Origin of the sequence: Halocynthiibacter styelae (genome assembly GCF_016123485.1) — a bacterium.
GTDB classification, from domain to species: Bacteria; Pseudomonadota; Alphaproteobacteria; order Rhodobacterales; family Rhodobacteraceae; genus Halocynthiibacter; species Halocynthiibacter styelae.
In genome coordinates, this window is the sequence record NZ_JADCKQ010000004.1 from 170,657 (window position 1) to 282,962 (window position 112,306).

General features: G+C 55.2%; 116 protein-coding genes and 3 tRNA genes (2 of these 119 cut by a window edge). 65 read left to right on the plus strand and 54 right to left on the minus strand.

The annotated features are described in order from the left end of the window. A protein-coding gene (locus tag H1D41_RS07040; RefSeq protein WP_228848223.1) for a zinc ABC transporter substrate-binding protein crosses the window boundary here: on the minus strand, positions 1-199 show its 5' portion. It extends 836 nt beyond the left edge of the window; the window shows 199 of its 1,035 coding nt (coding positions 1-199); the start codon lies at positions 197-199; the stop codon falls past the left edge of the window. A gap of 88 nt (positions 200-287) precedes the next feature. Here H1D41_RS07040 and H1D41_RS07045 point away from each other — a divergent pair, with 88 nt between their 5' ends. From H1D41_RS07045 to H1D41_RS07055, 3 genes are read left to right on the plus strand one after another with little or no spacing between them, the layout of a single operon-like run. Beyond that, complete coding sequence (locus tag H1D41_RS07045) at positions 288-767, plus strand: transcriptional repressor (protein ID WP_228848224.1); 480 nt, start codon at positions 288-290, stop codon at positions 765-767. Continuing rightward, positions 764-1,522 carry an ATP-binding cassette domain-containing protein gene (locus H1D41_RS07050; RefSeq protein ID WP_228848225.1) on the plus strand — a complete coding sequence of 253 codons (759 nt, stop codon included), beginning with the start codon at positions 764-766 and terminating at the stop codon, positions 1,520-1,522. The genes H1D41_RS07045 and H1D41_RS07050 overlap by 4 nt, the downstream gene beginning before the upstream one ends. Continuing rightward, positions 1,515-2,315 (plus strand): metal ABC transporter permease, encoded by an 801-nt coding sequence (locus H1D41_RS07055; protein WP_228848226.1) that lies wholly within the window; start codon positions 1,515-1,517, stop codon positions 2,313-2,315. The genes H1D41_RS07050 and H1D41_RS07055 overlap by 8 nt, the downstream gene beginning before the upstream one ends. Here H1D41_RS07055 and H1D41_RS07060 read toward each other — a convergent pair. Next, on the minus strand, positions 2,302-2,541 hold the full coding sequence (locus tag H1D41_RS07060; protein ID WP_107497528.1) for an Lrp/AsnC ligand binding domain-containing protein: 240 nt from the start codon (positions 2,539-2,541) through the stop codon (positions 2,302-2,304). The genes H1D41_RS07055 and H1D41_RS07060 overlap by 14 nt on opposite strands. 130 nt (positions 2,542-2,671) lie before the next feature. On the opposite strand from H1D41_RS07060, the gene hisB reads away from it, so the two are divergent. Both hisB and hisH read left to right on the plus strand, forming a co-directional pair. Then, positions 2,672-3,259 (plus strand): imidazoleglycerol-phosphate dehydratase HisB, encoded by a 588-nt coding sequence (gene hisB / locus H1D41_RS07065; protein ID WP_228848227.1) that lies wholly within the window; start codon positions 2,672-2,674, stop codon positions 3,257-3,259. Next, the gene (gene hisH, locus H1D41_RS07070; RefSeq protein ID WP_228848228.1) at positions 3,260-3,898 is read left to right on the plus strand and encodes an imidazole glycerol phosphate synthase subunit HisH; all 639 of its coding nucleotides are present in this window, start codon (positions 3,260-3,262) and stop codon (positions 3,896-3,898) included. A 158-nt stretch (positions 3,899-4,056) separates the two neighbouring features. Here the strand turns inward: hisH and H1D41_RS07075 are convergent, their stop codons facing one another. Next, positions 4,057-4,449 (minus strand): DUF2147 domain-containing protein, encoded by a 393-nt coding sequence (locus tag H1D41_RS07075; RefSeq protein ID WP_228848229.1) that lies wholly within the window; start codon positions 4,447-4,449, stop codon positions 4,057-4,059. Positions 4,450-4,596: 147 nt separating this feature from the next. On the opposite strand from H1D41_RS07075, the gene hisA reads away from it, so the two are divergent. The 5 genes from hisA to H1D41_RS07100 all read left to right on the plus strand — a co-directional run bounded on the left by hisA (position 4,597) and on the right by H1D41_RS07100 (position 7,962). Then, positions 4,597-5,319, plus strand: a complete 723-nt coding sequence (hisA, locus tag H1D41_RS07080; protein WP_228848230.1) for a 1-(5-phosphoribosyl)-5-[(5-phosphoribosylamino)methylideneamino]imidazole-4-carboxamide isomerase — start codon at positions 4,597-4,599, stop codon at positions 5,317-5,319. Between the two features lie 107 nt (positions 5,320-5,426). Next, entirely contained in the window at positions 5,427-6,296 is an 870-nt protein-coding gene (locus H1D41_RS07085; protein WP_228848231.1) for an H-type lectin domain-containing protein, read from the plus strand. Positions 6,297-6,303: 7 nt separating this feature from the next. Then, a complete protein-coding gene (locus H1D41_RS07090; protein ID WP_228848232.1) occupies positions 6,304-6,822 on the plus strand; it encodes a Hint domain-containing protein in 519 nt (172 codons plus the stop codon). A 57-nt stretch (positions 6,823-6,879) separates the two neighbouring features. Continuing rightward, the gene (gene hisF, locus H1D41_RS07095) at positions 6,880-7,641 is read left to right on the plus strand and encodes an imidazole glycerol phosphate synthase subunit HisF (protein ID WP_228848233.1); all 762 of its coding nucleotides are present in this window, start codon (positions 6,880-6,882) and stop codon (positions 7,639-7,641) included. Between the two features lie 3 nt (positions 7,642-7,644). Further along, positions 7,645-7,962: a phosphoribosyl-ATP diphosphatase gene (locus H1D41_RS07100; RefSeq protein ID WP_228848234.1), complete on the plus strand. Its 318-nt coding sequence runs from the start codon at positions 7,645-7,647 to the stop codon at positions 7,960-7,962. Here the strand turns inward: H1D41_RS07100 and H1D41_RS07105 are convergent. Beyond that, positions 7,959-8,297, minus strand: a complete 339-nt coding sequence (locus H1D41_RS07105) for an ArsR/SmtB family transcription factor (protein ID WP_228848235.1) — start codon at positions 8,295-8,297, stop codon at positions 7,959-7,961. The two genes, H1D41_RS07100 and H1D41_RS07105, sit on opposite strands and share 4 nt — an antisense overlap. A gap of 134 nt (positions 8,298-8,431) precedes the next feature. Between H1D41_RS07105 and msrB the strand changes: the two genes are divergently transcribed. Continuing rightward, a complete protein-coding gene (gene msrB, locus H1D41_RS07110) occupies positions 8,432-8,884 on the plus strand; it encodes a peptide-methionine (R)-S-oxide reductase MsrB (RefSeq protein ID WP_107497519.1) in 453 nt (150 codons plus the stop codon). Beyond that, positions 8,881-9,387 carry a peptide-methionine (S)-S-oxide reductase MsrA gene (gene msrA / locus H1D41_RS07115; RefSeq protein ID WP_228848236.1) on the plus strand — a complete coding sequence of 169 codons (507 nt, stop codon included), beginning with the start codon at positions 8,881-8,883 and terminating at the stop codon, positions 9,385-9,387. The genes msrB and msrA overlap by 4 nt, the downstream gene beginning before the upstream one ends. A 60-nt stretch (positions 9,388-9,447) precedes the next feature. Here the strand turns inward: msrA and H1D41_RS07120 are convergent, their stop codons facing one another. The 10 genes from H1D41_RS07120 to phnC all read right to left on the minus strand — a co-directional run bounded on the left by H1D41_RS07120 (position 9,448) and on the right by phnC (position 21,255). After that, positions 9,448-9,942, minus strand: coding sequence for a flavin reductase family protein (locus H1D41_RS07120; RefSeq protein WP_228848237.1), 495 nt, complete (start codon positions 9,940-9,942; stop codon positions 9,448-9,450). A gap of 71 nt (positions 9,943-10,013) precedes the next feature. Continuing rightward, on the minus strand, positions 10,014-11,420 hold the full coding sequence (locus H1D41_RS07125; protein ID WP_228848238.1) for a TRAP transporter large permease: 1,407 nt from the start codon (positions 11,418-11,420) through the stop codon (positions 10,014-10,016). Between the two features lie 2 nt (positions 11,421-11,422). After that, positions 11,423-12,067 carry a TRAP transporter small permease subunit gene (locus H1D41_RS07130; RefSeq protein ID WP_228848239.1) on the minus strand — a complete coding sequence of 215 codons (645 nt, stop codon included), beginning with the start codon at positions 12,065-12,067 and terminating at the stop codon, positions 11,423-11,425. Positions 12,068-12,128: 61 nt separating this feature from the next. Beyond that, positions 12,129-13,139 carry a C4-dicarboxylate TRAP transporter substrate-binding protein gene (locus H1D41_RS07135; RefSeq protein WP_228848240.1) on the minus strand — a complete coding sequence of 337 codons (1,011 nt, stop codon included), beginning with the start codon at positions 13,137-13,139 and terminating at the stop codon, positions 12,129-12,131. Between the two features lie 112 nt (positions 13,140-13,251). Then, positions 13,252-16,257: a methyl-accepting chemotaxis protein gene (locus H1D41_RS07140; RefSeq protein WP_228848241.1), complete on the minus strand. Its 3,006-nt coding sequence runs from the start codon at positions 16,255-16,257 to the stop codon at positions 13,252-13,254. A gap of 296 nt (positions 16,258-16,553) precedes the next feature. Continuing rightward, positions 16,554-17,165 carry a chloramphenicol acetyltransferase gene (locus H1D41_RS07145; protein WP_228848242.1) on the minus strand — a complete coding sequence of 204 codons (612 nt, stop codon included), beginning with the start codon at positions 17,163-17,165 and terminating at the stop codon, positions 16,554-16,556. Then, positions 17,165-18,496 carry a phosphonate ABC transporter, permease protein PhnE gene (gene phnE, locus H1D41_RS07150; protein WP_228848243.1) on the minus strand — a complete coding sequence of 444 codons (1,332 nt, stop codon included), beginning with the start codon at positions 18,494-18,496 and terminating at the stop codon, positions 17,165-17,167. The genes H1D41_RS07145 and phnE (H1D41_RS07150) overlap by 1 nt, the downstream gene beginning before the upstream one ends. Continuing rightward, positions 18,496-19,368: a phosphonate ABC transporter, permease protein PhnE gene (gene phnE, locus H1D41_RS07155; RefSeq protein WP_394355398.1), complete on the minus strand. Its 873-nt coding sequence runs from the start codon at positions 19,366-19,368 to the stop codon at positions 18,496-18,498. The genes phnE (H1D41_RS07150) and phnE (H1D41_RS07155) overlap by 1 nt, the downstream gene beginning before the upstream one ends. Before the next feature lie 109 nt (positions 19,369-19,477). Next, the gene (gene phnD, locus H1D41_RS07160; protein ID WP_228848244.1) at positions 19,478-20,380 is read right to left on the minus strand and encodes a phosphonate ABC transporter substrate-binding protein; all 903 of its coding nucleotides are present in this window, start codon (positions 20,378-20,380) and stop codon (positions 19,478-19,480) included. 62 nt (positions 20,381-20,442) lie between these two features. Continuing rightward, positions 20,443-21,255 carry a phosphonate ABC transporter ATP-binding protein gene (phnC, locus tag H1D41_RS07165; protein WP_228848245.1) on the minus strand — a complete coding sequence of 271 codons (813 nt, stop codon included), beginning with the start codon at positions 21,253-21,255 and terminating at the stop codon, positions 20,443-20,445. A 135-nt stretch (positions 21,256-21,390) separates the two neighbouring features. On the opposite strand from phnC, the gene H1D41_RS07170 reads away from it, so the two are divergent. Next, complete coding sequence (locus tag H1D41_RS07170; protein WP_228848246.1) at positions 21,391-21,642, plus strand: hypothetical protein; 252 nt, start codon at positions 21,391-21,393, stop codon at positions 21,640-21,642. Positions 21,643-21,703: 61 nt separating this feature from the next. Next, positions 21,704-23,311: a GMC family oxidoreductase gene (locus H1D41_RS07175; protein WP_394355395.1), complete on the plus strand. Its 1,608-nt coding sequence runs from the start codon at positions 21,704-21,706 to the stop codon at positions 23,309-23,311. 2 nt (positions 23,312-23,313) lie between these two features. Here the strand turns inward: H1D41_RS07175 and murD are convergent, their stop codons facing one another. From murD to H1D41_RS07220, 9 genes are all read right to left on the minus strand, one after another. Continuing rightward, positions 23,314-24,711 (minus strand): UDP-N-acetylmuramoyl-L-alanine--D-glutamate ligase, encoded by a 1,398-nt coding sequence (murD, locus tag H1D41_RS07180; RefSeq protein ID WP_228848248.1) that lies wholly within the window; start codon positions 24,709-24,711, stop codon positions 23,314-23,316. A 100-nt stretch (positions 24,712-24,811) separates the two neighbouring features. Continuing rightward, the gene (mraY, locus tag H1D41_RS07185) at positions 24,812-25,897 is read right to left on the minus strand and encodes a phospho-N-acetylmuramoyl-pentapeptide-transferase (protein WP_228848249.1); all 1,086 of its coding nucleotides are present in this window, start codon (positions 25,895-25,897) and stop codon (positions 24,812-24,814) included. Then, positions 25,898-27,325 (minus strand): UDP-N-acetylmuramoyl-tripeptide--D-alanyl-D-alanine ligase, encoded by a 1,428-nt coding sequence (locus H1D41_RS07190; protein WP_228848250.1) that lies wholly within the window; start codon positions 27,323-27,325, stop codon positions 25,898-25,900. Further along, the gene (locus H1D41_RS07195; protein WP_228848251.1) at positions 27,322-28,818 is read right to left on the minus strand and encodes a UDP-N-acetylmuramoyl-L-alanyl-D-glutamate--2,6-diaminopimelate ligase; all 1,497 of its coding nucleotides are present in this window, start codon (positions 28,816-28,818) and stop codon (positions 27,322-27,324) included. Before H1D41_RS07195 ends, H1D41_RS07190 begins: the two co-directional genes overlap by 4 nt. 67 nt (positions 28,819-28,885) lie before the next feature. Further along, the gene (locus tag H1D41_RS07200) at positions 28,886-30,667 is read right to left on the minus strand and encodes a peptidoglycan D,D-transpeptidase FtsI family protein (protein WP_228848252.1); all 1,782 of its coding nucleotides are present in this window, start codon (positions 30,665-30,667) and stop codon (positions 28,886-28,888) included. Further along, positions 30,664-31,029: a cell division protein FtsL gene (ftsL, locus tag H1D41_RS07205; RefSeq protein ID WP_198645463.1), complete on the minus strand. Its 366-nt coding sequence runs from the start codon at positions 31,027-31,029 to the stop codon at positions 30,664-30,666. The genes H1D41_RS07200 and ftsL overlap by 4 nt, the downstream gene beginning before the upstream one ends. After that, positions 31,029-32,024, minus strand: a complete 996-nt coding sequence (rsmH, locus tag H1D41_RS07210; RefSeq protein ID WP_228848253.1) for a 16S rRNA (cytosine(1402)-N(4))-methyltransferase RsmH — start codon at positions 32,022-32,024, stop codon at positions 31,029-31,031. Before rsmH ends, ftsL begins: the two co-directional genes overlap by 1 nt. A gap of 3 nt (positions 32,025-32,027) precedes the next feature. Continuing rightward, entirely contained in the window at positions 32,028-32,528 is a 501-nt protein-coding gene (gene mraZ, locus H1D41_RS07215) for a division/cell wall cluster transcriptional repressor MraZ (protein ID WP_107497500.1), read from the minus strand. A gap of 611 nt (positions 32,529-33,139) precedes the next feature. Beyond that, positions 33,140-34,216, minus strand: coding sequence for an Mrp/NBP35 family ATP-binding protein (locus tag H1D41_RS07220; RefSeq protein WP_228848254.1), 1,077 nt, complete (start codon positions 34,214-34,216; stop codon positions 33,140-33,142). Positions 34,217-34,469: 253 nt separating this feature from the next. Between H1D41_RS07220 and H1D41_RS07225 the strand changes: the two genes are divergently transcribed. The 3 genes from H1D41_RS07225 (at position 34,470) to H1D41_RS07235 (ending at position 37,618) form a co-directional block, all read left to right on the plus strand. Further along, complete coding sequence (locus H1D41_RS07225) at positions 34,470-34,682, plus strand: DUF1127 domain-containing protein (protein WP_228848255.1); 213 nt, start codon at positions 34,470-34,472, stop codon at positions 34,680-34,682. Positions 34,683-35,044: 362 nt separating this feature from the next. Continuing rightward, positions 35,045-36,535 carry an inorganic phosphate transporter gene (locus H1D41_RS07230; RefSeq protein ID WP_228848256.1) on the plus strand — a complete coding sequence of 497 codons (1,491 nt, stop codon included), beginning with the start codon at positions 35,045-35,047 and terminating at the stop codon, positions 36,533-36,535. A 48-nt stretch (positions 36,536-36,583) separates the two neighbouring features. Further along, positions 36,584-37,618, plus strand: a complete 1,035-nt coding sequence (locus H1D41_RS07235; RefSeq protein ID WP_228848257.1) for a hypothetical protein — start codon at positions 36,584-36,586, stop codon at positions 37,616-37,618. Between the two features lie 34 nt (positions 37,619-37,652). On the opposite strand, the gene H1D41_RS07240 is transcribed toward H1D41_RS07235, so the two are convergent. Next, positions 37,653-38,096 (minus strand): Lrp/AsnC family transcriptional regulator, encoded by a 444-nt coding sequence (locus H1D41_RS07240; protein WP_228848258.1) that lies wholly within the window; start codon positions 38,094-38,096, stop codon positions 37,653-37,655. Positions 38,097-38,194: 98 nt separating this feature from the next. On the opposite strand from H1D41_RS07240, the gene H1D41_RS07245 reads away from it, so the two are divergent. Beyond that, the gene (locus tag H1D41_RS07245; protein WP_228848259.1) at positions 38,195-38,806 is read left to right on the plus strand and encodes a LysE family translocator; all 612 of its coding nucleotides are present in this window, start codon (positions 38,195-38,197) and stop codon (positions 38,804-38,806) included. A gap of 45 nt (positions 38,807-38,851) precedes the next feature. Here H1D41_RS07245 and H1D41_RS07250 read toward each other — a convergent pair whose 3' ends face one another. Further along, positions 38,852-41,329: an ATP-dependent helicase gene (locus H1D41_RS07250; RefSeq protein WP_228848260.1), complete on the minus strand. Its 2,478-nt coding sequence runs from the start codon at positions 41,327-41,329 to the stop codon at positions 38,852-38,854. 223 nt (positions 41,330-41,552) lie between these two features. Between H1D41_RS07250 and H1D41_RS07255 the strand changes: the two genes are divergently transcribed. Beyond that, positions 41,553-44,993 carry a pyruvate carboxylase gene (locus tag H1D41_RS07255; protein WP_228848261.1) on the plus strand — a complete coding sequence of 1,147 codons (3,441 nt, stop codon included), beginning with the start codon at positions 41,553-41,555 and terminating at the stop codon, positions 44,991-44,993. Positions 44,994-45,619: 626 nt separating this feature from the next. Further along, positions 45,620-46,747 (plus strand): hypothetical protein, encoded by a 1,128-nt coding sequence (locus H1D41_RS07260; protein WP_228848262.1) that lies wholly within the window; start codon positions 45,620-45,622, stop codon positions 46,745-46,747. 318 nt (positions 46,748-47,065) lie between these two features. Here H1D41_RS07260 and H1D41_RS07265 read toward each other — a convergent pair whose 3' ends face one another. Then, the gene (locus H1D41_RS07265) at positions 47,066-47,278 is read right to left on the minus strand and encodes a hypothetical protein (protein WP_228848263.1); all 213 of its coding nucleotides are present in this window, start codon (positions 47,276-47,278) and stop codon (positions 47,066-47,068) included. Between the two features lie 31 nt (positions 47,279-47,309). On the opposite strand from H1D41_RS07265, the gene H1D41_RS07270 reads away from it, so the two are divergent. From H1D41_RS07270 to H1D41_RS07315, 11 genes are all read left to right on the plus strand, one after another. Then, positions 47,310-47,747: a hypothetical protein gene (locus tag H1D41_RS07270; protein ID WP_228848264.1), complete on the plus strand. Its 438-nt coding sequence runs from the start codon at positions 47,310-47,312 to the stop codon at positions 47,745-47,747. Further along, a complete protein-coding gene (locus tag H1D41_RS07275; RefSeq protein WP_228848265.1) occupies positions 47,744-48,001 on the plus strand; it encodes a hypothetical protein in 258 nt (85 codons plus the stop codon). Before H1D41_RS07270 ends, H1D41_RS07275 begins: the two co-directional genes overlap by 4 nt. Then, complete coding sequence (locus H1D41_RS07280) at positions 47,998-48,156, plus strand: hypothetical protein (RefSeq protein ID WP_228848266.1); 159 nt, start codon at positions 47,998-48,000, stop codon at positions 48,154-48,156. Before H1D41_RS07275 ends, H1D41_RS07280 begins: the two co-directional genes overlap by 4 nt. Continuing rightward, positions 48,153-48,983: an ERF family protein gene (locus tag H1D41_RS07285; RefSeq protein WP_228848267.1), complete on the plus strand. Its 831-nt coding sequence runs from the start codon at positions 48,153-48,155 to the stop codon at positions 48,981-48,983. Before H1D41_RS07280 ends, H1D41_RS07285 begins: the two co-directional genes overlap by 4 nt. Beyond that, positions 48,976-49,596: a lambda exonuclease family protein gene (locus H1D41_RS07290; RefSeq protein WP_228848268.1), complete on the plus strand. Its 621-nt coding sequence runs from the start codon at positions 48,976-48,978 to the stop codon at positions 49,594-49,596. Before H1D41_RS07285 ends, H1D41_RS07290 begins: the two co-directional genes overlap by 8 nt. Continuing rightward, on the plus strand, positions 49,593-50,099 hold the full coding sequence (locus H1D41_RS07295; protein WP_228848269.1) for a hypothetical protein: 507 nt from the start codon (positions 49,593-49,595) through the stop codon (positions 50,097-50,099). The genes H1D41_RS07290 and H1D41_RS07295 overlap by 4 nt, the downstream gene beginning before the upstream one ends. Beyond that, positions 50,096-50,665 (plus strand): HNH endonuclease, encoded by a 570-nt coding sequence (locus H1D41_RS07300; protein WP_228848270.1) that lies wholly within the window; start codon positions 50,096-50,098, stop codon positions 50,663-50,665. The genes H1D41_RS07295 and H1D41_RS07300 overlap by 4 nt, the downstream gene beginning before the upstream one ends. After that, complete coding sequence (locus H1D41_RS07305; RefSeq protein WP_228848271.1) at positions 50,662-51,054, plus strand: hypothetical protein; 393 nt, start codon at positions 50,662-50,664, stop codon at positions 51,052-51,054. Before H1D41_RS07300 ends, H1D41_RS07305 begins: the two co-directional genes overlap by 4 nt. A 37-nt stretch (positions 51,055-51,091) precedes the next feature. Continuing rightward, on the plus strand, positions 51,092-51,388 hold the full coding sequence (locus H1D41_RS07310; RefSeq protein ID WP_228848272.1) for a hypothetical protein: 297 nt from the start codon (positions 51,092-51,094) through the stop codon (positions 51,386-51,388). A 66-nt stretch (positions 51,389-51,454) separates the two neighbouring features. Beyond that, positions 51,455-51,742, plus strand: a complete 288-nt coding sequence (locus H1D41_RS18485) for a helix-turn-helix domain-containing protein (protein WP_394355396.1) — start codon at positions 51,455-51,457, stop codon at positions 51,740-51,742. Beyond that, positions 51,655-52,638 (plus strand): tyrosine-type recombinase/integrase, encoded by a 984-nt coding sequence (locus H1D41_RS07315; RefSeq protein WP_394355397.1) that lies wholly within the window; start codon positions 51,655-51,657, stop codon positions 52,636-52,638. The genes H1D41_RS18485 and H1D41_RS07315 overlap by 88 nt, the downstream gene beginning before the upstream one ends. A 20-nt stretch (positions 52,639-52,658) precedes the next feature. Here H1D41_RS07315 and H1D41_RS07320 read toward each other — a convergent pair. The 7 genes from H1D41_RS07320 to H1D41_RS18400 all read right to left on the minus strand — a co-directional run bounded on the left by H1D41_RS07320 (position 52,659) and on the right by H1D41_RS18400 (position 59,458). Further along, positions 52,659-52,735 (minus strand) — tRNA-Arg (locus tag H1D41_RS07320). Positions 52,736-53,202: 467 nt separating this feature from the next. After that, on the minus strand, positions 53,203-54,057 hold the full coding sequence (locus tag H1D41_RS07325) for a BKACE family enzyme (RefSeq protein WP_228848274.1): 855 nt from the start codon (positions 54,055-54,057) through the stop codon (positions 53,203-53,205). A 44-nt stretch (positions 54,058-54,101) separates the two neighbouring features. Next, the gene (locus H1D41_RS07330) at positions 54,102-55,277 is read right to left on the minus strand and encodes a CaiB/BaiF CoA transferase family protein (RefSeq protein WP_228848275.1); all 1,176 of its coding nucleotides are present in this window, start codon (positions 55,275-55,277) and stop codon (positions 54,102-54,104) included. Between the two features lie 10 nt (positions 55,278-55,287). Beyond that, a complete protein-coding gene (locus tag H1D41_RS07335; RefSeq protein ID WP_228848276.1) occupies positions 55,288-56,454 on the minus strand; it encodes a serine hydrolase domain-containing protein in 1,167 nt (388 codons plus the stop codon). Positions 56,455-56,516: 62 nt separating this feature from the next. Beyond that, positions 56,517-57,563, minus strand: coding sequence for a DUF2332 domain-containing protein (locus H1D41_RS07340; RefSeq protein WP_228848277.1), 1,047 nt, complete (start codon positions 57,561-57,563; stop codon positions 56,517-56,519). Beyond that, the gene (pth, locus tag H1D41_RS07345; protein ID WP_228848278.1) at positions 57,560-58,240 is read right to left on the minus strand and encodes an aminoacyl-tRNA hydrolase; all 681 of its coding nucleotides are present in this window, start codon (positions 58,238-58,240) and stop codon (positions 57,560-57,562) included. Before pth ends, H1D41_RS07340 begins: the two co-directional genes overlap by 4 nt. 264 nt (positions 58,241-58,504) lie before the next feature. Continuing rightward, positions 58,505-59,458: an isopenicillin N synthase family dioxygenase gene (locus H1D41_RS18400; RefSeq protein ID WP_324250269.1), complete on the minus strand. Its 954-nt coding sequence runs from the start codon at positions 59,456-59,458 to the stop codon at positions 58,505-58,507. A gap of 149 nt (positions 59,459-59,607) precedes the next feature. Here H1D41_RS18400 and H1D41_RS07355 point away from each other — a divergent pair, with 149 nt between their 5' ends. Both H1D41_RS07355 and H1D41_RS07360 read left to right on the plus strand, forming a co-directional pair. Further along, a complete protein-coding gene (locus H1D41_RS07355) occupies positions 59,608-60,177 on the plus strand; it encodes a hypothetical protein (RefSeq protein ID WP_228848279.1) in 570 nt (189 codons plus the stop codon). 128 nt (positions 60,178-60,305) lie between these two features. Further along, on the plus strand, positions 60,306-60,626 hold the full coding sequence (locus H1D41_RS07360) for an antibiotic biosynthesis monooxygenase family protein (RefSeq protein WP_228848280.1): 321 nt from the start codon (positions 60,306-60,308) through the stop codon (positions 60,624-60,626). Positions 60,627-60,680: 54 nt separating this feature from the next. On the opposite strand, the gene H1D41_RS07365 is transcribed toward H1D41_RS07360, so the two are convergent. The 3 genes from H1D41_RS07365 to H1D41_RS07375 all read right to left on the minus strand — a co-directional run bounded on the left by H1D41_RS07365 (position 60,681) and on the right by H1D41_RS07375 (position 62,223). Continuing rightward, positions 60,681-61,079 carry an imm11 family protein gene (locus tag H1D41_RS07365; RefSeq protein ID WP_228848281.1) on the minus strand — a complete coding sequence of 133 codons (399 nt, stop codon included), beginning with the start codon at positions 61,077-61,079 and terminating at the stop codon, positions 60,681-60,683. A gap of 36 nt (positions 61,080-61,115) precedes the next feature. Next, on the minus strand, positions 61,116-61,373 hold the full coding sequence (locus tag H1D41_RS07370) for a hypothetical protein (protein WP_228848282.1): 258 nt from the start codon (positions 61,371-61,373) through the stop codon (positions 61,116-61,118). A 217-nt stretch (positions 61,374-61,590) separates the two neighbouring features. Further along, positions 61,591-62,223: a 50S ribosomal protein L25/general stress protein Ctc gene (locus H1D41_RS07375; RefSeq protein ID WP_228848283.1), complete on the minus strand. Its 633-nt coding sequence runs from the start codon at positions 62,221-62,223 to the stop codon at positions 61,591-61,593. 260 nt (positions 62,224-62,483) lie between these two features. On the opposite strand from H1D41_RS07375, the gene H1D41_RS07380 reads away from it, so the two are divergent. The 4 genes from H1D41_RS07380 (at position 62,484) to H1D41_RS07395 (ending at position 64,196) form a co-directional block, all read left to right on the plus strand. Next, entirely contained in the window at positions 62,484-63,350 is an 867-nt protein-coding gene (locus H1D41_RS07380) for a PhzF family phenazine biosynthesis protein (protein WP_228848284.1), read from the plus strand. Between the two features lie 154 nt (positions 63,351-63,504). Next, complete coding sequence (locus H1D41_RS07385) at positions 63,505-63,897, plus strand: MAPEG family protein (RefSeq protein WP_228848285.1); 393 nt, start codon at positions 63,505-63,507, stop codon at positions 63,895-63,897. Between the two features lie 104 nt (positions 63,898-64,001). Beyond that, a tRNA-Gly gene (locus tag H1D41_RS07390) sits at positions 64,002-64,076 on the plus strand. A 45-nt stretch (positions 64,077-64,121) separates the two neighbouring features. After that, positions 64,122-64,196, plus strand: a tRNA-Gly gene (locus H1D41_RS07395). Positions 64,197-64,233: 37 nt separating this feature from the next. Here the strand turns inward: H1D41_RS07395 and H1D41_RS07400 are convergent. Further along, positions 64,234-65,130 carry a LysR family transcriptional regulator gene (locus H1D41_RS07400; protein ID WP_228848286.1) on the minus strand — a complete coding sequence of 299 codons (897 nt, stop codon included), beginning with the start codon at positions 65,128-65,130 and terminating at the stop codon, positions 64,234-64,236. A 141-nt stretch (positions 65,131-65,271) separates the two neighbouring features. Between H1D41_RS07400 and H1D41_RS07405 the strand changes: the two genes are divergently transcribed. From H1D41_RS07405 to H1D41_RS07440, 8 genes are all read left to right on the plus strand, one after another. Continuing rightward, positions 65,272-66,288: a TRAP transporter substrate-binding protein gene (locus tag H1D41_RS07405; protein ID WP_228848287.1), complete on the plus strand. Its 1,017-nt coding sequence runs from the start codon at positions 65,272-65,274 to the stop codon at positions 66,286-66,288. Positions 66,289-66,357: 69 nt separating this feature from the next. Next, on the plus strand, positions 66,358-66,969 hold the full coding sequence (locus tag H1D41_RS07410; RefSeq protein ID WP_228848288.1) for a TRAP transporter small permease: 612 nt from the start codon (positions 66,358-66,360) through the stop codon (positions 66,967-66,969). Continuing rightward, positions 66,966-68,246, plus strand: a complete 1,281-nt coding sequence (locus H1D41_RS07415; RefSeq protein ID WP_228848289.1) for a TRAP transporter large permease — start codon at positions 66,966-66,968, stop codon at positions 68,244-68,246. The genes H1D41_RS07410 and H1D41_RS07415 overlap by 4 nt, the downstream gene beginning before the upstream one ends. A 24-nt stretch (positions 68,247-68,270) precedes the next feature. Next, positions 68,271-69,236 (plus strand): agmatinase, encoded by a 966-nt coding sequence (gene speB / locus H1D41_RS07420; RefSeq protein WP_228848290.1) that lies wholly within the window; start codon positions 68,271-68,273, stop codon positions 69,234-69,236. 223 nt (positions 69,237-69,459) lie between these two features. After that, the gene (locus H1D41_RS07425; RefSeq protein ID WP_228848291.1) at positions 69,460-70,395 is read left to right on the plus strand and encodes an acyltransferase family protein; all 936 of its coding nucleotides are present in this window, start codon (positions 69,460-69,462) and stop codon (positions 70,393-70,395) included. Positions 70,396-70,568: 173 nt separating this feature from the next. Then, the gene (locus tag H1D41_RS07430; protein WP_228848292.1) at positions 70,569-71,576 is read left to right on the plus strand and encodes a lysylphosphatidylglycerol synthase transmembrane domain-containing protein; all 1,008 of its coding nucleotides are present in this window, start codon (positions 70,569-70,571) and stop codon (positions 71,574-71,576) included. Positions 71,577-71,592: 16 nt separating this feature from the next. Next, positions 71,593-72,921: an FAD-binding oxidoreductase gene (locus H1D41_RS07435; protein ID WP_228848293.1), complete on the plus strand. Its 1,329-nt coding sequence runs from the start codon at positions 71,593-71,595 to the stop codon at positions 72,919-72,921. Further along, complete coding sequence (locus H1D41_RS07440; RefSeq protein ID WP_228848294.1) at positions 72,918-73,667, plus strand: SDR family NAD(P)-dependent oxidoreductase; 750 nt, start codon at positions 72,918-72,920, stop codon at positions 73,665-73,667. The genes H1D41_RS07435 and H1D41_RS07440 overlap by 4 nt, the downstream gene beginning before the upstream one ends. Positions 73,668-73,671: 4 nt before the next feature. Here H1D41_RS07440 and H1D41_RS07445 read toward each other — a convergent pair whose 3' ends face one another. Both H1D41_RS07445 and H1D41_RS07450 read right to left on the minus strand, forming a co-directional pair. Continuing rightward, positions 73,672-75,096: a UbiA family prenyltransferase gene (locus H1D41_RS07445; RefSeq protein WP_228848295.1), complete on the minus strand. Its 1,425-nt coding sequence runs from the start codon at positions 75,094-75,096 to the stop codon at positions 73,672-73,674. After that, the gene (locus H1D41_RS07450; protein ID WP_228848296.1) at positions 75,089-75,928 is read right to left on the minus strand and encodes a lytic transglycosylase domain-containing protein; all 840 of its coding nucleotides are present in this window, start codon (positions 75,926-75,928) and stop codon (positions 75,089-75,091) included. Before H1D41_RS07450 ends, H1D41_RS07445 begins: the two co-directional genes overlap by 8 nt. Positions 75,929-76,366: 438 nt before the next feature. Between H1D41_RS07450 and H1D41_RS07455 the strand changes: the two genes are divergently transcribed. From H1D41_RS07455 to cpaB, 3 genes are all read left to right on the plus strand, one after another. After that, on the plus strand, positions 76,367-76,552 hold the full coding sequence (locus H1D41_RS07455) for a Flp family type IVb pilin (protein WP_228848297.1): 186 nt from the start codon (positions 76,367-76,369) through the stop codon (positions 76,550-76,552). Between the two features lie 206 nt (positions 76,553-76,758). Then, entirely contained in the window at positions 76,759-76,944 is a 186-nt protein-coding gene (locus H1D41_RS07460) for a Flp family type IVb pilin (protein ID WP_228848298.1), read from the plus strand. Between the two features lie 180 nt (positions 76,945-77,124). Beyond that, positions 77,125-77,928 carry a Flp pilus assembly protein CpaB gene (gene cpaB / locus H1D41_RS07465; RefSeq protein ID WP_228848299.1) on the plus strand — a complete coding sequence of 268 codons (804 nt, stop codon included), beginning with the start codon at positions 77,125-77,127 and terminating at the stop codon, positions 77,926-77,928. A 55-nt stretch (positions 77,929-77,983) separates the two neighbouring features. Here the strand turns inward: cpaB and H1D41_RS07470 are convergent, their stop codons facing one another. After that, entirely contained in the window at positions 77,984-79,873 is a 1,890-nt protein-coding gene (locus H1D41_RS07470) for an acyl-CoA synthetase (protein WP_228848300.1), read from the minus strand. A gap of 125 nt (positions 79,874-79,998) precedes the next feature. After that, positions 79,999-81,783 carry an ABC transporter transmembrane domain-containing protein gene (locus H1D41_RS07475; protein WP_228848301.1) on the minus strand — a complete coding sequence of 595 codons (1,785 nt, stop codon included), beginning with the start codon at positions 81,781-81,783 and terminating at the stop codon, positions 79,999-80,001. Between the two features lie 315 nt (positions 81,784-82,098). Between H1D41_RS07475 and ptsP the strand changes: the two genes are divergently transcribed. Then, positions 82,099-84,339 (plus strand): phosphoenolpyruvate--protein phosphotransferase, encoded by a 2,241-nt coding sequence (ptsP, locus tag H1D41_RS07480; protein ID WP_228848302.1) that lies wholly within the window; start codon positions 82,099-82,101, stop codon positions 84,337-84,339. Between the two features lie 7 nt (positions 84,340-84,346). Here ptsP and H1D41_RS07485 read toward each other — a convergent pair whose 3' ends face one another. Beyond that, complete coding sequence (locus H1D41_RS07485) at positions 84,347-84,835, minus strand: GNAT family N-acetyltransferase (RefSeq protein ID WP_228848303.1); 489 nt, start codon at positions 84,833-84,835, stop codon at positions 84,347-84,349. A 97-nt stretch (positions 84,836-84,932) separates the two neighbouring features. Between H1D41_RS07485 and H1D41_RS07490 the strand changes: the two genes are divergently transcribed. Genes H1D41_RS07490 through H1D41_RS07515 form a run of 6 tightly spaced genes read left to right on the plus strand, consistent with a single transcriptional unit; the run spans position 84,933 to position 89,763 of the window. Further along, the gene (locus H1D41_RS07490; protein ID WP_228848304.1) at positions 84,933-85,538 is read left to right on the plus strand and encodes a flavin reductase family protein; all 606 of its coding nucleotides are present in this window, start codon (positions 84,933-84,935) and stop codon (positions 85,536-85,538) included. Between the two features lie 37 nt (positions 85,539-85,575). Beyond that, the gene (locus H1D41_RS07495; protein ID WP_228848305.1) at positions 85,576-86,454 is read left to right on the plus strand and encodes an S-methyl-5'-thioadenosine phosphorylase; all 879 of its coding nucleotides are present in this window, start codon (positions 85,576-85,578) and stop codon (positions 86,452-86,454) included. Continuing rightward, a complete protein-coding gene (locus H1D41_RS07500) occupies positions 86,451-87,710 on the plus strand; it encodes a DoxX-like family protein (protein WP_228848306.1) in 1,260 nt (419 codons plus the stop codon). The genes H1D41_RS07495 and H1D41_RS07500 overlap by 4 nt, the downstream gene beginning before the upstream one ends. Beyond that, entirely contained in the window at positions 87,710-88,192 is a 483-nt protein-coding gene (locus H1D41_RS07505; RefSeq protein ID WP_228848307.1) for a DUF2269 family protein, read from the plus strand. The genes H1D41_RS07500 and H1D41_RS07505 overlap by 1 nt, the downstream gene beginning before the upstream one ends. A 9-nt stretch (positions 88,193-88,201) precedes the next feature. Continuing rightward, entirely contained in the window at positions 88,202-89,233 is a 1,032-nt protein-coding gene (locus tag H1D41_RS07510; protein WP_228848308.1) for a DUF418 domain-containing protein, read from the plus strand. Continuing rightward, positions 89,230-89,763 carry an adenine phosphoribosyltransferase gene (locus H1D41_RS07515; RefSeq protein ID WP_228848309.1) on the plus strand — a complete coding sequence of 178 codons (534 nt, stop codon included), beginning with the start codon at positions 89,230-89,232 and terminating at the stop codon, positions 89,761-89,763. Before H1D41_RS07510 ends, H1D41_RS07515 begins: the two co-directional genes overlap by 4 nt. 163 nt (positions 89,764-89,926) lie before the next feature. On the opposite strand, the gene H1D41_RS07520 is transcribed toward H1D41_RS07515, so the two are convergent. The 10 genes from H1D41_RS07520 to coxB form a co-directional block, all read right to left on the minus strand. Next, a complete protein-coding gene (locus H1D41_RS07520; RefSeq protein WP_228848310.1) occupies positions 89,927-91,342 on the minus strand; it encodes an FAD-binding oxidoreductase in 1,416 nt (471 codons plus the stop codon). A 59-nt stretch (positions 91,343-91,401) separates the two neighbouring features. Continuing rightward, on the minus strand, positions 91,402-91,986 hold the full coding sequence (locus tag H1D41_RS07525; RefSeq protein ID WP_228848311.1) for a GNAT family N-acetyltransferase: 585 nt from the start codon (positions 91,984-91,986) through the stop codon (positions 91,402-91,404). Continuing rightward, a complete protein-coding gene (locus H1D41_RS07530; RefSeq protein WP_267473621.1) occupies positions 91,986-93,263 on the minus strand; it encodes a M16 family metallopeptidase in 1,278 nt (425 codons plus the stop codon). The genes H1D41_RS07525 and H1D41_RS07530 overlap by 1 nt, the downstream gene beginning before the upstream one ends. A gap of 8 nt (positions 93,264-93,271) precedes the next feature. Continuing rightward, positions 93,272-94,660, minus strand: coding sequence for a threonine synthase (gene thrC, locus H1D41_RS07535; RefSeq protein ID WP_228848312.1), 1,389 nt, complete (start codon positions 94,658-94,660; stop codon positions 93,272-93,274). A gap of 29 nt (positions 94,661-94,689) precedes the next feature. Beyond that, on the minus strand, positions 94,690-95,355 hold the full coding sequence (locus H1D41_RS07540; RefSeq protein ID WP_228848313.1) for an SURF1 family protein: 666 nt from the start codon (positions 95,353-95,355) through the stop codon (positions 94,690-94,692). Between the two features lie 84 nt (positions 95,356-95,439). Further along, positions 95,440-96,255, minus strand: a complete 816-nt coding sequence (locus H1D41_RS07545; protein ID WP_107495093.1) for a cytochrome c oxidase subunit 3 — start codon at positions 96,253-96,255, stop codon at positions 95,440-95,442. 27 nt (positions 96,256-96,282) lie between these two features. Next, positions 96,283-96,867, minus strand: a complete 585-nt coding sequence (locus H1D41_RS07550; RefSeq protein WP_107495094.1) for a cytochrome c oxidase assembly protein — start codon at positions 96,865-96,867, stop codon at positions 96,283-96,285. Then, positions 96,864-97,052: a hypothetical protein gene (locus H1D41_RS07555; RefSeq protein WP_228848314.1), complete on the minus strand. Its 189-nt coding sequence runs from the start codon at positions 97,050-97,052 to the stop codon at positions 96,864-96,866. Before H1D41_RS07555 ends, H1D41_RS07550 begins: the two co-directional genes overlap by 4 nt. Continuing rightward, a complete protein-coding gene (cyoE, locus tag H1D41_RS07560) occupies positions 97,052-97,999 on the minus strand; it encodes a heme o synthase (protein ID WP_228848315.1) in 948 nt (315 codons plus the stop codon). The genes H1D41_RS07555 and cyoE overlap by 1 nt, the downstream gene beginning before the upstream one ends. 57 nt (positions 98,000-98,056) lie before the next feature. Then, on the minus strand, positions 98,057-98,998 hold the full coding sequence (gene coxB / locus H1D41_RS07565; RefSeq protein ID WP_228848316.1) for a cytochrome c oxidase subunit II: 942 nt from the start codon (positions 98,996-98,998) through the stop codon (positions 98,057-98,059). Positions 98,999-99,267: 269 nt separating this feature from the next. On the opposite strand from coxB, the gene tldD reads away from it, so the two are divergent. The 5 genes from tldD to H1D41_RS07590 all read left to right on the plus strand — a co-directional run bounded on the left by tldD (position 99,268) and on the right by H1D41_RS07590 (position 106,232). Continuing rightward, the gene (gene tldD / locus H1D41_RS07570) at positions 99,268-100,707 is read left to right on the plus strand and encodes a metalloprotease TldD (protein WP_394355399.1); all 1,440 of its coding nucleotides are present in this window, start codon (positions 99,268-99,270) and stop codon (positions 100,705-100,707) included. A gap of 76 nt (positions 100,708-100,783) precedes the next feature. Then, positions 100,784-101,905: a DNA-processing protein DprA gene (dprA, locus tag H1D41_RS07575; RefSeq protein ID WP_228848318.1), complete on the plus strand. Its 1,122-nt coding sequence runs from the start codon at positions 100,784-100,786 to the stop codon at positions 101,903-101,905. 103 nt (positions 101,906-102,008) lie between these two features. Continuing rightward, entirely contained in the window at positions 102,009-104,675 is a 2,667-nt protein-coding gene (gene topA / locus H1D41_RS07580) for a type I DNA topoisomerase (protein ID WP_228848319.1), read from the plus strand. A 195-nt stretch (positions 104,676-104,870) separates the two neighbouring features. After that, positions 104,871-105,566, plus strand: a complete 696-nt coding sequence (locus tag H1D41_RS07585) for a CoA transferase subunit A (protein WP_228848320.1) — start codon at positions 104,871-104,873, stop codon at positions 105,564-105,566. Positions 105,567-105,605: 39 nt separating this feature from the next. Next, positions 105,606-106,232, plus strand: a complete 627-nt coding sequence (locus H1D41_RS07590) for a 3-oxoacid CoA-transferase subunit B (protein ID WP_228848321.1) — start codon at positions 105,606-105,608, stop codon at positions 106,230-106,232. Positions 106,233-106,288: 56 nt separating this feature from the next. Here the strand turns inward: H1D41_RS07590 and H1D41_RS07595 are convergent, their stop codons facing one another. Both H1D41_RS07595 and phnF read right to left on the minus strand, forming a co-directional pair. Further along, the gene (locus tag H1D41_RS07595; protein WP_228848322.1) at positions 106,289-107,470 is read right to left on the minus strand and encodes an alpha-D-ribose 1-methylphosphonate 5-triphosphate diphosphatase; all 1,182 of its coding nucleotides are present in this window, start codon (positions 107,468-107,470) and stop codon (positions 106,289-106,291) included. A gap of 104 nt (positions 107,471-107,574) precedes the next feature. Beyond that, entirely contained in the window at positions 107,575-108,315 is a 741-nt protein-coding gene (gene phnF, locus H1D41_RS07600; RefSeq protein WP_228848323.1) for a phosphonate metabolism transcriptional regulator PhnF, read from the minus strand. A 168-nt stretch (positions 108,316-108,483) separates the two neighbouring features. Here phnF and phnG point away from each other — a divergent pair, with 168 nt between their 5' ends. The 5 genes in view from phnG to phnK are tightly spaced (at most 55 nt apart) and all read left to right on the plus strand, a layout consistent with a single transcriptional unit that may run on beyond the window. Then, on the plus strand, positions 108,484-108,942 hold the full coding sequence (phnG, locus tag H1D41_RS07605) for a phosphonate C-P lyase system protein PhnG (protein WP_228848324.1): 459 nt from the start codon (positions 108,484-108,486) through the stop codon (positions 108,940-108,942). After that, a complete protein-coding gene (phnH, locus tag H1D41_RS07610; protein ID WP_228848325.1) occupies positions 108,942-109,514 on the plus strand; it encodes a phosphonate C-P lyase system protein PhnH in 573 nt (190 codons plus the stop codon). The genes phnG and phnH overlap by 1 nt, the downstream gene beginning before the upstream one ends. After that, positions 109,514-110,629, plus strand: coding sequence for a carbon-phosphorus lyase complex subunit PhnI (locus tag H1D41_RS07615; protein WP_228848326.1), 1,116 nt, complete (start codon positions 109,514-109,516; stop codon positions 110,627-110,629). Before phnH ends, H1D41_RS07615 begins: the two co-directional genes overlap by 1 nt. Before the next feature lie 55 nt (positions 110,630-110,684). Next, positions 110,685-111,554 (plus strand): alpha-D-ribose 1-methylphosphonate 5-phosphate C-P-lyase PhnJ, encoded by an 870-nt coding sequence (locus H1D41_RS07620; RefSeq protein WP_228848327.1) that lies wholly within the window; start codon positions 110,685-110,687, stop codon positions 111,552-111,554. Further along, a protein-coding gene (gene phnK, locus H1D41_RS07625; RefSeq protein ID WP_228848328.1) for a phosphonate C-P lyase system protein PhnK crosses the window boundary here: on the plus strand, positions 111,551-112,306 show its 5' portion. Its footprint extends 15 nt past the window's final position; 756 of the gene's 771 nt are visible here — the first part of the coding sequence; its start codon is at positions 111,551-111,553; its stop codon lies beyond the right edge, outside the window. Before H1D41_RS07620 ends, phnK begins: the two co-directional genes overlap by 4 nt.

A 112,306-nucleotide genomic window follows, 5' to 3' on the forward strand; every position in this document is an offset into this window, starting at 1 on the left:
ACTGCGCTTCTGACGGGCGCATTGCATAGTGATGCGGATCCGCACCCGGCGGCAGCAGAACCGCAGGTTCGCCCGCGCCCTGCATCACGCGCGCGGTGATCGAATGCAGCGGTGCAATATCGGTCACAACCTGCGGGACCTCGGCAAAAACAGGGGCGGCACAGGCAATCATCGCAGCAACAGGAAGATATCTCAGCATGGGGATCTCATGTTATAATATTACATTTGACGCCACCCACTATATGATACATTATAACATCACAAGCCAAAACATGCGAAAGCCTCCAATGAACAGCGGATTCGAAAAACACGATCATGGCACCTGTGTTGCCACCTCTATCAGAGTGGCAGAGGATCACTGTGCAACACACAAACTGCAACTCACCCCTGTGCGCCGCAGAGTTCTGGAACTGCTGCTGGAAGGGCATAAAGCCCTGGGTGCTTACGATATTCTGCCAACCCTTGCGGCGGAAGGTCTGGGCAGCCAGCCCCCCGTGGTTTATCGCGCACTCGACTTTCTGCAGACCCATGGCTTTGCGCATAAGGTTGAAAAGCTCAACGCCTGGACGGCCTGTATGCACCCGGGCGAAGACCATAACCCTGCATTTATGATTTGCTCCGATTGCGATATGGTTGCTGAAATTCCAGCATCCCCTGTGACCGGCGACCTTGGCCGCGCGGCGGATAAAATGGGCTTTTCCATCAACACCGCAGTGATTGAAGTCGAAGGCACCTGCCCCAGCTGTCAGGAAGACAAAACTACATGAGCAATCTGATCGAGGCGCGCGACATCACCGTGCGCGCCGGCACGACCCCGGCCCTGCGCAATGTGGACTTCTATATCGCACCCGGTGAAATCGTAACCGTGGTCGGGCCAAACGGGTCGGGAAAAACATCACTTTTGCGCGCGATTACCGGTGCCGCTGACATCACCTCTGGCAGTCTGAAACGCCGTGACGGTCTGCGCATTGGGTATGTGCCGCAAAACCTGCGCATTGATCCCAGCCTGCCCATGACGGCGGCGCGGTTTCTGTCCCTGCCCAAACGGCGCAGCCTGACGGATATTCGCACAGCGCTTGCGTCGGCGGGTGCCGAGAAACTGGAAAAACGCCAGATCGCCGATCTCTCCGGCGGGCAGTTTCAGCGCGTGGTTCTGGCGCGCGCTTTGCTGGAAAAACCCGATCTTCTGATGCTGGATGAACCCACAACTGGCCTGGATCAGCCGGGATCCGCTGCCTTTTATCGCCGTATTGAGTCTCTGCGTGAAGAAACAAACTGCGCCATTCTCATGGTCAGCCATGAACTGCATGTGGTGATGGCCAGCTCTGACCGGGTGATTTGCTTGAACGGTCACGTCTGCTGCCACGGCACGCCGGATATCGTCGCCTCTGCCCCGGAATATCGCGCGCTTTTTGGTTCCGGCACGCAGGGCGCGCTGGCGCTTTATCGCCACCAGCACGACCACAGCCACCCCCATGGACCGGACTGCAACCACCCGCTGGAAGAGACTGACAATGCTTGATGACTTTATAATCCGTGCAGCCCTTGCAGCGCTTGGAACCGGCATCGCGGCAGGGTTTCTTGGCTGCTTTGTCGTCTGGCGCAGGCTGGCCTATTTCGGCGATGCAACCGCACATGCCGCCATCCTTGGCGTCGCCCTTGCCCTTGCCTTTGGTACTTCAGCGCTGACCGGTGTACTTGGCATTTCCCTGATCATGGCGCTTCTACTGTCTACGCTCGCGGGCCGTCAGCTGGGCCATGACAGCATCCTCGGCGTGCTGGCCCATACGGCGCTGGCGCTTGGCCTTGTGATTGTTTCCCTGCTACAAGGCATCCGCATTGATCTCTCTGCCTGGCTTTTCGGTGAGATCCTCGCTGTTGGTAAATCAGACCTCGCCCTGATCTGGTCCGGCACCGTGCTGATAGCGGTCTTGCTGATCTGGCGCTGGCAAAAGCTTCTGACAGCAACCCTGTCCCCGGATCTGGCCTATGCCAGCAACATCAATCCAAAACGCGAAGAACTGATCCTGACCCTCGCGCTTGCCCTTGTGGTCGCTGTGGCAATCAAAGTCGTCGGCGCATTGCTGATCGGCGCGCTGCTGATCATCCCGGCATCCGCCGCCCGCCCATGGGTCCGCACGCCCGAAACCATGGCCGCCATGGCCGCTGGTATTGGCGCGCTGTCTGGTGTCGGGGGGATCTACATTTCTGCCCAGGCCAACACACCGGCTGGCCCGACAATCATCTGTGTGGCGGCAGGGATCTTCATGATCACCCTGCTCACCCGCAACCTGACGCGGCTTAAAACGCTTTAAACGTCATCGTGGTCAGGGAACGTTCAAGTTCCGTCACATCTGCGAGGATGCCGTTGATAAACTTCCCGGTGTCCTCGCCCTCAGGCACATAAAGCTTCATGATCAGATCATAATCGCCTGAGGTTGAATAAAGCTCAGAATGCACTTCCTTCAGCAGGATCTGTTCCGCCACTTTATAGGTCGTGCCCGGACGACAGCGCAGCTGCACAAAAACCAGATTAGTCATGGATCTCTCCCGTTATAAGTCGCCCGAAATCTCGCACAGATCGCCGCACCCACACAATGGGCAATTGAGCATATTGGAAATTCCGCCCCTGCCCCCTATAAGCGAGAGAGTTTATCTGATGAGGCCCGCCATGCGCACAGCAACCGTGACCCGTAAAACCAATGAAACCGATATTTCTGTTGAGGTGAACCTCGACGGCGCCGGCATCTATGACATGCAGACCGGCGTGGGTTTCTTTGACCATATGCTGGATCAGCTGGCGCGCCACTCCCTGATCGACATCACCGTGCGCGCCACGGGCGATCTGCACATTGATGATCACCACACCGTGGAAGACGTGGGCATTGCCCTGGGTCAGGCCCTCACGCAGGCGCTTGGCGATAAAAAAGGCATCCGTCGCTACGGTGAATGCCACCTGCCGATGGATGATGCCCAGGTGCGTTGTGCGCTGGATCTCTCTGCACGGCCTTTCCTTGTGTGGAATGTCGAAGTGCCGACCCAGAAGATCGGTACATTTGACACCGAACTTGTGCGCGAATTCTTCACAGCCTTCGCGACTCAGGGCGGCATCACCCTGCATATCGACCAGATCCACGGGTTCAACAGCCACCACATCGTCGAAGCAGCATTCAAAGCCGTGGCCCGCGCTCTGCGCATCGCCGTGGAAACCGACCCGCGCAAAGCGGATGCGATCCCCTCTACCAAAGGGGCTCTCTAAGTGCTGACTGCAATTATTGACTACGGGTCCGGCAATCTGCACTCCGCAGAAAAGGCCTTTCAACGCATGGCTGGTGAAGTAAACGCCGGTGAGGTCATCGTGACATCTGACGCCGATACAATCGCCCGCGCCGACCGTCTGGTTCTGCCAGGTGACGGTGCCTTCCCGGCCTGCCGCCAGGAACTGGTGGATCACACCGCGATCTGCGAAGCGATGGAACAGGCTGTTGTCAAAGAAGGCCGCCCCTTCCTTGGCATCTGCGTCGGCATGCAGCTGATGGCCAGCATCGGTCGTGAATATGAAGACACGCCAGGCCTTGACTGGATCAAAGGCGAAGTTGTGGACATCACCCCGTCTGACCCCGCGATGAAAGTCCCGCATATGGGCTGGAATGATCTGGTGCTGCATCAGGAACATGCTGTGCTGGATGGCATCACATCCGGCGATCATGCCTATTTCGTGCACAGCTTCCGTTTTGACGTGACAAATCCGGCAGACCAGCTGGCCCATGTGGATTACGGCGGCAATGTCACCGCAATCATCGCACGCGACAATATGATCGGCATGCAGTTCCACCCGGAAAAAAGCCAGCACACAGGCCTGCGCCTGATCGGCAATTTCCTGACCTGGAAGCCTTAACAAAAAATGAAGGGCGGCTTAATCCGCCGCCCGCCTGATATGCATAACATATGCATATGATGTGCATGCATTGTGCATAGGGTATTCAGGCCCTTTTCATCTTGCCTGAAATACTCCGGGGATGTGGGGGCAGCGCCCCCACGAAGGCCAGATTTAAATCAATTCACGCGGCTCCAGGTGCCACCGGAACGACAGATCCCAAAGACACAGCCACGCACAGTCAGACTGTTGCCAGACAACTGCATATCACCGTTATAAGTCTTGTCGCGATCCGGGCTGTACACCTTGCCATTGTCGTAATTGCCGTCACCGATATTTTCCATATCCCAGACAAGACGCTTGCCGACATTGTCAGTCTCAAGCTGCGTACCCGCACTGTCATATGCCCGCACAAGCGTTCCGCAAACTGCTGATCCGCAAGCAGAAATTTCAATATGCCCATAGTGACCATTGTCATCCGGAATGGTCTGCCAGGTGCCGTAGATCGGGTCCGCCATCGCAGCTCCCGCCATAGCAACAACGCCCAGCGCAGCCAGTGCAATCTTCTTCATAACATCTCTCCCTTTTAAGTTTTCGCCATGATGGCGGGCAATCCTATGTTCTGTCCAGACTTACCTCAGGTGAAGCTGCGACCACAGGCTCTTTGCAAACGGGCGCACATCATGGCAAAAGCACGCTGAATCAGTCAGGAGTTCCCCATGATCCTTTACCCCGCTATCGACCTCAAAGACGGCCGCGCCGTGCGCCTTGTGCATGGGGATATGGAACAGGAAACCGTGTTCAACGACAACCCCGCAGCGCAAGCGATGGAATTCGTGAACGCAGGCTGTGAATGGCTGCATCTTGTTGATCTTAATGGGGCTTTTGCCGGTGAACCTGTGAACGCCGCCCCCGTGGAAGAGATCCTGAAACAAACCAAAACCCCTGCCCAGCTGGGTGGCGGCATCCGGGATATGGCGACAATTGAACGCTGGATCGACAAGGGCCTGGCGCGTGTAATCCTGGGCACAGTTGCCGTCGAAAATCCGGATCTGGTGCGTGAAGCCGCAAAAGAATTTCCAGGCAAAGTCGCCGTGGGTATTGATGCGCGCAACGGCAAAGTTGCCACCAAAGGCTGGGCTGAGGAAACCGACGTCATGGTCACCGACCTTGCAAAATCCTTTGAAGACGCCGGCGTTTGCGCGATTATTTACACAGACATCCTGCGCGATGGCGCGATGAAAGGCGTGAATGTCGAAGCCACCGCTGATCTGGCCCGCGCCGTTTCAATCCCGGTGATCGCGTCTGGCGGTGTCAGTTCCCTGGAAGACCTGCGCGCGCTGAAATCCTGCGGTGCAAATCTGAACGGCGCCATTTCCGGGCGCGCACTTTATGATGGTGCCATTGACCTGAAAGCGGCACTGGATGTCCTGAAGGGCTAATTCGGGGCTCAGCTATCCCTGTTTACCATTTATAATCTCAGGGGATTCCCTCTGCTGCGTATTTGTTGTAGATTTATCAAAACAAAAACAAATACGCGCAGAACAACATGGCAATTGGCGAAGCAGGCAGCCTCGACACGGCCCAGGATGCAGTCCCTGGCACCCCTCCTCTGGTGCCAGTTCCTATTCGTGTCGATTTCACAGAGAATATTACTGACCCGGTAATTGTCATCAGCGGGACCCAAAACGGTGGCGATCCCTATACCATCCGGATCACGGACAGCGACGAAACCGGTTTCAGCTTTATCATTGAAGAATGGGAATATCTTGATGGCGCGCACCCCGCTGTAGAAACCATCAACTGGGTCGCCATTTCTGCGGGCACACACACGCTGCCGGATGGCAGAACTGTCACCGCAGGCACCACAACAGCAGATGGAACTGGCAGCACACCGGTTTCATTTGGTTCAACCTTCTCTTCCACGCCGACCGTTCTGACATCGGTTATGTCAAACAATGACATAACTGCAGTTGATAGTGATCCCAGTGGGGTAACGACCACAGGCTTTAATCTCAGCCTCCAGGAAGAAGAAGCAGAAAACGACGACCACGGTTCAGAAACCATAGGCTGGATCGCAATCGAAACCGGGGGAAACAACACAGGCAACTCAGGGGTTTCCCTCACCCAGGGCGGAGTGAACCACAACACAGATACCGTGAACATGGGCACGACGTTCACAAATGGCGTTTATATTGCCGACACGCAAACCATCAATGGTGGCGATACCGCCCGGGTTGCCCTCAGTAATCTGACAAACTCTTCCACTGGCGTCCATATTCAGGAAGAACGTTCGGATGACAATGAAACCAATCACATCGATGAAACTGTTGGCGTTATTGGCTTTGAAGAAGGTCTGATCCCCTGCTTCAAAGCCCGGGTGTCTGATTGCCACACCCTATGGCGACAGGGCAGTTGAGGCATTGGTGACAGGGGATATGGTGCTGACACAGGACCACGGACCACAACCACTGCGCTGGGTTTGCAGACGTACCTTGGGCACCTCTTTTCTGACAGCTAGCCCACAGCACAGCCCAATCTACATTCAGAAAGACAGTATCGCGCCAGGAATTCCCGCCCGTGATATGCGTGTCTCTCCGCAGCATCGCATGCTGATTACCGGCTGGAAAGCGCAACTCTTGTTTGGTGAGGTCGAAATCCTGGTTCCGGCAAAGGCGCTGATCAATCATGACACGATTTACGTTGATCAGGGTGCAGATCAGGTCACATATATCCACCTTCTCTTTGATCAGCACGAAATCGTCACGGCCGAAAATGCCCCAACTGAAAGCCTACACGCCGGGCAGCTTGCCAAAGGGCTTTTGCCCGGGGCACAGCGTGATGAACTGCTGGGTATTTTCCCGGAACTGCGCACCCATAATGGCAGCTATGGCCCGACAGCCCGCCTCACCCCGACGGTCAATACATCGCGGTTGCTTGTTTAAGCTTTTCATTGCCCCCGCCTGCCTCTAAAACCATGCGCGAACAATGAGGGGCGTGCTGTGCTGAAAACCCGGATTATCCCATGTCTTGATGTGGCTGAAGGTCGTGTCGTGAAAGGTGTGAACTTCGTTGACCTGATTGATGCAGGCGACCCTGTCGAAAGCGCGCGTGCCTATGATGCGGCCGGTGCGGATGAAATCTGCTTTCTCGACATCAAAGCCACCCATGAAAACCGTGGCACGATGTTTGATGTGGCACGACGCACCGCAGAGCAATGCTATGTGCCCCTGACAATCGGTGGCGGTGTGCGCACCGCACAGGATGTGCGCGATCTGCTGCTGGCGGGTGCGGATAAGGTCTCTTTTAACTCCGCCGCAGTCGCGAACCCTGATGTTGTCTCACAGGCGGCCAATCAATTCGGCAGCCAGTGCATTGTTGTGGCCATTGACGCCAAAACCGTTGCACCTGGCAAATGGGAAATCTTCACCCATGGCGGACGTAAAGAAACTGGCATTGATGCGGTTGATTTCGCAAAAACCATGGTGGTGAAAGGTGCAGGTGAAATCCTGCTGACCTCAATGGATCGTGACGGAACCCGTGCCGGCTTTAACCTGCCCCTGACCCGTGCCATTTCAGATTCTGTCAATGTACCTGTGATCGCTTCCGGCGGCGTTGGCACCCTGGATCACCTGGTAGAAGGCGTGACAGAAGGCGGCGCATCTGCGGTGCTTGCGGCGTCTATCTTCCACTTTGGTGATTACACCATCCGTGAGGCCAAGGAACATATGGCCAATGCGGGTATCCCGATGCGACTGGAGTAACCCATGCACACGCTTTCCCGCCTTGCAGAAACCATCGCCAGCCGTGCGAATGCGGATCCGGACAGTTCGTGGACGGCAAAGCTTCTGGCGAAAGGCCCTGAAAAATGTGCCGAGAAATTCGGTGAAGAAGCCGTGGAAGCCATCATCGCTTCTGTCAAAGGCGATACAACAAACCTGACTGCAGAAGCAGCCGATGTTCTTTACCATCTGCTGGTGATGCTGCAGGCGTCAGGCGTGAAATTTGAAAGCGTCCTGGCGGAACTTGACCGGCGCGAAGGCACCTCCGGCATTGCAGAAAAATCCGCGCGCCCGAAGGCTTAACAGCCGCGCCCGGTCATCACCTGATCAATCAGCGGGCGACATTGGTCTGCCTGCCCACCACAGCAATCTTCCATCAGATAGCCAAGCAACCCACCAACACCCTGAAAATCTGCAAAATACCGGACAGTTCGCCCGTCCCGTTCATTGCGGATCAGTCCGGCGCGCAGCAGGATCGACAAATTCACAGAGGCCGTGTTCTGTTTCTGTCCGAGCGCTGTGGCGATTTCCCCGGACAACATGCCCTGATTTCCTGCCTGCACCAGACGGCGAAAAACATCCAGCCGGCTTTCCTGACTCAGCGCGCCAAAGGCGATTATAGCTTGTTTCTTATCCATATTCTCTATCTACGCCCGCCAATCCCGCTTGTCACCGACCTCGCGCTGTTTTCACAAGAAAATCATCCTCTGTAACTTTCATGGACAAAGCCTGACGCGCTGCCCATATTCCATTCAACATCGAAAGGAGCGCCATGACACGTTACCACAAAGACCCCGACGCCATCGCCCGCCTCAGCGCGGAAGAGTTCCGTGTGACACAGGAAAACGGCACCGAACGCCCCTTCACAGGCGTATTGGACAAAAACAAAGCGACAGGGCTTTATGTCGATATTGTCTCTGGTGAGCCTTTGTTTACCTCCATGGATAAGTTCGACAGCGGCTGTGGCTGGCCAAGCTTCACAAAACCTGTGGAAGATACCCACGTGCAGGAACTGCATGACACAACCCACGGCATGATCCGGACGGAAGTACGGTCCACCCATGGTGACACCCACCTGGGCCATGTCTTCCCGGATGGTCCAGCTGACCAGGGCGGGCTGCGCTATTGCATCAATTCTGCCTCCATGCGTTTTATTGCGCTGGCAGATCTGGAAGCAGAGGGCTATGGCGAATACGCACATCTGTTTGAGGGAGAAACATCATGAGCTTAGAGCGCGCAGTACTGGCCGGGGGCTGTTTCTGGGGCATGGAAGACCTTGTCCGCCGCATGGATGGGGTTGTTACCACCCGCGTCGGTTATACGGGCGGCGATGTGCCCAATGCGACCTATAAAGATCACGGCACCCACGCCGAGGGGATTGAAATCACCTTTGATCCTGCAAAAACCAGCTTTCGTAAGCTGCTGGAATTCTTCTTCCAGATCCATGATCCGACCACGATAAACCGCCAGGGGAATGATCTGGGCACAAGCTATCGCTCTGCCATTTTTTATGTCGACGAAGATCAGAAGGCCTGTGCAATTGATACGATTGCCGATGTGGATGCCTCAGGCCTCTGGCCCGGGAAAGTCGTGACTGAGGTTGTGCCAGTCCGTGACTTCTGGGCGGCGGAAGACTATCACCAGGATTACCTGGAAAAGAACCCAAACGGCTATACCTGCCATTTTGCGCGTCCGGATTGGGTGCTGCCAAAACGATCAGAAAGCTAACCATATGGGGGCACTGCCCCCATATCCTTTGCCGATTCAGGGCAAAGTCAAATGCGCCCCTCAGACTGCGTTGAAACCGCCGAAAGCACCACCGGCGAAAATCAGTGGCGCAAATTCATTATTAAACTCTGCCCGCAGAACCTGCCCGACCTGGATCAGGTGATCTCCGGCTTCATGCTGACCCGCTGCCTCACATTCAAACCGTGCGCAGCAGTTGGGCAGAAGTGGTACATCACCCATTCCCTCAACGATATCCAGCCCGGCGAACGCATCACCATTTTTGGCAAATGCCATGGCCAGATCGCCTTGATCTTCGCGCAATACGTGAATGGCAAAATGGCTGGCGCTTGTGAAAGACGCCGTGCGTTCGGATCCTTTCATCGGACACCAAAGCACCAGAGCCGGATCAAGAGACACCGAAGAGAAGCTGTTCACAGTCATCCCGACCGGCCCACTATCTGTGCGGGTGGTCACGATGCAGACGCCGGTCGCAAAGCGGCCATAGGCATCGCGCAGCTGACGTGTATTCTCAGGCGTGGGGGTAAATGCAGTCATGGTCGCTCGTCCGTTTCCTGCGCCCCCAATACGCGGCCTGCCCCACCTGGCGCAAGCCGCAATTTTGTGCGTCAGCCCACAGCCTGCATTGGCAACCAGAGCACGATCATCGGAAACGCAACCAAAAGCGCGATTGTCACCGCATCCGCGATGAAAAACGGGGTCACGCCTTTGAAAACATCCTGGACGCTCAGATCATCGCGCACACCGGCCACGACAAAGCAGTTCAACCCAATCGGCGGCGTAATCAGGCAGAATTCAGCCATCTTCACCACAAGGATCCCGAACCAGATCGCACACATTGGGCCGGACATGCCGAAGGTGCTGTCTGCGGCGGATACGAACTCACCGCCATTCAGCGCCATGACCGCGGGATAAACCACCGGCAATGTCAAAAGCAGCATGCCGATCGCATCCATGAACATTCCCAGCACAGCATAGGCGAGCAGGATGAAGACCAATGTCAGCATTGGGGATTGTTCAAGTCCGGTGATCCAGTCAGAGAATGCCCCCGGCAGATCTGCAAACCCCAGGAAGCGCACATAGATCAGCACACCCCAGATGATGGTGAAGATCATGACCGACAGTTTTGCCGTTTCAAGCAAAGCATCTTTCAGCTGCGGCCAGCGCATTCCGCGCCAGAGCGCCATACAGAAAACCACAAAAGCGCCAATCGCCCCGCCCTCTGTTGGTGTGCCCCAGGCGTCACCCCCGAAAGGATTGTAAACGAAAAGAATTATCGTCGCGACGACGACCAGGATTGGCAATGCCGGGGGCAGGGATTCAAACCGTTCCTTCCAGGTGAAGCCCTTCACTGGCGGACCAAACCCTTTGATCATCATGGCCATGCCGATGATCAGTGCACCGTAAACAATTGCGGAAAATACCCCTGGCAGGAAACCCGCCAGCAACAGTTTCCCCACATCCTGTTCCACAATAATCGCATAAATCACAAGGATAGCAGAGGGCGGGATCAGACTGGCAAGCGTACCGCCCGCAGCAACCACACCCGCTGCGAATTTCTTGTCATACCCGATTTTCAGCATTTCCGGGATGGCGATCCGCGCGAATACAGCCGCCGTCGCAACAGAAGCCCCGGACACCGCAGCAAATCCCGCTGTCGCAAAGATAGTCGACACGGCTAACCCGCCCGGCACCCAGGCGATCCAGCGTTTCGCCGCCTCAAACAAGGCCTGCGTCAGCCCGGCGTAATAGGCAAGATAGCCGATCAGGATAAAGGTCGGGATCAGGGAAAGCGCCTGTGTCGTCACCTTGGAATGCGGCACCTGCCCGGCGGTTTTCGCAGCCACTGTCAGCGCCCAGCCGAAATCATCAATACCGTAATTTTTCTTTGCCCAGAAGATCCAGATCAGCCCGAGAAAGCCCGCAAGCCCCGCCGCGAACGCAACGCGCATCCCCAGAATGACCATCAAAAGCATCACAGCCGAAACAATCAGGCCAATGGTAATAGGTTCCATATTTATTGCCCTTTGCCTGTGTTCAGATCGCTGACATGCAGCGCTTCTTCCTGTGCCTGCTCAGCTGCGCTCTGGATCAGTGGCACAGCAACAGGTGCCGGATCATTGGTGATAAACGCCCGTGTATATCCCCAGAGCTGCAGGACCAGACGCAGGCACAACACCGAAAACGCCACTGGCGCAAGCAGTTTGGCAGGCCATAGCGGAATGCCAATATCAATAGAGCTGTCGCGGCTCCACAGTGGGGCGGCGAAATCAAAGCTGCGGTCAAAATGGGCCCAGCTGCCCCAGACCAGAAAGATCATCAGGATCAACATGGCCAGAACCGTGATAATCTCAGCCAGCCACAGCGCGCGCCCTTTCAGCAGGCCAATGACAATATCCATGCGAATATGGCCACCATGGCGCTGTGTATAGGCGACGCCCATAAAGGCAATCACAGGTAAAACCTGTTCAATCCAGTCGACATATCCCGGCAGTGGCTGATTGATCGCATTGCGTCCGGTGACAGAGACAACCGCAAAGATCATCAGTGAAAACACCGCTAGCCCACTGATCAACGCCAGAATAGTTTCAAGTTTCAGAAGTTTACGATCCAGACGACTAAGCAATGAGTCATCTTCGCGCACGGCACTGTTGCCCGCCATGGCACCCTCCCTATTCAGAGAAAGCCCCCCGGTGTGTGGCCGGAGGGCTGATTTTCAGGGTTTAGTTGCGCTGTGCAGCCAGTGTAGATTGCACAAGATCATAAAGTTCCTGCGCAGGAATACCCTGTGCAGACATATCTGTAATCCACTGCTCGCGGATCGGATCCGCCGCGGTTGCACGGAACTGTGCCAGTTCGCCCTCAGACAGGGTCACGCGTTCGACACCCTTTTCTTCAAGGATTCCATCCCAGCGCGCCAAAAGTTCGCCGTAGTTTTCAAGATAATGCGTGATGGCTTCATCTACGGAACTATCCAGGGCTTCGCGTTCGCTGTCAGACAGTGCATCGTAGGCATCTGTGTTCACAACCACCGGGCAGTTCACGGTGCCGGGGTTCAGGTTTTCAGTCCACCAGTCAGCGATATCAATGGTGCGGAAAGCCAGGTGCGCATGCTGCGCAAAGGCGACGGTATCGACAACACCGCTTTCCATTGCATTATAGGCTTCGGTCGCAGTTACAGAGGTCGGTACACCGCCAACTGCTTCAAAAGCTTTACCGATGCCACCGGTGGCACGCACGCGCATGCCGTCAAATTCGCCCAGTTCATCACGCGCCTCACCGGTGCCAACGATATTATATTGCGGCATTGGTGATGTCATCAAAAGACGTGCGTTCCAGCGCGCCAGATCCGCCTGCACGGCAGGGTGCCCATATACAGCATGTGAAACCGCCACTTCTTCTGCCAGTGTATTCACGCCCAGGAAAGGCAGTTCCAGTACGGTGATGGTCGGGTTTTTATCGCGGTGATAACCAGCACAGAACTGCGCCATTTCAAAGGCCCCGATGGAAATTCCGTCCAGGTTTTCGCGGTTCTTTGACAGGCCACCATAACTGATGTTCATAGTGAATTCGCCGTTGGTTTTCTCAGAAACGAGCTCGGCAAGGCGTTCAACGTGTTCGGTAAAGGCGCGGCGCTTGCCCCAGACTGACACGTTCCATTCTGTTGCAGCAGCCTCCGAGGCGAATGCAACAGTCAGCGCAACAATCGCAGTTTTTCCCAAAATACTTTTCATCTGTTTCTCCCTTGTTCAGGCATTTTCCTGCCTTTCAGGGATTGAAACTCCTTTGCCGGTTGAAAGCAAGCTTTGATGCAGGCGACGCAAGGGAACAACTTCTGAAATTACATCACCGGTCGCTGATCAGCGATTGTCCTGCCAGCCCGTTTCTATTTGCAGAAAAAACATCTTCAGAAACACTGTTTGCCTCTCCGACTTCGAACCAGCCATCTGCTTCAGAAGTACCGCCTGGCATTGGATCAATGATGCCTTCCACATCTCTGTCCCCGACACTGATATGTTCGACACTTTCATCCCCCTCAACCAGGGACGGAGTAGTTGTGTCATCGCCCTCATTGCCAGAACTGGCAACTTGCGCTGTGTCCCCACCTTCAAATTTGGCAACAATATGTGAAAGTGTGCTGGCTTCCTGTTTGAGAGAGTGACTGGCCGCCGTTGTTTCCTCAAACATTGCGGCATTTTGCTGCGCAAAACCTTCCAGTTTGGTGACCGCAACATTTACCTCCCCAATTCCCTGCGCCTGCTCTTTTGCTGACGTGGCAATATCCGTTACATGGGAAGACACTTCCACGACAGAATAAGAAATCCCTTCGAGGGCACGCCCGGCTCTGGCAACAAGCTGAACACCTTTTTTCACCTGCTCACTGCTTTTGGTAATCAGTTCCTCAATTTCATGCGCGGCTTCTGATGACCTTTGCGCCAGCGCACGCACTTCTGATGCCACGACAGCAAAACCGCGGCCAGCATCGCCGGCACGAGCAGCTTCAACGCCAGCATTCAAAGCCAGCAAGTTGGTCTGGAAAGCGATGCCTTCAATTACGGAAATGATCTGTGAAATCGCATCGGAAGAGCTTTCGATTTCGCCCATTGCGATAGATGCTTCACTTACAATTTCGCCGCTTTTTTCAGCTTCGGCCCTCGCGTCAAGCACTTTGGCATCGGCCTGTTCCGCGCCTTTGGATGCTGACTGCACTGAAATTGTCATCTGCTCAATCGCGGCAGAAGTCTGCAGCAACATTTCTACCGATTGCTCTGTCCGGGTGGATAGTTCGCTGGCTGAATTTGCGATTTCTGTACTGTCTCCGGATATAGTGCCGACCGAATTCGCGATTGTGCCAATAATCTCCTCCAGGGCCTCAGCTGTACGGTTAAAATCCTCCCGTAGCTGTTCGTAAGCCGCTGGGAATTTTTGTGTGATTTTGGCGCTTAAATCACCACTGGCCAGTTTGGTAAGCCCATCCGCCAGCGTTGACACCAGAAGATCCTGCTCTTCGCGTTGACGTTGCTCCACAGCCGCTGCCTCCTCACGCAACTCATTTTCACGTTTCAGTTCGGATTCCCGACGCTCGCGCTCCTGCTCTTCTCGTTTCTGCTGACGTTGGCGCTGCTCATCTTCTCGCGCAAGTTTCTCGGCCTGAGCAGCTTTCTCGGCTTCAACACGGCGTGCATGCTCTTTCATATCTTCTTCTTTGAGGCTGTTGTTTTCAACTATATTGTCTCTAAAAACCTGCAAAGCACGTGTCATTTCGCCAACCTCACCTCTGCGAAATGCCAAATGATCTGTGGCAGACAAATCTCCTCCCGCCAGGGAGAGCGTTGCCCTGCTGACAGTTCGCATCGGGCGTATAATTGTAAACCATGTCAGGAACTGTACCGGAACAATCACGATTATTGCTGCGATTGCGATCATAATCAAATCATGGCGTACTTCGTCCTGAAGACTGCCCAATTCACTTTGCGCAGCTACGATCTGATCAAGTGCAGCACTTCCTTCTGCTTGCGTCAGGCGCGTAATTTCCCGAACATCCATAGCAACCTGCTGAGCTGCAAACTCGGCATCACTGCGCCAGACAAGAACGTTGTCACGCAGTTTTGGCAATCCTTGTTCTGTACCAGAAATCACCAGGATATCCTGCATCACCTGGTTCATTCCCTCAGGCAGAGCACGTGAAAGCCGACGCAAAGTTGCCGTTTCTGCTGTGAGACGGGACGTGGTTTCAACAAGATCTTCTGCGGTTCCGGCCACGGCAACTTCAAATGCAATCCCGACCAATCTGTTCACCAGCGCATCCAGCGTCGCCAGTTCCCGGATCGCACTAACCTGATCAGACATAAGCGCCTGCACTGCATCCTGATTTTCAGTGGCCGCCTGTTCCACCCGTTCTTCAAGCCCCGCAAGAAGAACGCCAATTGTCATTCTCAAAACAGCATCTATTTCTTCACGGGTGTCATAAATCAGGTCACTGACATCCAGACCAAACCCCGCAACAGAATTTAACTGAGTTCCGAAAAGCGCTGCGAGCCGGTTGAGGTCGGGCAGAATGTCAGCCAGAATTTCAACTTCGCCGGCCTCTTCAAGGTGTTTTTCAAGATTGGCCAGTGCACCGCGCCCCATCTCTTTCAGCACGGATGTCATACTGTCCGTTTCGATTCCGGGAAGGGCCAATACAACCCCGGCAATCAGGTTAATTTCACCATCAATTTCCAGGCTCAGACGAATGTCCCGAAAATCCTGTCCAACAATACGGTGCAGCGTTTCATTTACAGCCAATGCCGTCCGACGTCCAGCGACAACCACTTCGAAATAGACAACATCAGACCGCTGACTAAGCATCACCGAGGCAGATTTACTCAGCTCACGCAACTGCGTGACGGCTTGTTCAATCTCCGTAAGATTTGCAAATTCCTGTTCACGAATTGTTATCAGGCTTTCAAATCGACTAAGCGCTTGCGTGAATTTCTGCGAGACCAGTTCAGCTTCCGAAAGCTCCCCCGTCGATCCGTGGATATCGACACCACTTACCTCTTCCAAAGCCTGAATCTCATTCCGGATCTGGCTCAGACCAGCAGCTGCTACTCGCAGGGTATCCGCATTTTCAGCAACCAGCAGACCGTTGAGCGTTTCCTGCATCGCGCTGTTCGTCGCAATCAGGCTTATCGAGTGTTCCAATTCCGGCAGATCCTGCTGGCTCATCAATTCAAGGCGTTGACTAACCCGATCAGAGGCAAAATAGCCGATCCCAATTGATGCTGCTGTCAATGCGGTCAACACCACCATAACAATCGCTATTTTCCCGCCAACACCCGTCAGAAACATTTTGATACTGTTGCTCATGCTCAGCCTCGCCAGACAATCCGTCTATAAGTAATGAAATCATTCAGAATCCCGGCTGCCCGTGGTTCGGAAAGGCCCGCGAAATGCAGTTCGGCCGGGGTACTGATTACAGGTGCATTCTTTGGCCGATCTCTTAAACAAGCCTTTATGCACCTGAGAAATCCTCGATTTTCTCAGACAATATTTTGTTACAAATTTAGTGAACCAATATAACCGACTGAATTTATACGATTAGCAGGAAAGCAGGTGAATTCAGATTTTTCAGTTTCACCCGAAAGAACGCCGCAAGCCTGGCGTCAGGATTGGTATTTGTCCAAAAAACTGCCAGCAGAAAGCACCCGAAAGTCATTCAGAGCTGATCTGATTTCGTCATGCGGCCAGTCCCACCAGGCCAAATCCATCAGGCGTTCTGCAATATCGCTTGGCAGACGCTCGCGGATCAGCCGTGCGGTTACTCCGCCAACGATTGTATAGGGTGCAACATCTTTGGTGACGATTGCGCCAGCTGCAATCACGGCGCCATGACCTATTGTCACATCAGGTTTTATGATCGCGCCGTGGCCGATCCAGGTGTCATGGCCAATAAAGGCACGACGCGCGCTACGACCTGCAAAGAACGCCGTGTCATCCTCCGCATCGTCCCAATACCAGGACGAACGATACATAAAATGATGTAAAGACGCCGTATGCATTGGGTGGTCTGTTGGGCCGATGCGTACGTTGCTTGCGATATTGCTGAACTTGCCAATGCTTGTGTTGGCGATATCACAATTGGGGCCACAGTAACTGTAATCACCCAACTCAGAATTCAGAACGACGCTATTGTGTCCGACTTCGGTGTATCGCCCGAAGCTGCTGTTCGCCTGCTGCACGTCGCCATGCAGCAGGGGTTTCTCATCAGATAGCATCAGTGCCCCCCACCATCGCCTTTGATCAGCTTGCGGCGCAGGATGCCGGACAGCCAGTCCATCATCATCACCATCAAGAGGATCAGGATGATGTAATAGCTGACCTCTTCCCAATCCTTCTGCGTTACCATGGCCTGGGTCAGCAAAAGACCAATACCGCCGCCTGTGATCGCACCAATGATTGTTGCGGAACGGGTATTGCTTTCGAGGTAATACAGCACCTGCGACAGCAGCACCGGGGTCAATTGTGGGATCACACCAAAACGATAACGTTGCAAAGGTTTCGCACCGGTAGAGGCCACGCCCTCGATCTGCTTCTTATCGACGTTTTCCAGCGCCTCAGAGAACATCTTGCCAAAGCTGCCAGTATCCGTCAGCAGGATCGCAAGGGCACCGGTCAGCGGGCCAGGACCAAAGGCCCGTGACAGAATGATCGTCCAGATCAGCCCATCCACCCCACGCAGGAAATCAAACACACGGCGGAAACCAAAGCGGACAGATCTGAGCGGTGTGAAGTTTTTGGCCGCCATGAAGGCCAGTGGCAGGGAAATAATCGCTGCACCAAATGTGCCAAGGAAGGCCATCAGGATGGTTTCAAAGATCGCCCAAAAGACCGAGGCATGCTGCCACATCTTATTGTTCAGGAACTGATCGACCATTGCTGCGATATTGCTTTTACCTTCCACCACACGATCGGAAGAAAACGCCAGGCCAATCATCTCACCCAGGCCTTTGCCGTGAAACGGGCTGTCGAGCGTGAAAAAGAACAGCTCCCACCCGGTAAAATAGCGCAGCACTTCAGTGCGGTTACGGGTGATGGTCAGACGCCCGGCCTCAGTTGTGATGGTCACACGGTTCTTTGAAGCATTGATCCATTCCGGCAGTTCACCTGCAGGAAATTCGGCCTGTACACCATTGCGACCAGGATCTGCTGTCACAAGACCATAGCCGGGGATGTCATAGCTGACCTGCGTTCCCGCATAGGTCACGATATGGCCTGCGCCCAGATCTACAACTGTTTCATCACCCAGGGTCACCCAATCCGGGCTGGAACCTTCGGGATATGTGCCCTTGCGTTCCCCTTCAATAGCGACACTGACCTCGCCGGAACGATTGTCGCGCGCCACATGGGTTTTATAGCTGTAGCTGTCGGCAACAAGCGTGCGGGCGTTGTCGATATCCGCACGGTGATACAGTCCGGCGACATCAAAGCTGATGAAGATATAGGCCAAATATACGAATATGAGCGCGGGGATCCCAAAGGCGAACAGGCGTTTTTTCTGCATCCGCGCAGAAGCGGCAATGCGGTGATCCATGGTCAGAGCAGTCATCAGTGCACCTCTGTTGCTGAAAGGCGGTTGCGGATCACGCCAGAGGCCTGATCGACCACGACGATGGTTGCGAAAAGCAGAAGGAAGATTGCGGCGGCTTCGTCATATTTGCCCTGCCCCCAGGACATGGCATTTTTCAGTTCATAGCCAATGCCACCCGCACCAACGAAACCCAGAATGGCAGAGGCCCGGATGTTGATTTCAAAGCGCAGCAGCATATAGGACAGATAATTCGGGGCCACCTGCGGCACGACGCCAAACAGCATGCGTTGTGACCAGTTGCCGCCAACAGAAGCCAACCCGTCAACAGGTTTCAGATCGACGTTCTCGTTGACCTCGGAAAACAGTTTTCCCAATGCGCCAGCGGTGTGGAACGCAATCGCGATCATTGCGGGCACGGGCCCGCCGCCGAGGATAAAGATCAGAACCAGCGCAATCACGATTTCAGGCACGGCGCGCATGACATCCATCAACCGGCGAAACAGCGGGATCGCACGGGGCCAAAGCGCAAGACCACGGGTTGCCAGTAAGGAAAACACCAAAGCCATCATCGCCCCCACAAGGGTTGAGGCCCCGGCAATATTCACGGTTTCAATCAGGGCTGGCAGGAAGGTTACGAAATGTGCGGGCAACTCATGCAGCTTACCGGCAGCTTCGCCCAGAACCTCAGCGGGGAAATCAAAAACATGGGTGATCCCGTTCCAGAACCCACCGGCATTGCGTGCATCGGCAAGGTCAAAGCCACCGGCCATCAGCGCCACAAAGAATACCAGTAGTACACCACCATATAGACGTTTGCGCCGGTTTTGCGCCAGATAGGCACCCCGGATCGCCGCCGTGGGCATGATGCCACCTGCGCTCTGATCAACCATTTTATTGTCCCCGGAATTTTCAGCGGGAAGATACATGGGATAAGGCATGTCATTCCCTCTTGTCGTGCAAACCCCCGATCTGAGAACCAGACCGGGGGCGTTTTGCGTCTTAGTTAGACTTCAGACGACGTGCTTCGATGATCACTTCATAAGCCTCGTGACCGATTGGCATCAGGCCTTTTGCCTCACCGGACAGAACGCCATATGCGCATTCCGGGTCCATCGCAGGCATAGCTGCCATCAGGGCGGTCATCTGAACTTTCACATCCTCTGGCAGGGCAGAGCGCAGAACAATCGGACCTTCAGGGATCGGCGCGGACTGCCAGATCTGAACCAGTTCATTCATGTCAACCAGACCGGCATCCACTGCACGACGCAGCGCGCCAGAGTTGAAACCATCTTCCCATTCGCCAAGACCGTCCGCCCAGGTTACGCCGCCATCAAAGTCACCGTTATATACGCCAACGATGGTCTGTTCGTGACCACCAGAAAACGCGATGTCACCGAAGTACTCCGCGCCGTCTTCCATTGGGTACCCCGCGGCAGGAATCTCAATGGATGGGATCAGATAGCCGGACGTGGAGTTCGGATCACCAAAGGCAAAGGTCTTGCCAGCCATGTCGTCCAGGTTGGTGATGCCGCTGTCTGCACGTGCGAAACCGATGGAATAGTAGCCATAACCACCATCGTTGTTCACTTTCACAAGGATCGGCTCAACCGCTTCAGGGTCGGACAGATAGGTTTTCGCGTAACCCGAAGCACCCAGCCATGCCATATCAATGGTGCCGCCCAGCAGGCCCTGAATAACGCCGTTGTAATCGGCAGGGGCGAACAGCTTCACAGGCACGCCCAGCAGTTCTTCTGCCTGGGCCCGCAGACATTCATTGTTGTTCAGACGGTCCTGTGCGTTTTCACCACCCAGCAGGCCAATGTTAAACTCGGTAATTTCCTGCGCCATAACCGGTGCGGTCAGCGCGGATGTTGCCAGAACGGCAGCAATCAGTTTTTTCATGGTACGTCTCTCTCTGTAGGTGCCCCGGATGTTCGGTTATGGGGCGGGTTAAGCGGGCTGCGTCAGGCCAGTTGCAGGCTTTCAGGCAGTGGCTTCTGAGGTTGTTCAATGGCGGTGGAGGTGGCTTCTTCTGAGAAGTCCGCCCCGGCGCCGTAGATGTCCCGTGCAACACCCGTGGTCAGCTGATCAGGGGTGCCGTCAAAAACGATCCTCCCCTGACGCATACCGATCACACGGTCACAGTAGCGGCGCGCGGTATCCAGTGTGTGCAGGTTGGCGATGACCATGCGACCATCTTCTTCATGAATGCGGCGTAGGGCATCCATCACAATGACAGCATTCATCGGATCAAGGCTGGCGATCGGTTCATCCGCCAGAATGATCTTCGGATCCTGCATAAGCGCACGGGCAATCGCCACGCGCTGTTGCTGACCGCCAGACAGGGCCTCAGCCCGTTTCGCGGCATTTTCCGCAATGCCCAGGCGTTCCAGAATATCAATGGCGCGGTGAATGTCGGCCTCTGGATAGAGGTTAAACAATGTGCGGACGGTGGAATGACGGTTCAGCGTGCCGTGCAGCACATTCGCTACCACATCCATACGTGGCACAAGGTTAAACTGCTGAAAAATCATCGCGCATTGGCTTTGCCAGTTGCGCTTGTCGCGCCCCTTCAGGCCAAGCACATCGCGGCCCTCAAATTCGACACTGCCCTCGGAGGCAGGCGTCAGCCGGTTCAGCATCCGTAACAGCGTGGATTTCCCCGCGCCGGATGCGCCTATAATCCCGATCATCATCGGTTTATCGACCTGAAAACTTGCGGCATCCACCGCGGCTTTATCGCCAAAACGTTTTGTAAGTGCATTGATGTGCAGCATATTGCAGTGCCCCCGTGTTCATGGGGGTTTTCACTGCCGCAGGAATCTTTCACGTTTCAGATTCACTAAAGAAATGTGAAATCACGCTCTGGTTTCACGCAAACTGTTACATTGTATTAATCTTCGTTACCTGAAATGAGCGAAGAAGAGATTTTCTGCCGCCGCGCCTCACTGAATGAAGTAGCGCTGCCACCCGTTGAAACAAAGGTTCTGAAAAACAGGGAGCCGGATTGTTTTGAACACCTCCCCCCAATCCCAAAATGCTGCCAGCAGGCAGCCTGCTGGATGATTGCTTTGCTGACCCGTCTTTTACCATTCTCAAAAGATACGCCGTATGTAAGTCCAAGCCCGGATCCGGCCCAGGCATTGCGCACTGAAAAAACGTGACGGCACGCTGGTCAATTATGTGCATGCGTTGCTATGAGAAAGAAAAACCGAAGGGATGCAGATGGCGCAGCATGAAGGCACATATGATTACATCATCGCGGGCGCAGGTACCGCTGGCTGTGTTCTGGCAAACCGTCTGTCTGAGAATCCGAAGACCCGTGTGCTGTTGCTGGAAGCCGGCGGGCGTGACAACTGGCACTGGATCCATATTCCCGTGGGCTATCTCTATTGTATGGGAAATCCCCGCACCGACTGGATGATGAAAACCGCACCCGAAGCCGGGCTGAACGGCCGTACCCTGAATTACCCGCGTGGTAAGGTTCTGGGCGGATGTACCTCGATCAACGGTATGATCTATATGCGCGGTCAGGCGGCGGATTACGACACCTGGGCACAGATGGGCAACTCCGGCTGGGGCTGGGATGATGTCCTGCCCTATTTCAAACGCTCTGAAGATCATCATGCCGGTGACAGTGATCAGCATGGCGCAGGCGGCGAATGGAAAGTCACAACCCAACGCCTTGAATGGGACATTCTGAGAGCCTTTCAGAAAGGCGCAGCAGAGTTCGGCGTTCTGCCCCGTGCTGATTTTAATGACGGCAACAATGAAGGTTCGGGTTTCTTTGAAGTGAACCAGAATAACGGTCAGCGCTGGTCCACCGCGCGCGCCTTCCTGCACCCGGCAGAGGGGCGCGAAAACCTGCGGGTGATCACCGGCGCGCATACGGAAACAGTGGTGCTGGACGGCAAACGCGCAACCGGTGTGACCTGGCGCGAGAATGGCATCCTGAAAACCGCAACGGCCGGAGGTGAGGTTCTTCTTGCCGCCGGGGCGATCAACTCGCCCAAAATCCTTGAACTCTCTGGCATTGGCCGCGCAGATGTACTGTCGGACCTTGGCGTCACCATCCAACATGAAAGCCCCGGCGTCGGTGAAAACCTGCAGGATCATCTGCAAATCCGCACCGTGTTTAAAGTCCACGACACCAAAACCCTGAATGAGAAATCAAACAGCATTCTGGGTAAAATCGCTATGGGTGCGCAATATGCCCTGAAACGGTCCGGCCCGCTTTCCATGGCGCCAAGCCAGTTCGGCATGTTCACAAAATCAGACGAAACAGTCGCGACCCCGGATCTGGAATATCACGTACAGCCGCTTTCCTGCGACAAACTGGGCGATCCGCTGCATCCCTTCCCGGCCATCACAGTTTCCGTCTGCAATCTGCGCCCGGAAAGCATGGGTTCCACCCATGCCACCAGCCAGGATCACGCGCAGCAACCTGAGATCAAGCTAAACTACCTGTCCGCCGAGCGCGATAAACACGTCGCGGTGAAAGCCGTGCAACAGGCGCGTGAGATTATGCAGGCCGAGGCCCTGCAGCCCTACACCCCGGAAGAATACCTGCCCGGCCCGCAGATCGCCTCATATGATGATCTGCTACGCGAAGCAGGCAACCTCGCCACCACCATCTTCCACCCGACAGGCACCTGTAAAATGGGATCGGACAGTATGGCCGTGGTCGATGATCAGCTGCGTGTGCATGGGATAGACGGATTGCGGGTGATTGATGCCTCTGTCATGCCAAAGATCGTCTCCGGCAACACAGCATCCCCGGTGATCATGATCGCGGAAAAGGCGGCGGATATGATTAAGGCCGCCGCGCGCTGATATCAGCGCGCCAGGATTTTCTTTACTTCAGCCGCAAACGCATCACCGCGCAGCTCGAAATTCGGGTATTGATCGAAACTGGCTGCAGCCGGGGCCAGAAGGATGGTGTCACCTGGCTCTGCTTCTTCAAACGCCTGTTCCACCGCGCGTTCCATCACTTCACAGATCGCATAATCTGTATCGCTAATCTCCAGCGCAAAATCACGGGCGGAATGGCCGATCAGATAGGCTTTCTTCACGCTGTCCAGATGGGGCACCAGCGATGAAATACCGCCTTCCTTACCAAGCCCCCCGGCAATCCAGCGGATATTCTGGAAAGCCTGCAGAGCCTGGGCCGCACTGTCTACATTGGTGGCCTTGCTGTCATTCACAAAAGTCACGCCATCTTTTTCGCCCAGATGTTGCGAGCGATGCGGTAACCCGCCAAAGCTTTCAAAGCCCTTCTCAATCACCCGGGGCGCAATCCCCAGGGATCGCAAAGCCGCATAGGCTGCACAGGCATTCTGATGATTGTGGCGTCCCGGCAATCCGCGCATTTCGCGCAAATCAATGGAACCGATCTGTTTGCCCTTGCGACGTTCCGCCAGGAACCCTTTCTTCGCCGTGACATTCCAGCCCATGCCACCGACTTTTCCCGTGACAGAAACCCGGATCACCTGGTCATCCACCATGCCCTCAGACAGCTGATTAGCCAGATAAAGCCCCTCTGCCTCATCCACACCAATCACCGCGCGATCCGGCCCACCTTCGGCAAACAACCGGCGCTTGGCGGCGAAATAGCCCCCCATACCCGCATGGCGGTCCAGGTGATCCTCAGAAAGGTTGGTAAAGACCGCCACGTCAGGCGTCAGGCTGCGCGCCAGATCGGTCTGGTAAGACGACAGCTCCAGCACAACAACTTCGCCATCATGCGCCGGATCAATATCCAACACGCCACGCCCGATATTGCCCGCCAGCTGACAGGGCTTTCCAGCGACTTCAAGACAGTGGTGGATCAGGGCGGATGTTGTAGATTTCCCGTTGGAGCCGGTCACCGCAATGACCTTTGGTGTCACATCCAGTTCAGACCATTCCGGTGTTGCGAAGGAACGGAAGAACAGCCCGATATCATTGTCCACAGGCACACCGGCGCGCAGGGCCGCTTCAATCACCGGATTGGGTGCAGGATAAAGATGCGGGATGCCCGGAGACACAATCAATGCCGCCAGCTCATCCATATCCCGGGTCAGTTTCGTAACCGTAAACCCCCTGCCTTCCGCCGCATCGCGCGCTTCCTGGCTGTCATCCCACAAAAGCGCCTCTGCGCCACCTGCTTCAAGCGCCGCAGCCGCAGCCAGGCCCGAACGGCCCAGCCCCAGAACACCAACCTTGCGGCCCTCATATCCCTGAACTGGTATCATCGCGCTCTCCTGTCAGGGCCTCAGCCCTCTTCATCTTTCCAAAATACCCCGGGGGAGTCCTGAAAGGACGGGGGCAGAGCCCCCTGCCCCGATCGCAGATCTAACGCACTTTCAGCGTTGCCAGACCAATCAGCGCCAGTATCAGCGCGATGATCCAGAAACGGATCACAATCTGTGGCTCTGCCCAACCTTTTTTCTCAAAATGGTGGTGGATCGGTGCCATCAGGAAAACACGTTTACCAGTGCGTTTATAATAAAGCACCTGAATGATCACAGAAAGTGCCTCGACCACAAACAACCCGCCAATCACCGCCCAGACAAGTTCGTGCTTGGTCGCAACCGCAGCGGAACCAAGCGCGCCGCCCAGAGCCAGGGAACCCGTATCGCCCATAAATACCGCAGCAGGCGGGGCGTTGTACCAGAGGAACCCAAGACCACCGCCAAAAAGTGCGGCAACAAAGATCAGCAGCTCGCCCGTGCCCGGTACATAATGCACATCCAGATATTCAGTGAAATCCACGCGCCCCACCGCATAGGCAATCACTCCCAGCGCACCGGCGGCAATCATCACCGGCATAATCGCCAGGCCATCCAGACCATCGGTCAGGTTCACAGCATTGGCGGAACCCACGATTACGATCATCGCGAAGGGCACAAAGAACCAACCCAGGTTGATCAGCGTGTCTTTAAACACCGGCAGGGCCAATTGACCTGCCAGGGGATCGGGATGCAGATATTGCGCCCAGAAACCTGCAGTCGCAGCAATGGCAAAGCCAAGCCCCAGGCGGATCTTACCCGACACACCGGCCACATTATTTTTGCTGACCTTCGCATAATCATCTGCGAAGCCAATCAGACCAAAGCCAGCGGTGACAAACATCACCATCCAGACAAAGCCATTATCAAGTCGCGCCCAAAGGATCGTCGCAAGCAAAAGCGCGCCAAGGATCAGAACACCGCCCATGGTTGGCGTGCCTTTTTTGGTTTCCAGGTGGCTTTGCGGGCCATCTTCGCGAATGGGCTGACCGTTGGATTGCTTACGACGCAGCAGATTGATCAGGGGACGACCAAAGAGAAAGCCAAAGATCAGCGCCGTGAAGAACGCACCGCCTGCCCGGAAGGTGATATAACGGAAGAGGTTGAAGAAATCCCCCCCGTCTGAAAGCCCTGTTAACCAATACAGCATTTAACCCTGTCCTTCCTGTTGCGCAGCATCTGATGCGATTTCTGATCCGGGGCGGACATCGCCCAGCCGGCGCAAAGCGTCAACCACAAGGCTGACTTTTATACCTTTGGAGCCTTTTACCAGTACAGCGTCACCCGGGCGCAACAGATTATGCACGCGAGAGGTAAGATCCTCTGCAGCTTCGTCATATTCGCCACGCTGGCGCGCAGGCAACACATCCCAAAGCGCCTTCATCCGTGGCCCGACGCAATGCACAAGATCGATCTCTTCCAACGCGGCCAGATCGGCAACAGCACGGTGATCTTCAATCTCAGTCGGACCAAGTTCCAGCATGTCACCCAGTACAGCGATCCGGCGTTTTGCAGCTGTCTCAGAAGCCAGTACCTCAAGCGCTGCCGCCATAGATGCGGGGTTGGCATTAAAGGCGTCATCCAGCAACACGATTTCCGCGTCCTGAACCGGATCAAGGCGGATAATTTCACGCTGACCACGCCCCCCCGGAGGCTGCCAGCGCATCATATCCTGGGCTGCGATACTTGCATCTGCGCCAAGTGCATCCACCGCGCCAAGCGCACCGATTGCATTGCGGGCGAAATGCCGCCCTGCGCAATCCAGCTTAAACACCAGATCGCCCGCCGGGATCACAGCCGTGATCACGGTTTGTCCCGCACTCAGCTGCACTGTCTTCACCTGCCAGGGCTGATCGCCTTCGCCAAATAATACGGGATCGCTCTGCCCGGCTTTCAGAATGTCACTGGTTTCCAGATCTCCGGGCAATACAGCGACACCGCCAGGTTCAAGCCCCTCAAAGATAGCAGCCTTTTCCCGCGCAATACCTTCGATATTCTCAAAAGCTTCCAGATGTGCGGGCGCAATTGTCGTGATCATCGCCACATGCGGACGCGCCATTTTTGCAAGCGGGGCGATTTCGCCCGGATGGTTCATCCCGATTTCAATCACCGCGTAATCTGCATCCACAGGCATACGCGCCAGTGTGATCGGCACGCCCCAGTGATTGTTGAAAGAGGCCTCTGCCGCATGGACCTGGCCCTGGCGCCCCAGAACTTCGCGCAGCATTTCTTTGGTGGACGTCTTCCCGACCGAACCGGTGATCGCAACCACACGCCCCTGAAAACGCGCACGCCCCGCGCGGCCAAGCTCTTCGAGGCCCGCCAGAACATCATCAACCAAAAGCAAGGGCGCATCCGCAGAAACACCTTCTGGTATCCGGCTGACAAGGGCGGCACCTGCGCCTTTTTCAAGCGCCTGTGCGACAAAATCATGTCCGTCGCGCGCGGCTTTCAGGGCAACAAAGAGATCCCCCTTCTGAATGCTGCGGGTATCAATCGAAATCCCGGACACGGACCAGTCACCAATCGCCTGGCCGCCAGTCGCACGCGCAGCGTCTTTCGCCGTCCATAAAGTCATGTCAGACGTCCTTCCAGCGCCGCCACGGCCACGCTTGCCTGTTCGCAATCATCAAATGGCAACACCTGATCGCCCACGACCTGGCCGGTTTCATGGCCCTTTCCGCAGATCAGCAAAGCATCGCCCGGTCCCAGCGCATCAACGCCGCGCAGGATGGCTTCGGCCCGGTCACCAACTTCAACGGCGGTGATGCCTTCAACCTCTGCACAGCCAGCCATGACAGCGGCACGGATCACCGCAGGATCCTCAGAGCGCGGGTTGTCATCGGTCACAAAGACCACGTCGGCATTTTCACAGGCTGCACGCCCCATCAACGGGCGCTTGGACGTGTCACGATCACCGCCAGCCCCCACCAGCACCACAATCTTGCCCATCACATGCGGGCGCAGTGCTTTCAGCGCTGTCGCGACGGCCTCAGGCGTGTGGGAATAATCGACAAACACAGGCGCACCATTGGCGCGGGTTGCTGCCAATTGCATCCGGCCACGTACGGTTGTCAGATGTGGCAAGGTTTGGAAAACCTCTTGCGGTTCAATCCCTGTACCAATCACAAGGCCCGTCGCCGCAAGGATATTTTCCGCCTGAAAACCCCCGATCAGGTTCAGACGCGCATGGTGGTTTTCCCCCATGAATTCAAACAGCAAGTCCTGCCCGGTCGCATCATACCGCTGCCCCATGATCCTCATATCGCAATCACCATGACCAATGGTCAGAACACGATGCCCACGATCCAGCGCAATTTCCTGCATATCTTTGCCACGAGGATCGTCCGTGTTGATCACTGCCGTGCCTTCATCCGCCAGAACCCGGTTAAACAACCCGGCTTTGGCGTTGAAATAGTCGTCAAAATCTTTGTGGTAATCCAGATGATCCTGACTGAAGTTCGTAAAAGCCGCCGCCATCAGGCGCACCCCGTCCAGGCGATTTTGTGCCAGGCCATGGGAGGATGCCTCCATCGCGGCGTGGGTGATGCCTTCAGCCTTCAGTTTGGCCAGCAGGCGATGCAGCGTGATGGGTTCCGGGGTTGTGTGGTTCAGGGGGGCGCTTACCGCTCCCTCCACACCGGTCGTGCCAAAGTTCACTGCTGCCAGGCCCAGCTCTTCCCAAATCTGACGGGTGAAGGTCGCGACAGATGTTTTTCCGTTTGTACCGGTGGCCGCCACCATGATTTCCGGCTGTCCGCCGAACCAAAGCGCCGATGTATATGCCAGGGCCGCGCGGGGTTCTTCGACGACAACAACTGCAACTTCCGGGTAGCTCGCCAGATCTTTCGCTGCAATTTCAGCACCCTGAGGGTCCGTCAGGATTGCAGCCGCACCCATACGCAACGCATATTGAATGAATTCTGCACCGTGGGCTTTCACACCAGGAAGGGCTGCAAAGAGATGACCGGTTTTGACGTCACGGGAATCCACAGACACGCCAGTGATCTGAACATCCCAGTCCCCACGTGCATGCAGCCCGAATTCAGAAAGCGGCCTTGGCGCGGGCACCGGGCCCAAATTTCCTGATGTTTGTCCCATGGCCTCTGCACCCCTGCGCTATTGATTCTGTCACCACTTAGTTACTGCTGAGTGTTACCGCAGTCAGGGCAGGAGTTTCAATCTGAGGACGCAGACCAAGAAGCGGCGCAATGCGGCGTGTCATCTCTGCCGCAACCGGCACAGCTGTCCAGCCTGCGGTACGGCGCATTTCGCCAAGACCCTCAATGGAGGGTTCATCCAGGGTCACGATCAGCACATATTGCGGATCAGATGCCGGAAAGACGGATGCAAAGGTGGAAATCACCTTGTCATCATAATATCCGCCATTCGGGCGTGGCTTATCGGCAGAACCGGTCTTACCACCCACTTCATAACCTTCGACATCGCCAAAGCTTGCCGTACCCCGTGTCACCACTTGGCGCAGCATATCTACAGCGATACGTGAGGTTTGCTCTGAAATCACCCGCGGTCCTGTTTGCGCGCTGTCCTGTCGCAAAAGCGTTGGTGTCACACGGGTGCCACCATTGACCATCGCTGCATAGGCCGCAGCCAGATGCATTGGGCTGGCACTGATCCCGTGACCATAGGAAATCGTCATGGTCGACAGTTCGGACCAGTTCGGCGGCAACAGCGGCTGGCTCCCGGATGCCTCAACAATCTCAAGTGGCGAAGGTTCTGTCAGCCCCATGCTGGCAAGAAAGGCACGCTGGCGTTCCCCGCCAAACATCAGAGCCACACGTGCTGTACCAATGTTGGAAGACTTAACCAGAACATCGGTTGCCGTCAGCTGCGGGCCGTAATCATGGAAATCACGGATCTTAAACCGCCCCCATTGCATCGGGCCCTGGGTATCGATCATCGTATTTGCGTTGATCAGACCTTCATCCATCGCCTGGGCCAACGCAAACAGCTTATAGGTCGAACCCAGCTCATACACGCCTTGCACCGCACGGTTAAACAGCGGGCTGTCAGACTGATCCCCTTCGGTCAGAGGACGCGGGCGTTCATTGGGGTCAAAATCCGGCAGCGATACAACAGAGATGACCTCGCCTGTGTGGATGTCCATCAGAACAGACGCCGCACCCTTTGCGCTCATCAGTTGCATGCCGCCATCCAGCACTTCTTCTGCGACCGCCTGCACGGTCATGTCCAGAGACAAAACCAGAGGTTCGCCATTGTTGGCCGGATCACGCAGGGTTTCGTCAAAGACCTGTTCAACACCCGCGACACCGATCACCTCGGCAGAATTCACCCCTTCGCGCCCGAAAGACGCTCCGCCCATCACATGGGCTGCAAGCGCACCATTCGGATAAAGTCGCATTTCGCGTGGACCAAACAGCAGGCCGGGTTCGCCGATATCATGCACAGCCTGACGCTGTTCCGGGCTGAGCTTCTGACGCACCCAGACGAACTTCCGCTCGCCGGTGAACTGCCGCAGGATCTGTTCATGATCGAGTTCCGGGAAGATTTCGACCAGACGCGCAGCTGCTCCGACAGGGTCAATCATCTGCTGCGGGTGGGCATAAAGTGCGTAGGTCGCAATATTTGTCGCAAGGATATGACCGTTTCGGTCTGTGATATCAGCCCGCTGTGCCAGGATATTGTCGCCACCACCGCCGGACCTGGGTTCCTGCGGCGCAGAAACCGAAATCGATCCCATACGCAGGCCGACAGCGGAAAAAGCCGCCAGAAACAGAACAGACAAGACAAGAAGCCGCCCTTCAGCACGCTGACGGGCTTTTCCCTGCATGTCGTCATGGCGCGCACGAATATTGTCGCGTTCAATCCGGTCCGGATTTTCGCCTTGTTCTCGGGCGGATAGAATACGCGCCAGCGGACGCAGAGGCGTGCGGATCATTCGCTTACCCCTTGTGCATCATCCAGAATGCCCCGCACTTCCACAGGGTTTTCGATTTGCGCAAACACACTCACCGGTGCAGGCCATGCGACCTGATCAACTTGCACAAAGTGGCCGCCATTCATTGGCAAAAGCCCCAGGCTGTCAAAGTTCAGCTCGGCCAGATTACGCAGGCGGTCCGGGCGGTTCAGATAAGCCCATTCCGCATTCAGAATAGCCAGAGCGCCCCGGGTTTCCGCGATCTCAAGTTGCAAAGTACGGATTTCGCGGGCAACTTCCTGGGTGCGATAGTTTTCGCGGTAGGCCCAGAAGGCCAGACCAATCACCACAAGACCTGTCAGCAGAAACATAATACTGCGCATCAGACCACACCTCCGTCCAGCGTGAGTTTCGGCAGGCCCATGCCTTTGCGATCAAAAGGCGAAGGCACTGCATCTGTGCGTTCCGCAACCCTCAGACGGGCGGAACGAGAACGGGGGTTTTCTTCCAATTCCTGGTCATCCGGGCCAATCGCACGGCGCATTTTCTGGGTAAATTCCGGGTTACGATCCGCCGTCTGCGGCGCATGGCGACTGCCACCACCACCTGCGGAACAACGTGCCGCAAGGAAACGTTTCACCACGCGGTCTTCCAGAGAATGGAAGGTCACAACCGCCAGCTGGCCGCCAGGTTTCAGGGCGCGTTCTGCGGCTTCAAGACCTGCAATCAACGCGCCAAATTCATCATTCACCGCAATGCGCAGGGCCTGAAAGCTGCGCGTGGCCGCATGGCTTTGCCCGGGCTTTGTGCGTGGCAGAGTGTTTTCAATCAGATCTGCCAGCTGCAGCGTGCTTTCAAAAGGTGCCTCAGCCCGTGCCGCGATGATCGCTTTGGCAATCTTACGCGACTGGCGTTCTTCGCCATATTGGAACAGAATATCCGCAAGCACCGCCTCGGATGCGGAATTCACCACATCTGCCGCAGACACACCATCCTGGCTCATGCGCATATCAAGCGGGCCGTCTTTCATGAAGGAAAAGCCGCGCTCCGCCAGATCCAGCTGCATGGACGACACGCCAAGATCCAGCACAACACCGTCCAGCAATTCGCCGGCAAGCGCATCCATATCCGCAAAGTTGCCCGGCACCATGCGCAGGCGATCACCGTATTCTCCGGCCCAGGGTGCCGCCATTTCAAAGGCCAGCGGATCGCGATCGACACCGATCACACAATCCGCACCATCCTCAAGCAGGCCACGCGTATAGCCGCCAGCCCCGAAAGTTCCATCCAGCCAGATACCTGAAACAGGAGAAACCGCCTTTAAAAGCGGTCTCAGTAATACGGGAATATGTGGTTTCTTTTCCGGGGTGTCACTCATGGTTTACAGCCCCTCTTCACCATCCAGATAGACCGAGGCATCGGCCTCCGGATCAAAATCATCATCTGCTTCCAGATCCGCATCCATCTCGACATCATATGTCTCAGGCTTCCAGATCTCGAACGTGTCACCGTTCCCTGCAAAAAATGCCATGCCAGCCAGATCAAGCTTGTCGCGCAGCTTTGCAGACAGCACGAGACGGCCGGTTTCATCCACAGAAGTCAGGATCGATTGTGTGTTATAAAGACGCTGCAAGGCTTTGCGGCGCTTATCACCACGGGGCAGCTTTTCGATGCGGCGTTCCACATCATCAATCGCTTCCATGGTGAAACATTCCAGGTACTGACGCTTGTCAGAACCATAAACGATTACAAGTTCAGGGTTCAGGCCTTCAGTCCAGTTCGGATCCCCTGATTCAAGCACACGGCGAAAAGAGGCCGGGATAGACACCCTGCCCTTCGTATCCACCTTGTGGTGGCTTTCGCCTCTGAACCTGCGGACCACTGTTGCGGCTCCTGTTTAAATGTCCCCTGACCGCAATCGGTCAAAAATCTGCCCCCTGAAGTAAAACGGCAGGTTGAGCTGCTGCCACTGCTCAACCTGCCGCTCTGATTCCCACTTTGTGGGGAAGCCCAGCTACGCGTGCCATCGGGGGATGTCTGCTCGCTCACGCGCCGGATCTCTTGTTTTTCGATGAAACGAGCGCCTGTATGAAACCTGCTCTTGGTGTTCATGGGGTCTTGATGCCCCTTAATTCCCGTTCATCTGTCATTAGGGATGCCATGGGAATTTATGGAAATCAATAGTTTTTTACGGCCCTACTGGTAAGGCACAATACAAAAAATCGCCTAAATCAGTAGAAAAGCACCCGAAAAACACAGATTGTGGCGAAACAGTCAATCAGCACACACCAGATGTAGTGGCTAAGTTTTTTCCCATGTTTGCCCAAAATTCCCCCAAATCTTCCCAGCTAACCGCAAAATACGTGGATTTTCGTGATTTTCGACAGGCTTCCCATGCATTCCCAAAGCAAACGCGCCGGTCAGAAACCGGCGCGCCCATGAATTCCCACAACTATTGCCCAATGCCTGCCAGCCTTACAAGGTCGGGTCGATTCAGGCTTTATCTGCCGCGATCAGCTTTGCTGCCAACTCGGCATAGGCCTGCGCCGCAGGGCCATCGCCTGCTGCAACCGGCGTACCGCTGTCACCAGCCAGACGCGTATCCAGATCAATCGGCAGCGCCCCAAGGAAGGGCACACCGATTTTCGCAGCCTCATCCTTCACACCCCCATGACCGAAGATATGGCTTTCATGACCACAATTCGGACAATGGAAGGCCGACATGTTTTCAACAAGACCAATCACCGGTGTGTTCAATGTGTCAAACATATCCAGCGCCCGACGCGCATCCAGCAACGCTACATCCTGCGGGGTAGACACCACAACCGCACCATCCAGTTTGGTTTTCTGGCACAAGGTCAGCTGCACATCACCGGTGCCTGGTGGCAAATCAAGGATCAGCACATCAAGCTTGCCCCACTCCACCTGCCCCAGCATCTGTTGCAGCGCGCCCATCAACATCGGACCACGCCAGACAATGGCTTTATCCTCTTCGACCATCAGACCGATGGACATCACTGTTACCCCATGGGCCTGCAGCGGGATGATGGTTTTACCGTCCGGGCTGGCGGGACGCTTATTCACCCCCATCATGCGCGGCTGCGACGGGCCGTAGATATCGGCATCAAGCAGGCCAACTTTACGCCCCTGCTTTGCCAGAGCCACCGCAAGGTTAGAAGAGACAGTGGATTTCCCCACGCCGCCTTTACCAGAGGCCACGACAATAATGTGATCGACGCCGGGCACTCCCACCGGGCCATCCTGTTTTGTCGGATGGCGGCCGATCTTCAGATCTGGTGGTGTCTGAGATTTTGCAGGTGCAGCCGGGCCATGGGCCGTCAGCACCACAGATGCCGCATCCACACCAGGCAGTGCCTTCACCAGATCTTCCGCCGCTTTGCGGATCGGTTCCATCTTTGCGGCCATATCGGCATCATCCGCCTCAATCACAAAGCGTACCTGCCCGGCATCAACGGACAGGGCACGAATAAGATCGCGACTCACCAGATTGCCACCATCGGGCAGTTGAACGCGTGCAAGTTCAGCAAGAATCGTTTTTTGATCACTCATCGGGTGAGGCCCTCCTCAGGGATATGTCTTCTTTGTAACCTTTTGCCCTGGAAAACAGCGCTTTACCACCGTTTGATACCGCCACTGCGCGGCTTTGTTACATCCCCTTTACGTTCAGGTCATTAGCCATGCATTTGCTGCATAGCGGCATTGATGATTTGGCCAGTTGTGCATTCGCAGCGAAACCCTATTTTCCCATCAACATCAAGCGGCGGACACAATCCGGTGCCGCCCAACCACGAAGGAAAAGATCATGGCATACGCTAACACAACAGTATTCTCCGCAAACGCGACCTCTGGCATCCAGGGCTTTGCTGCCCGTATCGCTGAGGGCTTTGCGAACCGTCGCCTGTACAAACAAACTGTACGCGAACTGAACAAACTGTCCAGCCGTGAGCTGGCAGACCTGGGCCTTTCCCGCGCCGGCATCCCTGCCATCGCACGTGAATCTGTTTACGGCCACTAAGAGATACGGTCAGGGTTTTCTCCTCCCTTAACCCTGACTGCGCGACTTCTTTGATTTCCTCCCCAAAGCGGTCGCAATTTTTCGCACCAACCGGTGCAACGTAAAGTGAAGGCCTTCCTCCCTTGGCCTGATCTAAAAGACCAGATGCGCTTCTCCTCCCTTTGCGCGGATGGTCTCATAACCCGGACGCCTCCTCCCTTTAGTCCGGGTTTATAATAACGGCGGTGCCCACTCCTCCTCCCGGGCGCCGCCGTTTTTTTATTCTGTAACATCCACGACAATTTGTAACAGATTCATGACAGAATCCTTGCGCCATGCGCTCAGACGTGAATAACGGCCCTGAGTTTTGCGAGGATTTTCTCATGGGTGACCAAAAGAGTGATGACGCCCGTCATCTTGAAACGCTGGATCGCGATCTGGCCCGTTATTCCAATCTTGAAAGCGCCACCGGCTATATGACCCGCCCCCTGGTTGGTCCCGGCCTGGCCTTTGTCTTCATCATGCTGGCTGGCCTGTTTGCCGTACTGTTCTTCGGAACGGACGGGGGCAATACTGCCATTGTTGTGATTGCAGCTTGTTTTGGGGCCTACATGGCCCTGAACATCGGTGCCAATGATGTGGCAAATAATATGGGCCCTGCCGTGGGCGCAAACGCGCTGACCATGGGCGGCGCGATTCTGATCGCTGTAGTGTTTGAAAGTGCCGGCGCTTTGATCGCAGGTGGTGATGTAGTTTCCACCATCGCAAAAGGCATTATCGCACCGGAAAGCATGGGCGATGCGTCCACCTTCATCTGGGCGATGATGGCAGCGCTTTTGGCTGCGGCGCTTTGGGTGAACCTTGCCACCTGGGTTGGCGCACCGGTATCCACCACACATTCCGTGGTTGGTGGTGTGATGGGCGCAGGGATTGCCGCCGCAGGTTTTGCCGCCGTCAACTGGCCGACCATGGGAAAAATCGCAGCCAGCTGGGTGATCTCACCCGTGTTGGGTGGATTAGTTGCTGCAGGCTTCCTGGCCTTAATCAAATCCCGCATCATCTATCAGGACGACAAAATCGCAGCAGCACGCAAATGGGTGCCTGTATTGGTCGCGATTATGGCCGGTGCGTTTGCGGCCTATCTGTCTGTGAAAGGTCTAAAAAAGATCATCAAGATTGATCTGCAGACCTCACTCCTGATCGGCCTGGCACTGGGTGCCGCCACATGGGCAATCATGATCCCTGTGATCAAAAAGCAATCTGAAGGCCTTGAGAATCGCAACAAATCCCTGAAGGTTCTGTTTGCCATCCCACTGATCGTATCCGCTGCGATGCTCAGCTTTGCCCATGGCGCAAACGATGTTGCAAACGCGGTTGGTCCGCTGGCTGCAATCGTTCAGGCATCACAATCCGGTGATTTCACCGCCGCTGTCAGCATCCCTATTTGGGTGATGGTGATTGGGGCGCTGGGGATTTCCTTTGGTCTGTTCCTGTTTGGCCCGAAACTGATCCGCATGGTTGGCGGTCAGATCACCAAGCTGAACCCGATGCGCGCCTATTGTGTGGCCCTGTCCGCTGCGATCACAGTGATTGTCGCAAGCTGGCTTGGCCTTCCCGTCAGTTCCACGCATATCGCCGTTGGCGGTGTGTTTGGTGTGGGATTCTTCCGTGAATGGGATGCAGAGCGTCGCCTGAAAAAGGCCCGCCGCGAAATGCCGGACCGCCCTGCCCTGACACGCGAGGAACGCGCACGTCGCAAACTGGTTCGCCGTTCCCATTTCATGACAATCATCGCCGCCTGGGTCATCACCGTCCCTGCCGCTGCGATCCTATCTGCGGTGATCTTCTTCGGATTGATTACCTTCGCAGGATAAACAATAGAGGGCGGGACATGTTCCCGCCCTTTTTAATAAACCTGCGTCATGAGTATCAAACGTTATAACAGCCCCACAGTGCACCCACACCCCCTGTTCAACACAGACCTCTACGATCAAAGTCTGACACTAACAGATGCTGAATGCATATGGGTACAAAGCGCACTTACACAGCGCCGTCGGAATATGGCCTGGGGTTTGATCTCAGATTACACATTCATCTTTCTCTATATTGTCGGGTTTGCCGGAGCGATCGCCTTTTTCATCTACATCGCTTTTTTGATTTATGTGGATCAACAACGTCTGCTTGCAATTGTCGGCACTGGCTTATTCATTGCTTTCCTTACGTCGCTCGCTGCCTGGACAATCCGGCAGGTGATACGGCGCAACAGGCAAGCGCGTAAAATCGCCTGGGCTTGTTTACATCGAACATCTGACACCGACGATCCTCTGACGGGCAAGGCAATTGTCCTGAACGCAAGCTACACCCTGCGTCCCAGCCCTGAACCCGATTGCCGGATGGATATCTGCGACGATCATGACGCTGAGAACATCCCCCTGCAGCTTCCCAGGCATCTGGCCGACCAAATGTACGATACCGATCTGGCTTGTATTCCCATGCGCGTACTTCCCGTCGCGGGCAGCGGAAATGTCGCGGTTTTCGCACCACAAATCAGAGCCTACAACACCGGTGCATTCTGGCGCAAAATACATAGAAACGCGACACATCTGCAGGATGCTGAATACGTCCTGCTGTCCATCGGCAACTTCAGCATGCACACTGAAATGACTGCGGGCCTATGTCCCCTAAACTACAGTTCTTCCAAACGGAACGGGTATATGTGGATGGCAGGTTCAGGCGGTTCCGGGCTTTTTCTTTGCATCATTTATGCGCTGGTGTCTTACCCAGAACTCTCGCTGGTCAAACTGGGGGGCAGCATGATGGCCTTTACACTTTGCCTTGTGCCGATGACCGTATCGCAAATCCGGCTTCATCATTTCTCAGGCAAAGTAAAGCAATTCTACGCGCAACAGGGCGTGCCGTTCCGCAGTTTCCTGGACACAGACAAATATACGTTCTGACCAAGCCACAGGCCATTGAAACGATTTACAAGCGTTATGCCCGTTCATCTTTTGAACTTCCCATCACAACCAGGCTGCTGATGGACGCCACACCTTTGATCGTGCCCAGAATTTCCGTATGGAAATGCTTGTAGCTTTGCAAATCTGCTGTCTCGACCCGTAATAAATATTCATGTGCACCGGCGATGTTATGGCATTCCCGCACTTCGCGCGCCGCAGCAATGGCCTGTTCAAATCCGGCCTGGGCCTGTTTCGAATGATCGGCCAGTCCGACCAACACGTAACAGGCAAACCCTGCCCCGGTCTTTTCGCGATCCATCACCGCGCGGTAACCTTTGATCACGCCCTGGCGTTCCATTTCCTGCACACGTCGCAGACAGGCGGAAGGAGAAAGCGCCACACGTTCCGCCAGTTCAGTGTTTGCGATCCGCCCTTCACGCGACAGAATGCGCAATATTTCATCTGATTTATGATCCATGACTGATAATAATTGCAAAATTTACCAAATTACAAACAAGAAAGACCTGCGATTGCGAGGGTATAGCGCAATGATCAGTAGGCAATAAGGATAAGACCATGACTTTCGACTTTCTTCCCGCCCTGATCACCTTCGCTTTTGTCAGTTCCATCACCCCCGGCCCGAACAATCTGATGCTGATGGCGTCCGGTGCAAATTACGGCTTCCGCCGATCCCTGCCACATATGGCGGGGATTTCGCTTGGGCACGGGTTTATGGTTTTTATCCTTGGGCTCGGATTGCTACAGATCTTCAAAACTTTCCCAATGCTGAAATTGATCCTGACGGTGATCTGTTCTGTCTACCTTGTGTATCTCTCGTATAAAATCGCCACCGCGAGCGCACCGGGCAAACCAAAGGATGGCGCCAGGCCTTTCACATTCCTGCAAGCGGCTGCTTTTCAGTGGGTTAATCCCAAGGCCATTTACATGGGTATCACCGCGCAGACCAACTACGGCCCCGAAGCCAGCACCGCCCCTCTCTGGATGACATCCCTTCTGGTCGCCGTCGCTTTCAGCTGCACCAACCTGCCATCTGTCAGTACCTGGGCCTGGATGGGAACACAGATCCGTCGCTGGCTGCAAAGCCCCGCCCGTCTGCGTGCGTTTAATCTGACAATGGCTGCGCTGCTGATCCTGACGCTGGTGCCGGTGATCAAAGGGCTGCTTTAATCCTTACCGGATAGACGGGGCGGAGAAGGAACCGCCCCTTACCTCTTAAAACGGTACGTCGCCTGCGCGGTCTGCCGCCACAACAAAACCCGCCTTCACCTTTTTGGCACCGGCTTTGTCGAATTCCACATCCAGCGTATCGCCGGTGGCATCCATCACGGTGCCGTAACCGAATTTCGTCTGAAAGATACGATCGCCCGGGCGAAACAGCTCCTGCGCGTCACCATCCACCATCATATTGGCGCGCTTTCGTTTCGGCGTAACAGCCGTACGCGGGCCAGCGGCCTGACGTGCCTGCATGCGTTTATAACCTGGCGTGTCCCAGCCATCCGCATCCATCGCACGTTTTTGCATGGCGCTGACAGTGGACCTGCCACCAAAATCGTCAAACCCGCCAAACCCGGCAGACCGCCCCATACCTGCTTCTGCAGAGGACAGAACTTCCACATGCAGTTCGGGCAGCTCATCAATGAAACGTCCTGGCAGCTGGCTTTGCCACTGGCCATAAACCCGGCGATTGCCTGCGAAAGTGATATAGCACAATTCTTCTGCGCGGGTGATGCCGACGTAGGCCAGACGCCGTTCTTCTTCCAGCCCCTTCACGCCGCTTTCATCCATAGAGCGCTGGCTTGGGAACAAACCTTCTTCCCAGCCGGGCAGGAAAACCACGGGATATTCCAGACCTTTTGCGGCGTGCAGGGTCATGATCGTCAACTTTTCTTCAGATTCCGCGGAATCGTTTTCCATGATCAGCGCCACATGTTCCAGGAACCCCTGCAGGTTCTCAAAACTCTCAAGCGCCTTCACAAGTTCTTTCAGGTTTTCAAGTCGCCCCGGGGCTTCCGGCGTTTTATCCTTCTGCCACATGGCGGTGTAGCCAGATTCATCCAGGATCGCTTCGGCCAGTTCGATATGGCTGACTTGCGTCGTGGTTTCAGGTTCAGAGAAATCTTCAAACAGATCATCATCCTGATCCTCAACCACCTGGGACACGCGCCCGGGCTGTGCAAGCCCACGCCAGCGATCAAAGCTGTCCATCAGCTTTGTCAATTCGCCCTTCCCCTTGCCCTTGATTTCCCCCGCGCCCAATAAAAGACGCGTGGCTTCCAGCAGCGAAACCGAATTCTGACGCGCACAGACCTGAATATTCTGCAGCGCTTTATCCCCGACACCGCGCTTTGGCGTATTCACAATGCGTTCAAACGCCAGATCATCGTCGGGCTGGGTGACAACGCGAAAATAGGCCATGGCATCGCGGATTTCCATGCGCTCATAGAAACGTGGCCCACCGATAACACGGTACGGCAAGCCAATGGACAGGAAGCGATCTTCGAAAGCGCGCATCTGATGCGACGCCCGCACAAGGATCGCCATATCTTCCAGACTGCGCGGACCTGCCCCCCGGGTGCCACGCTGGTTCGCTTCAATTTCTTCGCCGATCCAGCGCGCTTCTTCATCGCCATCCCAATGGCCCATCAGGCGAACTTTCTCGCCATCTTTGCGTTCCGTCCACAATTCCTTGCCAAGGCGGTTCTCATTGCCGGCAATCACCGCAGAGGCCGCCGCAAGAATATGCGGGGTGGAGCGGTAATTCTGTTCCAGCCGCACCACATGGGCCCCGGGGAAATCCTTTTCAAACTTCAGGATGTTGCCAACCTCAGCTCCCCGCCAGCCATAGATCGACTGATCATCATCCCCGACACAGCAGATATTCTTATGCCCCTGGGCCAGCAAGCGCAGCCAGAGATATTGCGCGACGTTTGTATCCTGATATTCGTCCACCAGCACATAGCGGAACCAGCGGTGATATTGCGCCAGCACATCGTCGTGCTTCTGAAAAATCGTCACCATATGCATCAGTAGGTCGCCGAAATCACAGGCGTTTAACTCGCGCAGGCGCTGTTGATATTGCTTATAAATCGCAGCGCCCATGCCATTAAATGCCGAAGCCTCGCCAGATGGCAGAGTTTCCGGCGTCCAGGCGCGGTTTTTCCAGGCATCAATCACATTCGCCAGCTCACGTTCCGGCCAGCGTTTGCGGTCAAGACCCGCCGCTTCAATCAACTGACGCAGCAAACGTTTTACATCGTCTGTGTCCAGGATTGAGAAATTCGATTTCAAACCAACCAGTTCCGCATAGCGTCGCAGCAGTTTCACACAGATCGCATGAAACGTCCCCATCCAGCGCATGGAATCACCGCCATGGCCCAGATAGCCGCCGACGCGGTTCTTCATTTCCCGGGCAGCTTTATTGGTGAATGTCACCGCAAGGATTTCATCAGGGCGCGCGCGACCCGTGTTGATAAGATGTGCGATCCGCGCCGTCAGCGCCTTGGTTTTGCCCGTGCCCGCCCCCGCAAGCATCAACACAGGCCCGTCCAGACGCTCCACAGCCTCGCGTTGCGCCGGGTTCAGTTCATCCAGATAAGGCGTCGGGCGCGCGGCCATCGCCCGCTGGCTCAGTGGTACACTTGATGGGGCTGCAGCGGCCTCAAAGGCGTCGAATTCGTCAAAATCATTCATGCAGGCGAAACTAGACGGATCTTTACGCTTTGGAAAGAAGTGTTCGCAGATTGTTCCGCAAGAAAATGCACGGGTTCGCTTTTTTATGTCATCCTGTCGCAATGCGAGGCCGGATCACGAACAAAATGTTACAGAAACCTCACAAAGCGGGGTGAGTCTCTTGTGCTGCGGTGCAGCATTTGCAAAGCTCCCCTCGTCAGCAGATCTCAGGGAGACCAGCCTCATGCCCGAATTCAACAAAATTCTCATCGCGAACCGTGGTGAAATCGCCATCCGTATTATGCGGGCCGCCAATGAAATGGGCAAAAAGACCGTTGCCGTCTTTGCCGAAGAAGACAAACTTGGCCTGCACCGGTTTAAAGCGGATGAAGCGTATCGTATCGGTGAAGGTATGGGCCCGGTTGCCGCTTACCTGTCGATTGAAGAAATCATCCGCGTCGCCAAAATGTCCGGCGCAGATGCGATCCACCCGGGCTATGGCCTGCTGTCGGAAAACCCTGAATTTGTTGATGCTTGCGTTGAAGCCGGTATCACCTTCATCGGCCCGAAAGCCGCCACAATGCGTGCGCTTGGTGATAAGGCCTCTGCCCGCCGTGTTGCTGTCGAAGCCGGCGTTCCTGTGATCCCAGCGACTGAGGTTCTGGGCGACGACATGGATGCGATCCGCAAGGAAGCTGCCGAAGTTGGCTATCCTCTGATGCTGAAAGCCTCCTGGGGCGGCGGTGGGCGCGGTATGCGCCCGATTTTCTCTGAGGATGAGGTTGAGGAAAAGGTTCTTGAGGGTCGCCGCGAAGCCGAATCTGCCTTTGGCAACGGCGAAGGTTATCTTGAAAAGATGATCATCCGTGCCCGTCACGTCGAAGTTCAGATCCTTGGCGACAAACACGGCGGCATGTATCATCTGTTTGAACGCGACTGTTCCGTTCAGCGCCGCAACCAAAAAGTCGTGGAACGCGCCCCTGCCCCCTATCTGACCGAAGAACAGCGCCAGGAAATCTGTGAGCTGGGCTATAAGATCTGTAAGCACGTGAACTATGAATGTGCGGGGACGGTCGAATTCCTGATGGATATGGAAAGCGGCAAGTTCTACTTCATTGAGGTGAACCCGCGCGTCCAGGTGGAACACACCGTGACCGAAGAAGTCACCGGCATCGACATCGTGCAATCCCAGATCCGCATTGCCGAAGGCGCGACAATTGCAGACGCCACAGGCAAAGCCAGCCAGGATGATGTGCGTCTGAACGGTCACGCGCTGCAGACCCGGATCACCACAGAAGATCCGCAAAACAACTTCATCCCGGATTATGGCCGCATCACCGCCTATCGTTCCGCAACCGGTATGGGCATTCGTCTGGACGGTGGCACTGCTTATGCGGGCGGCGTGATCACACGTTACTATGATAGCCTTCTGACCAAAGTGACGGCACATGCACAGACACCTGCGGCGGCAATTGCCCGAATGGACCGCGCCCTGCGTGAATTCCGTATTCGTGGTGTATCCACCAACATCGCTTTTGTGGAAAACCTGCTGAAGCATCCGACGTTTTTGGATGACAGCTACACCACCAAGTTCATTGACGAAACACCGGGCCTATTCAGCTTTAAGAAACGTCGCGACCGAGGCACCAAGGTTCTGAACTACATCGCGGATATCACCGTGAACGGCCACCCGGAAACCGAAGGTCGCCCGGAACCGGATGCAGCAATTTCCGCGCCAAAAGCGCCAATGGCAACACTGGATATTCAGCCAGGAACACGCAACCTGCTGGAAGACAAAGGCCCGCAGGCCGTTGCCGACTGGATGAAGGCGCAAAAGCAGCTGTTGCTGACCGACACAACCATGCGTGACGGCCACCAATCCCTGCTGGCGACACGTATGCGTTCGATTGACATGATCAAAGCCGCACCGGCCTATGCATCGCGTATGCCGCAGTTGTTCTCTGTCGAATGCTGGGGTGGCGCGACCTTTGACGTGGCTTATCGTTTCTTGCAGGAATGCCCATGGCAGCGTCTGCGTGATCTGCGCGTCAAAATGCCAAACCTCATGACACAGATGCTTTTGCGCGCGTCAAACGGTGTGGGTTACACGAACTACCCTGACAACGTCGTGCAGGCTTTCGTGAAACAAGCCGCCGAAACCGGCGTTGATGTCTTCCGCGTGTTTGACAGCCTGAACTGGGTTGAAAACATGCGTGTCGCGATGGATGCCGTTGTTGAAAACAACAAGATCTGCGAAGGCACGATCTGTTACACAGGCGATATTCTGGACCCGAACCGTTCCAAATATGACCTGCAATATTACGTCAACATGGCGAAGGAACTGGAAGCCGCTGGCGCCCATGTTCTGGGTCTGAAAGACATGGCCGGTCTGCTGAAACCTGCCGCTGCACGCGTGCTTGTGAAAGCCCTGAAAGAAGAAGTCGGTCTGCCGATCCACTTCCACACCCATGATACATCTGGCATTGCTGGCGCGACCATCCTGGCGGCGGCTGATGCGGGTGTTGACGCTGTCGACGCCGCAATGGATGCGTTTTCTGGTGGCACGTCACAGCCTTGCCTTGGCTCCATCGTCGAAGGCCTGCGTCACACAGATCGCGACACAGGCATCGACATCGAGGTTGTGCGCGATCTGTCCACCTACTGGGAACATGTGCGGGCGCAATACGTGGCGTTTGAAAGCGGTCTTGCCGCACCTGCTTCCGAGGTTTACCTGCATGAAATGCCTGGTGGTCAGTTCACCAACCTGAAAGCCCAGGCGCGCAGCCTTGGCCTTGAGGAACGCTGGCCCGAGGTCGCAAACACCTATGCGGATGTGAACCAGATGTTCGGTGACATTGTGAAGGTGACGCCATCTTCCAAAGTGGTCGGCGACATGGCTCTGATGATGGTCAGCCAGAACCTGACCCGTGATGAAGTCGAAAGCGCAGACACTGACGTGGCCTTCCCAGATTCCGTCGTCGATATGATGCGCGGCAACCTGGGTCAGCCTCCTGGTGGCTTCCCTGCGGGCATCGTGAACAAAGTTCTGAAGGGCGAAGCTTCTTCAACAGCGCGGCCTGGTGCGGACATGGAACCAGTTGATCTGGAAGCCACCCGTCTTGAGCTGTGTGGCACGCTGGAAGGCTACAAATGTGACGGCGAGGATCTGATGGGCTACCTGATGTACCCGAAAGTCTTCCTGGATTACATGGGCCGTCACCGGACCTATGGCCCTGTGCGCACCCTGCCGACCCGCACGTTCTTCTACGGGATGGAGCCGGGCGAGGAAATCGCGGCAGAAATCGACCCTGGTAAAGTTCTGGAAATTCGTCTGCAAGCTGTGGGTGAGACCGATGAGAACGGCGAAGTGAAAGTCTTCTTTGAACTCAACGGTCAGCCCCGCGTGATCCGTGTCCCTAACCGCATGGTAAAAGCAACCACTGTGAGCCGTCCGAAGGCAGAGGAAGGCAATGCCAACCACATCGGCGCGCCAATGCCGGGTGTCGTGGCCTCTGTTGCTGTGACTCAGGGTCAAGAAGTGAAAGAAGGTGATCTTCTGCTGACGATTGAAGCCATGAAGATGGAAACCGGCATTCACGCAGAACGCGACGCGGTGGTGAAAACCCTGCATATCGCCGCTGGCGGCCAGATCGACGCCAAAGATCTGCTGGTGGAGCTTGAATAAACCGCAATTCTTCCCCGTGGGGTAACCCCACAGTCATCATTGCGCGCGGAGGCCACTGGCCTCCGCGTTTGCGTTTGACAGCGAGCGTTCAGACTAAAACGGGCGTTTCGTTCCAGAAATCATTCCGGATGGGAGCAATGGAACGCCACCACATTGTGTAAGTATATGTTTTTATTTGCGACCCCGGCAGGGTTCGAACCTGCAACCTGCCCCTTAGGAGGGGGTATCCCCGCCAACAAATTAAGGGAATTTGGGCAAAAGAGCATATTTATATATGCCGACGTTCTCGGTTTGTGCAGAGAAAACGCCTGTTCGCAGGTTCAGTGAACCAAAGAGCATACCCCTAACTCACCAACCGGGACAAACCTGTTCGCCATAACGGTTCTGGCTGTCAATCACCTCTGCCGCTCAGCGAGCTTCACGCATGAGCGCTTGCCCAATACGAAGAATATGAAAACCACAACCGCAAACCCCTGTAATAAATGAGTGAGCCACGATCTAGGTCAATGCAGCACCAAAAAAGTCTATGGGTTCTGACCCAATTTGCTCCGAAATAAAATGTTGCATTGTGGAAAGCATTGTTTCTTCCTAAAAGGTCGCAACTCAAATAGTGAAAGATCAGTTTAATGCGTAAGGTCAAAGCAAGTATCCAAAGGCTATTCGATAGAGCCGTTAAAAAAGCTTTACATGAATCCTCGATAAGGTCTGATGAACTTTTAGCTGAGAAGATCGCCCGGAAAATTAACTCCAAAGTTCAAACGAAGATCAGGTCGGATGTGAACGAAAATTTTTATCCGTCATCAAGAGCTAAAAGACCAATTGGACATGTCTACGATGAATTTTCACGGGGCACCAATCCTTTCAGCTTGATTCAGACTTGTGGCATAGCAGATGTTACTGACCCAATTGAGAAAATCGTCAGCTTGTACAATAAGTATGGCATTGTGAAAATTCGCAGACTGTACTCACAAGAGCAATCACAGGAGCTGGCCACGAATTGCGAAAACTTCTCGGGATTGACGACATTGGATTTCAACAAGGTCGTCAAGGGCGAGAAAAAGTGGGCAAAAGGTGGCGCGCCAGTTCTGCATGATGATCGCTTCTGGCCATATGCGGCTGACAAAAATCTAATGAAAGTTTTACATGGGATTCTAGGTGAGAAATGTTTTGAATTCGGTTCTGCTGTCGCAGTACACTATTCGGCACGCGGCCTGCATCGTGACTATAGGCCTCTCGTTGAAGACGCGAAGTCAGACTACTCATTCATGAAACCCAAAAAGCGTATTGTCAGGGTTTTGCATTACTGTGCTGATGGCGGCGGAGCTTTTGGGTACATTCCATTTTCGCACGATCAACAGAAATTCACCGAAGCCACGAAAAGAGTTGGCGTAAAGCATGACACAGCTTGGTTTGATGAACATCGTGAAACCGTTCGTCAAGCTCGTACCACAAAAGACTTTTTTGCTGCTGACAACATAGAAAGACACATCTCCTGGGCTTATGCTGATCCGGGCGACGTTATGGTCACTAACTCAGCTATGCTACACTGCGGAGAATATTTGACAGGACCGAGGGCATTTTTCGTATCTTCCTATGCCGAAGCAAATTCTGACACCGTAAAGCGAGCAGCCGCACCGATCAAATCCGATATAGGTGTTAATTACCACAAATTTATGCTCAATTGCGGCTTTCAAGGCAGCCAAGAGGTGCTTGATTTTGTGAAAGAACGGGATGCTAAGGCAATGGAAGCGTAGCGAGGATCCAGATTACTCCTTACGTCTGGAATCTCAGCCAACACCATCGACTTCCCCACCTCCATTGGCCCCAAACATACAATGTATGTTTGGGGCCATCATAGTTGCGGGAAGCGTCGTGGATTCTGTCATGAAAAAATCCTTGCGATTTTCGAAGCACGCGCGACTCCGGGCGATCTGCACAGCAAGCTTATATGCTCACACTGCGGGAACCGATTTAACGAAGTCCGAAGAGTTTATTCAGGCATGTCCCACCCCAATTGATGCCGCAGATCGACTGAAAACAATGGGTGAAAAATGACCGAAAACTGAAAGTGATTACCTAGGCCACCCGCAGGCCTGTTCGCCATAACGGTTCTGGCTGTCAATCACCTCTGCCGCCTTACGATCTTCGCGCACGATGAAAACGGCCACCGTACGTTCAAACCAGATAGGTTTCGCAATATCGCAGAAATCACCTTCCGGTTTCACGCACCCGCTAACGGCTAAGGCGGTCAACAAGGTCAGCGTCAGTTTGCTTTTCAGCTTCACGGTCAATCTCCTGCTTGTGTTGGATTGCCTCATGGCGGGCTTCGAGTGTTTCGCGCTCTGTGGCCTGTCTCTGGTCGCGCTTGGCGTCAAGACGCAACCATGTAAGCAGGAAGGCCACAGCCGCACCGAGAGCGGCCCAGATCGACGCTTTGGTGGGGATGTTCTGAAACATCAGCGGCCACCAAACTGTTTTGCAATCGCATCCAGCCCAAACGCAGACGCAGCCAGTGCAAGACACGGCCACGTAATGAACTCAGCCAAGCGCCGCCAGTCCATCAACACCGATATGAACTGGTCAGCCATGGAGATTGATCGCCTGACGGACAGCCTTCACGCCAAGGCCGTTAATGTCGGGATCGCTGACTTGCGCAAGCCGGAACACTACGCCGCTAAATCCTACCGCCCTTCGGCATTCCACGAATACCACCACCAGCCAGAGAAGCCCCGCTGCATGGAGGAAACCGCATGAGCAATCAGACCGAAATCAACCGGCTCACCCGCAATGCAGGCCACCCAAACCCATACGACCTGGGCGGCTTTGACTGGACCCAGCACGAAAAAGAGATGGTGAAACTGAAGCGCCGGGAAACACGGGACATCCTGCTGGCTCTCACCGCTTCATTCGCTCTGGCCCTCATGGTCGGCTCCTGCGTGAGCAAGGCAACCGCTCAGGCTGCCTATGACGCCGTGAACTTTGAAACAGCCGAATGGAGAATGCCATGACATCACCTGACCCAATCGCCGGGGCTTTCCCCTCTCACATCCTCACCTGCTCAGAAACAGGCCAATGGTGGATGTGCCAGAGCGAAGAGTTTGCAAACAACATGGCCCGCGATGCCGGGCTGACAAAATTCAAGATTACGGAGTTGGCCCAATGAACGCCCAGGTTGAAATCATCACCACGGAAACCACCCCGGCCCCGACAGGCATGCACAGCGCCCTGCCCGCCGATCCTATGGTCTCCATGATCGAACGCATCGCCGTTGATCCGGACGCTGACCTGGACAAACTGGAACGCATGCTGGTCATGAAAGAGCGTCTGGACAAGGAAACTGCCCGCAAGGCGTTCAATGCAGCGTTTTCCGACTGCCAGGCGCAAATTCCCCAGGTTCTGCGCAACAGGTCGAACAATCAGACCCATTCGCGGTATGCTGACCTTGCCGCCATTGAGGCCGCAATCACCCCGGTAATCACCAGTCACGGCCTGTCTGTCCGTTTCTACCCCACCCGCTCTGATATTGAAGGCCACATGGGCGTTGATTGCGTTGTGTCACACGCACAAGGCCACAACGAAGAATATCATGCGGACGTGCCTGCCGATGGCAAAGGACTGCGTGGCAACGACAACAAGACCGCCACCCATGCTTTCGGCTCCACCATGTCCTATGGCCGCCGTTACCTGCTCTGCATGATCTTCAACATTGCTACCGCTGACGACAACGACGGGAACAATCAGAAGGCCATGGCGACAGCCATCAATGAAGATCAGTTCCGGCATCTGCGGGATGCTCTTGAAGCCTCGGGCATGCCGGAGGTGAAATTTCACACGGCGTTCAACTGCGCAGATCCGGAAAACGCAACATTGCATCAGTTCCCCGCCTCCCGCTTTGACGAAGCCATGGATCGCCTGAGCAAATTCAAGAAAGCGCGTGAAGCCCGCGAAGCCGAAGAAGCTGCAGTAATGGAGGGCGAAACCAATGACTGAGCAACGCACAGACGAATGGCACACTGCCCGCCTGGGCAAAGTCACCGCTTCAAAAGTTTCTGACGTGATGATGAAACCCACAACTGCCGGGTTTCAGAACTACAAAACCGATCTGATCCTTGAACGCCTGACCGGGAACCCCACAGAGGGGTTCACCAGTGCAGCAATGGAATGGGGCACAGTAACAGAACCGCAGGCCCGCGCGTTCTATGAACTGTCCACCGGGAACGAGGTTCAGGAGGTCGGGTTCATCAACCACCCTACCCTTGAAATGGCCGGGGCCAGCCCTGACGGGCTTGTCGGCAAACGCGGCCTGGTCGAAATCAAATGTCCGAACAGCACAACCCACATGAAAACCCTGCTCACGGGCAAGATCGACAGCAAATACATCAAGCAAATGCACTGGCAGATGCTCTGCACAGGTCGCTCATGGTGTGACTTCGTTTCATTCGATCCGCGTTTGCCGGCCGAAATGCAGATCCACATCAAGCGCGTAGAACTGGACGCCGAAATGGCGCAGGAAATGACCGCCGCCGTGACTTCTTTTCTCGCCCTGGTGCGCAAGGAAATGACTGCCCTGCAAACCGCGTTCCCGCAGCAGGTGGCAGCATGAGCAACGCCGCCTTCCATTGGGACGGTGAGGCCATGGTGCCCGTGCCGGTCCACCGCAAGCGCTGTGACGAACTGTTCGTCATTGGCGAAACCTACCACCTGGAGGAAGTGAAGCAGCGCAGCATGCGTTCACATCGCCATTATTTCGCATCCGTCGCGGAAGCCTGGAAGAACCTGCCGGAGAGTTTCGGCATGGAACCCTGGGCACAGTCCGCAGACCACCTCCGGGCGTATGCGCTTATCAAAACGGGTTACTGCGACACACAGACGTTTGCCTGTTCATCCAAAGCAGAGGCCGCCCGATGGGCCGGAAACATGCGTCCGATGGATGAATACAGCGTCGTGGTTGCCCGTGGCGATACTGTCTACCGCTTCACCGCGCAGAGCCAATCAACAAAAGCCATGGGCGCGGAGAACTTCGCCGCCAGCAAAACCGCCGTTCTGGATTTTGTTTCCAACTTGATCGGCACCACCTCTAAAGAACTGCAAAGGAACGCAGCATGACCGAAGCGAAAGATATCAATCTCTCGATCAGCACATTGCGCGAAGCATTTACCTTTGACTTTGATGCGGGCAATGCTTGGTGGCGGATCAGACCTACATCCCACTTCAAAAACTGCGATATCTGCAAAAACTGGAATGCTCGTTGGGCGCACAAACCTGCCTTCACGAGCGACAATGGCAAAGGGTATCGCACAACAGTCTTCACCTTTGCTGGCCAGCGCTGGCGGCTGCAACTACATCGCGTAATCTATGCTGCCTATAACAATTCCTGGCCGGCCAAATTTGTTGACCATCTTGACGGGGATCCGACCAACAACTCAATCCGAAACCTCCGAGAGGTAGACGATGCTGAGAACGCTCGAAACTGCGCGAGAAGTCGCAGCAACACCAGCGGAACCACCGGTGTCTATTGGTTCAAACCACGCAGTTGCTGGACCGCTTCGATTACAGTCAATGGCGATCAAATCAGTCTAGGCTACTTTAAAGACATCAAGCATGCGCAAATTGCCCGTCAGAGCGCTCAAAAGGCGCTTGGTTTCTCAAAACGTCATGGAGAAGCTTCATGACCCGCAACGTGCCTGAATGGGTCGGTAAGACCGACGAGAGCGCAATCCCCCAACGGGTAAAGCTGCGCATTCTAGAACGTCAGGGCAACAAGTGTCCTGTCACCAGTATGCTGTTCGGCCCGGCCTGCCGCCCTGAGTTTGACCACATCACCGCCCTGGTGAACGGCGGCGAGAACCGGGAAAGCAACATTCAGGCACTCAGTTCTTTTGCCCACAAGGAAAAGACCGCAAAGGACGTTGCTCAGAAAAAGAAGGATCGCCGGGTACGCGCAAAGCACATGGGATTGAAACCAAAAGCCTACAACCCGATCCCCGGGTCCAAGGGCAGCAGATGGAAGAAGAAGCCCTGCGGAACCGTGATCGACAGAGAAACCGGGCTGCCGGTGTGACCGGCCCCCTTCCCCCGATAGTGAAAGCGCAATGACAATGACTGAAGATACACTATGGCTGACAATGCCGCTCACGTCGAAAACTGCGAAGGCACAGATTGTTGCCTGCATTCACAGCATGCCCTCAAAGTACTGTCGCGACCACAATTCGCCGCGAACAAAAACAGAGCTTATCGAGTTCATCAAGGAACAACGGGCAAAGTACTGGGATGAACGGCAAGCGAAAAATCGCACTGCTGCTCAACGTGCCCACAGTAAGGCCCAGCCGAACAATATCACTGCAGCAGAGTGCAACAACTTCCTGCGGTCCCTGCCCGCCCCGGAGTTCGCATGAATGACATGCCACCACGTCCCACAAACGAAACCAGCGCAGATGCCGCTGCTGTAGGAGGTTGAGAAAATGCTAGATAATCGACCATTTACGCCTGAAACTCTTGCCGCAAGGTGGGACTGTTCAGCAGAAACAATTCGCGCCATGATAAGAGATGGCAAACTAAATGCCTTTCGGGTAGGACGCATGATGCGCATCGCTCAGGCAACAGTGGAGCAATTCGAATGCACGACTTCAGGATCGGACGCCTCAAAGGACGCTTTGTCGTCATGTGGAACGACAGCGACGGAAAACGTCGCCGCTATCGTCTTGCGGCACACAACGCCAAGGAGGCAGAGCGCGAAGCCCGCGACATAGCCCTGAAGGTTTCAGCCCCGTCCAAGGGAATGACGGTTGCCCAGATTTGGAATGCGTATCAGATCGAAATGGGAGAACGACGCCAGGCGGCAAAGCTGGCCCAGACTGGAAAGAATGTTTTGCCTGTCCTTGGGCATTTTGCAGCTGACCAAATCACCAAAGCGGATTGCCTGCACTATATTGAAAGCCGCCGGACAGCGGGCCGCAAGGACGCCACGATCAGAACTGAACTTGGCTGCCTTCGCGCCAGCCTGCTTTGGGCGGCTAAAAACAACCTGATTTCAAAGGCCCCGGTTATCGAACTGCCACCCGTGCCAGCCCCACGGGACAGATACCTTTCACGCAATGAGGTTTCAGATCTTCTGAACGCTGCCAATGATCCACATATTCGGCTTGCGATCCTGCTGATGATAACCACGGCAGGGCGCATCGGCGCCATTCTGGAACTGACATGGGATCGTGTCGATCTGGACCGGCGCATTCTCAAGCTGGCGACGAATGATATTGGGCCGCGCAAAGGCCGCGCCACAGTCCCGATCAACAACACCCTGTTTGCAGCCCTGTCGGTTGCCCGCAAAGGTGCGTTGTCAAACTATGTTGTGGAATGGGGAGGCCGCAAGGTTGGCTCAATCAAGAAGGGCTTTAATGCGGCAGTTGACCGGGCCGAGATTGACCATTGCACCCCGCATGACCTCAGAAGGACCGCAGGGCGGTTAATGGTTGAGGATGGTGTACCAATTGAGGAGGTCGCGCAGTATCTGGGACACAGCAATCCAGCAATCACGCGATCCACTTACGCGCAGTTCAGCCCCACTTACCTGCGCACGGCGGCGGGTTCACTGGAACTGAACGCACCTGTTTTGGTTCAACGAACCAGAGGGAAAACCCTTAAGTGACCTGTAAGTTATTGATTTTATGGCGACCCCGGCAGGGTTCGAACCTGCAACCTGCCCCTTAGGAGGGGGCTGCTCTATCCAGTTGAGCCACGGGGCCTGCAAAGACCTTATGACGCAAAGCATGAAACTGCTTCAAGCCGAAATTTCACACAGATCCCCCACCTTGACGAGATGCCTGAAACTGCTACGATTTCTCTATCGTATAAAAGGTTCTTATTGGTGACTATTTTTCGACGCGCGTTTGTAGCCGTAATTTTCTGATATTTGTAAATCGGCTCATCCATCTTTCGGGAACCGAGACAATCCAACCTGGCGATGCCGGGTATTATTTCGGGGCACTGACTTCATCTGTGGTGAGACAGGGGTACTTCCTGGTCGCATCTCTGTTCTGGCTGGTGACCTTTGTCATATCAGCCGCGATCTGCCTGGCCTTTGAACCGCCCCACATCAAACGTCCCGGATTTATGATACTCGGTAGTCTTGCCGTTCTGCTTGCTCTTTCATTCATGTTCTGAACGCACAAGGCCGGGAATGCCCCGGCCCTGCGTAAGGTTCACCTGTCCATCAGCCCGCCGGGCGCAGGCCCAGGATTTCGCGGGTCTGGGCGGGGGTTGCCACAGGGCGCTCATATTTCTCACAGAGATCTGCTGCACGTTTGATCAGCGCAGCGTTGCTTGGGGCAAGTGTCTGCTTATCAAGACGAATGTTATCCTCAAGGCCTGCACGGGTATGGCCACCTGCGGCAATCGCCCATTCATTCACAAGGACCTGACCCGGGCCGACACCAGCTGCACACCAGGGTGCGCCAGGAGCGCGGGTTTCCATAGTGTGGCGATAGAAATCAAACACTTCCTTATCGACCGGCATGGCGTTTTTTACGCCCATCACGAACTGCACATAAAGCGTGCCAAACAGATTGCCTGCCTCGTGGTGACGGATGGCCTGTAGGATGTGGGACAGATCGAAGGCCTCAATTTCTGGCGTGATCTCATATTTCTGCATCTCGGACGACAGCCAGGTGATCAGATCCGGGGCGTTTTCATAAACACGGGTCGGAAAGTTGTTGGACCCAACAGACAAAGACGCCATATCAGGGCGCAAAGGCAACATGCCGCCACGGTCTTTGCCCGCACCAGAACGGCCACCGGTTGAGAATTGGATCACAACACCCGGGCAGTGTTTTTCAAGGCCCTCTTTCAGGCGCGCAAAACGTTCCGGATCAGAACTTGGGGTGCCATCTTCATTGCGCACATGGGCGTGAATGATAGATGCGCCCGCTTCAACCGCCGCCTGGCTGCTTTCAACCTGTTCCGTCACGGTGATCGGCACAGCGGGGTTGTCAGCCTGGGTCGGGACAGACCCCGTAATCGCGCAGCACAGAATGCAGGGTTTGCCTGCGTGTTGATTTGCCTCTGACATGGGAACCCCTCGGTAAAATTGTTTCCCCAGCGTCATACCGTTGATCAGGGGGCAGCTTCAAGCACCTTCCCGGTGATCAGTGTTTCAATCTCAGCAGTAGAAAACCCCCAGTCCCCCAGTGCATGCGGGGCGTTTTTATTCGCCGTCACCGGTGGGGATGAGATCACACCCGGCGTTTCACTGAACCTTGGGGCGGGGGCAGGCTGGATGACATCATCAAGTGTTTCAAACAAGTTGCGGGCCTGGTTGTGTGGGGCACAGGCCGCTTCCGGCACAGAAAGCACTGGCGTCACGCAACCATCTGTGTCCTGAAACAGATCAACCCAATGCTGACGCGGCTGGCCTGCAAAGATGCCGGACAGCTTCGCGACACAGATCGCTTCATTCTCCGCCGTCGGGCGGGTCAGGTCGGGATCCGTCAGCAGATCAAGCCGTTCCAGCAGAACCTTGCGAAACGCGCCTTCAATCGCGCCGACAACCACATATTCTCCATCGGCGCAAATATAGGTCCGGTAAAAGTGCCGCCCGCCATCCAGCGGATTATTCCCGGCGCTGTAATCATGCTGCCCCATGGCATTCAGGCCGGAAAGAAGCGCAAAAAGGCTGGCAGATCCATCAACAATCGCCGCATCCACAACCTGCCCTGCCCCGCCTGCACGGGCCTGCATCACAGCCGCCAAAAGGCCCAGAACCATGAACATCGCCCCACCGCCCATGTCGCCCACCAGCGGCGGGATGCCCTGTGTGGCGGCACCATCGCGATTGAACAGCGACAAGGCACCAGACAGACCCAGATAGTTCATATCGTGCCCCGCCATTTGCGCCATAGGGCCACTCTGTCCCCAGCCTGTCATACGGACATAGGCGAGTTTCGGGTTGGCTTGCAGACAGACATCAGGCCCAAGGCCCAGCTTTTCCATCGTGCCGGGGCGATAAGCTTCGATCACAGCATCGGCCTCAGATATCAGACGCAGAACCGTGGAGCGGCCCTCTTCTGATTTCAGATCCAGCCGGATCAGATCACGGGACCGGTTACAGACCGATGCCGCATCCATAGCAGACAGATCCAGCCCATCCGCAAGTGCCGGATACCCACCCGGGCGGTCAATACGGATGATCTGCGCACCCAGGTCCGCCAGCAGCATCGCCCCATAAGGCGCGGGGCCGATCCCTGCGAATTCAACGATTTTCAGGTGGGTTAGCGGGCCTTGTCGTTTCATGATCTGTGCCTCAGTCCAGAGAAGCCGTAATTTCACGGAAAATCGCAACGTTCTGTTCCGCCACGCCGTCCTGCCGGAACTTCCGATCCGCGGCATTCGTGGCGATCACAACGTCTTTTGCAGTGTTGATATAGATGTACTGCCCATAGACGCCCCGCGCCATGTATTCACCTGGCTGTGCCCCCACGGGCACCCACCACTGGAAACCATAACCGATTTCACCCGGCGCAGTCGGGGCCGAAGGTGCGGTCGATGCCGCAATCCATTCCGCAGGCACAATCTGTTCACCCTTCCAGCTACCGCCATTCGCAAACATCAGACCAAAGCGCGCATAATCCCGCGTTGGCATGTTGAGACCACCCAGAACGAAGCTCGTCCCATCCCCATCCGTTAGATAATACGGCGTGCTTTGGAAGCCCAGCGGCGCGATGATCTTCTCGCTTAACAGATCCGGGATCTCACGCCCGCTCGCCCCACGGATGACCATGCCGATCACATGGGTATCAATCGAAACATATTGCCAGATCTCGCCCGGTGAATGTTCCTGAACTTCCAGACCAGCCGCAAAATCATCAAGCGACCCGCCCAGCGCGATCTCGCGGCCCATTTTGTTAATATCAGAGAAAAACGCAAGGTAGTCTTCATCAAACTGCACACCCGACGCCATGTTCAGGACATTGCGGATCGTCGCCCCTTCATAGGCTGTGCCAGCCAGCGTTGGCACATATTGCGTCACCGGCACATCAAGATCCGGAATTGTGCCATCATGATGCAGGATGCCAATCAACGCAGAAAGAAAGCTTTTCGCCACGGACCAGGAAACGCGCATATCATCGGAACTTGTGCCCAGGAAATAGGCTTCTGACCGGATTTCCCCGCCCTTCATCACCAGAAGGGCTGTGACACTGCGTTCCTCAATCCATGGTGCGACAGAAGGCGGAAGAACCATATCAGCCCCGACAGGCAGGTCTGACACCGACCCATCACCACGCGCAACATCACGCGCCAGAAAAGCCGCATCCATATGGCTAAAATTCTGTACGATCCGGTCCTCGCTAAACAAGGTCAGCACTGCGTTCAGCCGCACCAGTTCCTCGCGTTTCCAGATGCCCAGAACCACCGTAATGACAGCCAGAACAAGGATAATCTTCAGGATCATTTTCAGAATACGTTTCATAGTGTCTCTCCCCTCAAGGGATGAGAACATGTCAGAGAGACGCTGGCAATTCTGACGCGGGGTCAGCTTTGTTCAGGCGCCCAGCGGATCCAGCGACCGTGGAAATCAATCCGTCCCAGAGGCACTTCAACCTCCCCCGGCCAGAACGTCAGAGTCAGCGCCGCCCCCTGCCCGGCCGGACCTGACAGATCATCCGCCTCCATGGACAGACGTGCAAGTGGGGTGTCCGCCGTCGCACCCGCGTTGCGCATCGCCGTCAGGCAGCGGTCTTTTGTATCCTGCGGGAAATATTGCCAGGCGACGGTGTGATAAACCAGATGCAACCGGCCCGGCGTGAGATCGGTCAGTTTCCCTTCCAGCCAGGCGCTTGCATCCCCGGCATCCACCCGGGTTTCAGCCGCCGACATGGCCGCACGGGTGCGCTCCATCCGGTCAGGCTGATCCGCCCAGAGGAACGCCATCAGGCGCAGGGCATCATCCGGATCAGAAGGGTCCAGCGGGTTCAGGTCAACACCCTGACGTGCGATCACTGTCGGTGCTTTACGGGGAAGAGCATCACCGTCCCAATCCGGCATCAGCGTCAGAGCGGGGTCCGCAGCCCCCACCTGCCCGCCCGGATGCTGCAGCGCATATTGATCCCAATGCAGGTTCAGCCCGCCGCTTGCGCCCAACTCGTAGGTTTCAACCGGCAACCCAAAACGCGCCTGCAGATAATGTCCGGCGGCGATCATCACGGCTGAACGGCGCACTTCATTGGTTTGCGGCGCGGTATTGATCCACTCATTCAGGAAATCTTCATGGGCCTGCAATGCCACCTGGATCGCGCTTTGTAATTGCTCATCTGACAGGGCTGCTGCCGGTGGGTAAACCGATGTCAATCCCCTATCCTTCCCCAGCAGAACAAGCGCGTGCAGCCCCCCGAGTACCCGCAAAGGCAATGACGCGCCGCCGGGGCCGATATCATCAGCCTCCCAGGACAAGAGACGGTCCGCAAGTGATGTACCCGGCGTGAAGCTTTCCGCCAGAACCTCCAGCACCCGCGCCGTAAAGGGTGACCCCAGTGACCGGTTGCTCTTGCTCTGGGCCAGGAAAGCCTCGCACAGCTTCATGAAAATTTATCCATAAGCTTTTGCAACGGATTGCGTGTGTCTTCCTCAACGGACCCGGGCTGCGCCGTAGCACCCTGTGGTGGTTTGGCTTTGGGTTCTTTCTTCATCGGCGGCTTCATACGAAGACCCACGGCGTTCATGAATTTCGCATTGTCGCCCTCAGCCAGATGCGCCGCGCCGTCTGAGCAGCCGCGCAGCAGATCATCCAACCAGACCTCATCCGCTTTGGCAAAATCATGCAGTACATACCCAGAGACACGGTCTTTATGTCCAGGATGCCCGATGCCCATACGAACACGACGATAGGCTTCAGTAATATGCTGATGCATGGAGCGCAGCCCATTGTGCCCCGCATGTCCGCCACCCTGTTTGACCTTCAGCTTGCCCGGTGCAAGATCCAGTTCATCGTGAAACACCGTCACATCCTCAGCCGTCAGCTTGTAAAAGCGCATGGCTTCCCCCACGGACTGCCCCGACAGGTTCATAAAGGTTTCAGGCTTCAGCAGAATCACCTTTTCACGGCCCAGACGCCCTTCGGACACCTGCCCCTGAAACTTACTGCGCCAGGGGGCAAACCCGTGATCTGACGCGATCTCATCCAGCGCCATAAACCCGATATTATGACGATTGCGGGCGTATTTCATGCCGGGGTTACCAAGGCCAACAAACAGCTGCATTGCATTCTCCTGTGTTGGCCCTGGTTCTATGCGGTTCACGCAGATTTGTCACGTGGCACAGGCACGATCTGGCTGAGCCCTGGGGAAACTGCGGCTCATAAGGAAAAAACCAATATTCCGGTTTTCCGGTTTTCCGGTTTTCCGGTTTTCCGGTTTTCCGGTTTTCCGGTTTTCCGGTTTTCCGGTTTTCCGGTTTTCCGGTTTTCCGGTGAAACCTGTCAGCAGAACGCGATCAGTCAAGCCCCATCCCACAATATAAACAGATCACATATGTATCGTCCCCAGCTCCGGCGTATCTTCATCCGCTGTCTCATCAGGCCAGTTCGTGCGCCATGTTTCTGCGGACCAATGGCCCGTATGAACCTCCGGACGACTGAACCCTTCACGTGCCTCAACAAGTGGCTTCACCACCACATCATGACGCGGCACCATGAAGAAGGGGAAGGAAATGCGATCTTTGCCAGACCGGTTGATCACCCGATGCGGGGTCGACACCAGCTGCCCACCGGACCAAAGCTCCAGCATATCACCGATATTGACTACGAAACCTCCCCCAGGGCAGGAAACTTCGTGCCAGCCGCCGCCTTTGCTGATCACCTCAAGTCCACCCACAGGGTCAGGTGAAATGATCGTCAGCGCGTCTGTGTCTTTATGGGGGTGAATACCAAAACCCTTTTCATCCGGGGCCTGGGGCGGGTAGTGCAGCATTGTCATATTGGTCATGGGCTTTTCAAACAGGGTAGTGATTGCACCAGAAGCCAACCCCAGGCTTTCCTCAATCGCCCCCAGCAGCGCTCCGCTGACTCGGTCAAGTTCAGCCCAGTATTGCAACGTCAGCTCGCGCAGGCGCGGCAGCTCCTCCGGCCAAAGGTTCGGGCCATACAGCGGGCAGTCCGCAACCACAGGATCATCCGGGGCACATTCCCAATGCAGTTTAAACCCCTCATAGTTATCGGCCTTGCCCGTACCATCATTCGCAGTGAACAGTCCAAAGGGGATAAACCCGCGGTAGTTATCCCGCGTGATGGCACCCGTGAATTTACGCTCCTCCGGCAGGTCAAACAACGCTCGGATTTCTTCACGCAGCGCAGGCGCAAGATCGGGATCCACGCCCGTGCCGCTGATCGACAAAAAGCCGATCTCACGGCAGGCGCGACCGATGTCGGCAACACATTCCGCGCGCCCGTCACCAGAAAACAGCGGGGCAATATCAATTATTGGGACCTAATCCATGGGGGTTCCTCCTCTTTCCCTCACGCTCGCGCATGGGCAAAATCCCGCCCTTCCGTTTGCGCCAGTAAAAGGTCGCATTTGTGTGAATTTACCTTTCCGCCGCGACAGGGTATCAGGCCGGAAAGGAGATTGCCGTGAAACATCTTATCCTGTTGATCAAACTGTCACTGCTGATGCTTGTCACCGCCTGTGGCGTGCAACCAGGCAGCAAGGACCCTGCTGATTTTGAGGCAGAGATCACAGCTCTGACGCAGGAAATCCTGGCAATGGATGCTTCGGTTGATCCACAGGAAGCCGCGCGGGCAGCACGTATCTCTGTGGAATATCCGCTTCAGTTGCGTCGCGACTGGAATGTGACGGATCCCGCCATCATCCACAACACAAAGGTAAATGCAGGCCTGCGTGACATGGGGTTGTGTTATCAATGGGCAGACGCGCTTCAGGCCCGCCTGGCGCAAGAGAACTTCCAGACTCTGATCATGCATCGTGCGATTGCCAATGCGGATAATATCCGCCTGGAGCACAGCACCGTCATCCTGGGTGCCCAAGGTGAAACTCTGCAGGAAGGTATCATCCTGGATCCCTGGCGCTATGGCGGCACGCTGTTTTGGGCGCCCCTATTGGAAGACACACGTTACGAGTGGATCGACCGGCAGGAGGTGTTTGAATATAAGCGCCTGAACGGTCGCCTTCCCGGGGCCTGAACAGGGGCCTGAATATTCGTCGCAGACAGGCTTTAGCGCGTGACATTCCCCCGACTGCAGTGCAGATTGCGCCCGAAACAGCCAGCGATATGCCAGCGAATTTCGTGAAACATACGAAAGGACGCGACATGAGCTATATCGCAATGAACCGCTTTAAAATCCGCGAAGGTGCGGAAGCTGAGTTTGAAAATATCTGGAAAAGCCGCGAAGGCCGCCTGAAGGAAATGCAGGGCTTCCGTGAATTCCGTCTGCTTAAAGGCCCTGAGGGCGAGGATCACACGCTCTATTCCAGCCACGTCATCTGGGACAGCAAAGAAGACTTTGAAGCCTGGACGAAGTCCCAACAATTCCGCGACGCCCATAAAAACGCAGGCAAACGCGAAGGTGTCTCCCCGATCATGGGGCATCCGCAGTTTGAAGGTTTTGAAACGGTTCTGAGCGAGAGCTGATAGAACACCAGATAAGTCTGGCATCTGCTGTAAACGTCAGATGCCAGGCCACAGTCAGATTTCCGACCATCTCGTATCAAAATTGACAAAACTAATCCCGGCATCCTGCATGGCCTGCATCAGTACGTCTGACACAAAAATCTGTGCGCCCGGCTGAAACCGGAAATCGATCCAGGCATTCAGCCCGTCAATCACAGATTTCTTCAGTTTCAGGCGCTCAGGCCCTTTTGCGCCAGTAAAGGTCCACCTATGCTGCCCATCCACCGGCCCGGCAACGGTTTTCATCCCCTCAGATGTTTCGTCAATCGCATCCACAAGCCGATGCACGCCCCAGATGTAATATGTGCCATAAGGCGTGTCGTCTTTGTTCAGGATCTCAACCGGGAAAAACTGCCAGCCGTCCTTGTCGCTTTGATGCGCTTCAATCAGCGATTTCAGACGCGGGCTGACCATTTGCGCTTTGCAATAATCATTGCGCCCCCCGGGAAATCAAGGAACAAAATCCGGCAGTTCATCCACATCATACAGGCGCAGTTTTTGCGGCAGAAATTCTGCCCTCCAGGGGCGTTCAGCACTGCGAAAGGCCACCAGACAACCATCTCTGGTTTCTTCGAGTGCCGCAATCTTCTGCGAATGCAGCCAATCCCTGCCCGCATCGATCCGCGCATCATCCGCCGGATCACAGATCTGCAGCAGCACCTTATGCACAAATTTCGGGTCATGCGTGGTGCTCAAGTTAACAGCCATAATTTTGGTCTTTCTCGCTCAAGGGCACGGGCCCTATTTTTCCAGAATCTCCCTATCCACAGAATGCGCGATCTTCAGATGCCACCCGCAGATCACTTTACCAACTACATATATAAAATAACCAATTCGGCGCCAGCATAACCGCCCATGGTCCACAGACAACAAAAAACGCGGCACCCATTGGTACCGCGTTTTCTTATTCAGGGATGTGCGAAGATTACTCTTCTGCAGCTGCTTCTTCACCCGCTTCTTCGTCAGCTTCGTTCTCGGAAGAACGCAGGCCGGAAGGTGCTGAGATGTTTGCAACAACAAAGTCACGATCGATGGTTGGCTTGGCGCCAGCAGGCAGATCAACAGAAGAAATGTTGATGGTGTCGCCAACATCCAGACCGGTCATGTCGACAACCAGTTTCTCAGGGATATCACCAGCAGTTACCAGCAGCTCAACTTCGTTACGAACAACAGTCAGAACGCCGCCTTTTTTGATGCCAGGTGCTTCTTCTTCGTTCACAAATTCAACTGGGATATACAGTTTAACTTTGGAAGTCCGGCGCAGGCGCATCAGGTCAAGGTGTGTTGGCAGATCTTTTACAACGTCACGCTGTACGTTACGGCAGATCACACGAACGTCTTCCTGGCCTTCAACTTTCAGGTTGAAAAGCGTGGAAAGGAAGCGACCTTGCTTCAGGCGCTTCAGCAGGTCGTTGAACGGTACGTTGATCGCAACAGGGTCGGAACCGCCGCCGTATACAACACCAGGTACCAGGCCATCGCGACGTGCCTGACGAGCGGCGCCCTTGCCTGTCCCCGTACGTTCCGTGGCGATAAGATCAGGAATCTGTCCAGCCATTTGATATTCTCCAATATATATAAGGGTGGGACTCCTCCAAGGCTGTAGCCCCACGTGAAGTCGCGCGTATAGACGGATTCCTGTGAATAGGAAAGCGCTTTCTGAACCGGTGAATAAATCTGCCAATCTGATGTGATCCGCAGATAGAAGCACTCAGATAATATCACGAATATTGATGTAATTGAGTTAAAATATTCATTTCCGTTATTAAATGCGATCACCATATGCTTGATACACCATTTCACCAAAGGGGAAAACAAATGACTGACTTTACTGCGACCGCAACAAACCCGGGCCGGATTGCCGCCTTTGCGCATGAAGATCAGGGGGGAAATCCTGCCGGGGTGGCCCTGGGGGATGCTTTGCCCACCCCGTCAGAAATGCAGCGGATCGCCGCAGAGCTTGGCTATTCCGAAACAGCATTTGCCGCACCTCAGGGCGCGCGCTGGACTGTGCGCTACTATTCACCCGAAGATGAAGTGCCCTTCTGTGGGCATGCAACCGTTGCCCTTGGTGCGGTGCTGGGGGAAAACTGCGGTGCCGGGGAATATCAGCTGGACCTTGCACAGACGCAGATTTCAGTCATGGCGCAACCGTCAGAAAACGGCTGGCAAGCCACGCTGCAATCCCCGGGCACCTGGTCTGAACCCCTGGCGGATACCCTGTTGACGGATTTGCTTGCGCTCTTTGGTCTGAGCACAGCAGATCTTGATCCTCAACTGCCCCCACGTCTTGGGTTTGCCGGAAACCGGCACGCGATCCTTACGCTGAACTCACGCGCGAAGCTGGCACAGATGGCCTATGATTTTGATGCGGGCAAGGCACTGATGGAACGTGAGAACCTGATCACCATTAGCCTGCTTTATGTGGAAACCCCGGATCTGATCCACGCCCGCAACGCATTTGCCATTGGCGGCGTGGTGGAAGACCCGGCAACCGGTGCCGCCGCTGCGGCCCTGGCCGGGGCGCTTGTGGATCTGAACTGGCCCGGGCTTGAGGGTGGCGGCAGTTTCACCATCCGTCAGGGCGAAGACATGGGCCAGCCCTCTCTGCTGCATATAGAAGTGACAGGAAAACCGGGTGACAGCGTTCGGGTCAGTGGCACTGCACGTCAGATCGACCAATAGCCCACAAAAGTTGTCTGATGGGGGCGCACAGGGATCCTGACCTGACGTAGTCCTCATCAGGCTTTCAAATCCCGGGACCCCGGCAGCATATACCTTGCGTATATGTCTCTGCTGTGGTCCCTTTCTTATTATATGTAATGCAACAGGACAGACCATGATCATCCCAACCGTCACCCCGCTTTATGCAGGCATTCTCGCCCTGTTTCTTGTCTACCTCAGCTTTCAGGTCATTTTCCGCCGTCAGAGCGCGAAAGTTTCCCTGGGCGATGGCGATGACAGCCTGCTGAGCAAACGCATCCGCGTGCATGCGAACTTCGTCGAATACGCACCGATCGGACTGATCCTGCTTCTGATGGCGGAACTGCAGGGCGCGCCGCTCTGGGTCTGTCACATCCTGGGAATCATGCTGCTTGCCGGGCGGGTCATGCACGCAAAGGGCCTGGCCGCCGATCCCCAAATCGTCCCGCTGCGCAAAAACGGCATGATCCTGACCTTCGCAATGCTGACCTTCGCTGCAATTGCCAATATTGCCCACGCGATCTTCTGATTGCACGGTATTCAGACAGCGTTTTGCAAAAAATCTGCCCTTTTCCTGCATTTTCCACTTGCAGGCCCGGGGCAGGTTCACTAGATCAGGCCCATCGAAAGGATGCGGGTGTAGCTCAGGGGTAGAGCGTTACCTTGCCAAGGTAAATGTCGAGAGTTCGAATCTCTTCACCCGCTCCATCGTTCACTTACCCGGTGTATGATGGCTGACTTTTGATAACGGATGCGGGTGTAGCTCAGGGGTAGAGCGTTACCTTGCCAAGGTAAATGTCGAGAGTTCGAATCTCTTCACCCGCTCCAAAACTTCTTCAAGATATAAAATATGAAGCAGACAGCATCATTGCCTCCTGCCCTGCGTCAGCTCCAGAATATCCTCAACAAACAGCTCAACCGCCCTGCGCTGCACCTGTGACCGCCGGGTCGCAAGGCTGAACGTGGAACACCAGCGCAAGCCCGGATGATCCAGTTCCCGGAACTGATCCTGCGCCAGCCATCGCTGGGCAAAGTGAACCGGCAAAGCCCCCAGGTAGTGACCGCTTTCAATCAGCATCGCCATGGCTTCCATATTGGCAACCGTCGCGCGGGGTTCCGGTGCACCCAGATCCGCCGGCACCATTATATCGTAGGACCGCTGGCACAGCGGATAGCGCGCGATGCGATCCAACCCCACACCCTGGTTCGCCACCTCAAACAATGGATGCGCCACACCGCAGTAAAGACGGTGATCTTCCTCACAAAGTGTTGTGTAACTCAGGTCCGCCACCTGATTGCGAAACGGGGCAATCGCCACGCTTAAATCACCGGAAATCAAATCCTGCGTCAGCTGGGTCGGTGAGGCCACGACAATTTCAAGCTGCACTTCATTGGGGCGCGACAGAAACTTCTTCAGGGTTTTCACAATCGGCAGGTTCGGCAGACTGCTGACAGCATCCACAACACCAATACGCAAAACGCCCGTGACCGCGTTGCGAAGCTCCAGCAGTTCTGCATCAAAATCTCGTGCAGATCGCAGAATATCGCGGGCTTTTTCATAGGCAACTTCACCGCGTTCTGTCAGGCGAAATCCTCCGCGGCCCCGTTCGCACACCCGATAGCCCAGCGCTGTTTCCAGATCACGGATCCGGATACTGATTGCAGATTGTGTGATCCCAAGGGCAAATTGCGCGTCAGAAAACCCGCCGCATTCAACAACTGATACAAACGTCTCCAGCAGAGTATTTCTCAACAGTTTCAAAGGGGCACCTCCTGCTTCAGTATTCTCGCTTCATTACATGAAAAATTTTTATGTGAATGTAAACATATTCATATTTTTTAATGTAACGCCCTCTGCTGTCCTGTTCAGGAACGAATCTGAATGAAATGGGGAGGAAACCAAATGACATTCAATCTGAAACACCTCAAATCCACCGCTGCGGCAGCCCTGCTTGCGCTGGCACCGGCTTCTGCATTTGCCGAAGACTGGAAATTCGCGATCGAAGAGATCCCGGGTTCCATCATGGATGCCTATGCGCAGGAATTTAAGTCCCGTATCGAAGCCGCCACCAATGGCGACGTCACCGTGACGGTTTACCCGATGGGCACACTTGGCACACCTACCGAAACCGTTGAACAAGCCGCTGACGGCATCATCAACTTCACCAACGTATCTATCGGCAACCTCGGCACGATTGTTCCGGAAAGCCAGGTTTTCCTGCTGCCATACCTGCTGCCGTCGGATCCTGCTGCGATCTCCGATATTCTGTCCGGTTCTGAAACCATTTATGGTGAGCTGAACAACGACTTCCGCCAGCGTGGCCTGGAAGTTATGACCATGTATTCTGAGGGCCCACAGGTCTGGACAACAAACCGCGAAATCCGTTCCCCGGAAGATTTTGAGAACTTCAAAATGCGCGTGATGGTATCCCCGATCCTGGTGGAAACTTATAACAACATGGGTGCAAGCCCCACGCCACTGCCATTTGGCGAAGTCTTCGGCGCGCTGCAGCTGGGTGCGATTGACGGTCAGGTCAACCCGATCCCGACCATCGAGGAAATGAAGTTCTACGAAGTAACCTCTCACCTGATCTGGGCTGGCGAGCAAGAGCTTGTGACAACAGTTGTGGCCGGTTCCGACTGGTTTGAAACTCTGTCTGCGGATCGTCAGGAACTTGTGCGTTCCACCATGGCGGATATGACTGCTTTCATTGACGGCGTTGTGACCGACTTCAACCAGGCACGTCTGGACACCATCCGCGAGGCCAAACCGGACATCAGCCTTGTAGTTCTGACAGAAGAAGAGCGTGACGTCTTCCGCGCCCGTTCTGGCGACACTGCGGCAGCCTATGTGGACACCGCAGGTGACCGTGGTCAGCAACTGCTTGACGCGCTCAACGCCGAACTCGCAACCAACTGATCCCGAAACAGTCCCGCGCGCACTTCTCTCTCCCTCCTGCGCGCGGGACATGCCAAAAGGTAAAAACCAATGCAAAAGCCTGAAGCCGTGCCCTTTGGCTTCCTGGGTAAGATTGACGCCGCCATCGGCCGTGTTGAAATCTGGATCCTGAGCTGGGGCGTTATCCTGATGGCTGTGAACACAATCGCCAATGTCTTTGGCCGCTATGTGTTCAACCAGTCCATCTATTTTTCCGAAGAACTGAACGAGTTTCTGATTATCCTGGTGACTTTCATGGGCCTTGGCTATGCCACCCGCAAAGGCATTCACATCCGTATGTCTGCAATCTATGACGCGCTTCCGCCGAAAATCCGTAAGGGTCTGATGGTTGTGATCGCTGCCGTGACATCCGTGATGATGGCAACACTTGCCTGGTATGCATTTGAATATGTTCAGAAAGTCGCAAGCCGTGGCCGGATCACCCCTGCCCTGCAACTGCCGCTTTATCTCACTTATGTCTGGGTCGTGGTCGGGCTTGTCCTGGCATCCTTCCAGTACCTGCTGACCGCCCTTCGCAACCTGAACTTCTCCGAGGAAGAGATCTATGTCTCATACCTCGAAGTCGACAGTTATGAGGACCCAGAAACAGCTGCTGCGATCCGCCGCCATGAAGAAAATTCAAGCGAGGAGACCGCAAAATGACCGAATTTATGCTGATTGTCATGGTCGTGCTGCTTCTGTGTGGCTTCCCCATGAAAATGCCGCTGATCTCTGCGGCGGTTCTGGGTTTTCTGGTCTACTTCCCAGACCTGAGCCTGCAGATCCTGATCCAGCAGATGATCGGGGGGGTAAAACCCGCAGCACTTATCGCTGTGCCGATGTTTATCCTGGCGGCTGACATCATCACTCGGGGGCATTCCGCAAACCGCCTGATTGACGTGGTCATGAGCTTCATGGGCCACATCAAAGGTGGCCTTGCGATTTCCGTGACCTCCGCCTGTGCGCTGTTTGGTGCGGTCTGCGGATCAACCCAGGCCACTGTGGTTGCCGTGGGCGGTGCCATGCGTCCGCGCATGCTGAAATCCGGCTATAGCGACAGTTTCACCATCGGCCTGATCGTGAACGCCGCAGACCTTGCTTATCTGATCCCGCCGTCGATCGGCATGATCATCTATGGCGTGGTGTCTGGCACCTCGATTTCCCAGCTGTTCATCGCGGGGATCGTGCCCGGCCTGCTGATCGTTGTGCTGTTTTCCATGTACTGCATGTATTACGCATACCGTCACGACATCCCGGTTCTGCCGCGCGAAGGCTGGAGCGAGCGTTTCACAGCCATGCGCCGTGCGCTCTGGCCCATGGGTTTCCCGGCGATCATCGTCGGCGGGATCTATGGCGGGGTCTTCTCTCCGACCGAAGCAGCTGCGATCTGCGTACTTTATGCGGCGATCTTAGAGGTCGTGATCTTCCGCTCCATCAGGCTCCGCGATCTCTTTGATATCGCGCTGTCCACTGGCGCAATCACATCGGTGGTCTTCATCCTGATCGCGGCTGGTGCGGCCTTCAGCTGGACCCTCAGCTTTGCCCAGGTGCCACAGCAGATCATCGCATCTCTTGGTCTGAATGACGCAAGCCCGCTGATGGTGCTGCTGGCCATTAACATCGCCTTCTTTGTGGGCTGTATGTTTGTGGATAGCATCGTCGTGATCCTGATCCTTGTGCCAATCTTTGCGCCCATGATCAAAGCCGCTGGCCTTGATCCGGTGCTGGTTGGTGTTCTGATAACGCTGCAGGTGGCCATTGGTGCGGCGACCCCGCCGTTTGGCTGCAACCTCTTCACAGCAATCGCTGTGTTCCGACGTCCCTTTGTCGAGGTTGTCAAAGGGGTTCCCCCCTTCCTGTTCATCCTTCTGGTCGTCACCGGTCTGCTGGTGATCTTCCCTCAAATCGCCCTGTTCCTGCCGGAACTGGCCTATCGTTAACTATAAGAAGAAACGGAAACAATTATGTCATCACATGGTTATGAAGCGGGTCGCCTGAACCTGCCATTCGTCGGCATTGCGACCTTCGGCAAAAAGCCTTACGTGGAAAACTGGGACAAGATCGACGCGGATGTGGCGATCCTGGGCGCGCCGTTTGATTTCGGCTGTCAGTTCCGCTCTGGTGCGCGCTTTGGTCCGCGCGCCGTGCGCGAAGCCTCTACCTTGTTCAGCTTCGGTCACGCCGGCGCCTATGATCACGAAGACGATGCGACGTACCTCGATGAAAGCGTGCGCATCGTCGATATTGGCGATGCGGACATCATCCACACCAAGACTGAGGAATCGCACGCGAATATCAAATATGGCGTGAAGAAGATCCTGGATGCAGGCGCAATCCCTGTGACCATCGGCGGCGATCATTCGATCAACATCCCCTGCATCAACGCCTATAAGGAAGACTGCGCGGAAAAAGGTCCGATCCACGTGATCCAGATCGACGCGCATCTTGATTTCGTCGATGAACGTCACGGTGTTACGGATGGTCACGGCAACCCAATGCGCCGCGCGATTGAGAAAGATTACGTGTCCGGCATGACCCAGCTGGGAATCCGCAACGTGTCTTCCACCGCGAAGGAAGGCTATGAGGACGCGCGCGAACGTGGCTCTGATATTCTGTCTGTGCGTCAGGTGCGCAAACTTGGCACCCAGGCGGTTCTGGATCGCATCCCGGCAGGATCACGCTACTATGTCACCATCGACATCGACGCCTTCTGCCCCTCCATCGCGCCAGGTACGGGGACCCCAAGCCACGGTGGTTTCCAATATTACGACGTGCTGGAAATCGTCCAGGGCCTGACCAAACGCGGCGACGTGGTTGGTATTGACCTGGTTGAGGTTGCCCCGGCCTATGACCCAGCAGAAAGCACCCAGATTCTGGCAGCACAGCTTCTGCTGAACTTCATCGGCTTTATCTTCCACAACAAGAAATAAGTCCTCTGCCCCCGAAGTATCATCTTCGGGGGCAATCTTTATGCGCAAACCGTAAAACATCCTGCCTTTTGCCCAGAGGCCAGTTCCCCGATACAAATGTCCCTGCCAACTTCGCCTGCCTGACGCATGGTTTTTTGTTCGCAAATCGGTTGACCTGTCGCGTCTCGCAAACCAGACTCGACCCTGAGGTGTATTCAACAAAAACACATAAAGGTCAGAGCAATTGAAACCTAGAAATAACCAGTTGGACGCCAGGCGCGGCGCACTGATCCTTTTGGTTGTCTGGGGACATCTGCTTGAAAATCGCGGAATCGAGCAGAGCTTGTATTTCGCTATCTATACCTTCCACATTTCGGCCTTTGCGATGATCAGCGGCATGGTCGCAAGCCCACAGATAGGCATTCAGGGTCTGCGCCGGCTGTGTCACAGAATTCTATTGCCATTGCTCGCCTTCCAGATCCTCTATTCTCTGGCTCTTACCTACTTCATGCCAGATCGGGCGATCTCCATAACGACACCAGCGTTGATTATCTGGTTTCTATTCAGCCTGCTCACCTGGAAACTCCTTTTGCCTCTGGTCAAACGGATTCCTTACGCAATCCCTTTGAGCATTATCGCGGCGCTGCTTGTGGGCTATGTCGACTGGATCGAACTGGAGTTCAGCCTTTCCAGAACTTTCGTTTTCTTTCCAGCATTTTTATTTGGTCACTATTACAGCACCATGATCACTTCACTCGCGGCCCGATATCGCCTGACTTTCGGTACCGCTTTCGTGGTTCTTTTTTCCCTGGCGGTTGGGATATCAGCTCATATAGACACCGCTTTACTCTGGGGGGCACATCCTTATTCAACTTTCCCGGACGAAGCACTGCCCATAGCGTCCCGCGCCCTGATCATCTTTACCGGGATCGCCATGTCAGTATTTTTCTTCGCTATTGTTCCCGTACAATCTGACAAACTGACCCATCTCGGACGAAGAACAATGCCAGTCTATCTTTTGCATGGGTTCCCGGTTTTACTGTTCTGGACCATCGATACCCGGGGATACAGCGGCGTCGCCTTCAGTGTACTGACAGCTACTCTGGCTATCATACTCGCATTGCTGCTTTCGAACGTCAGCGTGGCAAAACTTCAAACCCGAATGACCGGCAAAGGCTAGAAGGCACCGAACACGCTTCAAATGTCGTCTGTATGAGCTTTAAAAACTTTAAACTTCCCCTTGTGGAGCCTTTAAAGATTTGAAAGTTTCGCCCTGTGTTTTGTACCCAGTTCCTTCATTTTCGTTTTATACCCTGAAATAAAAAAGCCGCATTCACAGGTTACCTTGCAGAAATGACACCAAGCACCCCTGATACATCCCCTGTTCTGACAGCCCTGCCCCCCCGTCGGCGCTGGCGTGAGGTTTTGCTTGCACCTGCCCTTTTCCTGGCGGTGGCCTTTGGCTTGATCAGCCTTGCAATGGCGACGGGATGGGAAGAAACGCTGACACAGATCGCAAAGCTCGGCTGGCTGCAAATCCTTGTTCTGTTTGCGCTTTCCCTGGTGAACTATCTGTTACGTGGCTTGCGCTGGCATATCTTTGCGCGCCGTATGAACCTGCGCGTGAGCATTCTACAAAGCCTGCGCCACTTCCTTGGGGGCTTTGCCATGTCGGTTACCCCGGGCCGTCTTGGCGAATTGATCCGTTTGCGCTGGATTGCGCGTGAATGCGGCGGCCGCCCCGAACGCAGCGCCCCACTTGTCCTGATCGATCGCGCCTCTGATCTTGCAGCAATGGCGATTATCCTTGCTCTCAGCCTCAGCCAGTCCATGGGCGGCCATACAATTGCGGCACCGGTCGCCGCAATCGCATTGCTGTTGGCTATTGTTGTCACCCGCCCTAAGCTATTGACCGGATTGATTAAAGCCACCTGGAAGCTCATTGGCCGCAAACCCAGGTTCTTCGCAAGACTGCGCAGCATGGCCCGGTCTCTCAGCCTGTTCACCAGTGCTGCAGTACTGCTTCCGACATTGTCCCTGGGGCTGCTCGGGTGGATTGCTGAAGGCTACGCATTCTGGCTGCTTCTGGATTGGTTTGGAGCAAATGTTCCTTTCTGGAAAGCCGTAGGGATCTTCACACTGGCGACGCTGGCCGGTGGTCTGACCGGTGCGCCCGGCGGCGTTGGTGGTGCCGAAGCCGCCATGATCGCGCTGTTATCTCTCGAAGGGTTCGGCCCCGGGCTTTCTGTACCGGCAACAATCATCATCCGCGTCACAACCCTTTGGTTTGCAATTATAATCGGACTTCTGATCTTTCCCCTGGCGGAAAAGAAATCCAGAAAGACCCAGTTGAACTCATGAACGGAAAACAGCTTATATGACCTGGAAAACAGATACACATACGGGCTGGGGCCGGGTCCACAGCACCACGGGCGAACTTGCCCGACCTGAACGTCAGTCTGCACTGCTGCGTCTGACTGAGACCATCACAGCACCCGCAATCGGAATGCGCCGGTCCTACGGCGACGCGCCCCTGAACAGCGACGGGCGTGCAATTGATATGACCCGTCTGGACCGGATCATCAGCTTTGATCCTGAAGCCGGCCTGCTGGAAGCCGAAGCTGGTGTTCAGATAGGCGTGCTTGCCGATGTTCTTGCACCACAAGGCTGGTTGCCAGCAGTGATGCCCGGAACAGGCTTTGCAACACTCGGCGGCTGCATTGCAAATGATGTGCATGGCAAAAACCACCACATTGACGGAAGCTTTGGCGATCATGTGGAAAGCATCACAATTCTGCTGGCGGGCGGTCAGCGCAAAATACTGACGCCAGGTCGCAACAAGGATCTGTTCCGCGCAACAATCGGCGGCCTGGGTCAGACTGGCGTGATCCTGTCGGCCAAACTGCGCCTGAAACCCTGCGTTGGTGACGTAATCATGGTGACTGAACAGAGGGCGGCTGACTTTGACGCTTTCATTTCTCTGTTGGACAACTCGCGTGCGACCTATTCGGTTGGCTGGATTGATGCGACGGCACAGGGCAACGCCCTTGGGCGTGGCATTCTGGAAGAGGCCGAAACGGGTGCTGGTCTGGTCCCTGCCCCGAAACGCGCGAAATCTGTACCGTTTAATGCCCCAGGCTGGGCCCTGGCATCCCCCATCGTAAAGTTGTTTAACGCGCTCTATTACAGACGTGTTCCCAAAACTGGCCGAACCCTGGTTAAACCCATCGGTGATTTTTTCTTCCCATTGGATGCCATTCACAACTGGAACCGACTGTATGGCAAACTGGGGTTTCATCAGTTTCAATGTGTTCTGCCTGTGGACAGGAAAGACGACCTGCGCGAGGTGCTGGATCTGATCGCACGTTCTGGTCTGGCATCCCCGCTTGCGGTTCTCAAGCGCATGGGGCCAGATGTCGGCGATCAACCTGCAGGTATGATGTCTTTCCCGCAGGAAGGCTATACGCTGGCCGTAGATTTCCGGAACCGACCAGGCGCAGAAATCCTCATCCACCGCCTTGAGGAAATGACCGCAGATGCGGGCGGGCGCGTTTACCTGGCCAAAGATTCCCTGGCCAGAGAAACCCGCATCAAATCCATGTACCCTGAACACGCGACCTGGTGTGACATCGTCAACAAAGCCGATCCGGAGGGCGATCTGAAAACAGATCTGATCCGCCGCCTTGATCTGAGGACTGCCCAATGACCCCGAATACACAAGAAACCTGGATCATTCTGGGCGCGACCTCATCCATGGCCCGTGCCTTTGCCCGTTCTGTTGCACAGGACGGGGCTGCGGTTCTTCTGGCCGGGCGCGATATGGAAGATATGCAGGTATTCGCTTTAGATCTCGCACTCCGCGGAGCTATTTTGGCTGAAGCACACGCGATTGATATGCGCGACAACACGGGCTTTGCGCCACTGATTGAGCGGGCTCAGCAAGAAGAGGGACAGATTTCGGTCGCTGTGTTCACAGGCTCCATGCCGCCGCAGTCCGAAATTGACGACAATCCCGAACTGATCCACGGGGTCATTCGCGACAGCTTTACCGGACCGGCAGAGTTCCTGCAGATGATCGCACCGGAAATGGAAACACGCGGTGGTGGCCAGGTTGTTGGTGTCGGCTCTGTTGCCGGGGACCGCGGACGCATCGGGAATTATGTCTATGGCGCAGCCAAAGCCGGCTTTCATACATATCTGTCAGGTTTTCGCAATCGTCTGAACCGGTCTGGTGCCCATGTTTTGACCGTAAAGCCCGGCTTTGTCGACACCGCCATGACCTGGACTGTGGACGGAATGTTCCTGGTCGCTTCGCCTGAAAATGTAGCCCGCGACATTCGCAAAGCCCTGCGCAAAAAACGCAATGTGATCTACACACCGTTTTTCTGGTGGGGGATTATGTCGATCATCCGGTCCATTCCTGAGTTCATCTTCAAAAAACTTTCCGTCTGACGTGCTACAGGCCAAACCATTGTTGCCACAACCCGGCGGCATAGAAGATCAGTGAAACGGTAATCAGCAGGAACCCGATCCCGCGTTTGTCTTTCAGTGCGAAGACAATGGGATCGTGATCCTGCTTTCCGTGATACCCCAGACGGATCATGCGCAAAAGCCAGGCGGACATCGGCACCATCGCCAGCCAGAGCAGCCATTGCGTCGGATATAGCATCTGCGCCTGATCAGAACGTGTGTAGAGGAAGAAAATCAGCAGGGAGAAAACCATCCCAAGGCCGGACACATTCACAAGGTCGCCCATATCCGCACGCCCGTAGCCTCTGCCCGGAAGGCGCGCATCACTTGTCGCCAGGGCCAGTTCGGTCATCCGTTTCACACATCCCAACGTGATGAACACCGGGAAGATGAAAACCATCATATAAAGAGATGCCTCAACGCCGGTTGCCGCCGCCCCGGCAACCACCCGTAGTGTATAGAGGCTGGCCAACGCCGCAATATCCACCCAACGCATCCGTTTCAATTGCAGGGAATAAGCCAGAGACAGTCCCATATAAATAAGAATAGTGAACAGAAACCCTGTCCCAAGCAAAGCCGCGATGCCCAATGCGGCACAGGAAAGAAAAACGAATGCCAGCATTCCAACAGGTATTGGCACGGTTCCCGCAGCAAAGGGGCGAAAGCGTTTTTTGACATGCTGCCGGTCAGCTTCGAGATCCAAAAGATCGTTTACTATATATATAGAAGACGCCGCCGCTGAAAACGCCATTATCCCCAGAAGCAGCAACAACAGGTTGGTGAGCGTAAATTCATGTGATGCCAGGATCGGCAAAAACAGCAGAACATTCTTTACCCATTGATGCGGGCGTATGGCTTTCAGTAAGGCCCGGCCAGACCAGCCCCCTGCAAACCGGATAACTTCCTGACCCGGTCGGGCCGTTGGTTCGATGTCTCCGACAACCAGCGCCTTATCAGCTTGCGCCCAAACCGCGCGGTCTGCGGCATGATCGCCTGCATAGTCAAAACCCTGTTCGCCATATGTCTGACTGAGATATTCTGCTTTTGCTTCCCCCTTCAGGTTCGCTATCCCATCGGAACCCCTGCTGTGTTCGCTATACCCATGATGTTGTGCAAGCTCAGATACCAGTTTCTGATCAGAGGCCGATACCAGGAGAACCTCTCGCCCTGCGTTGCGCTGTTGATCCGCATAATCTTTCAGTTCCGGATGCACCGGTAAAAGCGCGACATTCAGGTCAGCTATCCCGGCAAGTTCACGTTTCAGCCGCGCACGGTCAGTAAGGTTCGCAACAGCGCACCGGCATGCCGACAAAGGATCTTTCCCAAGTGCGCCCCAAAAGCATTCAAATAACATATCCGTCTTCAGAAATGTTCCGTCGATATCCAGTACAAGGGGTTTGTCGTCAGCCATCATTGCCTGCCAGGTTCACGTAAAACACACAGCCATCTGTGGCCAGTTCCGGAGGCGTTGTACACAACCCCCGCGCGATGGTCCAGGCGGCGACAACCTTTGGCACATAACCACGGGTTTCAGCGTATTCCGGCACACCATTGTTTCGCTTTACGGCATTCTCGCCGGCATTATACGCAGCCAGCACCATAATGGGATCATAGTTAAACTCCCCCATCAGCCAGTCAAGATATGCAACACCGCCTCTGAGATTCTGCACCGGGTCCATTCGATCAGTTACGCCAAACCGTTCTGCAGTTGCCGGCATAAGTTGCATCAGCCCGCCAGCCCCCGCAGAACTTACGGCGTCCTCACGTCCGGCAGATTCAACCCCAATAACGGCCAATACCAGCGCTGGGGAAACCTTAGTACCAACGGTTGCACCCAGAATTTCACCACCATATTTTTCAGCGATACTTTGCAGGTTCTGCATTCTCGGAAAACTACTTTCCTCACTGGTCGAGTTTGACAGAACCTGCTCTGCCAGCTCGAGAGAGTTCGGTGCGGAATCTGACAGCGCCGGAGACACCTCTTTCCAGAACCATGCGAAGGGTAAACTCTCTGCTGTGTCTGTCGGCGCAACAGTTGCAACTGTTTCCGTTTCATCCACAACCGAACCATTCGAACCCGTCGGCAAAGCCAGCGCCCGCGCCTGTTCCTCCGGATCAATCTGCACATCAATCCGGCGACGTCCTTCAAAGCTCTCTGGCACTGAAATCCAGCGCGCAGAAAAATCACCCGAATTTGGAAAACCCTGCGACAGGCAAGGCTGGGCCAGCAAAAGAAGGTACACACATCCCCCCACACAGGACATATACCCCATTCCTCTAAATCGACCAGGGGAAGAGAAAAAGGTTTCACGCATGGTAAACTGCTGCCTCTGTTTTGATCACGATTCTCACAAATCTCGAAATCTATGGCCAGAGTTTTCTGTCTTTGAGCAGGCATTTCAGGCACAAAACTGCCCCCTGAGTCTTAATAACAACAAAACCGCAAAGATATATTAAAATATATTATAATAAATCAATAACTTACATGTTTTTCCACTTTTCTCAGCATCAAGCCAAAAATACCTGATATCTGCCCAGGTCTTGCCCCATTCCGGGGGTTATATAGCCCCATAACAAGCTCGTATGGGCGTATGATCAAAAGTGAAATGTTGTGCAAGGCCTCCACGGGCCACCTCAAACTCCGCTTTTCGCGGCTGATTAAACTAAGTTAGGATATAAAAATGCTGAATCTCATCAAAAACTTCGCAAATGACGAATCCGGTGCTGTGACTGTTGACTGGGTCGTTCTGACCGCAGCTATCGTTGGTCTGGGCATCGTGATCATCAACTCCGTAGGTACCAACACTGCTGAGCTGGCACGTGAAATCGGTTCTTCCGTAAAAGCACAAAGCGTACAGACATACTAATTCTATACGCTCTGCCCGGATACCGGACAGAATTTACAAGCCACGCCTCGCGCGTGGCTTGTTTGCTTTGAGGGTAGTCCAGCTTTCCCCTCTGGAGAGAGACATCCCATTCACGCCAGATCGTGATCAACTTGCTGCCACAATTCACCTATAAGATGAATTTGTTCAGTACATTTACCAGTATCACACATCAGCGGGGCGGGCCTATGCTACATCTGTTCAGAAACTTTCTAGACAACGAATCCGGTGCCGTAACCGTCGATTGGGTTGTTCTCACCGCTGGCATTGTCATGATGGGGGCTGTTTTCGCTATTCCGATCGGAAATGATGTTTCTGAACTTTCACGCGAAACGGGAACGGCTATTGGTTCCATGAGCGTAGCGACTTACTGAAACCCTCTTAAAACAAGCGTTTCACAACTTGTTATATTAACTTATTGCGCGTATTCAGTTATCAGGTTCTAAATATAACCTGGGCACTTTTGACGCATTGATTCAGCCGAAAATGCAGTCAGAAAATGTCCAGATGATCCGTATTTGATGGCGGAAAATGAAATTCTGGAAGGAATAAAAATGCGCGCTGTATTTGGCCTCGTACTTGTTGCCGGCGTCGGTCTGGCCGGGCTTGCCGTATTCAAAGTAAAAGAACGCGTGGATGCATATCAGCACGCGCTGAACAACGCCAACCAGGGCAGCATCCCGACTACTCCCGTATTCGTTGTGTCTGAACGTCTGGTTTACGGACAACAGATGACTGAAGAACATGTACGTCTTGTGGATTGGCCAGCAGCATCACTGCCTGAAGGTACATTCTCTGAAATCGGCCAGCTTTTCCCTGATGACTCACTGGCGTTTCGCAGCGTTGCACGGATCATGGAAGTAAATGAGCCAATCCTGGCTGTAAAAGTATCCGAACCCGGAAAAGGCGTGGGCATCCAATCCCAACTGTCCCCTGGTAAGCGGGCGTTTACAATTCGTGTGGATGCCGTCACAGGTGTATCCGGCTTCCTGCGTCCTGGTGATCTTGTTGACATTTACTGGACCGGACAGGACGCACGTGGCGAAGAGCTTTCTCAGCTTATTCAGCAGGCCGTGCGGGTCATCGCGGTGGATCAAAGCACGAACGAAGATCAAATCGAAGCCTCCGTCGCCCGAACCATCACTGTCGAAGGAACCCCTCAGCAGGTCGCCGATCTCACTCAGGCCCAGGCCAGCGGACGTCTACTGCTTTCACTGCGTATTGTTACCGAAGCCGGGGATGTGATTGAGGAAGAGGTTATCACCACAACCCGGGACTTCCTGGATGGCGGGAAATGCTACATTTCCCAGGGATTTGGCGCAAATAAAACTGAGGTTGAAGTGGATTGCGCGGAATAACAAAAAAAGGCGCCCGCTGTCCCGGGCGCCTTTTCTATAAGATCTGAGAATACTATTAGTTGGCCCATTCCCAGGGCCGCGTAAATTTACCCAAACAATCAACAACAGCTTGATCCGCAACATCACCTGTCTTCACAAGCTGCGCAACAAGCCCGCGTTTTTTATCGTCAATCACCACAGTCACCTGCGCCGCAACCCCTGACTCTGTCAGGGCCGCATTGTAAATCCGGGTAATCGCGCTTTTACGCAGGTCCGGTTTAAACACCTTACCCACCGCTGTTTTCGGCAATTCAGCCATGATTTCGATATACTTCGGATTCGCGGCCCGTTCGTGGATATGCTCTTTCGCATAAGCCATCAGTTCCTCTGACGTCACGGACGCGCCTTCCACCAGCTCAACATAGGCACAGGGGATCTCACCGGCATGCCCATCGGGTTGACCAATGGCACCAACGAAACCAACCGCAGGGTGACCTGCTAACGCTTCTTCGATCTCTGCGGGGTCAATATTGTGACCGCCACGAATAATCAGATCTTTTGCACGTCCAGTGATGAACAGATAGCCTTCCGCATCAATCCGGCCCAGATCACCCGTGCGCAGGTATACATCATGATGGAAGAGATCATGGTTCTTGTCGACTTCTGTGTAAGTTGAACCTTCAAATACGCCCGGATTATCGATGCAGATTTCCCCGATTTCATCGGTCCCACATTCAACAGGTCCATCCGGCCCATTTTTCAGAATTTTCACATCACAATGGGGAAAGGTCATCCCAACGGAACCGGTTTTCTTGTTCCCACCCGGAGGGTTACAGGAAACCAGACAGGTTGCTTCTGTCAGACCGTACCCTTCGATGATCTGCACGCCGGTGGCCTCTTCAAAACGGCGATATAGTTCCAATGGCAGTGGCGAAGACCCAGAAAATGCCCCAGATAATGTGGAAATATCCGCATCAATTGGACGCTGCATCAGAGCAGAAAGCGCTGTGGGTACGGTGACAAGGAAGGTCACCTTATAGCGTTCACAGAGCTTCCAGAAGTTATCAAACACACCGTCCCCGCGGTAGCCGGCCGGCGTCGGGAAAATCACATGTGACGCTGCGCCGATCATCGACATCATAATCGGATAGACCGCGAAGACATGGAACAGCGGCAACGGACACATGACGTTATCTTCAGGCCGGAACAGCAGGGTTGAACCCAGCCAGCCGTTGTAAATCATGCCGGAATATTTGTGCTGGGCCACCTTCGGCATGCCAGTTGTGCCGCCGGTGTGGAAATAGGCCGCGACGCGATCCTCTTTCTTATCCTCAAAGTCCAGTGTCTTGTTCTGTTTTGCCATTTCCGCGTTGAAGTTGAGGACGCGCGCAGAATGACCCGAAGGATTCTTCGGTCGAATCAGAGGCACAATCCAGGATTTCGGCGGTGTCAGGTAACGCAGCAGATCAATTTCAAGCACTGTTTTGACATTGGGTGCATCTTTCAGCGCCTCAGCTGCTTTCTGCGGCACATCGGTTTTCGGGAAAGCCTTCAGTGTCACCAGAACCGTCGCATTGGTTTCACGCAGAATGGCGGAAATCTGTTCTGGATCAAGCAGCGGATTGATCGGGTTCACAATCCCCGAAATCATCCCACCCAGCAGCGTATATGCAGTTTCCATCGCATTCGGCAGAAGAAAAGCTACAACGTCATTTTCACCGACACCAAGCGAACGAAAAAGATTCGCAGCCTGCACGGATTTTTCATAAACGCCAGTCCAGGTCTGGGTTTCTGCCTTGTCCTTTGGCCCGGATGTGATCTGATAACTGATCGCATTCCCATTGGGGTTCTTGTCTTTGGCTGAAGCCAGAAAATCATGCATTGTTCGCGGCAAATCCCGCGCTTCAAAACTTTCGGCTTCCTGTTCGATCTTCAGCAGATCTTCCAGACTGGCAAATTTACCCATCTGTTATTTCCCTCCCTTATGTCCGTTTTTTATGGACCTTTTGTCACACAATGGTCGCATAAAGGCGGTGACGCAAGCCTGACGCTGCGCCCCCTGCCCTTAATCAGGGGGGAATTTAGACGAAATTAAACCTCTGCGGTGAACTGAAGCTTTGCCAGACGCGCATAAAGCCCGCCTTCTTTGACCAGTTCTTCATGGGTGCCCTGGGCTACGATCCCGCCCTCTTCGAACACCACAATCCGGTCAGCTTTTTTCACGGTCGCCAGACGGTGCGCCACGATCAGTGTCGTACGGTCCTTCGCCAGATCATCAATCGCCCCCTGCACGGCACGTTCGCTTTCGGCGTCCAGGGCAGAAGTTGCCTCATCCAGCAGCAGAACCGGCGCATCCCGCAAAATGGCACGAGCAATTGCAATGCGTTGTTTCTGACCGCCGGACAGCATCACGCCACGTTCACCAAGTTCCGAATTATATTGCTCTGGCAGCGCCATCAGAAAATCATGCGCTGCAGCGGCTTTTGCGGCGTCAACTACATCCTGATCACTGGCGCCCGGACGCCCGAAACGGATGTTATCCATGGCAGAGCCTGCAAAAATCACCGGGTCCTGCGCCACAAGTGCAATATGTTGGCGGAAGTCGGCGCGTGTCATCTCTGTCAGATCAAAACCATCAAGCATCACCTGCCCCTGGTCCGGATCATAAAAACGCAACAACAACTGAAGGATGGTCGATTTACCCGCGCCTGAAGGGCCAACAAGCGCTACGGTTTCCCCCGATTTCACGTCCAGTTGCAGATCCTTCAACGCCGCTGTATCGGGACGGGATGGGTAGTGGAACGTAACATCATTAAAACGGATATCACCCCGGGCGCGCGCACCAAATGTCTTTGGCGCAATCGGGTCATTCACCTGATCTTCGGTTTCCAGCAGTTCGATCAGGCGTTCTGTCGCCCCTGCAGCGCGCTGCAATTCGCTCCAGATCTCGGACAATGCACCAACGGCACCGGCAACCATGATCGCATAGATCACAAATTGTACGAGTTCCCCGGTGCTCATCAGTTCGGCCTGCACGTCGCGCGTCCCGATCCAGAGCACACCGACGACACCTGAAAAGATCAGGAAAATCACAATCACGGTCATAATCGCGCGTGTAAAAATCCGTTTTGCCGCCGCACCAAACGCCTTTTCTGTGACATCGTCAAACTGCGCGGTTGTGCGGGTTTCATGGGTGTAGGCCTGCACTGTGCCCACTGCCAGAAGCGCCTCAGACGCAGCACCGGAACTTGCAGCGATCCAGTCCTGGTTTTCACGGCTGAGCTTGCGCAATCGCCGCCCCAGCACGATGATCGGGATCAGAACCCCGGGAACAATCAGCAACACAAGCCCGGTCAGTTTAGCACTGGTAAAAAGCATCAGAACCATTCCGCCCATGAACATCAGGACATTACGCAATGCCACGGACAGCGATGACCCAATCACCGATTGGATAATCGTGGTGTCTGTGGTGATACGCGACAGAACTTCGCCGGTCAGGGTCTTTTCATAGAATTCGGGGGAAAGGGAAATCACACGCGCAAATACGGCCTTGCGCATATCAGCGACGATACGTTCACCCAGGCGTGTGACCAGAAAATAACGCAGCCCGGTGCCAACAGCCAAAAGGGCAGCCACAAGGATCGCAGCACCAAAATACTGATCCAGAAGATGTGTTTCCCCATTCGTGAATCCATCTACGACACGGCGCACCGCGATTGGCAGGATCAGCGAAAGAGCCGCTGTCGCCGTCAAAGCCAGCAGCGTCAGAAGCACCTGAAGCCGATAAGGTTTTATAAAAGGCGACAACCCGCGCAGCGCACTGATTTGTTTCGACTTTCCGCGATCTTCTGCAGAAGCTTCCGACGTATTTGCCATTTCCGGGCTCTCTTCAATACAAAGGATATCCGCCGGACATCCTGCCTGTTCTTTCTCCGGAAAAAACTTTCGGCGTGCATACGCCAGCATTTCCGGAGCATCCTGATTTCCAAGGGTAGTTATCAGTTAAACAGGGAAAAACAAGGTTCATTTCGCCGCATTTTCTGCTCCAGGGATCGAACCCGACAATGGCATTATGCCCATTGCGTCTATATTTTTTCCACTCTCCTGCCTGTCCATCGCATTTGCGGAACTCTGCTCTTTCCCTTGTCACGTAATCTGCCGTACAAAGAACGCAAGGGAGCAAGAACAAACATGGCACACAGCACAGAAAGTGAGAGCCGAAAGCTTCTCGGGCGGTTACGCGAGATTATGGCGGAAGACAGCGCGGGCCAGGCCCGTCTGGATCAGATCACTGCACTTGTGGCGGATTCTATGGAAGCCGATGTGTGTTCTATTTATCTGTTCCGCGATGACGATACCCTGGAACTATGTGCAACCCATGGCCTGAACCAGGATGCGGTACATCAGACCCGCATGAAAATCGGCGAAGGTCTGGTCGGGCGCGTTGCGAAATATTCCCGTGTGGTCAACACGCCGGATGCACCGTCTGAAAAAGGCTTCCGCTTTATGCCGGAAACCGGGGAAGAAGTGTTTTCCTCTTTCCTGGGAATCCCGTTGCAGCGCCTGGGTGAACGTCTGGGCGTGGTTGTGGTGCAATCCAAAGATGCCCGCGTCTACACCGATGACGAAGTTTACGCGCTGGAAGTCGTCGCCATGGTTCTGGCTGAGATGACCGAACTTGGCGCCTTTGTCGGTGAAGGCGCCGCACTGTCGCCTCTGCACAGTCAGGCGGTGATGCTACGCGGTTCTGTCGCCCAAGAAGGCGTGGCAGAAGGCAATGTCTGGCTGCATGAAGCCCGCGTCGTTGTCACCAACCCGATCGCTGATGATCCGGAAGCCGAACAGATCCGTCTGGAAGAGGCTGTCGATCAGCTGCGCGTTTCTGTTGATGAGATGCTTGATAACGCTATTGGTGGTGACAAAGATCAGGTGCAGGTGCTGGAAGCCTACCGGATGTTTGCCAATTCCAAAGGCTGGATGCGGCGCATGTCGGAAGACATCAAACGCGGGCTCTCTGCGGAAGCTGCGGTTGAAAAGGAGCAATCCACAGCACGCGCCCGTATGTCTCAGGCCTCGGACGCTTACCTGCGTGATCGCCTGCATGATCTCGATGATCTGTCCAACCGTCTGTTGCGTATCCTGACGGGTCAGGGATCAAATACCGGCGCGGAAATGCCTGAGAACCCGATCCTGATTGCGCGCAATATCGGCCCCGCAGAACTGCTGGATTATGGCCGCAATCTGAAAGGCATCGTGCTTGAAGAAGGTTCTGTCGGTTCTCACGCCACCATCGTTGCACGTGCTCTTGCAATTCCCCTGCTGATCCACACCGACCGGATCACGAATGAGGCCTTGAACGGCGATCAGATTTTAGTGGATGGTGAACATGGCACCGTGCATCTGCGCCCGGATGAAAGTGTGGTCTCTGCCTTCCGCGACAAGATTTTGATGCAGGCGGAGGCCCAGGAACGCTATACATCCATCCGTGACAAACCAGCAGAAACCCTGTGTGGTGAAGTGGTGAAGCTGACCATGAACGCAGGGCTTATGGCCGATCTGCCCAGCCTGCCAACCTCTGGTGCAGAAGGTGTTGGCCTGTTCAGAACCGAACTTCAGTTCCTCGTCCGCAATAAAATGCCCAAACGCGCAGAACTGGCCGCAACCTATGAAACCGTGCTGAATGCCGCTGAAGGTAAGCCGGTGGTGTTCCGCACGCTTGATATCGGGTCAGACAAAGTCCTGCCCTATATGAACCCCCTGGACGAACCGAACCCGGCGCTTGGCTGGCGTGCGATCCGTGTGGGTCTTGATAAGCCTGGTGTGATGCGGATGCAGGTGCAGGCGCTTTTGCGGGCCGCCAAAGGGCGCCCATTGTCCGTGATGTTCCCGATGGTCGCGCAGTTTGAAGAATTCAAACAGGCGCGTGACATCTTCCTGCGCGAAGTTGAACGGGAACGTGCACTTGGGCACGCCCTGCCGGAAAGCTTTGAAATCGGCACGATGCTAGAAACGCCAAGCCTGGCCTTCGCCCCACCACAGTTCTTTAAGATGGCGGATTTCATTTCCATCGGCGGCAATGACCTCAAGCAATTCTTCTTTGCCGCCGACCGTGAAAATGAACGGGTGCGCAAACGTTATGACACGCTCAGCGTCAGTTTCCTGAACTTCCTCGAAACCATCGTTGCACGCTGTAAAGAAGGCGACACGCCTTTGTCGTTCTGTGGTGAGGATGCCGGCCGGCCGGTCGAAGCTCTGTGCTTTGCCGCCATGGGCTTGCGGGCGCTGTCCATGCGTCCGGCTTCTATCGGCCCTGTGAAGCATCGCCTGCGCCGTACGAACCTTCAGGAACTGCGCGCAGTGATTGACCAGGCCCGCGCAGAAGGCGTTGAAACCGTGCGCCCGGCTGTGCTGGAATATCTGCGTAAGGGATAACTGCGGATCACTGCCGTGCTTTATCCACCGTCCCCGTGATACCCTCCCAGGCACCTGTCTGCAATTCCAGCCCCAGCACACGTTCGGGGTTGGTAGGCGGTGGCATTGTGACATCATCAAGCTTCACAAACCCAAAGCGGCGATAGTAAGGTTCATCCCCCACAAGCATCACCCGGCCCCAACCGGTTTCCCGGGCAACTTCAAGGCTGTGACGCATAAGAGATCCGCCCAGTCCTTCGCCCTGATGGGTCGGGTGAACAGCCACAGGCCCCAGCAGCAACACCTGTTTGCCACCGACATCCACCGGCCAGTACCGGATCGCGCCAGCCAGTATGTTTTCTTCATCCCGGGCAATGATGGAAAGTTGTTCGACAGGCGGAATATTGTTACGCAGACGATAAGACGACAGGGCTTCACGCCCTGGAGCAAAACAAAGGTCATAGAGGGCTTCGACTTCCCACCAGTCCTCTGAACATTCCTGTCGCAGCTCAATCATCTGCGTCCCTCACACAGTTTTCCACCCTCAGCATCTGGACCTTCGCACGATGCATCATTACCTCTGAGTAAACCGCAATTCCCCCGAAGGAAAGCAGATGTTCTATCGCCCTCAGGATGGCCACGGCCTGCCTCATAATCCCTTTAATGCCCTCATTACCCCACGCCCAATTGGCTGGATCTCAACACGTGATGGTCAGGGCCGCGATAACCTGGCCCCCTATTCATTTTTCAACGGCGTCGCCTATGAGCCGCCGCAAGTGATGTTCGCCACGACGTCTGCCAAAGCAGACCGGGGTGAAACCAAGGACAGCGCGGCAGGAATTGAAGAAACCGGGGTCTTCTGTGTGAATATCGTTGGATTTCAGATGCGCGACGCCATGAACGCAAGCTCGGCCGCCTTGCCCGCCGGGGATGATGAATTCCTGCACGCAGGCCTGCCCAAAGCAGAATGTTCAGAGATCAACTGCCCCCGCGTGGCCGACGCCCCTGCAGCACTGGAATGCAAACTGACAAGAATCGTGCAACTGCCTGGCGAAGCCAACCGGGTGGTTTTTGGCGAAGTGATAGGCGTACACATGCGCGATGATTGCATGACAGACGGCATGTTTGATGCGACAAAATATCAACCCCTGGCCCGTATGGGATATCGTGATTACGCGAAGGTGGATGAGGTCTTTACCCTTGCGCGTCCCGATGATTAAATCTGCCTGAATTTAAGCACATGAAGGAGCTGCCCCGATGACCACAGAAACCATGATTGGCGTGATCGGGGGCTCTGGCCTCTATGAAATTGACGGACTGGAAAATGCGACCTGGCAGGCGGTGGAAAGCCCCTGGGGCACACCCTCAGATGAGATCCTGACCGGCACACTCAATGGCGTAAAAATGGCCTTCCTGCCACGACATGGACGTGGCCATGTGCATTCCCCGACAACCGTTCCATACCGCGCCAATATTGATGCCCTGAAACGTCTGGGTGTGACGGATGTGATCTCTGTTTCTGCCTGCGGATCCTTCCGCGAGGAAATGGCACCAGGTGATTTTGTCGTGGTGGATCAGTTCATTGACCGCACCTTCGCACGGGAAAAATCCTTCTTCGGCACCGGCTGTGTTGCCCATGTCTCTGTAGCCTATCCCACCTGTCCACGTCTGTCTGCCACCTGCTATCAGGCGGGCGAAGCGGCTGGGATCAACATGCACAACGGAGGCACCTATCTGGCGATGGAGGGGCCGCAGTTTTCGACTCTTGCCGAAAGCAAAATGTACCGCGAAAGCTGGGGCTGTGATGTGATTGGCATGACCAACATGCCCGAAGCGAAACTGGCCCGTGAGGCCGAGCTTTGTTATGCCTCCATCGCGATGATCACCGATTATGACAGCTGGCATCCGGAACATGGCGAAGTTGACGTGACCGAGATCATCAAAACCTTGATGGGTAATGCCGACAAGGGCCGCGATTTGGTGACCCGGCTGCCAGATCTTCTGGGTGCAGACCGCGCCCCTTGTGAACACGGGTGTGACCGGGCATTGGAATTCGCCATCCTGACCGCACCGGACAAACGCGACCCGGCGTTGATGGCCAAACTTGATGCGGTGGCCGGGCGTGTGTTGATGTGAAACCACGCGTCCTAATCCTGGGGGCCGATGGATTTATCGGCCGCCATATCGCCTTTGAATGTCGCGCGGCAGGCTGGGACGTTCTCGCCTCCGCGCGCCGGGTCAAAGCCCTGAAGTATATGGGATTTGAGGTTCTGCAGGTCGATCTGACGGCACCCGCCTGCCACGAACCCACTTTCTGGCAGAACAATGCGGGCCGATGTGACTACGTCGTAAATGCCGCCGGACTTCTGACAGGGTCAGAAGACGCTTTTGAAGCGGTTCATGTGTTTGCGCCCCAGGCAGTGTACCGTGCATTTCCAGCAGCACGAAAACTGCTGATCTCTGCTGTGGGTATTGAGAAAGCCAACACGCCCTTTGCGATCTGGCGACGCAAAGGCGAAGTCCTGGCGCGTGTGAATGATGTGATCTGCCTGCGCCCCGGACTTGTGTTAGGGGATACCTCTTATGGCGGATCATCCCTGCTCCGCGCTCTGGCCAGCCTGCCTGTTACGCCGCTGCTTGGGGACGGCATCCAGGAGATGAACCCAATCCATGCACAGGATCTTGCAAAAGCAGTGCATGAAATGCTGGAGCATGGCACAGCACACGGCCCCCACGACATTGGCGGTCCAGAGGACATCACACAAAAGCAGATGATTGCCGCCTATCGTGCCTGGATGGGCCTTGCCCCCTGTAAGAGTTTTGCCCTTCCCGCAAGATTTGCGCGTCTTGCCGGGAAACTTGGCGACTTCATGAAGATGGGACCGATTTCCACCACTGCCCTGGCGCAACTTGATGCCGGTGTTCTGGCCCGGGGAACCCCGCCACTGCAAACCAGACCGCGTGGTTTCACGGCGTTTCTTAACGCGCGCCCTGCAGGCACGCAGGATCTCTGGCAGTCGCGGTTATTTCTTTTGCGCCCATTGTTGCGCCTGATGCTGATTTTTATGTGGGTGCTGTCCGGGCTTATTGGATTGTTCCTGCCGTCCTCCCACTTCCTGCCACTGCTGGCCGGTGCTCCCCTGCCCGATATCGCCCTGATCGCCATTGCCCGGATTGGCGGGTTGGCCGATCTGGCGATTGCCCTTGCCCTGTTGCGGGGCTGGCTGCTGAAACTTATGGGTTGGGTGCAGATCACCTTCGTTGGAAGTTATACCCTGGGTCTGACCATTCTTGCCCCTACACTTTGGTTTCTACCCATCGGTGGGCTCCTGAAAAATCTGCCCATCCTTCTGCTGCTGGTCATTTTTCTAATCCTTGAAGAAGAACGCTGATGGACTGGTATTTCATAGCCAAATACGCGCATATCCTGTGTTCTACCGTTCTTTTTGGCACAGGCATTGGTACGGCTTTCCAGATGGTCTGGGCCATGCATCTGGCGCGCAAAGACCGCGTGGAGACAGTGCATTCCGTCGCATCCGGTGTTGTGATTGCAGACTGGATCTTCACCACGCCCGCTGGTTTTCTTCAGCCCGCAACAGGCCTCTGGCTGATCTGGTTGCAGGGATGGTCCCTATGGGAAAGCTGGCTGATTGTGACTTACCTGCTCTACATCATCGCCCTGATCTGCTGGCTGCCCGTCGTGCACCTGCAGATCCGTATTCGTGAGCTTGCGCGTGATGCCCTGCAAAATGGCACCCCCTTGCCGGGTCACGCCTGGCGCCTGTATCACATTTGGTTTGCCCTGGGCTGGCCGGCATTTATTGCGCTGATGGGTGTGTTCTGGCTGATGGTGACAAAACCGGTTTTATTTTAGGAGGTCTTCATGCGGTTGCAAGGTATAGATGTCGCGCGGTTCATCGCCTTTCTGGGCATGGTTCTGGTGAACTTTCGTATTGCGGCACAGGTGACGACGGATGCTGATTTCCCCACCCTTGTGACCAACAGCCTTGAAGGACGCGCCGCTGCCCTGTTTGTTATTCTGGCAGGTGTTGGCTTTACCATGGGCCACGCAAGCGGGCGACAACCCTGGCATCTGACCCTGCGGCGGGCGGTGTTTCTGTTTATCATCGGTATGCTCGACATGGTGATGTTTGATGCGGATATCCTACATTTTTATGCCTTGTATTTCCTTGTTGGCATGCTGTTCACACAGGCGTCTGGTCGGATGCTTTTGCTGGGGGCCGGTGCGATTACCCTGATTGGATATATCGCCTTGTTTGCCTTTGATTTTGAAAACGGTTGGAACTTTGAAACCTTTAAGTATGCGGATTTCTGGAGTATTTCGGGCTTTCTGCGGCATTCATTCTACAATGGCTGGCATCCGGTCTTTCCCTGGGCTGCACTGTTTCTGATTGGCATGTGGGTCGGACGGTTGGATCTGGCGGCACGGGGCACGCAGCTGCGCCTATTGATCTGGGGTGGCATCCTTGCGACCACGACATCTTTGGTCAGTAAGACCTTGGGCAGCCTGGACCCCGAGTTGATCGAAATCGTTTCAACCGCCCCTATCCCGCCAACACCGTTCTATATCCTTGCAGGGTCGGGAACTGCCATCGCGATGCTGGGACTCATCCTGCTGATCACCCCGATCTTAACCCGCTTGCACTTTACAAACCTTTTGGCAGCACCTGGCAAAATGAGCCTGACATTATACATGGCCCATATTTATCTGGGTATGGGAATACTTGAAGGGATCGGGAAACTGGATGGCAGCCTGTCCGCCTATGATATTTTCGCAATTTCTCTGGGTTTTTGCGTGATTGCCGCATTGTTTGCACGTCTTTGGTTCATTAAGTTCAGACGCGGCCCGCTTGAGGGTCTGATGAGGCTCACCACGGAAGGCAAAGTGAGATGAAAAAAGACGTCAAAGATTACATCCGGACGATTGTTGATTTCCCGCATGAAGGCATCATGTTTCGCGATGTGACCACATTGTTTTCCGACCCACGCGGGTTTCGCATGGCGATTGATCAGCTTCTGCACCCCTATGCCGGGCAACCGATTGATAAGGTGGTAGGCCTTGAAGCCCGCGGCTTTATTCTGGGTGGCGCGATTGCGCATCAGCTGTCCGTTGGTTTTGTGCCTGTGCGCAAAAAGGGCAAACTGCCTGGCACAACGATCAGCCAGGACTATAACCTGGAATATGGCGAAGCGATTGTGGAAATCCATGACGACGCCCTGAAACCGGGTGAACGCGTGCTGGTTGTCGATGACCTGCTGGCCACCGGTGGCACCGCAGAAGCCGGGATCAAACTGCTGGAACGTCTGGGCGCTGAGATCATTGGTTGTGCCTTCGTAATCGACCTGCCGGAACTGGGTGGTCGGAAGAAACTGGAAGCGCTTGGCATGGATGTTTACGCCCTATGTGAGTTTGACGGGATGTAAGGTTAACTTTTACCGAAATTCTGAATTTCACCAATTTGGTAAACCTTTCGGTAAGGAATAGCCCCTAAGACTAAGCCTGTCCGCTACCCACGGACGCTGCTTGTATAACACACGTAAAAGTACCAACCGCCCTGCCCTGCGCAGGGCGGTTGTTTTCTGTGGCTCAGGTCAGAACAGCACCCGGGTTCAGGATACCAAGAGGATCAAGCGCCGCTTTCATCTGCTTCATCACCCGATACCGCGTCGGGTCGGCATAACGGATCAGCTCATTCGCTTTCATCCGACCGATCCCGTGTTCCGCGCTGAAGGATCCGCCATAGTCATGCACAAGATCATGCACCAGGCGTTCAATGTCATCCCTTACATGCGCCCAGGCCTCACGCGTTTCCCCTACAGGCGGGAAGACGTTGTAATGCAGATTACCATCCCCAAGGTGACCAAAACAATTCACCCGTACGGGGGCTATTTCAGCAATTTTTGCCATGCCATGAGGGATGAATTCCGCAAGGGCTGACAGTGGCAACGAAATATCATGGCTGACAATCGCACCCACCTTCTTATTCGCCGCCGGTATATGTTCGCGCAGGGACCAAAGCTGATTACGTTGTGCAAGCGACTGGGCAATCACGCCGTCCGACACCAGCCCCGCCTCAGCCCCCTGAACAAATAGCTGTTCCAGCAGGGCTTCTGGATCAAGCGCAGCAGGCAAGCCGAATTCGACAAGCACGGACCATTCAGGAACATCGGCAAAAGGTTGATGTATCTCGGGCAAAGTATCACGCACAAACCCGACGCCGGTGCCTGAAAGCAATTCAAACGCCGATACCCCGTCACCAGACAAATCACGGGCAATGCCCAGAAGTTCAAGCGCCGCCGCAGGATCACGCACGACAAGCACAGCCGTCCCCACACGCGCAGGACGCGGGGACAGGCGCAGGCTGGCGGCGGTAATTACCCCAAGCGTGCCTTCTGAACCAATCAACAGGTTTTTCACATCATAACCGGTATTGTCTTTGCGCAGGCGTGACAGGTTGTTCAGTACAGATCCATCGGCCAGGACGGCCTCAACCCCAAGGCACAGATCACGTGTATTGCCGTAGCGCAGCACATTCACCCCGCCTGCATTGGTGGCCAGGTTCCCACCGATCCGACAGCTGCCTTCAGAAGCAAGCGACAGGGGGAATAGACGGCTTTCTTTTTCCGCTTCCTCCTGGATGCTGGCAAGTGTCATCCCTGCTTCAGCCACCAGCACGTTCTCTGACGGATAAATCGCGCGCATTGTGTTCATACGTTCAAGCGACAAGATCAGCGGCGCAGGCCCCTGATCTGCTGCCATGATCTGCCCGCCCACAAGGCCTGTACCACCGCCGAAGGGAATGACGCCAATAAGGTATTCAGAGCAAAGCTTCAGAACGTCGGAGACCTCTTGCGTATTGCGCGGGGCGACAACAGCACCGGCATGCCCGGCGATGCGTTTACGTGGCTCTTCCAGATACAGTGCATCCGCCGGGCGCAGAATGTCTTCGCCCAGGGTTTCTGTCAATGTAGCGATAAACTCAGGTGTAACAGGTTGCAGCATTTGGGCCTCCGTCCGGAGATGAACATGTGATGCGGTGTATTTCAAGCCAGGTCGTGGCCTCAGCCTGCATCGGTCTTGCCACGGCGATCCCCGCGCAGGTTGGCGTATAGCACATGGGTGCGCCAGCGGCCGCTGATCTGCAAGTAGCTCTGGGCTACACCTTCGTATTTGAAACCGGACCGTTCCAGCAACCCACGACTGGGTTGATTTTCCGGCAGACAGGCGGCTTCGAGGCGGGAAAGGTCCAGGTCACGGAAGGCGAAATGTTCCACCGCCAGAAGCGCTTCCAGCATATAGCCCTGCCGCGCAAAGCCCTGCCCGATCCAATAGCCAAGCGTGCCGGCCTGAGCAGGACCGCGCCGGATGTTATCCAGCGTAATTGCCCCGATCAGATAGTTGTCTGCACGGCGAAACAGGAACAGTGGCGCAGCAGTGCCCTGCGAAATCGACCTCCGGGCCCAATAGACCCGGTTGGTAAACCCCTTGCGGGACAGGTGATCTTTTGACCATGCTGGTTCCCATGGCGTCAGAAACGCCTGGCTGGTGCGGCGCAACGCAGCCCATTCGCGGAAATCCGCGTGCTGAGGCGGGCGCAGATACAGGCGGTCCGTCTCCAGCCGGATGTTTCGTTTACGCCCCAGCATCAGCCCGCCATGCGACGTGCATTCAAGGCCGCAAGATCCGCAGCACCGGCCACAGGGCCGTATTGTGCAAGCGTCGCACGGGCGTTGACCGCCATATCAGCCCCAAAGGCCCGAAGCGCGTTCAGATCAACGCTGTCGATCTTCTCAACGACCTCATTCACCGGTGGCACGCGGCCCCAGATCGAGGTCATACGCGCCAGGCGTTCTGCACGGTTTGACGGGCTTTCCAGCCCCATCAGCATCCCGGCCTTCATCTGCGCACGGGCGCGATCCAGTTCAGCCTGGGTGATTGTATCACTTGCGCGCTTCATTTCGTCAATCGTAACAAGCGCCAGCTCTTCCACCTGATCACCGCTGGTGCCTGCGTAAATCGTCGTCATACCACTGTCAGCAAACGCCCCGGCCTGCGCGTAGATCGTATAGCAAAGGCCACGTTTTTCCCGCAGTTCCTGAAACAGTCGCGAAGACATGCCGCCGCCAAGAACACCAGAATACAGTTGAGCCGCCCAGATCCCGTCATCTGTGTAGGCCGGGCCTTCAAAAGCCAGGGCAAAATGCGCCTGTTCAAGATCCTTCTCAACCCGGACTTCACCACCGCGATAGCTGCCACCGGACATGGCAGGGGCTGTGCGGGCGGTGTGCGTACCAAACAGAGCCTTTGCCTGTTTTACCAGTTGATCATGATCAACAGCACCCGCCGCCGCCAGGATCATATTGCCAGGGCCGTAATGGGCACCAATAAACTGTTCGAGGTCCGATTTCTGGAAGGCCGACACTTTTTCAGCCGGGCCAAGGATCGTGCGACCAAGTGGCTGATCCGGGTAAGCCTGTTCCTGCAGCCAGTCAAAGATCACGTCATCCGGCGTATCAAGCGCCTGCCCGATCTCCTGAAGGATCACACCGCGTTCTGTTTCGATCTCATCCTGATCAAAGGTCGGGTTCAGAAGGATATCGGAAATCACATCCAGCGCCAGCGGCACATCCGCCGCCAGAACACGGGCGTAATAGGCTGTCATTTCGCGGGATGTATAAGCGTTAAGATACCCACCCACATCTTCAATCTGCTCTGCGATATCCAAAGCAGACCGGGTCGCCGTGCCTTTAAACGCCATATGTTCCAGAAAATGGGCGATGCCATTCTGGTCCTCAGATTCATTGCGACCGCCGGCGTTAACCCAGATACCAAGGGTCGTGCTTTCAAGGCCGGGCATGGATTCCGTGACAATACGAAACCCATTGGGCAGCGTATGTGTGCGCAGGTTGTTCTTTGTGCTCAAATTGGTACTCACTTCTTAAGGCGCTCGCGGATCAGGCTGGTCAGTGCGGTCAGGTCGTTTGCAACAGGCGTTACACGTTCGCTGCGCTCAAACAGATCCGCCATATGGGCAGGCAGGCCAACGTCAACGCCACAGGCATCTTTTACAGCTGCCGGGAATTTCGCCGGATGGGCAGTGGCGAGGGTGATCATCGGCACCTCAGACAGGTTGGCATCCCCAATACGCGCACCAATTGCGGAATGCGGACACAGGACTTCACCAGTGCGGGTCAACATATCTTTGATGGTCTCAGAGGTTTCTTCTTCAGACACGCGGCCAGATGTAAACTGTTCCCGCAGCGCTTCCATCGCGCCCTGGCTGATGCTGAAGCTACCGCTTTCAGACAGGTCATTCATCACGGAACGGATCGCATCGCCATCGCGCCCGTAAGCGTCAAACAGCGCGCGTTCAAAGTTGGAACTAACCTGAATATCCATTGACGGGCTGATGGACGGGCTTACGCCTTCTTTGGTGTAAGCGCCGGTTTCCATAGTGCGGTGCAGAATGTCATTCTGGTTGGTGGCAATCACCAGCTCTTTGATCGGCAGGCCCATCTTCTTGGCAATGTAGCCCGCGAAAATGTCACCGAAGTTGCCGGTTGGCACAGTAAAGGACACTTCGCGATGCGGTGCGCCAAGGGACACAGCAGAAGAGAAATAATACACAACCTGCGCCAGCACCCGGCCCCAGTTGATAGAATTCACACCAGCAAGCCCAACTTCGTCACGGAAGGCATGGTCGTTGAACATATCTTTCAGACGCGCCTGGCAGTCATCAAAGTCGCCCTTCACCGCAAGCGCATGCACGTTGTTTTCCGAAGGCGTGGTCATCTGACGGCGCTGAACCTCAGACACGCGGCCTTCCGGGAACATGATGAAGACGTCGACGTTATCCAGACCTTTGAAGGCCTCAATCGCCGCAGAACCCGTGTCACCGGATGTTGCCCCAACGATCACGATACGCTGGCCGCGTTTTGTCAGAGCCGCCTGGAACATCTGACCAATCAGTTGCATGGCGAAATCTTTGAACGCAAGCGTCGGGCCATGGAACAATTCCAGCAGGAAATGGTTCGGCGCAAGCTGCTTCAGCGGTGCTCGGGCGTCATGGGCGAAACCGGCATAAGCCTTTTGGATCAAGCCCCGGAATTCATCATCGCCAAAGCTGTCGCCCACAAAAGGGCGCATAACGCGGTAAGCGATCTCTTCATAAGACAGACCGGCCATATCAGCGATTTCCGCCTTGGTCAGAGTCGGCACATCTTCCGGCACATAAAGGCCACCGTCACGGGCAAGACCTGTGAGCATGGCGTCTTCAAAAGACAGTTCGGGCGCCTGGCCCCGGGTCGAGATATATTTCATCGCTTTGCCTTGCCTGATCAGCATTTGGTTTACAGTGTTCTCTGCCTGATACGCCAGAGAACGGCGCTTGTCATCACCACCCAGAAAAATGCCAGAGAAAACCAGGTAATCGCATATCCCAGATGGTCATTGGGAATGCCTTCAGTTGTCAGAGGCACCGGGCGGGCGGTGTAAAGATCTGGTGTCACGGTACGCGCGACAATCAGCAGTGGCTCGGTCCCAAGCGACATGGAAATCGCTTCAAGGTCGCGGGCGTACCACGTGTTGCCCTCTGGGGGCGGGGTAAATTCGTTCAGCTCATCCGGCCAGTGCATATTGCCGGTAATGGTGATCTCAGCCGGGCCGTTGAAATCAGTATGCGAGTCCTGGCGACGAAAGCCACGGTCCAACAACAGTCGACGCCCATTAGTCTCAAACACAGAGATCATGCGATAGCCTGCGCCCTGCCCGCGGGCAGAGGCAAAAACCTGCACACCATCATCAGCAATGCCAGTTGCGGTCACAGGCAGATAGCGGTGCTCGTCCCAGGTTGGGGTTTCGGGAATGGCGACGGGATCTCCCTGGATGCGCGCTTCGACATCTGCAATAAGATCCAGCTTCCAGTTCAGGCGCGACACCTGCCAGAACCCCAGCCATAGCAGGAGTGCCAGGCCAGCAATCCCAAATATCAGTGTAAGGATGAATTTCACCCGCATGAATGCCCCTTATTCACCGCGCAAAGAAAAAGCGCAGGTGTTTCCACCTGCGCTTTAAAGCCGTTATTTGCAGAAGGTGCAAGCTTACGCACCCCAGATATAAACTGCGGCAAAAAGGAAAAGCCAGACAACGTCCACAAAGTGCCAGTACCATGCAGCAGCTTCAAAGCCGACGTGGTGTTCCTGGGTAAAGTGACCTGCCTTTGCGCGCATCATGCAAACAAAGAGGAAGATCGTGCCAACAATCACGTGGAAGCCGTGGAAGCCGGTCGCCATGTAGAAGACACCGCCATAAACGCTGCCGCCCAGACCAAAGGTTGCGTGGCTGTATTCGTAGCCCTGGAAGAAGGTAAAGATCAGACCCAGCAGAACCGCGATCAGCAGGCCGTTGATCATGTCTTTGCGGTTGTTTTCATGTGCAAGCGCGTGGTGTGCCCATGTACATGCCGCACCGGAACACAGCAGGATCAGCGTGTTGATCAGCGGCAGGTGAAATGGATCGAATGTCTCGATACCAACCGGAGGCCAGACACCATCAATTGCAGGGCTGTCAGGACCCATTGGGTACATGGCGTTTTTGAAGAAAGCCCAGAACCATGCCACGAAGAACATAACTTCGGACATCACAAACAGGATGAAACCCGTACGCAGACCGATACGGACAACCGGTGTGTGGTCAACGCCGTTCTGGCCTTCTTTGACCATCTCAGCCCACCAGGCGAACATCACATAAAGTGTGCCAGCCAGACCAACCAGGAAGATCCATGGGTGGTTGTTCTCAATATTCGGGCTCATCCAGATGACAGCCCCAAAGAGCATGATAAAGCCGGAAACCGCTGCCATAAGAGGCAGCCAGCTTGGGGCCAGAATGTGGAAGTCGTGATTTTTTTCGTGTGCCATGTGCGTTCCCTCTGCCGGAGGCTTTTCTTATTCAGTTACTGTTGCCGCTGTGTCTGGCGCAAGTTGCGCCACATCTTCCGGCAGGTCGGTTTCATAAAAGGTGTAAGATAGTGTGATGTGTTGTGCAAACTTTGCTTCACCATCGTTTACAATTTCCGGATCAACATAAAATGTCACCGGCATCATCACCCGTTCACCGGGTTGCAGCACCTGCTCGGTAAAGCAGAAGCAATCGATCTTTGTGAAGTAGCCACCTGTTGAATAGGGGGCGACATTGTAGCTGGCTGTGCCGGCCACTGGGCGATCCGTGGGGTTGAAGGCCTCATAGAAGGCCAGACCGGTTTCACCGATACGAATTGTCATATCATCCTGCGCCGGGCGGAATTCCCAGGGCATGTCACGATCAAGGGACGCATCAAAACGCACAACAATGGTTTCATTCAGAACCCTGCTGGCGCCTCCGGTTGCGACCTGCGTTGTGCCACCAAATCCGGTGACGCGACAGAACCAGTCATAAAACGGGACAGAAGCCCAGGCCAGGCCGCCCATCATAACGGCGACCCCCACAAGCTTAAGTGCCGTTTTCGCGTGATTAGGTTCCTGAGCGTTCATTCCCCGGCCTCCGCAGTTGGCAAACCAGCGGCCGCATTATAAGCCTCAGGCACATTGCCAATCATCCTGACCTTTACGATCGTGATACCGAACACCAGCACGACGAGACCAACCAACACAAATCCAAGACCTGCGTTGCGGCTGAAACGACGCTTGTGCATTTCGTGTTCAACTTTGAGATCCATCAGAAACCTCCCCAGCCAAATGACTTCAATGCAGCTTCCAGCAGCAAGGCTGAAAAATGCAGGAAGAGGTACAGCAGCGACAGTTTGAAATAGCTGCGTTCTGCCTTGTAATCGTCCGCTTCTGCCGCCGCATCATCCCGGCGCAGGATCTGCCAGCCACCGCGAATGAACAATGCGTTCAGAATGATTGAGACAATCAGATAAGACCAGCCACCGATTGATGTGGCGGCAATGCCCAGGGTCACAACAGCCAAAGGCAGTGTGTAGGCAAAGATATGTTTGCGTGTGGCTTCACGCCCATGTGTCACCGTCAGCATCGGAACATCTGCATCCGCATAATCTGTCTTGGTAAACAAAGCCAGGGACCAGAAATGCGGTGGTGTCCACATGAAGGTGATCATGAACATCAACACGCTTTCAATGGACACACCACCGGTGGCCACAGCCCAGCCGATCATCGGAGGAAAGGCACCAGCCGCACCACCGATAACGATATTCTGTGGTGTCAGACGCTTCAGCCACATGGTGTAGATCACCACATAAAAGAAGATGGTAAAGGCCAGGAAGAGACCTGCAAAGATATTCGCGGTCAGCGCCAGCAGAATGCAGGAAATCCCTGACAGAGCACAGCCCAGCCCAAAGGCTTCTTCCTTTGTCACTTTACCAGCCGGAATCGGACGGTTCATTGTGCGTTTCATCTTTGCGTCAATGTCGTGGTCATACCACATATTCAGCGCACCAGACGCACCACCACCAAGGGCAATGAACAGGATGGAAACAAAGGCAAGGAAAGGATGCACGGGTACTGGCGCAACCATCAGCCCGACAAAGGCTGTGAACACGACCAGCGACATTACGCGTGGCTTCAGCAGCGCGTAATAGTCACTAAAGCCGGCTTCGTTCTCGAAGCCGGAGGTGATTGATTTATCTGCACTCATATCGCTCATGTCAGTTCCGTGTTGCTGGAGGCCACCGGCGGGAAGCCGAGGCCCCGGGCTTCAGGATCAGTCAGCAGAAGCGACCTGGATCTCGGCAGGCAGATCTGCAGACGCAGTCTGACGTGCAATCCAGGCGTCATATTCTTCCTGTGTCACGATCTTAACTGTGATCGGCATATAGGCATGGTCTTTGCCGCAAAGCTCAGAACATTGGCCAAAGTAAACGCCTTCATCACCAGCTGGTATATTGAACCACAGTTCTGCAGTACGGCCAGGAACAGCATCCTGCTTCACAGCGAACGCCGGGATGGTCCAGGAGTGGATCACGTCAGCAGCGGTAATCCGCATAACAATGTCTTTACCAGAAGGCAGAACAACAGCTGTGTCAGTCGCCAGCAGGAATTCGTCACGTGTATAACCGTAAGCTTCCAGACGCGCTTCCATAACTTCGTTCAGTACAAATGGGACAGCACCAGCTTCTGTATCTTCAGCCGTCAGGGTTGCCGGGTGACCGATTCCGTAGCTGTCAAACTCGATATCAGTTCCGATATACTCATAAGACCAGTACCACTGACTGCCAGTCACTTTGACATGAATGTCACCTTCAGGGATCTCTTGCTGGGTAAACAGAACCGGCAGAGAGAATGCACCGATAAAGACCAGAACAATGATTGGCCCGATGGTCCAGGCGATCTCCAGTGGAGAGTTATGTGTAAAGGTCGCAGGTGTTTTGTTGGCACGCTGGTTAAACTTCAGAATAACAACAGCAAGCAGTCCCACAACAAACAGAACGATGATGCCGATAATCCAAAGCACCATGTTGTCAAGAAAATGGGTATCTACGGCAACCTTGCCTACGGCTTCCTGCAGTGCAATTCCGCCCTGCTCTGGCGCGCCTTTAACTTCCAGGCCACTGATTCCATCAGCGTCCTGTGCAAAACCTGCACCTGCTGAGAATGCCGCGCCTGCTGCTGCCAAGAAGCCTGAAACTGTGCTTTTAAGTTGCATATGTTCGTCCTGTTCACTTTTCCCCGGTCGTCCGCGTGATTGTTGCGAACGATAAATTCTGCCGCTTTTGGCGAAAACCGACGGAATCCAATTGTGTCTGGCACGCTTGAAACCATATTAAAGCGTATGGAACAAGTAAATCATGTGCCCTTCGAGGCTGTAAATGTGATTTTGTCACCAAATTTCAGGGAAGGGTCGGCGCATTTGTCGCAGCTCGCCCAATCACAACAACGGAGCAGAAAGTAATGACCTCGGAAAACACCCCACAGATGAGTGCTCCCGTGATATCAGAAGACGATCGTTTCCGCCCCTTTGACACCAGTTTTGACAAAGACGCAGCTCGCAGCCTGCTGCGTGACACGCTTTCCGGTGCGGATGATGGTGAAATTTTTCTGGAACGTGCGCGGTCAGAAGCCCTGGTTTTTGATGATGGCCGCCTGAAGACCGCCAGCTTTGATGCCGGTGAAGGCTTCGGCCTGCGCGCGGTCAAAGGCGAAACCACCGGTTACGCCCATTCCACGGAAATGACCGAACGGGCCATGATGCGCGCGGCGGAAACTGCGCGACTCGCGGTTGGTTCCGGCGGTGGTACTGCGGCAGATGCGCCACGCAAGACAAATACGCAGCTTTACCAGCCGCTTGATCCGATCTCTGAAGCGCCTTTTGCGGTAAAACTGGAAGTCCTGCGTGAGATTGATGACTTCCTGCGCAGCTTTGATAAACGTGTGGTGCAGGTCTCAGCGACACTGGCAGCCTCTGTCCAGGAAGTTGAGATTTTGCGGGCAGAGGGCGAAAGCCTGACAGATGTGCGTCCGATGGCACGACTAAATATCTCCGTGATTGTTGAAGAAAACGGTCGCCGCGAAAGCGGTGGGTCCGGTGGCGGTGGCCGTGCCGGGATCTCAGGGCTTATGCAACGGGATCACTGGCAGGCTGTGGCGCGTGAGGCACTGCGCATTGCGACGGTAAATCTGGAAGCTGTCCCCGCACCCGCCGGTGTTATGGATGTGGTGCTTGGCCCCGGCTGGCCAGGTATCCTTCTGCACGAAGCCATTGGTCACGGACTGGAAGGCGATTTTAACCGCAAGGGATCATCCGCCTTCGCGGGCCTCATGGGGGAACGCATTGCGGCCAAAGGCGTGACTGTACTGGATGATGGAACAATCCCGGATCGTCGCGGCTCCGTTACCATTGACGACGAAGGCACACCGGGCGGAAAGAATGTCCTGATCGAAGACGGTATTTTGACCGGCTATATGCAGGACCGCCAGAACGCGCGCCTTATGGGCGTTGAACCCACCGGGAATGGCCGTCGTCAAAGCTATGCCCACGCCCCGATGCCCCGCATGACCAACACCTATATGTTAGGCGGTGATGCTACACGTGAAGAGGTGCTGTCAGGTCTGAAGGACGGGATCTATGCTGTGGGATTTGGTGGTGGTCAGGTGGATATTACAAATGGCAAGTTCGTGTTTTCCTGCACCGAAGCTTACAGCGTGGAAGGCGGAAAAATCGGCGCCCCTGTGAAAGGCGCCACTCTGATCGGAGACGGTGCCACAGCCCTGAAACAGATCCGCGCCATTGGCAATGACATGGAAATGGATCCTGGCATGGGCAATTGCGGCAAACAGGGCCAATGGGTGCCCGTGGGCGTTGGTCAGCCCAGCCTGCTGATCTCCGGCCTGACGGTTGGCGGCGCTGCAACCTGATAAGTAGCCTTCAGATTTCGTTAACCACTCTCTGCCATAAAATACTGCGGTATTATGGCAGAGGCATCTCTTTCTTATGGGACAGACAGATCTCTTTACAGCGGTGGACACCGGGCGACCTGACCCGAAGGAACGGTTTGCGCGACTGCAACTGATCCGATCAAAAGGGATCGGTGTGACGGGTTTCCACCGACTGGTTGCGGAATACGGATCCGCCCTGGAGGTATTGTCCCGCCTGCCCCAGGATCGTCCAGGCTTTGCCGCCAGCCCACGCGAAGACATCCACCACGAACTGAACAACGGAAGATCATGTGGCGCTGAACTTATGCTCTGGGGCGATCCGGATTACCCAAGCGCCCTGAAGGACATTCCAGATCCGCCGGTTGTTCTTTGGCTCCTGGGCAAAACCGATCTTCTAAAATCCTCTGCCGTGGCTTTGGTTGGTGCGCGCAATGCTTCGTCCATCGGGCTTCGCATGGCGAAACGCCTGTCGCAGGAAGTTGGACAGGAAGGGTTGGTGGTTGTCTCGGGCCTTGCCCGCGGAACGGATGGAGCTGCACATGAAGGCGCATTAGAATCCGGTACAATCGCGGTTGTCGCCGGTGGGGTCGACGTGATCTACCCCAAGGACAATGACAAACTATATTCAGCGATCAGAACAAACGGTCTGATCCTGTCAGAACATCCACCAGGCACCCAACCCACAGCCCGGTATTTCCCAATGCGCAACCGGATCATTTCAGGTCTGTCCCGTGGCGTTGTGGTGGTGGAAGCTGCACTAAAGTCCGGATCAATGATCACCGCAAAAAACGCATTGGATCAGGGCCGCGAGGTTATGGCAGTACCTGGTCACCCAATTGACACGCGTGCAGGCGGTTGTAACGCGTTGATCCGGGATGGTGCTGTGCTGGTTCGGGATGTCCGGGACATTTTACAGGCCCTTCCTGCGGATGAAAAATCAACAGTCACCGCCGCCCCTGCCCCCCGTCGCCATCCGCCACGCCGGCCGCCATCTGAAATCAACGCCTTGCATTCAGAGATACTGCAAAGCCTGACCAGCGCGCCGCAAAGTGAATCGCAGCTGATTGAAGATTTCAACATCACACTGCCGGATCTTGATTTGCTTCTGACACGCCTGGAGATTGACGGGCGGATTGAACGTAAATCCGGTGGTATCCTGCGCCTGCTGCAGGAGTAGCAAGCCACCACGCACAGTGATTTCACTTTGCCCCATTGACTTTCCCCGTCTCCGCCCCACATCTTGCCGCGCTATATACTCATGTTGAGTCGAAAGGAATTTCATGCCCGTTGTCGTTGTAGAATCCCCGGCTAAAGCCAAGACAATTAATAAATATCTTGGGGATGACTACACGGTTCTTGCCTCTTACGGGCATGTACGTGACCTGCCGCCTAAAGACGGATCCGTGGATCCAGAACATGAATTTGACATGAAATGGGAAATCGCCAGCGACAGTAAAAAACATGTCAAAGCGATTGCAGATGCCCTGGCGGATGACAACGAACTGATCCTCGCGACCGACCCCGATCGCGAAGGTGAAGCAATTTCCTGGCACCTGCAGGAAGCTCTGACAAAACGTAAATCCATCAAGAAAACCACACCGGTTAAGCGGGTGGTGTTCAACGCGATCACAAAGTCCGCCGTCACCGAGGCGATGAAGAACCCGCGTGATGTCGACATGGAACTGGTCGAGGCTTACCTTGCCCGCCGCGCACTGGATTATCTTGTGGGCTTTAACCTGTCCCCAGTCCTGTGGCGTAAACTTCCGGGCGCGCGTTCGGCTGGTCGTGTGCAATCGGTCTGTCTGCGCCTGATCGTTGAACGCGAGATGGAAATCGAAGCCTTCAACAACCGCGAATACTGGTCTGTCAAAGCCCTACTGGATACCCCGCGCGGGCAGCAGTTTGAGGCAAAGCTGACAGTTCTGGGCGGCAAAAAGCTGGATAAATTCGATATTGCGTCAGCTGAGGCTGCCGAACTGGCGGTCCATGCGATCAACACGCGTGATCTGTCGATTGCCAATGTCGAAGCGAAGCCCGCCAACCGCAACCCTTCCCCCCCCTTCATGACCTCGACCCTGCAACAGGAAGCCAGCCGCAAGTTCGGTTTTGGCGCGCGTCAGACCATGAATGTGGCGCAACGCCTGTATGAAGCCGGCCTGATCACCTATATGCGAACCGACGGCATTGACATGGCGCCGGAAGCCATCGCGTCAGCACGGGATGCCATTGGCGCGCGGTATGGCAAAGATTATGTGCCGGGTTCGCCACGTGTTTATAAAAACAAAGCGAAAAACGCCCAGGAAGCGCACGAATGTATCCGCCCGACAGACCTTGCGAAGGCGACCGAAGATCTGAAAATCGCCGACCCGGATCAGCGCAAGCTTTACGATCTGATCTGGAAGCGTACCCTTGCCAGCCAGATGGAAGCCGCACGTCTGGAACGCACCACTGTGACCGTTTCCAGTGGTGACGGACAGGTAGAACTGCGCGCATCTGGTCAGGTGATGTTGTTTGATGGCTTCATGAAGGTCTATGAAGAAGGCCGCGATGATGTTGTGGATGAGGACGACAAACGTCTGCCCCAGATCGCAACCGGCGAAGCGGCAAAGAAATCACAGGTCACACCTGATCAGCACTTCACCCAACCCCCGCCCCGCTATACCGAGGCGACGCTTGTAAAACGCATGGAAGAACTGGGCATTGGCCGCCCGTCCACCTATGCTTCCGTGGTCACAACCATTCAGGACCGCGACTATGTGCGCAAGGAAAAGAACCGTCTTTTCCCCGAAGACAAAGGCCGCCTGGTGACCGTCTTCCTGATGAGTTACTTCCGCAAATATGTCGGTTATGAATTCACCGCAAACCTTGAGAATGAGCTTGATGAAGTGTCCGCGGGTGATGCGGATTACAAAGAGGTTCTGAACCGTTTCTGGCGTGATTTCTCTGCTTCTGTGGGTGAAACCATGGAACTGCGGATCACTGAAGTGCTGGAAAAGATCAATGAGGTGCTTGAACCACATCTCTTCCCGCCGACTGAAGACGGGTCTGACCCGCGCGGCTGTAAAAACTGTGGTGTGGGACGTCTGTCTATGCGCACCGCACGTTCCGGTGGGGCGTTCATCGGTTGTTCCAACTATCCGGAATGCCGCTACACCCGCCCCTTCGGCCCGCCCGGCATGGAAATCGCTGGTGCGATCCCACCAGAAGGCAAACTTCTGGGTCAGGACGCAGGCGATAACATCTGGGTGCATAAAGGCCGCTTTGGCCCCTACGCCCAACGTGGTGAAGTGACGGAAGAGAACAAGAAGCCAAACCGCCAGTCGATTCCAAAGGAATGGCCACCGGAAGATCTTGAACTTGAAACTGCTGTGAAACTTCTGTCCCTGCCGCGCCTTCTGGGCACGCACCCGGAAGACGGGGTGAATGTCTGGTCCAATATCGGGCGCTATGGGCCTTACCTGAAACATGCGGATACCACGTCCAATCGCGGCGGCACAAACGCCAACCTGGAAGGCCTGGATGAGGTCTTCACCGTTGGTATGAACCGCGCGGTGCAGCTTCTGGCCGAAAAAGTGGCCTCACGTGGTGGGCGCGGTGCGCCTGCGAAAGTACTGCGCGAAATGGGCGATCACCCGGATGACGGTGGTGCAATCCAGATCGTGGAAGGCAAATACGGTGCCTATGTGAAGTGGGAAAAGGTCAATGCGACCCTGCCCAAAGAAACTGAGCCTGCGGATGTGACGATTGAACAGGCGCTGGAACTGATTGCAGCGAAAGCCGCGAAAAAAGGTACACGCAAAAAGGCAGCGCCGAAGAAAAAGCCTGCTGCGAAGAAAACGGCGGCAAAGAAATCTGCCGCAAAAAAAACAACTGCTAAAAAACCGGCGGCGAAAAAGACCACCGCCAAGAAGAAAGCGGATACTGACAGCGGCGATGTTGTCGAATAAACCGCTGCAATGCAGTAAATTTTGGAACACCCCGCCATTCGCGGGGTGTTTTTATTTTAAACGACACTAAAAATAACAAATTTTATTTCCCGCCGCAGCGCAGCAAAGAATTGACTTCCCGTTGGGTCAGGTTCAGAAATGCGTCCAGATATTCTGAGAGGCCCACTGATGTGGCCTCATTCCTGGGAGATACTCATGAACAAAATCTATGGTTCTGCGAAAGAAGCGCTGGACGGCCTTCTGAAAGACGACATGTTCATCGCAGCTGGTGGCTTTGGCCTTTGTGGCATTCCTGAACTGCTGCTGGAAGCCATCAAAGAAAGCGGTGTGAAAGACCTGACATTTGCGTCTAACAACGCGGGTGTGGATGATTTCGGCATCGGCATTCTACTGCAAACCAAACAGGTCCGTAAGATGATTTCATCCTACGTCGGTGAGAACGCGGAATTCATGCGTCAGTATCTGTCCGGTGAACTGGAACTGGAATTCAACCCACAGGGCACACTGGCCGAACGTATGCGTGCTGGTGGGGCCGGCATCCCGGGGTTCTACACCAAAACCGGTGTTGGCACTGTGATTGCCGACGGTAAAGAGCACAAAGACTTTGACGGCGAAACCTACATTCTGGAACGCGGCATTGTTGCGGATCTGGCAATTGTGAAAGCCTGGAAAGCCGATGAACAGGGCAACCTGATTTACCGCAAAACCGCCCGTAACTTTAACCCGGCGGCTGCGACCTGTGGCAAGATCTGCATCGCGGAAGTCGAAGAAATCGTTCCGACCGGCTCCCTTGACCCTGACCTGATCCACACCCCGGGCATCTATGTGCACCGCGTGATCAAAGGCGACCACGAAAAGCGCATTGAACAGCGCACCGTATCCGCCGCTTAAGCCGTCAGGCACCTGAAGAATTACAGAAAGAGACAGAACATGTGGGATCGCAATCAAATGGCGGCACGCGCCGCAAAGGAACTGCAGGACGGCTGGTATGTGAACCTGGGTATCGGTATTCCGACGCTGGTTTCAAACTATATCCCGGAAGGCGTTGATGTGACGCTGCAGTCTGAAAACGGTATGCTGGGCATGGGCCCTTTCCCAACCGAAGACGCAATTGATGCTGACCTGATCAACGCAGGCAAGCAAACTATCACCGAACTCGACCGCACCTCTTACTTCGGCTCAGAGCAAAGCTTTGCCATGATCCGTGGCGGCAAGATCGCTATGGCGATCCTGGGCGCGATGGAAGTTGCTGAAAACGGCGATCTGGCGAACTGGATGATCCCAAAGAAGTTGGTCAAAGGCATGGGCGGCGCGATGGATCTGGTGGCTGGCGTTGGCCGCGTGGTTGTGGTCATGGATCACACCAACAAAAAGGGCGAAAGCAAACTGCTGAAATCCTGCACGCTGCCGCTGACCGGTCAGGGCGTTGTGGATATGGTCATCACCAATCTGGGCGTATTCAACGTGGTTGAAGGCGGTCTGGAACTGATAGAGCTGGCCGATGGCGTGACTGACGAAGAGATCCGTGCAGTAACGGAAGCAACCATCGTCAACTGAGCATTACAACTTAAAAAGCCGGGGGCATGTGAATTGCCCCCGGCTTTTTTGTGCGTTTATTCGGCGGCCAGTGACATCGTCCTGGAACCATTCATAAAGCGACGACCGGCCTCTCCGGTCAGACTGGCAAAACGCCCGCCTGAAATCACGGCTTCAATCTCACGGCTTTCCTCATGGATCACCAGCAGATCAGCCCGTTTACCAGGCGCAATTACGCCACGATCATGCAGCCCCAGGATTTCCGCCGGGTTCTGCGAAATCAAACCCCAGGCAGCGGGCAGTTGCATAGTTCCCTGATCGACAAGCCGCCAGGCCGCCTGCGCCAGAGCCGGATAGTAGTAATCTGATACCAGCGCGTCACACAGCCCCTGACGAATAAGTTTCTCTGCGGCGATGTTGCCGCTCTGGCTACCACCACGTACGACATTCGGCGCGCCCATAATCACAGGATCGCCCATGGCCCTGGCCGCCTGTGCAGCTTCAACCGTCGTCGGGAATTCAGAGATCTGCGCCCCAATCATACGGAACCGTTCGCGGGTTTCCCCATCCGGATCATCATGACTGCCATAGGCGATATGCCCCTGATCAAACGCAGCAGCCAGACGACACAGGTAACGTGGCACCTGTGATGTCCCTTCCAGCGCTTTATTCACACAGGCCAGATGTTCTTCCGGCGATCGTCCGTGCCGCGCAGCCCAATCCGCAAAAACCACAGGGCGTTCGCGGGTCATTTCGACCGCTTCCGGCAGGTGATTGTTGAAAATCACGTAATCAATGTCAAAATCCCGCACCGCCTGCAGCAACTGATCCGCATAATCCACCGTATGGGTTTCACAGCGGATCTGTACACGGATATCCACGGGCAGATTGTCTTTTACATCCCGGTGCGCCTGAAGAATTTCCAATGCAAATTCCGGGCTGCGCCAGCCGCCTTCCCAGGACCAGCTTTGGGCGAACCAGGCCGTCGTGACACCGTTTGCGGCGGCATCCCGTGCAGCAGATTTCAGGGCTGGCCGTGCAGGAAACGGGGCAGAGGCACGTGGTGCCATATGGCGTTCAAACGCATCCCCGTGCAAATCAATGATACCTGGAAGGATCACATAACCGGTCAGGTCCACTTCGGGCAACGGCCCACGGGTGAACACCCCATCCGCAATCGCCACAGACCGTTTCTGCATCTCACCATCACGCAGAACATTCGCGCCGGTCAGGCGCACAGAAGGAAGATAGTCAGTCATCAGTTTAACCCGCCTCAGAAAAAATGAACATTGCCGGTCAAAGCGCCGGATTCGCTCTTCTTCCCCGGAGGTAACCGAAGTTTATTGCACTTGCGTGACAGGTTTTAAGTCAGGTTATCCACGCTCAGGGTCACCCGATCCCCGGCAAAACATGTTGTTCCAAATTCAATCGGCGCCCCCAAGGGATCCACATTCACCCCCCTGCTGCGCAGGATCGGTGCGCCTTCGGGCAAGCGCAGATGCCCGGCCCGGATTGCATCGGCCCGAATGGCCGTCAACTGTGTCCAGGCGCGTGTGTAATCCGCAATTCCGGCTTGCTGAAACCCGTAGGTAACGGAAGGATTGCGTGCGATATCATTAAGAATATCCGGGAAGCGTTCCGCCGGGAACACAGAGGTAAACCATGAAATCGGCGTGCCATCTGCGGTACTGACCGCTTCGAACACCTGCACATAACTGCCAGGCGGCAGCTTCAGTGCCTCCAGTTCCCGTGAATCTGCCAGACGGGTTTCAAGCGACAGGATCTGCTTGCCCGGTGCCTGTCCCGCCGCCAGAAGGTTCTGATGGTAACGCACACGCTTGCCAATCGGATAGACCGTTGGTGCATGTGTCACAAACACACCGGCCCCGCGCCGGGAATGGGTGATACCTGCGTTTGAAAGTTCCGAAATCGCCCGACGGACCGTATGACGGTTCACCCCGAAACGCGCAGAGAGGGCAGCCTCTGTTGGCAGTTTATCCCCGGGTGCATATCGTCCCCCGGATATTTCATCCGACAGCGTCTGGTAAATCACTTTCCACATCGGCACCCGTTTCACTGTCCCGGTCTGATCTGTTTCTGACATGCCTGTGTCACCTCCCTGACATAGCGGCCGGACTGTCATGAAAGTTTCACCAAAAACCAGTCAGAAGCCTCTTGCCAGACTCAGGGTGAATCGACCATGATTTGTCTAGTTGTATAGCAAAATAGACAACTTCGCAATATGTCTGTTCCACCGGAAAGGATAACCCGGATGACCACGGTGACGATCGAAAACAAGGCCCGCAAAGCCTGGATGAGCCTTCTGGCCAAAGCGCCCCCTACGCGTCTGAAAGAGCTTTGGGAAGTCAGCCGCTTCAGTGCGCTGAAAGCGGAACTGCTGCGCGCACCGGAAGTCGGCGCGATGATGGTTCAGGGCCGCATGGGCGGAACAGGCGCGGCTTTCAATCTGGGCGAAATGACCGTCACCCGCTGCACGCTGAAACTGCCTTGTGGCACAACCGGGCATTCCATGGTGCAGGGCCGTGATAAGCAACACGCCCGAATTGCGGCCGTGACAGACGCATTGATGCAAACAGATCAGGCGGCGGATGTTCAGGATGAAATTCTGGGTCACCTTGCAGCAGAGGCCGGAGCAAAGGCCGCCATGCGTGCCGCCAAAGCTGCCGGAACGAAGGTTGAATTCTTCACCATGGTACGGGGAGAAGACTGATGCGCGATGCGATGATCTTTGAGGGCGGGTTTTCTGATGTCAGCCGGGACTCTGCCCGCGCTTTCCGGTCTGCCATGAATGCCATGGCCCATCCCGGGCGAAAATTTGACCTGACAGGCGCGAAGCCCCCTGCGCCCCTTTCTGAGGCGGCGGCTGGCTTGCTGCTGGTGCTTGCAGATGCCAACACCCCTGTATTTCTGACTGGTGAACATGACACGGACTTAATCCGGGGCTGGATCACCTTTCACACAGGCACAGCCCTGGCAACCACACCTGATCAGGCCTCTTTTGCATTGGGAACATGGGATGCTCTGCTCCCCCTGAGACAATGGCCTGCCGGCAGTGCAGAATACCCTGATCGCTCAGCAACGCTGATCATAGAACATCCAGGCGAAGGGGAAACCGCACGTCTGTCCGGCCCCGGCATTCAGACACATCAGGACTGCGCCCTGCCTGCAATTACACCATTCCGCGACAATGCCGCCCAATTCCCCCTCGGCCTTGATTTTTACTTCTGTCAGGGCAGCACAGTGCGCGCCCTGCCCCGCAGCACAAAAGTGGAGGCGATCTGATGTATGTTGCCGTAAAAGGAGGCGAGCGCGCCATTGACGCCGCCCATGACTGGCTGGCGGAAGAACGTCGCGGATCACCTGAAATTGCTGAACTGTCGATTGCGCAGATCCGCGAACAGCTGGCACTTGCGGTCAATCGCGTCATGGCGGAAGGCTCGCTGTATGATCCGGACCTCGCAGCGCTCGCGATCAAACAGGCGCGTGGGGACCTGATTGAGGCGATCTTCCTGATCCGTGCATATCGCACCACTCTGCCACGCTTCGGATCAAGCCTGCCGGTGGAAACCAATCACATGGCCTGCACGCGCCGGATCTCCGCAACCTTTAAGGATGCCCCTGGTGGCCAGATCCTGGGGCCGACATTCGACTATACCCACCGCCTTCTCGATTTCGCGCTGATGGCAGAGGGCCTGCCCGCTGCCGCGCCGGGTTCAGGGGCCCCTGAAGGGGTCACTTCACCCGGCGCCCCGCCCCCTGAAATGCCGCGCATTACGGACTTTCTGAACAGGGACGGGTTGATCCAGGAAGAACATCCTGACGCAGAAACCCCACCAGACCTGACCCGCGAACCACTTGAGTTTCCCGCGAACCGTGCCCTGCGCCTGCAAGCCATTACACGTGGCGATGAAGGCTTCATCCTTGGGATGGCCTATTCCACACAACGGGGGTATGGCCGTAACCACCCCTTTGTGGGCGAGTTGCGCTTTGGCACTGTCTCTGTCGAAGCGGAGATCCCCGAACTTGGGTTCTCCATCGAAATCGGGGACATCGAATTGACAGAATGCGAAACCGTCAACCAGTTCACCGGTTCGAAAACCGAGCCTCCACAATTCACGCGCGGCTATGGCCTCACCTTCGGGCATACGGAACGCAAAGCGATTTCCATGGCACTTGTTGACCGTGCCCTGCGCTGGGAAGAACTGGGCGAAGATAATGCAGGCGTGCCGGCACAGGACGAAGAATTTGTGCTGTCCCATTCCGACAATATCCAGGGCACCGGCTTCCTTGAGCACATCAAACTGCCTCATTATGTCGACTTTCAGTCTGAGCTGGAACTCATCCGAAAATTGCGGGCTGAGGCACAGGCCGCGATGCATCAGGAGGCGGCAGAATGATGTCCATCATCAACCTTTTTGTCGCTGATAAAACATTCTCCGCAGGGGTGAAATAATGTCTGACTACAACTTCGCTTATCTCGACGAGCAGACCAAACGTATGATCCGCCGTGCCTTGCTCAAAGCCCTGGCTATTCCTGGCTACCAAGTACCTTTCGCCAGCCGCGAAATGCCTATGCCTTACGGCTGGGGCACTGGCGGGGTGCAGGTCTCTGCCGCCACACTAACCCCGGAAGACACGTTCAAAGTCATCGACCAGGGTGCAGATGACACGACAAACGCCATCTCGATCCGCAAATTTTTCGAGAAAACCGCAAATGTGGGGACCTCCGAAAAAACGGAAGAAGCCACGATCATTCAGACCCGCCACCGCATCCCGGAAACGGAACTGCAGGAGGGTCAAATCCTCGTTTATCAGGTGCCCATTCCCGAACCTCTGCGCTTCCTGGAACCTCGCGAAACTGAAACCCGGCGCATGCATGCGCTGGAAGACTACGGGTTGATGCATGTGAAGCTTTATGAAGATATCGCGCGTCACGGGGCCATTGCCACGGCTTATGCTTACCCGGTCATGGTGCAGGATCGCTATGTCATGGATCCGTCCCCCATCCCGAAGTTTGACAACCCAAAGATGGAAATGGCCGCAATTCAGCTGTTTGGCGCAGGGCGTGAACAACGCATTTATGCTCTGCCCCCCTACACGAAAGTCGTCAGCCTTGATTTCGAAGATCACCCGTTTGACCCAAGCAAAGCCGAACACCCCTGCGCGCTGTGTGGCGCAGAAGACAGCTACCTTGATGAGGTGATCACCGACGATCAGGGCACACGCATGTATGTCTGTTCTGACACGGATTACTGCGAAAGCCGCCGCGCCACAGGCCATATCGGCACCGAGGGCACCCAACCAGAGGAGGTCTTCGCATGACCCCGCTTCTTTCTGTTAAAAACATCGAAAAACGCTATGGCGCGCGCATTGGCTGTACCGGCGTGAACTTTGATCTGTTCCCAGGCGAAGTCATGGGCATTGTCGGTGAATCCGGCTCTGGTAAATCGACCCTGCTGAATTGCCTGGCGGGTCACCTTGCGCCGGATCAAGGCAGCGTCACATATGACCGCACTTCGACCGGCCCCGTTGACACGGTCACCATGGCCGAGGCTGAACGCCGGATGCTGTCACGCACAGAATGGGCCTTTGTGCATCAGAACCCACGGGACGGGTTGCGCATGGGGGTTTCCGCGGGGGGGAACGTGGGCGAGCGTCTGATGGCTGTGGGCGCGCGTCACTATGGCAATATCCGTGAAACATCCACTGACTGGCTGGGCCGGGTGGAAATTGCGGACAGCCGCATTGATGACCGCCCTTCTGCCTTTTCCGGCGGCATGCAGCAGCGTTTGCAAATCGCCCGCAATCTGGTCACCGGCCCCCGTCTGGTCTTTATGGATGAACCCACCGGCGGCCTCGATGTTTCCGTACAAGCCCGCTTGCTCGATCTTCTGCGGGGGCTCGTGCGTGAAATGGGATTGTCTGCGATTATCGTGACCCATGATCTTGCAGTTGTGCGCCTGTTGGCAGACCGATTGATGGTGATGAAAGACGGCAATGTGATTGAACAGGGGCTGACCGATCAGGTTCTCGATGACCCACAGGCAGCTTATACACAGTTGCTCGTCAGCTCG

What these genes read in the sequence shown, in the direction of transcription:
- H1D41_RS07045 (WP_228848224.1), top strand. Translation starts at nt 288, where the DNA reads ATGAACAGCGGATTCGAAAAACACGATCATGGCACCTGTGTTGCCACC.
- H1D41_RS07050 (WP_228848225.1), top strand. Translation starts at nt 764, where the DNA reads ATGAGCAATCTGATCGAGGCGCGCGACATCACCGTGCGCGCCGGCACG.
- H1D41_RS07055 (WP_228848226.1), top strand. Translation starts at nt 1,515, where the DNA reads ATGCTTGATGACTTTATAATCCGTGCAGCCCTTGCAGCGCTTGGAACC.
- H1D41_RS07060 (WP_107497528.1), bottom strand. Translation starts at nt 2,541, where the DNA reads ATGACTAATCTGGTTTTTGTGCAGCTGCGCTGTCGTCCGGGCACGACC.
- hisB (WP_228848227.1), top strand. Translation starts at nt 2,672, where the DNA reads ATGCGCACAGCAACCGTGACCCGTAAAACCAATGAAACCGATATTTCT.
- H1D41_RS07075 (WP_228848229.1), bottom strand. Translation starts at nt 4,449, where the DNA reads ATGAAGAAGATTGCACTGGCTGCGCTGGGCGTTGTTGCTATGGCGGGA.
- hisA (WP_228848230.1), top strand. Translation starts at nt 4,597, where the DNA reads ATGATCCTTTACCCCGCTATCGACCTCAAAGACGGCCGCGCCGTGCGC.
- H1D41_RS07085 (WP_228848231.1), top strand. Translation starts at nt 5,427, where the DNA reads ATGGCAATTGGCGAAGCAGGCAGCCTCGACACGGCCCAGGATGCAGTC.
- H1D41_RS07100 (WP_228848234.1), top strand. Translation starts at nt 7,645, where the DNA reads ATGCACACGCTTTCCCGCCTTGCAGAAACCATCGCCAGCCGTGCGAAT.
- H1D41_RS07105 (WP_228848235.1), bottom strand. Translation starts at nt 8,297, where the DNA reads ATGGATAAGAAACAAGCTATAATCGCCTTTGGCGCGCTGAGTCAGGAA.
- msrB (WP_107497519.1), top strand. Translation starts at nt 8,432, where the DNA reads ATGACACGTTACCACAAAGACCCCGACGCCATCGCCCGCCTCAGCGCG.
- msrA (WP_228848236.1), top strand. Translation starts at nt 8,881, where the DNA reads ATGAGCTTAGAGCGCGCAGTACTGGCCGGGGGCTGTTTCTGGGGCATG.
- H1D41_RS07120 (WP_228848237.1), bottom strand. Translation starts at nt 9,942, where the DNA reads ATGACTGCATTTACCCCCACGCCTGAGAATACACGTCAGCTGCGCGAT.
- H1D41_RS07125 (WP_228848238.1), bottom strand. Translation starts at nt 11,420, where the DNA reads ATGGAACCTATTACCATTGGCCTGATTGTTTCGGCTGTGATGCTTTTG.
- H1D41_RS07130 (WP_228848239.1), bottom strand. Translation starts at nt 12,067, where the DNA reads ATGGCGGGCAACAGTGCCGTGCGCGAAGATGACTCATTGCTTAGTCGT.
- H1D41_RS07135 (WP_228848240.1), bottom strand. Translation starts at nt 13,139, where the DNA reads ATGAAAAGTATTTTGGGAAAAACTGCGATTGTTGCGCTGACTGTTGCA.
- H1D41_RS07140 (WP_228848241.1), bottom strand. Translation starts at nt 16,257, where the DNA reads ATGAGCAACAGTATCAAAATGTTTCTGACGGGTGTTGGCGGGAAAATA.
- H1D41_RS07145 (WP_228848242.1), bottom strand. Translation starts at nt 17,165, where the DNA reads ATGCTATCTGATGAGAAACCCCTGCTGCATGGCGACGTGCAGCAGGCG.
- phnE (WP_228848243.1), bottom strand. Translation starts at nt 18,496, where the DNA reads ATGACTGCTCTGACCATGGATCACCGCATTGCCGCTTCTGCGCGGATG.
- phnE (WP_394355398.1), bottom strand. Translation starts at nt 19,368, where the DNA reads ATGGTTGATCAGAGCGCAGGTGGCATCATGCCCACGGCGGCGATCCGG.
- phnD (WP_228848244.1), bottom strand. Translation starts at nt 20,380, where the DNA reads ATGAAAAAACTGATTGCTGCCGTTCTGGCAACATCCGCGCTGACCGCA.
- phnC (WP_228848245.1), bottom strand. Translation starts at nt 21,255, where the DNA reads ATGCTGCACATCAATGCACTTACAAAACGTTTTGGCGATAAAGCCGCG.
- H1D41_RS07170 (WP_228848246.1), top strand. Translation starts at nt 21,391, where the DNA reads ATGAGCGAAGAAGAGATTTTCTGCCGCCGCGCCTCACTGAATGAAGTA.
- H1D41_RS07175 (WP_394355395.1), top strand. Translation starts at nt 21,704, where the DNA reads ATGGCGCAGCATGAAGGCACATATGATTACATCATCGCGGGCGCAGGT.
- murD (WP_228848248.1), bottom strand. Translation starts at nt 24,711, where the DNA reads ATGATACCAGTTCAGGGATATGAGGGCCGCAAGGTTGGTGTTCTGGGG.
- mraY (WP_228848249.1), bottom strand. Translation starts at nt 25,897, where the DNA reads ATGCTGTATTGGTTAACAGGGCTTTCAGACGGGGGGGATTTCTTCAAC.
- H1D41_RS07190 (WP_228848250.1), bottom strand. Translation starts at nt 27,325, where the DNA reads ATGACTTTATGGACGGCGAAAGACGCTGCGCGTGCGACTGGCGGCCAG.
- H1D41_RS07200 (WP_228848252.1), bottom strand. Translation starts at nt 30,667, where the DNA reads ATGATCCGCACGCCTCTGCGTCCGCTGGCGCGTATTCTATCCGCCCGA.
- ftsL (WP_198645463.1), bottom strand. Translation starts at nt 31,029, where the DNA reads ATGCGCAGTATTATGTTTCTGCTGACAGGTCTTGTGGTGATTGGTCTG.
- rsmH (WP_228848253.1), bottom strand. Translation starts at nt 32,024, where the DNA reads ATGAGTGACACCCCGGAAAAGAAACCACATATTCCCGTATTACTGAGA.
- H1D41_RS07220 (WP_228848254.1), bottom strand. Translation starts at nt 34,216, where the DNA reads ATGAGTGATCAAAAAACGATTCTTGCTGAACTTGCACGCGTTCAACTG.
- H1D41_RS07225 (WP_228848255.1), top strand. Translation starts at nt 34,470, where the DNA reads ATGGCATACGCTAACACAACAGTATTCTCCGCAAACGCGACCTCTGGC.
- H1D41_RS07230 (WP_228848256.1), top strand. Translation starts at nt 35,045, where the DNA reads ATGGGTGACCAAAAGAGTGATGACGCCCGTCATCTTGAAACGCTGGAT.
- H1D41_RS07235 (WP_228848257.1), top strand. Translation starts at nt 36,584, where the DNA reads ATGAGTATCAAACGTTATAACAGCCCCACAGTGCACCCACACCCCCTG.
- H1D41_RS07240 (WP_228848258.1), bottom strand. Translation starts at nt 38,096, where the DNA reads ATGGATCATAAATCAGATGAAATATTGCGCATTCTGTCGCGTGAAGGG.
- H1D41_RS07245 (WP_228848259.1), top strand. Translation starts at nt 38,195, where the DNA reads ATGACTTTCGACTTTCTTCCCGCCCTGATCACCTTCGCTTTTGTCAGT.
- H1D41_RS07250 (WP_228848260.1), bottom strand. Translation starts at nt 41,329, where the DNA reads ATGAATGATTTTGACGAATTCGACGCCTTTGAGGCCGCTGCAGCCCCA.
- H1D41_RS07255 (WP_228848261.1), top strand. Translation starts at nt 41,553, where the DNA reads ATGCCCGAATTCAACAAAATTCTCATCGCGAACCGTGGTGAAATCGCC.
- H1D41_RS07260 (WP_228848262.1), top strand. Translation starts at nt 45,620, where the DNA reads ATGCGTAAGGTCAAAGCAAGTATCCAAAGGCTATTCGATAGAGCCGTT.
- H1D41_RS07270 (WP_228848264.1), top strand. Translation starts at nt 47,310, where the DNA reads ATGGCGGGCTTCGAGTGTTTCGCGCTCTGTGGCCTGTCTCTGGTCGCG.
- H1D41_RS07275 (WP_228848265.1), top strand. Translation starts at nt 47,744, where the DNA reads ATGAGCAATCAGACCGAAATCAACCGGCTCACCCGCAATGCAGGCCAC.
- H1D41_RS07280 (WP_228848266.1), top strand. Translation starts at nt 47,998, where the DNA reads ATGACATCACCTGACCCAATCGCCGGGGCTTTCCCCTCTCACATCCTC.
- H1D41_RS07285 (WP_228848267.1), top strand. Translation starts at nt 48,153, where the DNA reads ATGAACGCCCAGGTTGAAATCATCACCACGGAAACCACCCCGGCCCCG.
- H1D41_RS07290 (WP_228848268.1), top strand. Translation starts at nt 48,976, where the DNA reads ATGACTGAGCAACGCACAGACGAATGGCACACTGCCCGCCTGGGCAAA.
- H1D41_RS07295 (WP_228848269.1), top strand. Translation starts at nt 49,593, where the DNA reads ATGAGCAACGCCGCCTTCCATTGGGACGGTGAGGCCATGGTGCCCGTG.
- H1D41_RS07300 (WP_228848270.1), top strand. Translation starts at nt 50,096, where the DNA reads ATGACCGAAGCGAAAGATATCAATCTCTCGATCAGCACATTGCGCGAA.
- H1D41_RS07305 (WP_228848271.1), top strand. Translation starts at nt 50,662, where the DNA reads ATGACCCGCAACGTGCCTGAATGGGTCGGTAAGACCGACGAGAGCGCA.
- H1D41_RS07310 (WP_228848272.1), top strand. Translation starts at nt 51,092, where the DNA reads ATGACTGAAGATACACTATGGCTGACAATGCCGCTCACGTCGAAAACT.
- H1D41_RS18485 (WP_394355396.1), top strand. Translation starts at nt 51,455, where the DNA reads ATGCTAGATAATCGACCATTTACGCCTGAAACTCTTGCCGCAAGGTGG.
- H1D41_RS07315 (WP_394355397.1), top strand. Translation starts at nt 51,655, where the DNA reads ATGTGGAACGACAGCGACGGAAAACGTCGCCGCTATCGTCTTGCGGCA.
- H1D41_RS07325 (WP_228848274.1), bottom strand. Translation starts at nt 54,057, where the DNA reads ATGTCAGAGGCAAATCAACACGCAGGCAAACCCTGCATTCTGTGCTGC.
- H1D41_RS07330 (WP_228848275.1), bottom strand. Translation starts at nt 55,277, where the DNA reads ATGAAACGACAAGGCCCGCTAACCCACCTGAAAATCGTTGAATTCGCA.
- H1D41_RS07335 (WP_228848276.1), bottom strand. Translation starts at nt 56,454, where the DNA reads ATGAAACGTATTCTGAAAATGATCCTGAAGATTATCCTTGTTCTGGCT.
- H1D41_RS07340 (WP_228848277.1), bottom strand. Translation starts at nt 57,563, where the DNA reads ATGAAGCTGTGCGAGGCTTTCCTGGCCCAGAGCAAGAGCAACCGGTCA.
- pth (WP_228848278.1), bottom strand. Translation starts at nt 58,240, where the DNA reads ATGCAGCTGTTTGTTGGCCTTGGTAACCCCGGCATGAAATACGCCCGC.
- H1D41_RS07360 (WP_228848280.1), top strand. Translation starts at nt 60,306, where the DNA reads ATGAGCTATATCGCAATGAACCGCTTTAAAATCCGCGAAGGTGCGGAA.
- H1D41_RS07365 (WP_228848281.1), bottom strand. Translation starts at nt 61,079, where the DNA reads ATGGTCAGCCCGCGTCTGAAATCGCTGATTGAAGCGCATCAAAGCGAC.
- H1D41_RS07370 (WP_228848282.1), bottom strand. Translation starts at nt 61,373, where the DNA reads ATGGCTGTTAACTTGAGCACCACGCATGACCCGAAATTTGTGCATAAG.
- H1D41_RS07375 (WP_228848283.1), bottom strand. Translation starts at nt 62,223, where the DNA reads ATGGCTGGACAGATTCCTGATCTTATCGCCACGGAACGTACGGGGACA.
- H1D41_RS07380 (WP_228848284.1), top strand. Translation starts at nt 62,484, where the DNA reads ATGACTGACTTTACTGCGACCGCAACAAACCCGGGCCGGATTGCCGCC.
- H1D41_RS07385 (WP_228848285.1), top strand. Translation starts at nt 63,505, where the DNA reads ATGATCATCCCAACCGTCACCCCGCTTTATGCAGGCATTCTCGCCCTG.
- H1D41_RS07405 (WP_228848287.1), top strand. Translation starts at nt 65,272, where the DNA reads ATGACATTCAATCTGAAACACCTCAAATCCACCGCTGCGGCAGCCCTG.
- H1D41_RS07410 (WP_228848288.1), top strand. Translation starts at nt 66,358, where the DNA reads ATGCAAAAGCCTGAAGCCGTGCCCTTTGGCTTCCTGGGTAAGATTGAC.
- H1D41_RS07415 (WP_228848289.1), top strand. Translation starts at nt 66,966, where the DNA reads ATGACCGAATTTATGCTGATTGTCATGGTCGTGCTGCTTCTGTGTGGC.
- speB (WP_228848290.1), top strand. Translation starts at nt 68,271, where the DNA reads ATGTCATCACATGGTTATGAAGCGGGTCGCCTGAACCTGCCATTCGTC.
- H1D41_RS07430 (WP_228848292.1), top strand. Translation starts at nt 70,569, where the DNA reads ATGACACCAAGCACCCCTGATACATCCCCTGTTCTGACAGCCCTGCCC.
- H1D41_RS07435 (WP_228848293.1), top strand. Translation starts at nt 71,593, where the DNA reads ATGACCTGGAAAACAGATACACATACGGGCTGGGGCCGGGTCCACAGC.
- H1D41_RS07440 (WP_228848294.1), top strand. Translation starts at nt 72,918, where the DNA reads ATGACCCCGAATACACAAGAAACCTGGATCATTCTGGGCGCGACCTCA.
- H1D41_RS07445 (WP_228848295.1), bottom strand. Translation starts at nt 75,096, where the DNA reads ATGGCTGACGACAAACCCCTTGTACTGGATATCGACGGAACATTTCTG.
- H1D41_RS07455 (WP_228848297.1), top strand. Translation starts at nt 76,367, where the DNA reads ATGCTGAATCTCATCAAAAACTTCGCAAATGACGAATCCGGTGCTGTG.
- H1D41_RS07460 (WP_228848298.1), top strand. Translation starts at nt 76,759, where the DNA reads ATGCTACATCTGTTCAGAAACTTTCTAGACAACGAATCCGGTGCCGTA.
- cpaB (WP_228848299.1), top strand. Translation starts at nt 77,125, where the DNA reads ATGCGCGCTGTATTTGGCCTCGTACTTGTTGCCGGCGTCGGTCTGGCC.
- H1D41_RS07470 (WP_228848300.1), bottom strand. Translation starts at nt 79,873, where the DNA reads ATGGGTAAATTTGCCAGTCTGGAAGATCTGCTGAAGATCGAACAGGAA.
- H1D41_RS07475 (WP_228848301.1), bottom strand. Translation starts at nt 81,783, where the DNA reads ATGGCAAATACGTCGGAAGCTTCTGCAGAAGATCGCGGAAAGTCGAAA.
- ptsP (WP_228848302.1), top strand. Translation starts at nt 82,099, where the DNA reads ATGGCACACAGCACAGAAAGTGAGAGCCGAAAGCTTCTCGGGCGGTTA.
- H1D41_RS07485 (WP_228848303.1), bottom strand. Translation starts at nt 84,835, where the DNA reads ATGATTGAGCTGCGACAGGAATGTTCAGAGGACTGGTGGGAAGTCGAA.
- H1D41_RS07490 (WP_228848304.1), top strand. Translation starts at nt 84,933, where the DNA reads ATGTTCTATCGCCCTCAGGATGGCCACGGCCTGCCTCATAATCCCTTT.
- H1D41_RS07495 (WP_228848305.1), top strand. Translation starts at nt 85,576, where the DNA reads ATGACCACAGAAACCATGATTGGCGTGATCGGGGGCTCTGGCCTCTAT.
- H1D41_RS07505 (WP_228848307.1), top strand. Translation starts at nt 87,710, where the DNA reads ATGGACTGGTATTTCATAGCCAAATACGCGCATATCCTGTGTTCTACC.
- H1D41_RS07510 (WP_228848308.1), top strand. Translation starts at nt 88,202, where the DNA reads ATGCGGTTGCAAGGTATAGATGTCGCGCGGTTCATCGCCTTTCTGGGC.
- H1D41_RS07515 (WP_228848309.1), top strand. Translation starts at nt 89,230, where the DNA reads ATGAAAAAAGACGTCAAAGATTACATCCGGACGATTGTTGATTTCCCG.
- H1D41_RS07520 (WP_228848310.1), bottom strand. Translation starts at nt 91,342, where the DNA reads ATGCTGCAACCTGTTACACCTGAGTTTATCGCTACATTGACAGAAACC.
- H1D41_RS07525 (WP_228848311.1), bottom strand. Translation starts at nt 91,986, where the DNA reads ATGCTGGGGCGTAAACGAAACATCCGGCTGGAGACGGACCGCCTGTAT.
- thrC (WP_228848312.1), bottom strand. Translation starts at nt 94,660, where the DNA reads ATGAAATATATCTCGACCCGGGGCCAGGCGCCCGAACTGTCTTTTGAA.
- H1D41_RS07540 (WP_228848313.1), bottom strand. Translation starts at nt 95,355, where the DNA reads ATGCGGGTGAAATTCATCCTTACACTGATATTTGGGATTGCTGGCCTG.
- H1D41_RS07545 (WP_107495093.1), bottom strand. Translation starts at nt 96,255, where the DNA reads ATGGCACACGAAAAAAATCACGACTTCCACATTCTGGCCCCAAGCTGG.
- H1D41_RS07550 (WP_107495094.1), bottom strand. Translation starts at nt 96,867, where the DNA reads ATGAACGCTCAGGAACCTAATCACGCGAAAACGGCACTTAAGCTTGTG.
- H1D41_RS07555 (WP_228848314.1), bottom strand. Translation starts at nt 97,052, where the DNA reads ATGGATCTCAAAGTTGAACACGAAATGCACAAGCGTCGTTTCAGCCGC.
- cyoE (WP_228848315.1), bottom strand. Translation starts at nt 97,999, where the DNA reads ATGAGCGATATGAGTGCAGATAAATCAATCACCTCCGGCTTCGAGAAC.
- coxB (WP_228848316.1), bottom strand. Translation starts at nt 98,998, where the DNA reads ATGCAACTTAAAAGCACAGTTTCAGGCTTCTTGGCAGCAGCAGGCGCG.
- tldD (WP_394355399.1), top strand. Translation starts at nt 99,268, where the DNA reads ATGAGTGCTCCCGTGATATCAGAAGACGATCGTTTCCGCCCCTTTGAC.
- dprA (WP_228848318.1), top strand. Translation starts at nt 100,784, where the DNA reads ATGGGACAGACAGATCTCTTTACAGCGGTGGACACCGGGCGACCTGAC.
- topA (WP_228848319.1), top strand. Translation starts at nt 102,009, where the DNA reads ATGCCCGTTGTCGTTGTAGAATCCCCGGCTAAAGCCAAGACAATTAAT.
- H1D41_RS07585 (WP_228848320.1), top strand. Translation starts at nt 104,871, where the DNA reads ATGAACAAAATCTATGGTTCTGCGAAAGAAGCGCTGGACGGCCTTCTG.
- H1D41_RS07590 (WP_228848321.1), top strand. Translation starts at nt 105,606, where the DNA reads ATGTGGGATCGCAATCAAATGGCGGCACGCGCCGCAAAGGAACTGCAG.
- H1D41_RS07595 (WP_228848322.1), bottom strand. Translation starts at nt 107,470, where the DNA reads ATGACTGACTATCTTCCTTCTGTGCGCCTGACCGGCGCGAATGTTCTG.
- phnF (WP_228848323.1), bottom strand. Translation starts at nt 108,315, where the DNA reads ATGTCAGAAACAGATCAGACCGGGACAGTGAAACGGGTGCCGATGTGG.
- phnG (WP_228848324.1), top strand. Translation starts at nt 108,484, where the DNA reads ATGACCACGGTGACGATCGAAAACAAGGCCCGCAAAGCCTGGATGAGC.
- phnH (WP_228848325.1), top strand. Translation starts at nt 108,942, where the DNA reads ATGCGCGATGCGATGATCTTTGAGGGCGGGTTTTCTGATGTCAGCCGG.
- H1D41_RS07615 (WP_228848326.1), top strand. Translation starts at nt 109,514, where the DNA reads ATGTATGTTGCCGTAAAAGGAGGCGAGCGCGCCATTGACGCCGCCCAT.
- H1D41_RS07620 (WP_228848327.1), top strand. Translation starts at nt 110,685, where the DNA reads ATGTCTGACTACAACTTCGCTTATCTCGACGAGCAGACCAAACGTATG.